This window comes from Rhodococcus qingshengii JCM 15477 (genome assembly GCF_023221595.1).
Lineage (GTDB): Bacteria > Actinomycetota > Actinomycetes > Mycobacteriales > Mycobacteriaceae > Rhodococcus_F > Rhodococcus_F qingshengii.
Genome location: NZ_CP096563.1, coordinates 3,425,172 through 3,540,514, shown reverse-complemented (window position 1 = coordinate 3,540,514; position 115,343 = coordinate 3,425,172). Strand labels below are relative to the sequence as shown.

Sequence of the window (115,343 nt, the reverse complement as noted above, 5' to 3'; positions counted from 1 at the left end):
GGTTTCGGCATGCTGACGGTGGCCGGCAGTGCACTGGTGGCGGAGTTGGCGCCCAAACGAATTCTGGGCCGTGCCACCGGTGCCCAGGGAATCGCGATCGCAGCGTCACAAATGGCGGGGCTTCCGCTGGGGCTTGCAATCATGGAACGGTGGTCGGCGACACCGGTGTTCGTCCTCGGTGCGCTGATCCCGGCGCTCGCGCTGGTGGCCATTGCCGGGTTGCCGAAGATCTTCGCCCAGCCGACCGGGGAATCCGTTCGACTGAGTGTGTTCGCCGTCTTGGTTCCGGTGCTCGCTCTGGCGTGTGTGTCCGCCTCGTTCGGCGGATTGTCGTCTCTACTGCCGATCGCAATCTCGGAGCGTGCGGCCGTTGCTGGAGTGGTGTTGGCGACCGCCAGTGGGTCGATGTTGGTCGGCCGGTACTCGGCGGGACTGATCGCCGATCGTCTCGGCAGTGGTCGGACACTCGCGCCGGCGTTGGCGTCGTCGACCATCGGCTTGGTGCTGTTCGCGATCAACGTCGACGGCGGGTCGACGCCGGTCTTGTTCTGCGCGGCGGTCCTTTTCGGGCTGGGGTTCGGGGCGGTGCAGAACGAATCCTTGGTCATGGCGTTTCAGGCTGCCGGCCCGAGGCAACTCGGATCCGCCAGCGCGATCTGGAACATCGGCTACGACGCCGGCACCGGAATCGGTGCACTGGCGTTGGGATTCGTGGCCACGACTGCCGGCTACGCATGGGTGTTCGCGGTCTCCGCGGTAGTTGTCGCGCTCCTCCCGGCACTGGCCGCGGGCGGCAAAGTGATCGGCAGCAGGGTTGCCCGATAGAGTTGGGGCATGAGCGCTTCCACGATTGCTGTACTCGATTACGGCTCCGGCAACCTGCATTCGGCCACTCGCGCACTGGCGCGCACCGGGGCGCAGGTGGAGGTGACCAACGACATGAAGGTTGCACTGGCGGCCGACGGTCTCGTGGTGCCCGGCGTCGGCGCGTTCGCGGCCTGCATGGAAGGTCTGCGTGCAGTGCAGGGTGACCGAATCATCGGCAGACGCCTGGCTGGTGGCCGACCGGTGCTGGGCATCTGCGTCGGTATGCAGATTCTGTTCGACCGGGGAGTAGAATTCGGTGTCGAGGCGGAGGGCTGTGGCGAATGGCCCGGCACCGTCGAGAGGCTGCAAGCAGAGGTTTTGCCGCACATGGGCTGGAACACCGTGGAGGCGCCGGAGTCCAGCACCCTGTTCAAGGGCATAGACGCCGATACCCGCTTCTACTTCGTCCACTCCTACGGTGTGCAGAGTTGGGAGCTCGCGCCGTCCGAGCACATTGCACCCCCGAAGCTGACATGGGCCGATCACGGCGGAAAGTTCCTCGCTGCCGTCGAGAACGGTGCGTTGTCGGCAACGCAGTTCCACCCCGAGAAATCCGGTGACGCAGGCGCCGAGTTGCTGAGCAACTGGGTGCAGAGTTTGTGACCGGGGGATCCGGACCGAACGGCGGTGACGATTTCTCCCTCGCCCGTCTGGCGTTGTTCTCGCTCGGCGCCGCTGTGGTTGCGCTGGCGGTCGCAACTGTCGTCATCGTTGTTCTCAAACCATCGCCGGGCGTCGGCCTCGTGATCGGTCTCGTGGGGGTCGCCGCTGCGATTGTGGCAATGGGCGTCGTATCCAAGCGGATGACCCGAAAAGCGTTCGGTGACCCGGAAGACGGTTCGAGGTCCTGACCTACTAGGGTTACCGCACGTGAGCCTGGTCCTTTTGCCTGCTGTAGATGTCGTCAACGGTGAAGCTGTTCGCCTCGTGCAAGGAGAGGCGGGAAGTGAGACCGGTTACGGGTCGCCCCGCGACGCTGCTCTTGCGTGGCAGAACGACGGTGCCGAATGGGTGCATCTTGTCGACCTCGACGCTGCTTTCGGGCGTGGGTCCAACAGTGAACTGTTGGCCGGCGTCATCGGCGACCTGACGGTCAAGGTGGAACTGTCCGGTGGAATCCGCGACGACGCTTCCCTGGAAGCCGCACTGGCCACCGGCTGTGCTCGCGTGAATCTCGGTACTGCCGCTATCGAGGATCCCGAGTGGTGTGCGCGTGCATTGGCCAAGTACGGCGACAAGATCGCTGTCGGCCTCGATGTTCGTCTCGTCGACGGTCAGTACCGCACACGTGGTCGCGGCTGGGTCACCGACGGCGGCGATCTGTGGGAGACCCTCGCGCGTCTGGACCGTGACGGCTGCACTCGTTACGTCGTCACCGACGTCTCCAAGGACGGCACACTCACCGGTCCCAATCTCGAACTTCTCAGCCAGGTGTGCGCGGTCACCGACGCGCACGTCGTCGCCTCCGGTGGTGTGTCGACCATCGAGGATCTACTCGCCATTTCCAGCCTGGTTGATCAGGGTGTCGAGGGCGCGATCGTGGGCAAGGCATTGTATGCCGGTCGCTTCACTCTCCCCGAAGCACTGGCAGCAGTTTCCGGATAGATTTTCCAGATGACTCCGACGCGTGACCTCGACGAACTTCTCGCGATTGCGGGTCGGCTTCTCGACGGCGTCCACGATCAGTTCGTCTCCGGTGTCGGCGCCCCGAGTGCGGTCCGCAAGGGCTGGGGTGATTTTGCCACCGAGGTCGATCTTGCGCTCGAGAAGCGGTTGACCGCGGAGTTGTTCGAGCAGACCGGCATCGAGGTGCACGGCGAGGAATTCGGCGGTCCCGACGTCGGTTCCGGGCTCGTCTGGGTTCTCGACCCCGTTGACGGTACTTTCAACTACTCGGCCGGATTGCCCACTGCCGGAACGTTGTTGGCGCTTCTCGACGACGGTGTTCCGGTGCTCGGATTGACCTGGCTTCCATTGATCGGTCACACGTACGCGACTCGCGCCGGCGGTCCGTTGTTGGTCAATGGAATCGCCGTACCGCCGCTGGAGCCAACCGATCTGGCGTCGTCGATCGTCGGCTTGGGTGCGCTCAACGTCAACAGTCGAGGGCGGATCCCCGGCAGTTTCCGTCTCGACCTCCTCGCCGAGATCAGCAAGGTGTCCTCGCGGATCCGGATACACGGTTCCACCGGAGTCGATCTGGCCTTCACCGCGGCCGGCATCCTGGGCGGCGCGATCGTCTACGGCCGCAACGCGTGGGACAACGCGGCCGGGGTCGCGCTCGTTCGCGGTGCGGGCGGGGTGGTCACCGACCTGGCCGGCCGCCCGTGGACCGTAGAATCGGAGTCGGTGCTCGCCGCCGCTCCGGGCATCCACGGTGAGATTCTCGATATCCTCAACGCGCTCGGTGATCCGCGCGCTTCGTCCTCAGGAGGACCACAGTCATGACCCTCGCAGTTCGTGTGATTCCGTGCCTCGACGTCGACGCCGGGCGAGTGGTCAAGGGTGTCAATTTCGAGAATCTTCGCGACGCCGGAGATCCGGTGGAACTCGCGGCAGCGTACGACGCTCAGGGCGCCGACGAACTGACCTTCCTGGATGTGACCGCCTCCACGTCGGATCGCGGCACGATGCTCGACGTCGTAAGTCGCACTGCCGAGCAGGTTTTCATTCCTCTGACCGTCGGCGGTGGAGTGCGCACGGTCGCGGATGTCGATCGTCTGCTGCGTGCCGGTGCCGACAAGGTCAGCGTCAACACCGCGGCGATTGCGCGCCCGGAACTGCTGAAGGAACTGAGTGAGCGTTTCGGCTCGCAGTGCATCGTCCTCTCGGTCGATGCCCGCACCGTTCCCCAGGGGCAGCCGGACACACCGTCGGGGTGGGAGGTCACGACGCACGGGGGCAAGCGCGGCACCGGGATCGACGCTGTCGAGTGGGCCGAGCGTGGTGCAGAGTTGGGAGTGGGGGAGATCCTGCTCAACTCGATGGATGCCGACGGCACCAAAGCGGGCTTCGACCTTCTGATGATCCGCGCTGTCCGGGCGGCAGTCCACGTACCGGTGATCGCCAGTGGCGGTGCCGGCCTGGTCGAGCACTTTGCCCCTGCAGTCGAAGCGGGCGCAGACGCAGTTCTCGCAGCAAGTGTCTTCCACTTCGGCGATCTGAGCATCCCGGAGGTCAAGGATGCGATGCGTGCCGAGGGAATCGTCGTTCGCTAGGCGTTCTCGGCGCGGATTCCGTCGAACATGAGGCGGCTGATGGCTTGGTTCAACGCCGTGCAGTCGACGGACGAACCGGCTCGCAATCCTTGAATCGCACTTGCCAGCATCATGCCGTTGACGGCCTGCGCAGTGTTGTCGACGTCGAGGTCGGCGCGTAGATAGCCGCATTCGACTCCGTGATGCAGGTACGCCGCGGTCAAGGATGCCGACTGGTCGAGTAGATCGAGCATCCGGCCAGTGAGATCGGCGTCGACGCCTGTCGTCTCGAACAGCAGAACCCGCGGGATGCGGGGGTCGTCGAAGAAGATGCGGGGGAGCGCCTCGGCGATCCGTCCCACTTGGGCGCGGTACTCGTCCAGTGTGCTGGCGGCGTCGGGAGCATTCTCGGTGGCCAGTGCGCTGATGATCTTTGCGACGAGGTCGTCGATGACGTGATCGATGATGTCGCGCTTGTTCTCGAAGTACCGGTAGAAGGTCCCGTGGCCGATTCCGAGAGTTGTTGCGATGTCGGCAATTCCGGTTGCGTGATAGCCGCGCTGGGCGAAGCACTCGAATGATGCGTCGATGATCTCGCGGCGCAATTCCGCCTTTTTTCGTTCCGCTCTGGTCATGGCCTTCGTCACATCAGGAATGATACCGTTCTCAATAACGGAATGACGTGTCAGTTTCTGATGTGCAGTTTTTCTGATGTGCAGTTCACGAGAGGGATTCTCCGATGGCAGTGCAGTACGACGCAGTAGTAGTGGGGGCGGGCTTCGGCGGAATGGGTGCGGCCATTCAACTCAAGCGGCTTGGCCTGAACAACCTGGCGATCCTCGAGCGCGAGGACGATCTGGGTGGAACCTGGCACGTCAACCGCTATCCCGGTCTGGCTGTCGACATCGCGTCGGTCACCTACTCGTATTCGTTCGAGCCCAATCCGAACTGGTCCAGGCTCTTCGCGCCGGGCGCGGAACTGAAGAAGTACGCCGATCACGTCGCGGACAAGTACGATCTGCGGAAGCACATGACGTTCGGTGCCGTGGTCAATGGAGCCCGCTGGGACGAGGATTCCTCGCACTGGGTCGTATCCGTCGAAGGCGCGCCGGACATCACTGCCAAGTACCTCCTGACTGCGACGGGTTTCCTCTCGCAACCGCATCGGCCCGACATCTCCGGTATCGGCGACTTCGCCGGCAAGATCATCCACACCACGGCCTGGGACGATTCCTACGATCTGTCCGGCACCAAGACCGCAATCATCGGAACCGGCGCCACCGCTGTGCAGTTGATCCCCGAGGTGGCGCGTCAGGCCGCAGAGTTGACCGTCTACCAACGCACCCCGATCTGGGTGGTTCCCAAGATCGACGTCCCCATTCCGAATGCAGTGCAGAAGCTGTTCTCGCGTATTCCGCTCACCCAGCGAATCGCGCGCGCTGTCAGTTCGTCGATCCTAGAAATGATCATGGTCAGCGCGGTCCTGCACTACAAGCAGGTCAAACTGTTGAACAAGGGTGCGGCGGCCGCATCACGTGCGTTTCTGCGGTCCCAGGTCAGCGACGCCAGCCTTCGCAAACAACTCACACCGGACTACGACTTCGGGTGCAAGCGTCCCACATTTTCCAACAGCTACTTCCGTACGTTCACCAAGGACAACGTGCATCTCGAAACGACGCCGATCGACCACATCGCTGCCGACGGAATCGTCACCGCCGACGGTCGCAAGACCGAGATCGACACCTTGGTGCTGGCAACGGGATTCAACCTCTGGGATGTGAATTTTCCAGCCATCGAGGTTATCGGCCGCGAGGGACGAAACCTCGGTAAGTGGTGGCGCGACAACCGTTTCCAGGCCTACGAAGGGGTCGCGGTTCCGTATTTCCCCAATTTCCTCACGCTCGCCAGTCCGTACTCGTACAGCGGGTTGTCCTACTTCACGACGATCGAATCCCAGATGCAGCACATGGATCGACTGTTCGGCGAGGTGAAACGGCGCGGCGCGGAAACATTCGAGGTCACCGAAACTGCCAACGCCGAGTTTCTCGACCGGATGACCGAGAACCTGGCGGACTCCGTCTTCTACGGCGGTAGTTGCCAGACTGCACGAAGCTATTACTTCAATCAGCACGGCGAGGCTGCGATTCTGCGGCCCACGTCTACACGGAATGCGTTCGTCGAAGCGAAACGCTTTCCGCTCGAGGACTATTCGATCATCTAGGCGGGCTTGTCCCGCGTTCGGCTATCTTGCCGAGCTGACTCCGGTCGGAACCGATATCACGGGATAACGGTTCTGCCGGTTCAGTCGGGAAGTGACCGAGATGTGCATCAGTCGGCTCACCGCGGAGGCAGCGCCTTTTCGCGGAGATCCGATCACGATGGTAAATGCGTCGTATTTGTCCGCGGTTGCGAGAATGACACCGGCCGGGTCTCCATAGGTGCAGTCGTACGTCCAGGTGTCGGCGTGCGAGGCAAGTGCCGAGGTTGTCTGCTCGCGTTGCGACACCATCTCGTCGTGCAGACGCGTTTCGAATTCTGGTGAGTCGGTTTCGACAGGTAGGTCCTCGGACGTGATGCAGTGAACGACGTGGAGGGCTGAATCCTCCTTGGCGGCAAGCGTCAGTGCGTAGCTGAGTAAATTCTTGCTGGTAGCACCTGGGCCGATGCCGAGAACGACGTGGCGGGTTCGGACGCGATCGGTACTCGGGTTCGCGAGATGGCAGGTGTACTCCGGGTGCGGACCGTCATGATGCTGATGGTTCATGTCGGATCTTCTTCCACGGTGACAGCGAAGGAACTTCCATTCTAGGGCGGCCGTGCAGGGGAATTCCACGGAAGTCACAGGTGGAAGGTATAAACGTCATATGAGCCTTGATCCCGCAATCGCGGCGAAGCTGAAGCGAAACGACGCCGGACTGTTCAGCGCGGTTGCGCAGGAGAAGTCGACCGGTGATGTGCTGATGGTCGCTTGGATGGACGACGAAGCGCTCGCGCGAACACTGGAAACCCGTAAGGGGACGTACTATTCGCGCTCGCGGCAGCAGTACTGGGTCAAGGGAGAGACCTCCGGGCACACCCAGTACGTGCACGAGGTGCGCCTCGACTGTGACGGCGATTCCGTCTTGCTGATCGTCGATCAGGAGGGCGCCGCGTGCCACACCGGCACTCACACGTGTTTCGACACCGACGTCCTGCTCGCTGCTGAGCAGTGACGCGAGATGGCCACTGACAAGACTCCACAACCGCTCGATTACTCGTTCACCGCTCCCATCGAGAAAGACGGTGCGTTCGCAACGTTCTTGACCGTGCCCGGCTCGGCGGAACTTCTGGGAACCAGACGCGCTGTGAAGGTGCTCGGAACCCTCGATGGTGAGCATCCCTTCGAGGCGACGCTGATGCCCTCCGGCGACGGACCTCACTGGCTTCCGCTGCGCGTGGCGCTGTGCAAGGCGATCGGCAAGAGCGCCGCTGGAGAAGAGGTAGCGGTACATCTACAGCAGCGCCTGCGCTGAAGTTTTCCCGAACCAAGGAGCGCCGTCGTGCAATTCTGTTCGACTTCGCACACGCCGCGGACGTGGAGCCGGATCGGTGGGCCGAGTACGGTCCAGGTGCCGTCGGCGTCGGGTGGGACATGGGACTGCTCGGGCTGGCTCGACACGTGGAACTGGGGATCGCGACGCCACTCGAGACACCCGAGTGGTCGGCGAGCGACGAGGCCAAGGCATTCATCGCGGGAAGCAGTGAACTGTGGGCCGAAGCTGCGATCGCATCGGGCGACGACCCGGATGCGGCTGCAGCCGCCGCTGCTCGCACGACCGCTGCATACACCGGGTAGATCACCTCTACGAGGACTAACATCGGATTAGTCTGGTTGTTGCGGGACTTCCGCGCCACGAGCGGAGACGACGATGGTGTATCGGCTCATCGAAGTAGTAACGGTGTTCGTTCACTTCGGGTTTGTTCTCTATGTGGTGCTGGGTGGATTCGTGGCGTGGAAGTGGCGTCGTACCATCGGTTTCCACCTACTTGCAGTCGTCTGGGGAGCCGGTTCGATAGCGGTCGGATATGACTGCCCGCTGACCAATCTCGAGAACTGGGCCCGCCGGATGGCCGGGATCGCGGAGTTGCCGTCCACCGGATTCATCTCGCACTACATCACCGGCGTGTTCTATCCGGCGAGTATCGAAGGCCTTGTACAGGCGCTCGCGGCGACAGTGGTTGTCGGATCCTGGGTAGGATACGTGCTGCTCGGACGGCATGCGAAGGGTGAGGTCAAAGCCCCTTCAGCGACCTGATTCCGTACAAACGATCCCAGCCGTTTCCGAATGGAAACGACTGGGAGGTGCTACCAGGATTTACGCGCGAGTCAGGGCTACCACCGGGATTGTGCGGATCCCAGCTGTCTTCTCCGCGTATTCGGCAAATCCCGGGTATCGACTGGCCTGCTCGTCGTAGATGCGGTCACGCTTCTCGCCGGTTACTTCGCTGACGGAGACCGGGTATGTTTCGGTGCCGATCTCGACCTCTGCCTGGTCGGTGGCAACGAGGTTGTAGTACCAGTCGGGATTGGTCGGGGCACCGGCCTTGGATGCAAAAACGTAGATGGTCTTCGGATCCTGCTCGTCTGCCAGATACATCATGGGACTCACGAAATCGCGTCCGGATTTGCGTCCTGTGTGGTGGACCAACACCATGGGCGCACCTTCGAAGGGGCCACCTACCTTGCCCTCGTTCTCCCGAAATTCCGCAATGATTCCTGCGTTCCAATCGTCGGTACTCATCGTTGTCTCCCGGTCTGCGAGTGGCGAAGGGCTCTGCCGCCAAGCTTTGCACAACTGGTGAATCGACGAGAGGTCATCTTCGGCGTCCAGCATGATCTACTATCTACGTATGAACGCAGATAGTGGTGTTTGTCGCCGTAAGCTTCCCGATGATCAGGTCGACCTCGTCGTCGAGGTGTTCCGCATGCTGGCCGACGCAACCCGTGTGCAGGTTTTGTGGGCATTGGTAGACCGCGAGTGCTCGGTGAACGAACTGGCGGAACGCGTCGGCAAGCCGGCGCCCTCGGTGTCGCAGCACCTGGCGAAATTGCGCATGGCAAGGTTGGTACGAACGCGCCGCGATGGTACGACGGTGTTCTATCGCCTGGAGAACGACCATGTGCGCCAACTGGTTACGGATGCGGTCTTCAATGCGGAGCATGCCGGACCCGGATTGCCGGGGCATCACCGTAGTGAAGGTGAGCTTCGGGAGATACACCCGGAGCGCTCGGCGAACGTCGATCGGACCGATCAAGAAGAAGGTGCGTCATGACGCACGAACCCAAGACGTCCCACGGCCACGGCCACCGCCATGTCCACGGGCCGAAGGGATTTCGATCGGCAGTCCGCGAAGTGTTCTCGCCGCACAGTCACGACGCTGCCGACAGTGTCGACGACGCATTGGAATCGAGCGCAATCGGCATCCGGGCGGTCAAGATCAGTCTTGTCGCGCTCGGAGTCACCGCAGTTGCTCAGGTCGCGATCGTGGCGATCTCGGGTTCGGTGGCGCTGCTGGCGGACACCATTCACAACTTCTCCGACGCGCTCACGGCAGTCCCACTCTGGATTGCCTTCGCGCTCGGTCGGCGCGCTGCGACCAGGCGCTATACCTATGGTTTCGGGCGTGCGGAGGATTTGGCCGGACTGTTCGTGCTCGCCATGATCGCACTGTCGGCAGTGATCGCCGGTGTCGAGGCGGTGAGGCGATTGATCAACCCGGTCGAGATCGAGCACCTCGGTTGGGTAGCGGCGGCAGGTTTGATCGGTTTCATCGGAAACGAATTGGTGGCGTTGTATCGGATCAGGGTCGGCAGGCAAATCGGTTCAGCGGCCCTGGTGGCCGATGGATTGCATGCTCGGACCGACGGATTCACTTCGCTCGCAGTCCTTCTGGGGGCGGGGGGAGTTGCGCTGGGTTTCCCGTTGGCAGATCCGATCATCGGCCTTGTCATCACCGTTGCCATCGTGGCGGTGCTCAGGACTGCAGCGCGAGACGTCTTCCGGAGGTTGATGGACGGCGTCGAACCTGAGTTGGTGGACGACGCAGAGCATGCATTGATGCACGAACCTGGAGTCCTCGGTGTTCGTGATCTGAAGATGCGGTGGATCGGACACCGACTGCATGCCGATGCAGAACTCGACATCGATCCCCGGGCAACACTTGCCGAAGCTCATGCGATTGCACACAGCGCCGAGCATTCGCTCACTCACGCGGTGCCCAAACTCGCTACTGCCTTGGTGCATGCGTACCCGGCGCATGACGCGGCCAACTCCGAAGTCTGATACCGGCCGCCTTCCCGGTGATCTGTGCTTGATGTCAAGCGCAGGCGGCTTCCCAGGCGAAACCGTCTGGGTCTGTGAAGGTTCCAGACGCGCCGGCAACGGTCAGACGGTGTGATCCGGTGCCTTCCGGAGCAACCCCGGCATCCTTTGCCAAAGCGCGGCGACCATACAGTGCGAGTGTCACATTGTTTGCTGCACTGGTGAATTCGACGTACTTGCGACCGAAGCTCTTGGACACCTCGAGTCCGCGGTCGAGGTAGAACTGCTTGCTGGCCTTGACGTCTTCGGCGCCGAGCAGCAGCACGAGGCTGTCGATCGTGCGGGTGGCCGGCCCGTCGTTCTTCTTCGACGACGTGGCGATCTTCCAGATCGAACCGTCTGGAGCCTGGACGACTCCGCCGTATCCCCAGAGGGATTTCTTCACCGGCTTCAAGACGGCGGCACCGGCTGCGAGTGCGGCGCCGACGAAGGCGTCGACGATGTTCGGTTGGGAGACGACGAGCGAAATGGTGTACCCACGAAACCCGGTTGTCGGTTCGTTCGATTCGCGTAGCTGGATTCGATCTCCGACGCCGAGAGCGTTGTAGAAGGCTTCGGCTGCGACGAGGTCGGGTACGTCGAGGATCACGGATTGCGCGGTGGTCATCTGGGCGCTCCCTGCTGATGCGTGGATTGACGACGTGTGGTCGGAAGTGGACTTCTGTGGTGTGTTCATGTGTTTCAACGTAATTGCGGGTCCCGTGGCTGTGCTTCTCGATTTCTGATCGGTTTGCTGAGACTGCTTGCAAGGTGAAGCGCTCGAGCGGGCACTAGGTGGGCAATTTGTCGTGAATGTACTGTTCAGCCGATGTTTTCTCGATAGGCTGATGAGCGCTGATCGGACGTATCTCACGCCACCATGGAACGGGGAAACCAGTGATCGCACTGCGAGGAAAGTCGTTAGCCGCAGCAGTAGTGGTGTCCATGACGATGGCGTTGGCCGCGTGTACGTCCGCTGAATCGGCGCCCGAGGTGGGCGCGAACTACGGCTCGGACGGAACCGCCGTCGACTACCGGGAGCCGGTGAAACTGAGTAGCCGAGATGGTGTTCTCGAGGTGCGCTTGTCCGCTCATCAGGGAGTGATTCCGCTCGATACCGCTTCGGCGCCCGTGTCGAATTTTCTGCTCTTCGGGTACGAGGTCATCCGCGGTACGGCGTCGGACGGATCGACCTCGGCGAGTGACGTCTATCCGGCGCCGACTCTCCGCGTCAATCCCGGAGAGCGATTGATCATTCATTACGACAACGATTTGCAGGATCTCACGATCCAGGACTTCTACGATCCGGCATTCACACCGGCGGGCGGGGACGTGCCGATCTATCCGCCGGCGCTGACGTCGGCTCCGCTGAATCTGCACACGCACGGAGTGCACGTGAGTCCGGACGGCAATGCGGACAACGTGTTGCTCAACATTCCCGCCGGCCAGGGAAACGTGTACGACTACGCGATTCCGGGGACGATGCCGAACGGTCTGTACTGGTATCACAGTCACCGGCACACCCTCACCGCCCAGCAGACGTACATGGGCCTGGCCGGGCTACTGGAAATCGGCCGGCCGGACGGCAATCTGCCTGTCGTGACGGCAAACGACGTTCCGATTCGCGATATGGCACTGCAGTACAACTTCGTATTCGACCGCAAAGGAAAGGGCCGACAGCTCAACGACGCGAACTGGCCCCAATTCGTCAGTACGTTGACGCCACCCGCCGGTACGGAACTAGCCGACGGGACGTACCGTCCGAGCCTTGCTCCGGTGAATTTCTCGGACACCACCGAGGGCGCGCAGTATTTCACCAACTGGTACACCGGCCCGTTGTCCCCGGCCAATCATCGTGGACAGAATCAATTCGTTCCAGGCAATCTGCAGAGCTTCGTGGGTGAATCGACGACTGTACCGGCCGATCCCTCACTGCCGGACAACCAACGCGATGTGCAGTACACCGTGAACGGTCAGTTCCAGCCGTCGCTGAAACTGAAGCCGGGGCAGACCGAGATCTGGGTGCTTGCCAACATCAGCGACTTTGCCTACATGCCGGTCACGTTGACGGAAACCGCAACCGGCGCCCATCCGAAGTTCGCCATCGTAGGGCAGGACGGAAACCCGTTCGACGAGGTCAGGCCACCCGTGGACGGGGACGGAACCAGGCTGGTGATTCCGCCGGCCTCGCGATACGCAATCGCAGTGACGATGCCGGAGTCCGGCGATCTGGTGCTGGAGATGCCACCGCTCGAAGGTGCAAAGCCGGTGAGCAATCCAGGCATTCTCTACACCAACAACGGTACCGACAATCCGCCCGCCGAACTCGGAACCGTCACCGTCGACCCGTCGGTGATCAGTTACGCGGACGGATTCTTCACGTTCCCGACTCAGCAGTTGATCCGTGCGACGCCAGACGAGGGTGAAGGAAAGACGACCCCCTTCGAGTTCGGACAGAAGCTCGATACCTACACCTCGTTCGTGGATACCGCAGCGATGACGCCCGACGTGACCCGCAACCTCACAGTGTCCGGTGGGTTCGGAAACGAGAAGGCCAGCAACAGTGATCCGAAGGCCTTCACCTACGAATTCGCCGACAACACGTTCCCCAACATTCCGCTGATTCAACCGCGACTGAATTCCGTTGAGGAATGGAAGATCACGAACCTCAACAACGACGAACACCCGATGCATATTCACGTCAACGACTTCCAGGTAACGGAAGTTGTGGATCCCGTCGCAGGTACCACGACGGGCGTTCAGCCCTGGGGAATCGACAACGTGAACGTGCCCGCGCCGGTGACTGACGAGAATGAGAATGCTCTCGAGCCTGCGTCAGTGACGTTGCGAACGAAGTTCACCGAGTACACCGGAACCTTTGTGATTCACTGCCACCGACTCAATCACGAGGACAACGGTTTGATGGCGACTGTCAACGTGATTCCCGAGGTATCGACATATGCCGTCGCGATACCTGGTTCGGCCGGCGTGCCCGCCAAGGTGCAGATATTCGATGCCAACGGCGACAAACTGATCACTGCTGTGACGCCCTTCCCGTCGTTCGAAGGCACCCCGAGTGTTGCGATGGCGGACGTGAACGGAGACATGGTGCTTGATCTGGTCGCTGGAACAGGTGCAGGCTCGGCTCCGGAAGTGGTGGCGTACAACGCAGTCGGCGGCGTGCCGTTCACCGACGAGTTGGCAAGATTTGCCCCCTTCGATGTGGGTTTTCGTGGCGGAGTGAACATCGGCGGAGTCGATATCGACGGAAACGCACTGGCGGACAACATCATCGTTGCCTCGGGCCCAGGGATGGAGTCGCAGGTCAAGATTTACTCCACCGACCTTCCGGCGGACAAGAGGTCCGCACCCGCAGAATTCGGTTCGTTCTCGCCGTACCCGGGATCGAGTAGCGGAGTCACGTTCGCAACCGGAATGGTTGACAGTCACTCCGGTCGAGCGAGCATCGTGACCGCACCGGGTGCGGGCGAGGAGCCGTTGATCAAGACGTTCCGCTACGACCTGTACGAACCGACGGCGGCTGCGCAGGGCGGCTCCGATGAACACGCAGGTCATACGGCTGGTCCTGTAATGACGTCGCAGTTCTTGGCATTCGATCAGGGCTACCGCGACGGGGTGTCTCTGTCGACGGGTTGGGTGGCCGGCGCCGAGGGCGGCGCAAAGTCGATAGTGGCAGGCATGCTCGGAGGAGAAGGATCAATCCGCGTCTTCTCGAGTGGATCCAGGCTCGACGGTGCACCCGAGATGTACCTCGAGAGTCCAGATCACCATTCGACGGACGTGGCATTTCGGGAGGTTGCAGCTTTCGACCCGTTCACCGCTCCAGAGTCGGGTGTGGGAGTGGCCACGACGAGCACGACTACCGGCGCGGATCTCCTCGTCAGCGGCAGCAACGGAGCGGGTGCCGAAGTTCGGAAATTCACTCTCGGTCGTGCCGATCCGTCTGCGACCACATTGACACCGACGCTTGTGGGAACGCTGCCGCCCTATCCCGTCGGCGGGGGAGTTCTGCCGCTCGGCGGCCGATGATCCGGTTTTGAGAGTTGCTGAAAGTAGTTTCATATCAACGTGTCTCGAGCCTTCCTGTTCTCGAAGTTGTCCGTTTTGTCTCTGGTTATCGAAAGTGTGTTCGATTAAACTTTCGGTATGGACAGTCGGGGAGCGTGGCAGCTGGATGGTGAGGGCCTCAAGGGTGAGGTTCTGGATCTGGTGCGTGTCCGGCACGAGTTGCAGTCGCGGATGGTGTTGTTGATCGTGGAGATGTTTTCCCGGGAGGTTCTCGGCGGGAGGGGTTTTCGGGCGATCGCGCTGTGGTTGCATGGTTCGACGAATTTGGAGATCGGTGAGTGCAGCCTGTTGGTCAGTCTGGCGCGGTTGTTGATGCTCGAACCTGTTGTGGCGGATGCGTTTCATCGTGGTGACGTGGATGCGTTGAAAGCCCGTCAGGTGGCGTCGTTTTGTCAGCATCCGCCGAAGAACATGACGCCGGCGGATGTGGACAAGGCTCGCGGGATTCTGTTGGGGTTGGCGTCGAAGAACATCGCGGATTGTGATGCGGTGCGGGCGGCGATTAGGCGGATCGAGAAGCAGTACGGCAAGCGTGAGGACGGCGTTCCGGTGGGTGAGGATTCGGAGCGTAACGAGTTCTACGCGTCGAAAGGTTTGTACGGGCGGGTCACTGTGAAGGGCGATCTGGATGCTGTGAACGGGGCGCGTCCGATCACGTTGTTGTCGAGTCTGTCTGCGCCGATACCGGAGAAGGACGGCGTGAAGGACACGCGTACGCCGGCATTACGACGGGCGGACGGGTTCTGCGAACTACTGCGGCGGTACGAGCGAGCGGGGTTGGGTCCGATCGAGGGCGGGGTGAAACCGCACATCACCGTTACCGCGTCCGCGAAAGACATGACGGATCTGCAGGCTTTGAAAGACCTCCTGCCGTCGACGGAGGAACTCGGGTTTGCGTGGGCGGATTGGGTGGGCCCGATCAGTATCGACACTGCGCGGATGTTGGCGTGCGACTGCACCGTGACGCGGATCTTGTTGGACGAGAATGGTGTTCCGCTCGACTGCGGTAAGGAAGCAAGGACCGCGACGGTACCCCAGAGGCGGGCGTTGGCGGTTCGTGATGGTGGGTGTGCGTTTCCGGGGTGCGGAACGCCGTCGGGGTGGTGCGATGCCCATCATATTGTTCACTGGAACGATGGTGGCCCAACGGATCTCGACAATCTGATCTTGTTGTGCGGCCATCATCACCGGACACTGCTCCACACGGAGTGGCGGGTGGAGATCGGCCCGGATCGGAGGACGGTGTTCTATCCGCCGATGTCGATCGATCTGTATCAACAGCCGATCGGCGGGAACAGCCCACCAACGGCCGCGTGAACGGACATAACTGAAAATGCCAGCGTATGCACCGGGGAAGAATCATGCCCCGTTACATGCGCTGGCATTTCGTATTCCGGAGAGTTCAGGGCAGCGACCAGAACTGAGTAGTCACGAGGTAGAAGACGACAACCCAGAACAACGTCACAGCGGCGACGATTGCCACCCCTTGTGCGTTGGTTTTTGCGACAGGAATCCCCGGAGGTGGACGCAGCCAACGGTGCAGGAGCCGATTCACGTAGTACGGCATCGTGAAGAAACTCATGATGAAGCTCGACAACAGGTTGCCGATCAACAATCCGAGCCAGAGTGGCAGCTTCAGCGGTGACAGCGCCAAAGTAAGCAAGACGACAGTCGGGTAGAGACCGACCCAGACCGCGATCGAGGTTTTTGTCTCCGAAGGTGGAGGGGCCTCGTTTCCGTTCTCGTCGAAGGCAAACCAACTGCCGAACGAATTGTCGACGGTTCGCAGTTCGAAGTCGTGGAACTTGCGACCCTCGGCGAGAAGTTGTTGTCGCTCAGGGGAAGTCAGCCACGTGTCGAGATGGGCAGCATTGTCGAAGCGATACAGCAGGGTCCACTCATCCTGCACACCGTCGACGGGGCGAAACAGTTCGGTGCCGCGGAATCCGTCGAAAGCACTCTCCACCTCCCGAAGGCGATCCTGCCAGGCAAGGAACTCGTCGATGCTGTCGTCACCGACTCGGTGCGTCACTACGACAGTCAGCAGTGGGTCCGGAGGCCTGATCCCGCCGCTCACTACCTGCTGCGTGGCCGGGCCGTCGAAGAACTGACGACCGCTGTCGAGGTAGTCCTGCCTCGTCGCGCTGTTGATCCACGCCTGAACATGAGCGATGGAGTCGAATCGATACACGATCACCCAATCAGGTTGGGTGGGCGTCGGAGCAGCGATTTCTGCCCCGAGGAAGCCTGCATAATCTGCGGCGGCTCGGTTGAGATCTTTCTGCCAGACCTCGAATTCTTTCTCCAGTCCGGCACGCACTCGCTGGCCGATGATGACCGTCGCGGCGCTGTCCGCCGACGTGTTCGCGGTCATCGGTTCAGGCCTGAGTAGATGCGTTCCGGGGTGAGCGGTAGTGACCGGAATCGTGACCCGGTTGCATCCTGCAGTGCGTTCGCCAATGCAGGGGCAACCGGATTGATGCAGCACTCCGCCATGCCCTTGGAGCGGAGTGGGCCGACGGAGTCTGATGACTCGACGAGGATCACCTCCGTGCGTGGGATATCTGCATATGTCGGGATCCGGTAGTTACGTAGATTCGGGTTCATCATCGCGCCGTTTGCGTCTACGTGGAAGTTCTCGGTGAGTGCGAAGCCGACGCCCTGGGCGACGCCACCTTCGATCTGTCCCCGCACCTGCGCCGGATTGATGATCACCCCAGCGTCGGTGGCTTGGACGCTGTAGAGAATGCGGATCTCGCCGGTGATGCGATGGACGGCAATCCGGAAGCCATGAGTGTTGGACACCACGCTGCGCGGAGATCCGTATGCCTTCCGCGCCTCGGTGAATCGGATCCCGCGCGGGCGTGCGGCCTCGAGTATCTCTTGCAGTGTTAATCGAGTACTACCGCAGACGATCTTGTCGTCGTCCATCGAGCACTGGTCAATCGACACGCCGGTGTGGTGCGCGGCGAAGGCAAGTAGGCGATCGCGGAGCGCATTCGACGCGCGAAGTACCGCGTTCCCAGCGACAAACAGGCCGGCGCTGGCGAAAGCGCCTGTGTCGAAACCGGTTCGGTCGGTGTCCGACTGAATGATTCGTACACGTGACGGTGTTGTGCCCAGCTGATTCGCGGCGATCTGCACGTGGGCGGTAGAAGTTCCCTCACCGAATTCGACTGTGCCGATGGCAAGTTCGTATACACAGTCTTCGCCGAGGGTGAGCCAAACCTCGGAAATGTGCTCGGTGGGTGGCGCGGTCTCGTGTAGTGAACTGGCAGTGCCGGTGCCGATCAGCCAATCCGCTCCGAGCGAGGGAACCGGTTGGCGCTTCAACGCGGCGTCGATCAGATCTATGCATTGCCCCAGTCCGTCTTCGGTGAAGATCACATCGTCTGGGCCGTCTTCGAGTGCGATCAGCGAATCGCCCGGTCGGACGATATTGCGTCGACGCAGTTCGAGCGGATCCATGTCCAGCGCGATGGCCAATTCGGTCATGGCCGATTCCACGGCAAAGGCCGGTTGCGTCATCCCGTACCCACGTAGAGCGCCGCTCGGAACATTGTTGGTGTACACGGAATACGCATCGAACTTCTTGTTGGCGCAGCGGTAGAGCGAGACCGCCGCGCCGCCGGCAAAGAGTGTCTCTCCACCGTGGTTTCCGTACGCACCGGTGTTCGAGATGTTTCGGTACTGAAATGCCGTGAGGGTTCCGTCAGACTTGGCACCGAGCTTGATCGTGAGCTTCATCGGATGACGCGGCGAGGCGGTGGTGAACTCTTCTTCTCGGGTGAACTCGAGGCAGACGGGACGACCGGTGTCGAGGGTGGCGAGCGCCACCAGATCCTCGCTGATCACTTCCTGTTTTCCTCCGAACCCGCCGCCCACGCGTTTGCAGAACACGCGTAGCTGATCCGGGCGGAGGTCGAAGAGATGGGCGAGTTTGACCTTGGCGATGGAGGGGGACTGCGAACTTGTGCGAACGTGAAGGCGTCCGTCTTCCATCCAGGAGATCGAACCGTGCGTCTCGAGGTGCGCGTGCTGAACCCGCGGCGAGAAGTAGGTGCCTTCGTGGATGACGTCGGCCTCGGCGAACCCGGCCTCGACGTCGCCCACGTGACCGTGAAGTTCGAGCAGGATGTTGTGCTCGGGATCTCGAACAAAGGGATCGTCGGATCCGTGCAGGGCTGGAGCGCCGTCGGCCATGGCCTCTTCCGGATCGAACACGGAAGGCAGGATCTCGTAATCGACCTTCACCTTCCGACGGCCTTCTTCCGCAGCGACGACGGAGTCGGCGAGGACGGCCACTACACGCTGACCCACGAACCGCACGACGTTGTCGAGAATGTAGGTGTCGTCCGGATCGACAAGGTGGTCGGTATGTATTGCCGTGGTGAAGAGCTTGCGCGGCACGTCTTTCCAGGTGTAGACGCGATGGACACCGGGGACGGCGAGCGCCTCGGTGGTGTCGATGGAGGTGATGCGTGCATGTGCGTGAGGCGAGTGCAGCACTTTCAGGTGCAGCATGCCGTCGATGGCGGTGTCCATAGTGTATTCGGCTCGGCCGGTCACCACGTCGGTGGCCGCCGGCGCCCCGACGCTGGTTCCGACGGCCTGTCCCGGGAGGGCAACTTCGATAGCACCGACACCGTTGACCGCGTCTTCGATGGATCGGTAACCGGTGCAGCGGCACAGGTTTCCCTTGAGCGCTCGCGGCAAGTCTTCTTTCTGCGCGTCGGTGAGCGCCGCCGAGGTCATGATCATCCCGGCGGTGCAGAACCCACACTGAAAGCCGGGTGCATCCCGGAACTGCTGCTGAATCGGATGGAGATCTTCGGGCGTGCCGAGTCCCTCGATCGTGGTTACCGCGCGACCGTCGGCGCGAAAGGCGGGCGTGATGCAGCTGTGTATCGGTGTTCCGTCGAGCCACACTGTGCACGCCCCGCAGTCCCCGCCGTCGCACCCCTTCTTCACCCCGTGGTGTCCGAGGTGCCGAAGAAACGTCCGGAGACACTGTCCCGGGAACGGCTCCTCGTGGAACTGCCGGTCGTTCACCGTGTAGCTCATGACTGGCTCCCCGTGAGTTCGTTTCGGAGCTCGTCGGCGTAGTGGCGGGCGAGGTGGAGGCGGTGGTCTGGGGTTCCGTTGGGATCGTCGAACCAAATGTCGGCCGAAATGGAGTCGACGGCTCGTCGCAGAGAGTGCTCGTCCGGCATGGTGTCGAACGTCAGCCGGATCGGATGGGTGGTGCCGGCGGTGATGGTGAGGTGAAAGTCGTCGGCGCCAGGAGTCTGCGTCGCGATCATGAAGATCGTCGAACGGCCGAGGTGCGTGAGACTGAAGCGGCGGTGGGCGTGCCGTTTGGTGAGTGCGTGCACCGGGAACTCGATGCTCCGAAGGACTTCGCCCGGCTCCAGGACATTCTGGTGGTCACCGGTCACGAAGTCGCACGCGTCGACGGTCCTCACTTTTCCGTCGGTGGCCCATAGTGTGAACGAAGCCTCGAGTGCAACTGCCAGGGTGATCATCGGTCCGGCCGGAAGCGACATGCAGATGTTGCCGCCTACGGTGGCCGAATTCCACACCTTGAAAGACGAGAGGAAGTACTCGCAGCTGACGCGAATAAGTGGACTCGCACGCCAATTGTCCGGCGGGACAAACGCATACAGTTCGGCAACGGTGCACGTAGCTCCGACACCGAAATGAGTCGGGCCGACCTCCAGTGGTGTCCAACCGAGCGCGGTGAGGTCGACCAGTCGACGCGTGTCGGGTTGTTCTGCTGAGAACAGCCACGTTCCTCCCGCGAGCCAGGCGTCGCCGGGACGCCACACGTCCCCTGGGCGATCCGGTGGTCGGCGTATCACGTCGGTAATGGTGGTGATGTCCATGCGCCTGCTCCCCTCGGGGGATGTGTCTTCTCGGAGTGGGACATTACCGAGGTGACGAGACGCATTCACACTTTTAGTACATATCGGGCACGCGAAACATGAGCGATACGTACGTGACATCGACTGGTGGGGCGGTGCATGCGCTTGCCGATTCTGGGTACGACTGCTTGAGAGGCGCGATCAGCCTCTTGCTTTCGCGCTGTTGATTCGGACGCGGCTACGCACTCGGCGGCCGCGGAGATCATGCGGGGCGGGGCGCTGTGAAACCCTTCGAGGTAAGTCGGACCGACCCTTCTGATGAGACGCTCTTTCCGCTCTCGGCCGCCCAACGGGCAACCTGGTTCGCTCAGCAATTCGATCCCGAAGTCCCGATTCTGATAGCGCACTACGTGGAGCTGCGCGGCGAACTCGACGTCGAACTGCTGGATCGCGAAACGCGAGCGGTGGCATACGAGTTTCAATCTCCTTTGCTCAAAGTGATCGAGATCGACGGTCAACCGATGCAGTACGTGGACGAGACATCTGAGATCACCGTCCGTCTTGTCGACCTCCGTGGGTTCCCCGATCCGATCGAGGATGCCCTCGGGTGGATGCGCCGAGATTGCCGGACGCAGCTCGACCTGGCAGTCGACGGAATCGTCGCGACCGCTGTGCTGCGCGTCGGGGACGCGCACTATCTGTGGTACAGCCGCATCCATCATGTTGCGCTCGACGGTTTCGGTGCCATGACCATGATGAACCGCATTGCGCATCGGTACTCGGCCTCGGCGGCGAGAAAGGACTCGCAGCCGAGTCGTGCGGCGACACTCCGGACGCTGTACGACATCGACGAGCGGTACAGAATGTCGGATCGATTCGCCGCCGACCGGGAGTACTGGGCTGAGCGCAATACCACCCTCGCCGGATCCAGCCTGGCGGAGGCTTCTGGGCCCGCGCAAACCGAGAGCCGACTCGAAAGCACACTGATCTCGGACCGAAGTTGTGCCCTTCTCTACGAATCCGAGAACCACGCTGCCCCGGTCATCGCTGCGCTCGCGTTGTACCTCGCGCGGATGACGGCGAAAGAGACTGTCCAGATTCATGTTCCGATGTCCGGACGGACTACGGCGGTGCTGCGGGACTCGGGCGGCATGATGGTGAACGTCACACCACTGCTCATCCGTGTCGCAGCGGTCGACACCGTCGGTGAACTCTTCGCCCAGGTCCAGCATGAGCTCATGGGTGCATTGCGACACCAGCGCTGCAGCCTCGACGACATCCGTCGGGACGCAGGCGTGACGAGCGGTCTGGAAGGCGAAGACTCATATGCCGGGCCCATGGTCAACGTCATGCTGTTTCGCCAGGAGGTGCAGTTGGGCGAGGTGGTTGGGGAGTATCACATCGTCACCTCCGGGCCGGTGGACGACCTTCTGGTCAACGTGTATCCGAGCGGCGACAGGCTGCGTGTCGACTTCCGGGCAAACCCGATCCGATACGAGGAGGCGGGTTTACGCGAGCACCACCGGAACTTTGTCGGCTTGCTGGAAGAGTTGATCGCGTCTGATTCCGGTGCCGAACTCGCAGACATTCACGGCCCGACGGCCCGAGAGGGCGAGCGACGACAACGCGAAGTCCGGCACCTCGAGTATTGGAGACATGAGCTCGCCGGGGCGCCCGAACTTTTGCAACTTCCCTTCGATCGACCCAGGCCTGCAACGCAATCGCTGGACAGTGCACAGGTTGAGGTCCTGATCGCCGCCGACACCCACGCGCGGATCACGGCGATGGCGAGTGATCTCGGGACGGACACTCGTGCGGTCTTACATGCGAGCTTTGCTCTCCTGGTGAGCCGGTTGTCCGGTGCTTCGGATGTTGTGATCGGTACGCCCGCGGGATCCGACGCGAACATCGTCGCCATCCGGAGTCGCGTCGATCTGGAGACGCCGTTCACGGCACTCTTGGGCAGTGCCGTCGAGGTCCGAAGTAATGCGCTGCCGCACAGTGGGATACGGCTCGGGCAGGTGGCGGAATCGCTCGAGGTGGAGGATGTACCTGCGTATGCGCCGGTGATACAGGTGACGTTCGAGTCCGTCGCCAGCGCTGACGAGCACCTTCCCGACCTCAGCCGCTTCGATCTCGGAGTGTCTGCAGTCGAGACTTTCGACGAGGTGGGTACGCCGTCCGGAATCTCGGTGAGGCTCGCGTTTGCCACCGACCTGTTCGACGCCGAGACGGTACGCGGCCTCGGTTTGCGGTTCGCGTGCGTCCTGGAATCCGTCACAGCGGATCCGGCAATCATGGTCGGCGACATCGATATCTTGTCCGACGACGAGCGATCCGCGATACGGCCTGTCCGCGGTGAACCGCGCGCTTCGCATCGCACCCTGGCCGATTTGTTCGACGGTGCGGCGCGCACACACCCCGACGGCGTGGCCCTCTCGTATCTCGATGACGAGTTGACGTATCGAGAACTCGACGAGCGTTCCTCGAAGTTGGCCCGAGAATTGATCGACCGCGGCATCGGTCCGGAAAAGGTTGTGGCGCTGGGTATGACGCGTTCGGTCGAATCGGTTGTCGCGATGTTGGCCGTGAGCAAAGCCGGCGCGGCATTCGTGCCGGTGGATCCAACCTATCCGAATGAACGTGTTCGCTTCATGCTGACCGATTCCGGCGCCGTACTGGGACTCACGGTCGTCGCGGAACTTCATCGCTTGCCGGATTCGGTTCCCTGGTCAGCGATCGACGACGCCGAGTTCCGTGGCCGACTTGCACGGTTGTCCGTGCGTTCCATCTCCGATGTCGATCGGGTGCACCCGATCCGGCCCGACAATCCCGCATACGTGATCTACACGTCCGGGTCCACCGGACTCCCCAAGGGGGTGACGGTCTCGCATCGTGGACTGGAAGCGCTTGCTGCCGAACAGCGTTCGCGGTTCGGTGCGACCCAGGATGCGCGAACGTTGCACTTCTCGACCCCGAGTTTCGACGCCTCGATTTTCGAGTACCTGCTGGCTTTCGGTGCCGGAGCGACCATGGTGATTGCGCCGAGCACGATCTACGGCGGTGACGAGTTGTCTCACTTCCTCGAATCCCAGCGTGTCACGCATGGTTTTGTCACTACTGCGGCGCTCGGAACAGTTTCGCCCGAGGGCCTTTCGGGCTTCGGCGACGTGGTGGTCGGTGGTGAGGCCTGCCCGCCGGATCTTGTGCAGCGGTGGGCTCCTGGTCGCCGGCTGTGCAATGCGTACGGGCCGACCGAGACCACCGTCATGTCGAACATCGGCGAGCCGATGGTGTCGTCGGAGAACATCACAGTGGGCGGTCCGCTCCGCGGCTTCGAGGAGATCGTGCTCGATCAGCGATTGCACCCCGTCCCCGACGGTGTTGTGGGCGAGCTGTACATCTCGGGAGACGCGCTCGCACGTGGATATCACCGGAAGTATGCGTTGACCGCAGGACGATTCGTGGCCGACCCGTTCGGTCTCCCGGGCCGGCGGATGTATCGAACGGGGGACTTGGTGCGGCGGCGCCGTGGCCGTGGACTCGAGTACGTCGGTCGTAGTGACTTCCAGGTGAAAGTTCGCGGATTTCGTATCGAACTCGGGGAAATCGACAGCGTCGTGCGGTCGTGTCCGCAGGTCGAGAATGCAGTCACCGTGGCGCGGGCGGCTCCCTCCGGGACAGCGATGATCACCACGTACGTCGTGCCTGCCGGCGGAAGTGCGCTCTCGACGGCCGAGCTGACGCGGTACGTCGCGAGCCGTGTTCCGTCGTACATGGTTCCTGCGGCATTTGTTCTACTCGACGAGTTGCCGGTAACTCCGGCGGGAAAGGTCGATCGCGCTGCCTTACCTTCACCTCGGTTCGATGCTCGGTCGGACAACTTTCGACCGCCCGAGGGCGCTGAGGAACTAGTGCTCGCCGAGATTTTTGCCGATGTTCTAGGCGTCGAGACGGTGGGTGCGGGTGACGACTTCTTCGAGCTGGGCGGGAACTCACTGATTGCCACGAAGCTGATCGCTCGAGTAAATGCCGCTGAAGAAATCGATTTCGGGGTGCGGACTTTGTTCGAAGCACCGACTATCGAATCATTGGCCCGTCACGTGCGGGATGCGAAGTCATCCCGCGTTGATCGCACGCGTTCGAAGCGTCCAATCCTGCAGGCACATTCGTACAGGGACAAGATTCCGGTGTCTGTGGCACAACGACGCCTGTGGTTCGTCAATCAGTTCGACACGTCGTCCCCGGCCTACAACATTCCGATGGTGGTCCGACTGTCAGGTGCCTTGGATGTCGCTGCAATGCAGCGCGCGGTAGGAGATGTTGTCGATCGGCATGAATCGCTCCGTACCGTCTACCCGGCGTCGGTCGACGGCCCCCATCAGGTAGTAGTGCCTTCGGAACGCGTGACGTCGAAGATCGCGTGGGAAGTATCCGTGGACGAGGAAGCCTTGGACAGGCGCATCGCCGATCTCGCTCGCGAGGGGTTCGACGTGAGCGCGAACGTGCCCCTGCGCGGCTCCCTTTTTCGGGTCACGCCGGACGATCATGTCCTTGCGCTGGTGGTTCACCATATTTCGGCGGACGGAGCATCCCTCGAGCCGCTGGCCCGCGACCTGACCCGCGCCTACGCGGCGCGGGCTGCGAAACGGGCACCGGACTGGTCGCCTTTGCCTGTGCAGTACGCCGACTACAGCCAATGGCAGATCGAACTGCTCGGCAGTGACGACGATCCGGACACGCTCGAGGCGAAGCAGTTGGACTACTGGACGTCCACCCTGGCCGGTCTACCTGACGTGATCGACCTTCCGCTGGATCGACCGAGACCGGCGGAACGATCCATGCGCGGTGAATCGGTCCGATTCTCGGTGCCCGCAGACGTGCACAGTGAACTCCTCGAACTCGCTCGGAATCACAACGCGACACCGTTCATGGTGATGCACGCAGTGCTGGCGGTTCTGTTGGCACGGCTGAGCGCCTCGCCGGACATAGCGATCGGGACTCCGGTAGGAGGGCGCGCCGAGCAAGTCCTCGACGATCTGGTCGGGATGTTCGTCAACACGGTCGTCCTGCGAATCACCGTTGACACCGCCGCGACTTTCGAGGAGATCCTTTCACGAACTCGCGAAGTCGATCTGGCAGCGTTCGGACAAGCCGAGGTGCCGTTCGAGCGAGTCGTCGATGCAGTTGCGCCGGAGCGTTCGTCATCTCGCTCACCGCTCTTCCAGGTTCTGTTGGAATTCCAGAACACCGCAGATCCCCACCTCGAACTACCCGGACTGGATGTCGATGTTGTTCCAGTCGACGTCGGTGTCGCCAAATTCGACTTGCAACTGTCGCTCTCCGAGCAGCGTGGCAAAGACGGCGTCCCCATGGGTTTCGATGCCGCCTTCACCTATGCCTCCGATATCTTCGAGCGCACCACAGTCGCCGAGTTCGGCGAGCGTTTCGTCCGCCTCCTCCGGTCGGTCGTGTCGGATCCAACAGTGCCAGTGGGGGATACGGAAATTTTGGGCGCGCCCGAGCGTGGGTTGGTGGTGGGTGGTTGGGATGGTGTGGGGGTTGTGGTGGGGGGTTTGACGTTGGTGGATGTGTTGGATGGGCGGTTTGCTGGTGTGGGTGGTGGGGGGTTGGTGTGTGGTGGGGTGGTGTTGTCGTGGGGTGAGTTCGATGTTCGGGTGAATCGTTTTGCGCGGTTGTTGATTTCGTTGGGGGTGGGTCCGGAGTCGCGGGTGTGTGTGGCGTTGTCGCGGTCGGTGGAGTTGTTGGTGGCGGTGTTTGCGGTGGTGCGGGCTGGTGGGGTGTTCGTTCCGGTGGATGTGGGTGCGCCGGTGGAGCGGGTGGGGTTTGTGGTGGGTGTGGTGGATCCGGTGGTGGTGTTGTCGCGGGTTGGTGATGGTGGGTGTTTGCCGGTGGGGGTGGGGTTTGTTGATGTGGGTTGTGTTGATGTTTCGGGGTTTTCGGGTGGTCCGGTGGGGGTGGGGGATCGGTTGGGGGTGTTGTTGCCTGAGCATGCGGTGTATGTGATGTTCACGTCGGGGTCGACGGGTCGTCCGAAGGGGGTGGTGGTGTCGCATGCGGGGGTGGTGAATCGGTTGTTGTGGATGCAGGGGGAGTTTCCGTTGGGTGTGGGGGATGTGGTGTTGCAGAAGACGCCGGTGTCGTTCGATGTGTCGGTGTGGGAGTTGTTTTGGCCGTTGATGGTGGGTGCGGGGTTGGTGGTGGCGGATCCGGGTGGGCATCGTGATCCGGTGTATTTGGTGGGTGTGATCGAGCGGTGGGGGGTGTCGGTGGTGCACTTTGTGCCGTCGATGTTGGAGGTGTTCGTGGGGGAGTTGAGCGTGGGGGAGTTGGGGGTGGGGTGTTCGGGTTTGCGTCGGGTGTTTGTGTCGGGTGAGGGGTTGTCGTCGGTGTTGGCGGGGCGGTTTGCGGGGGTGTGTGGTGCGGAGTTGGTGAATTTGTACGGGCCGACGGAGGCGTCGGTGGATGTGACGTTTCATGTGGTGGAGGGTGTTGTGGGGGTGGGTGTTCCGATTGGTCGGCCGGTGTGGAATACGCGGGTGTTGGTGTTGGATTCGCGGTTGCGGCCGGTTCCGGTGGGTGTGGTGGGGGAGTTGTATGTGGGTGGGGTGCAGGTGGCTCGGGGGTATGAGGGTCGTGTGGATTTGACGGTGGGTCGGTTTGTGGCGGATCCGGTGTCGGGGGTGGTGGGTGCTCGGGTGTATCGGACGGGTGATGTGGTGCGGTGGGGGTGTGGTGGGGTGTTGGAGTTTGTGGGGCGCACGGATTTTCAGGTGAAGGTGCGGGGGCAGCGGGTGGAGTTGGGTGAGGTGGAGGCGGTGTTGGCTGCTCAGGTGGGGGTGGCTGGTGCGGTGGTGGTGTTGCGGTCGGGTGTGGGTGGGGATTTTTTGGTGGGGTTTGTGGTGGGTGAGGTGGGGGTGGTGGTCGATGAGGTGGTGGTGTTGGAGGGGGTGCGGAGGTCTCTTCCGGGGTTCATGGTGCCGTCGGTGGTGGTGGTGTTGGGGGAGTTTCCGGTGACGGTGCATGGGAAGTTGGACCGTAAAGCCCTCCCGGACGTCAACTTCGAACCTCAACCGCTGCAGTATGTTGCGCCACGAACGCCGGTCGAGGAGACGGTTGCCGCAATCTTCGATGATCTGCTGGGAACGTCGACGGTGGGCGTGAACGACGACTTTTTTGCCCTGGGTGGGAACTCTCTCAGTGCGGCCAGGCTGGTTGCGCGAGTGAATTCTGTTCTCGGCGAACGGATCAACATTCGCGACGTCTTCGATGCTTCTACCGTTGCAGCGCTGGCCGAGTTGGCGCAGTGTCGCGGAGGAGAGGGGGCCAAGCCGGCGTTGAGGCCGCGGGGTACGACGACGGATATCCCACTTTCGCCGGCGCAGGAGCGAATGTGGTTTGCGAATCAGTTCGACCCCGAGTCCGCCGCCTACAACGTCGCGTGCGCGTTGAGGCTCGACGGCACAGTGAATCTGAGTGCACTTCACGCGGCATTTGTCGACGTCGTCGAGCGGCACGAGTCCTTGCGCACTGTTTTTCCTCTCACTGACGACGGCCCGCGTCAAGTGATCATGTCTACCTCACAGGTGGTATCGGATCTTGCACCGATACTTGTGCAGGGAGAGGAAGAGCTGCGCGAGCGTTGCCGGCAGATCGTTTCGGATGGTTTCGACGTCATGCAGCAGGTCCCGATGCGCGCCACCTTGTTGCGGCGAGACGACCAGGTCCACTCGCATGTCCTGGTGATCGTGATTCACCACATCGCCGCCGACGGATTCTCCACGGTACCGCTGGCCCGAGATCTCATGAGCGCATACACCTCCCGTGTGAACGGTGAGGCACCGCAGTGGGCGCCGCTCGGGATCCAGTATGCCGACTACGCGTTGTGGCAACGTGGTTGGTTGGGCTCGGAATCGGACTCTCGGTCTCTGATCTCGAAACAGCTCGGCTATTGGGCCGAGAATCTTGCGGGCGCACCGGAGGTTCTCGACATTCCGACCGATCGACCGCGTGTTGATGTGCGTTCGCTTCGACGCGGACGGATCAGGTTCGTGTTCGGTCCGAAGGTGCATGCCGGTGTGGTTGCCCTGTCGCGCAAACACAACGCCACGGTCTTCATGGTTGTGCACGCAGCCTTGGCGGTGCTGCTGGCGAGGCTCAGTGATGAGGACGACGTAGCCGTCGGAACTCCCATCGCCGGGCGTGGGGAGCGCGAACTCGACGACCTGGTGGGCATGTTCGTCAACACGTTGGTGTTGCGCACTGCAGTGGACCGCGGCGCAACTTTCGGAGACTTCCTCGACCAGGTCCGAAACGTAGATCTGAGCGCCTTCATTCACGCGGACGTGCCGTTCGAAAGAGTCGTCGAGATCGTGAATCCTTCACGTTCGACGGCGTACTCGCCCCTGTTTCAAGTCATGTTGGAGTTCCAAGACATCGAACGGCCTGCACTCGAACTCCCCGACCTGCAGGTGACCGACGTGGGCGTCGAGATCGACACCATCAACTTCGATCTTCAGTTGACGGTGACGCAGAACGCCGGCGCAGCCGGCGAATCGGACGGTCTTCGCGCCGAATTCGGATATGCCACAGATTTTTTCGACGAGGAAACGGTAGCGGGCTTCGCCGACCGCCTGCAACGGATTCTCGAGCGCGTTATCACGGATCCGCAATCACGGATCGGAGATATCGAGATCCTCGACGCCTATGAGTCAGCCGAACTGGTACCCGTGCGAGGTGAGATTTCCGCCGCTGTTCAGACCCTTCCGGATTTGCTGACTGCAGCAACAGATATGGCGACTGCCCAGGATCCCGGCGCCGTTGCGCTGGTGTTCGAGGAACGTGAAGTGACCTATCTCGAACTCGACGCGCAGTCGAACCGATTGGCCCGCATGCTGATCGAATCCGGAGTGGGTCCCGAATCGGTGGTGGCGTTGTGTCTCCCACGCTCCATCGAGTCCGTTCTGGCGGTGTGGTCCATTGCCAAGACAGGTGCGGCATTCCTTCCCGTGGACCCGGGACATCCTGCTGCTCGTATCGAGCACATGCTGGGCGACTCCGGTGCAGGGTGGGGGATAACGTCTCGAGCTCACAACGCGGCATTGTCCGGCCTCGTGCCGTGGCTGGTCCTCGACGATGCCGGTTTCGAGGAACGGCTGCGGGCGTACTCGCCATCGAAAGTCACCGACGCGGATCGGAAGGCACCGATTCGCATCGACAATCCGGTCTATCTGATCTACACGTCGGGGTCGACAGGAACACCCAAGGGCGTGACGGTCACACATCGCGGGTTGAGCGACTTCGCGCTCCAGGAGCGTGAGACCTTCGCCGCCACGACCCGATCCAGAACTCTGCACTTCGCTTCGCCGAGTTTCGACGCGTCGGTTCTCGAGCTCGTGATGGCCGTTGGTGCTGGAGCCACGATGGTGATCGTGCCACCGACCGTCTACGGCGGGTCGGAACTGGCGGCGTTACTGGAGCGCGAGCGCGTCACCCATTGTTTTGTGACTCCGGCGGCCTTAACGTCCGTCGACCCAGACGGTCTCACCACTGTCGGTTGTGTCGTGACAGGTGGGGAAGCGTGTCCGCCGGAATTGGTGGCCCGCTGGGCTCCGGGCAGAAAGATGTTCAACGCCTACGGTCCTACCGAGGCAACTGTCGTGTCGAGCATCAGTGCGGCACTGGCTCCGAACGACCCGGTCACTATCGGCACACCTACTCGCGGATTCAGCGAGGTAGTGCTGGACTCGCGTCTGCGAGCGGTACCGGTAGGTGTCGCGGGGGAGTTGTATCTTGCCGGGCCGGCTCTCGCTCGCGGCTATCACCGGCGATACCCGTTGACCGCCACGCAGTTTGTCGCAGATCCCTTCGGTGCGCCGGGAACGCGGATCTATCGCACGGGCGATCGCGTGCGGTGGACGCCCGACCGACGGCTGGAGTATCTCGGGCGCACCGATGCCCAAGTCAAAGTCCGTGGGTTCCGCATCGAACTCGGGGAAGTCGAGGTGGCACTGCAGACGCACCCGCGCGTGGCCCAGGCGGTGACGGCCGTCTGGAACGGCGACGGCAGGGATCGGTTGATCGGCTACGTGGTTCCCGATCGCGGAGCGAGTGTCGATCCGCGAGACGTCCTCGCCCATGCAGGCAAGCGCCTGCCGTCGTACATGGTGCCGGCGGCGGTGGTGGTGCTCGACGCACTTCCGCTGACGGTTCACGGAAAACTGGACCGCGCAGCGCTTCCCGCACCCGATTTCTCGTCCACGGCCACACCCGACCGGACACCGCGAACGGAAACCGAGAATCTTCTTGCCGCTCTGTTCGCGCAGGTTCTCGGTCTCGACGCGGTAGGAGTGCACGATTCCTTCTTCGAGCTCGGCGGAGACAGCATCATGTCCATCCAATTGGTGGCCCGCGCTCGCGATGCGGGTGTGATCGTCTCACCCCGAGATGTTTTCGACCACAAATCCGTCGCCGCGCTTGCCGAGTCGGCGCACCTTGAGCAGGACAGGCCTGATGTACTCGCGGAGCTACCGGGATCCGCTGTCGGAACTGTTCCACTGAGCCCGGTGGCGCAGTGGATGCTCGACCGCAGCAGTGGCGGGCTGCGTGGCGGCGGAGTGAAACGGTTCTCCCAGGCGCTCTTGCTGACAGCTCCCAATGATCTCACCCAGGACCTCCTTGTCCGTGGTCTCCAGGTGTTGCTGGACCGCCACGGAATGCTTCGAGCTCGCTTGGTTGAGAGTGACCGGGTCATGGAAGTCTTACCACCCGGCTCGATCTCGGCCGAAGGACTGATCCACCGCGTAGCTGTCGATTCGGTGGACGACGAAGGTTTCAGGGCCTTGGCGTCGGGAGAACTCGAGGCCGCGGCCGACAGCTTGGATCCCGCCGCGGCTGACATGGTGCGCGTGATCTGGTTCGACCTGGCCGACAAACCTGACGTGTCGACCGGGCGGGGCCGACTACTTGTGGTGATTCATCACCTGGTTGTCGACGGCGTCTCGTGGCGCATTCTGGTCACCGACCTGGCGTCCGTGACAGCACAACTCCAGGCCGGTGTCACGCCCGAACTGCCACAGATCGGAACGTCGTTCCGGCGATGGGCGCATGGGCTTGTCGAGCACGTGGGCGACCGGAGCGTCGAACGGGACATGTGGATAACGATCCTGGACGGCGATGACCCGTTGATCGGTTCGCGCCCACTCGATCCCACGATCGACGTCGACGACACGGTCGACACCGTTACAGTGGACATCTCGCCTTCGGTGACCAGGAACCTTCTCACCACGGTTCCTGCGGCATTCCACGCCGGCGTGAACGACGGACTCGTCACCGCTGTTGCGTTGGCCTCGATCGGGTGGCGACGACGCCGCGGTTCGGACACCGCTGCCGCCCTGATCACTCTCGAAGGACACGGCCGCGAGGAAGGGGTGGTTCCTGGCGCAGACCTCGGTCGCACCGTTGGTTGGTTCACCACGCTCTACCCGGTGCGCGTGGACCTCGGCGCAATCGACGTCGACGACGCACTGGCAGGTGGCGCCGACGCCGGGCGGGCTCTCAAAGCTGTCAAAGAGTACGTGCGTGCGATCCCCGATCATGGAATCGGATTCGGGATGTTGCGGTACCTGTCGGGCGAGAGCGACCCACTCGGCCGATTCCGTTCTCCTCAGATCAGTTTCAACTATTTGGGCCGGATCAGCTCCTCTGACGGAACACAGGACTGGCTGCCGGTGGAGGGCAATCGAAGGCTCGGCGGAACCCAGAACCCGTCCATGCCTGTGGCGTCCGTGATCGACATCAACGCCGCGGTTGAGGACCACGTCGACGGGCCGTGCCTGACAGCATCTTTCACCTTTCCCCGCGGAGTGCTCGACAGGTCTGACATCGCGGAGTTCGCGGAACTGTGGCGTCGTGCGCTCGACGGACTCAGCGCGCACGCGTCGCGACCTGATGCGGGCGGTCTGACGCCGTCGGACATTCCCCTCGTCTCGGTCGACCAACAACAGATCGAACGCTGGGAGAACGACTTCCCCGGATTGCACGATGTCTGGTCGGTGTCGCCCCTTCAGGCCGGGCTGATGTTCCATGCCTCACTGGCGGTCACGTCGACGGACGTCTACACAGCGCAGTTGTTCGTCGAGCTCGAAGGAGCGGTTGATTCCGAGCGTTTGCGCGGCGCTGCTGCCGGACTATTGGCAAACCACCCGAATCTGTGTGCAGCGTTCGTCTACGACGTACACGGCCTACCGGTGCAGTTGATTGTCGACGATGCCGTGATTCCCTGGACCGAGGTCGACCTGAGTGATCGCGGATCGGTAACCGACGCAGATCTGGAGCGCCGCCTCGCCGAGGATCGCAGTGCACCCTTCGACCTCGCTTCGCCGCCACTGCTTCGGCTGACGTTGCTGCGAATCTCGCCGACGAGGTGTGTGTTGGTGGTGACGAACCATCACATCGTTCTCGACGGTTGGTCGATGCCGTTGCTGGTTCGCGAACTGTTGATGCGATACGCGGACGACAGTCTCTCGGTCGAGAGGGCCCCGGCCGATCTTCCCGAGACTCCGTCGTACCGCACCTATCTGGAATGGTTGATGCACCGCGATATGGAGACCTCGCTCGCGGCGTGGGAGGACGCCTTGGAAGGCGTCGACGAGCCGACGTTGTTGGCGCCTTCGACGCCGATCGCGGAGCAGCTGGTGCCCGAAGAGGTTGCCGTCGATCTACCCGATTCGGTGCGCGACGGACTCGGTGCGCTGGTCCAACGGAGCGGGATCACGATGAACACGGTGATCCAAGCGGCGTGGGGTGTCCTACTGTCTCGGATGCTTTCCCGTGACGACGTAGTCTTCGGCGTCACGGTTTCGGGCCGCTCACCCGAGTTGCCTGGTGTGGAAAACATGATGGGGCTGCTGATCAACACGTTGCCTGTCCGAGTGCGACTGGATCCGGACGAGACGTGTACGCAGCTGCTCGCTCGACTGCAAAGCGAGCAGACAGCTCTGCTCGATCATCACTATGTCGGACTCGGCGCGATTCAATCTGTCGTAGGGACAGGCAATTTGTTCGACACACTGTCGGTCTTCGAGTCGTATCCGATCGATACCTCGGGGATGGGCGGGAACACCGACATTGCCGGTATGCGCGTCACCGCTGTGAATGCCCGCGACGCCACGCATTACCCGCTCACCGTGCTGTCGGTCGCGGAACCGACGCTGCAGGTCAGCCTGCGGTACCAGCCGGCGGCATTCGACCGCGCCGCGGTCGACACCATTGCACAGCGAATGTCGCGGATTCTTGCCGCCTTTGCAGCGAACGCGGATACACCGGTCGGTGAGGTCGACGTGTTTGTCGCCGGTGAGCGTGGGTTGGTGGTGGGTGGTTGGGATGGTGTGGGGGTTGTGGTGGGGGGTTTGACGTTGGTGGATGTGTTGGATGGGCGGTTTGCTGGTGTGGGTGGTGGGGGGTTGGTGTGTGGTGGGGTGGTGTTGTCGTGGGGTGAGTTCGATGTTCGGGTGAATCGTTTTGCGCGGTTGTTGATTTCGTTGGGGGTGGGTCCGGAGTCGCGGGTGTGTGTGGCGTTGTCGCGGTCGGTGGAGTTGTTGGTGGCGGTGTTTGCGGTGGTGCGGGCTGGTGGGGTGTTCGTTCCGGTGGATGTGGGTGCGCCGGTGGAGCGGGTGGGGTTTGTGGTGGGTGTGGTGGATCCGGTGGTGGTGTTGTCGCGGGTTGGTGATGGTGGGTGTTTGCCGGTGGGGGTGGGGTTTGTTGATGTGGGTTGTGTTGATGTTTCGGGGTTTTCGGGTGGTCCGGTGGGGGTGGGGGATCGGTTGGGGGTGTTGTTGCCTGAGCATGCGGTGTATGTGATGTTCACGTCGGGGTCGACGGGTCGTCCGAAGGGGGTGGTGGTGTCGCATGCGGGGGTGGTGAATCGGTTGTTGTGGATGCAGGGGGAGTTTCCGTTGGGTGTGGGGGATGTGGTGTTGCAGAAGACGCCGGTGTCGTTCGATGTGTCGGTGTGGGAGTTGTTTTGGCCGTTGATGGTGGGTGCGGGGTTGGTGGTGGCGGATCCGGGTGGGCATCGTGATCCGGTGTATTTGGTGGGTGTGATCGAGCGGTGGGGGGTGTCGGTGGTGCACTTTGTGCCGTCGATGTTGGAGGTGTTCGTGGGGGAGTTGAGCGTGGGGGAGTTGGGGGTGGGGTGTTCGGGTTTGCGTCGGGTGTTTGTGTCGGGTGAGGGGTTGTCGTCGGTGTTGGCGGGGCGGTTTGCGGGGGTGTGTGGTGCGGAGTTGGTGAATTTGTACGGGCCGACGGAGGCGTCGGTGGATGTGACGTTTCATGTGGTGGAGGGTGTTGTGGGGGTGGGTGTTCCGATTGGTCGGCCGGTGTGGAATACGCGGGTGTTGGTGTTGGATTCGCGGTTGCGGCCGGTTCCGGTGGGTGTGGTGGGGGAGTTGTATGTGGGTGGGGTGCAGGTGGCTCGGGGGTATGAGGGTCGTGTGGATTTGACGGTGGGTCGGTTTGTGGCGGATCCGGTGTCGGGGGTGGTGGGTGCTCGGGTGTATCGGACGGGTGATGTGGTGCGGTGGGGGTGTGGTGGGGTGTTGGAGTTTGTGGGGCGCACGGATTTTCAGGTGAAGGTGCGGGGGCAGCGGGTGGAGTTGGGTGAGGTGGAGGCGGTGTTGGCTGCTCAGGTGGGGGTGGCTGGTGCGGTGGTGGTGTTGCGGTCGGGTGTGGGTGGGGATTTTTTGGTGGGGTTTGTGGTGGGTGAGGTGGGGGTGGTGGTCGATGAGGTGGTGGTGTTGGAGGGGGTGCGGAGGTCTCTTCCGGGGTTCATGGTGCCGTCGGTGGTGGTGGTGTTGGGGGAGTTTCCGGTGACGGTGCATGGGAAGTTGGACCGTAAAGCCCTCCCGGACACTGATTTTGCGAGCGCTGCGTTTCGGACTCCCGCCACTCCTGCCGAAATCGGAATCGCCCGTGCTGTTGCCGACGTTCTCGGTCTCGACCAGGTGGGTGCCGACGACAGTTTCTTCGAACTCGGCGGGGATTCCCTCAGCGCCACTCGAGTCATCGCCCGCATCAACGCCGCATTGCACACCAATATGGGGGTCAATGCACTGTTCGACGCCCCCGTGGTCGCGGACCTGGCGGCCTCGATAGATCCAATCGACTCCGCGCCGGGCGAGCCTGGACCCGAGGAAGCTACTCGTGTGCCCATCACGAGTAGGGCACGGCCAGAACGTATTCCGCTGTCGTTCGCGCAATCGCGGATGTGGTTCGTCAACCAGTTCGACACGTCGTCTCCGCTCTACAACATCCCCGTCGCACTACAACTGGACGGGTTCCTGGATTCGGGTGCGCTCCAAGCCGCGCTGGGTGATGTGGTGGAACGGCACGAATCCCTTCGAACGATCTTTCCTGCGTCCGCAGACGGGCCCTACCAGGTGATCGCCGAACCCGCGGTCGCTGCTCCTCGAATCCACCCCGTGCCGATTCCCGGCGAGGGGCTTTTCACGGACTTGCACGCGTTCTTCGACATCGGATTCGATGTGTCCGAAGAGTTCCCGCTGCACGTGAGGTTACTCCGAACCGGACCGGAGCAGCATGTACTCGCGATCGTTGTTCACCACATCGCCGCAGACGGCTTCTCGATGGCACCACTGGCACGCGACCTGATGAGTGCATATACCGCGCGCACGCAAGGTCGGAGCCCGGACTGGGTGCCGCTGCCGATTCAGTACGCCGACTACACCCTCTGGCAGCGTGAGATCGTCGACGCAGACGTTGGTCCGGAAACTTCGCCCTCGGCCGAATTCGATTATTGGACAGCGAAGCTGTCGGGTATTCCGGACGTCTTGCCGCTCCCTCTCGATAGACCACGAACCTCGAAACGGTCTGCCGAGGGCGCGGTGGTTTCGATGGACTTCTCGCCCGAGATCCATCGAGCTTTGAACGAACTCGCACACCAGAACGGTTCGTCTCTGTTCATGGTGATGCATGCGGCTCTGGCGGTATTGCTGGCACGGCTCACTACAGCGGACGACGTAGTGATCGGGACTCCGGTCGCAGGTCGCGGTGCATCGGTGTTCGACGATGTGGTCGGGATGTTCGTCAACACGCTCGTCCTTCGCACACCTGTCTCATCCGGAGCAACCTTTGCCGAGGTGTTGGCCGCGGTGCGGTCAACGGATCTCGGTGCTCTGGACCATGCAGACATCCCCTTCGAGAGGTTGGTGGATTACCTCTCGCCCGACCGTTCCACCGAGCATTCACCTCTGTTTCAGGTACTCCTCGAATTCCAGACCGATACGGGACTGCGCTTCGACTTGCCGGAACTGACGGTTCGCTCGCTCGACGTCGATCTCGCGGTTGCGAAATTCGATCTGCAACTGAGTGTGATGGAGCACGTCGACGAGCACGGTGAGCCCGCTGGTATCAGCGCCGGTTTCCGTTATGCAACAGATATTTTCGATCGAATGTCGGTGGCGCGCATCGCGGCGCGCTTCGAAAGAGTGATCGGCGCCGTGACCGAGAACCAGTCGGTGGTCGTCGGTGATATCGACATGATTCTGGCCGGCGAACTCAGCGGGTTGCTGGTTGCGCCCACGCCCTCTGGCGCCGGAACAGACGAGGATTCGTTGTCGGATCTCTTCGATCGCACGGCGCTGACGTCCGGTGATGCCGTGGCGGTGCGCTGCGGCGGATTGTCGGTTACCTACCGCGAACTCGACGAGCGAGCAAACCGCCTCGCTAGACTGTTGGTGGCGCAGGGGGTGGGGCCGGAAACCTTGGTGGCAGTCGCGATGGCCCGCTCGATCGACCTGATGGTGGCATTGCTGGCGGTGGTGAAGGCGGGTGGCGGATACGTACCGGTGGACTCGACTTCTCCGGTAAACCGGGTGGACTTCGTGCTGCGTGACGCCCGGCCGAAGTGTGTGTTGACCACCCGGGCCGACGGCGACTACATACGAGACAGTGACGAAATCGCAGACAGCGAGATTCCAGTGATTGCGGTAGACGACCCGGTGATTCTCGATGCGCTGCACAGGTTTTCTCCGCTTGCGGTGACCGACCGAGATCGGCTGCTACCGCTCCGGCCCGAATCGGTGGCCTACGTGATCTACACCTCGGGGTCCACCGGGCGCCCGAAGGGGGTGCAGGTTTCTCACCGCAGCGTAGTGACGTTGCTGGCAAACACCAGAGCGCTCTTCGGCTTCGACAGCGGCGATGTGTGGACGATGTTCCATTCGGAGGCATTCGACTTCTCGGTCTGGGAAATGTGGGGCGCACTCGCACACGGTGGCCGACTGGTACTGGTCGACTACTTCACGGCCCGTTCACCAGAGGCATTCCTCGAATTGCTACGGCACGAACGTGTCACGGTGCTCAATCAAACTCCCACCGCCTTCTATCAATTGGCGGAAGCCGACCGGCTTACCGGGGGTGCGGCCCTGTCATTGCGCTACGTGATCTTCGGCGGAGAAGCGCTCGACTTCGGACAGTTGACGCGCTGGTACGCCCGTCGCGGGACTTCGTCACCAGATCTGGTCAACATGTACGGCATCACGGAGACCACTGTGCACGTCAGCCATTTACCGCTCGATCGTGTGCTGGTGCGTCAACGATCGGCCTCGGTGATTGGTCGGGCGTTACCCGGATTGCGTGTGTATGTGTTGGATCAGCGGTTGCACCCGGTGCCGCCCGGTGTGGTGGGTGAACTGTATGTCTCCGGTGATCAGGTTTCACGCGGATACCTCGGCCGGTTCGGTCTGACGTCCGCGCGGTTCATTCCCGACCTCGCGGTCAGTGGTGCGCGTATGTATCGATCCGGTGACCTGGGGCGCTGGAACGACAGCGGGCAGCTGGAGTACCTCGGACGAAACGATCTGCAGGTGCAGGTGAAGGGGTACCGAATCGAACTCGGCGAGGTGGAGGCTGCACTGCTCTCCGGAGTGGGCGTGTCTCAGTCGGCGGTGGTAGCCCGCAGAGACCGGTTGGTGGGCTACGTGGTGCCGGAGTCCGGTGCCACTATCTCTCCGGCGGCGTTGCTCGAGTATGTCTCACAGAGGTTGGCGCCCCACATGGTCCCCGCTGTCGTGACGGTTCTCGAGGGTTTGCCGCTGACGGTGAACGGAAAGCTCGACCGGAATGCATTGCCTGAACCTGACTTCGGGCGACAGGCAACCGTAAGTCGTGGCCCCGCGTCCGCGACGGAAAACATCCTTGCGAGTCTGTTCGCCGAAGTTCTGGGACTCGAAGAGGTGGGGGTCGACGATTCGTTCTTCACTCTAGGCGGTGACTCGATCATGTCCATCCAGTTGGTGACGCGCGCCAAGTCTGCCGGAGTTCTGATCACACCGCGCGAGGTGTTCGAACGCAAAACTGTTGCGGCGCTGTCCGAGACGGCCGGAACGGCTGGCAACCGGGTCGTCGTCGACGAATTACCTGGCGGCGGCGTCGGTGAGATCGAATTGACGCCGATCGTCGAATGGATGCTTGACCGTGGTGGAGATTTTCGCCGGTACTCCCAATCTGTTCTGCTCGCGGTTCCTGCCACGCTCGACGAGGTCACGCTGACACTGGCCATGCAGGCTGTGCTGGACCACCACGACATCCTCCGCGCGGGCATCCGGGCGACGCATCATCCTGAATCCGCTCGGCGGATGGACGTTGCGCCTGTAGGTACGGTGCGGGCGGAGACCGTCGTACGCCACGTGAGCCTCGGGGGTTCTGCCGCGGAGACGGTCTCGACAGAACTCGACGCAGCTCTGGGGCGGCTCGACCCGGAGGCAGGTGTGATGGTGCAGGCAGTCCTGCTCGACACCGACGGGCAGATTCAAAAGGACCGGCAGAGCCGGAAACGGTTGCTACTGGTAGCGCACCATCTGGTGACGGACGGTGTTTCCTGGCGAATCCTGATCCCCGATCTTGCACTTGCCTGTGCGCAGGTGCAGTCAGGCGTCGACCCGTCACTTGCTCCGGTCGGAACCTCGATGCGTCGATGGGCACATGGCCTCGTCGACGCCGCGCGCGAGCCGGATCGGGTCGCTGAAATCGACTATTGGCGAGAGGTGCTCGAGGGCCCGGATCCGACTCTGGGTGTGCGCGCCCTGACGAAGAGGGACACCGCCTCGGCCACCATTGACATCGAAGTACGAGTTCCCACGGGATTGACCGAGGCCGTGTCGACGACAGTTCCGCAGGCGATTCACGGGAGCGTCGAGGACGGATTGTTGACGGCTTTGGCACTTGCGATGGTCCGCTGGCGCATGGACCGCGGCATCGACAATCCGGAGACATCGATCAGTCTCGAGGGGCACGGACGCGAGGAACAGGTGGTTCCCGGGGCAGATCTTGCTCGCACGGTGGGATGGTTCACGACGATCTTCCCGGTGCGGATCGATCTGAGCGGAGTGGATCCGGGTGACGCCTTCGCCGGCGGCCCGGCTGCCGGCGTCGCTGCCAAGACTGTCAAGGAACAACTCCGGGCGGTGCCGGACCGCGGCATCGGCTTCGGGTTGCTGCGCTATCTGAACCGCGAAACGGCACACACTCTTTCGCAACTTCCGGTGCCTCAGATCAGCTTCAACTACCTCGGACGCGTCGGTGGATCCGACGCCGACGCTTCAGCGGGATGGGTACCGATCCGTGACGAGGACCTGCGGACGGTTGCGGCCGTCGATCTTCCACTCGCCAGCGTCCTCGAGGTCAACGTGATGACGGTCGACAGCGATACCGAGGACGGTCCGCAGCTCGTTGCCGGCTGGACGTTCCCACCGGACATTCTGGGTGCGGACGACGTTCGGCAACTGGGGCAGTGGTGGCTCGACGCACTGGCCGGGCTCGGAGAGTTCGCGGCGGGCGGCGGCGGATTCACACCCTCGGACTTCGATCTGGTCGATCTTCGACAGGAGGCGATCGACGACCTCGAAAGTCGGTGTCCCGACCTGAGCGATGTCTGGCCACTCTCTCCACTGCAAGCGGGGTTGTTGTTCCACGCCGAATTGGCCGAACGATCGGTCGACGCATACCTCGTACAAGTGGCTCTCGATCTAGCCGGCGCAGTCGATTCGGAGCGCCTGCGCCGCGCCGCCGACGCGCTGCTCGGCCGGTATGAGAACCTGCGTACCGCCTTCCTTCACAGCGCCGACGGCCGTGCCGTCCAGGTGGTCCGAAGCAACGTGGCAGCGCCGTGGCAGGAAATCGACCTCACTGGTGCACCAGATCAGGAAATTGATCGAGCGCTGGCCGAGGACCGAGCGCGCCCGTTCGACATGGCACGGGCGCCGTTGATCCGATTCACCCTGATCGCTCTCGCCCCCGAAAAGTTCACGCTCGTGCTCACCAATCATCACATCCTTCTGGACGGCTGGTCCATGCCCCTGCTGATCCGGGAATTGGCGACGCTCTATGCCGCCGACGGTCAAGTGGCGGCCTTGCCTCACGCGCGCGCGTATCGCGACTATCTGACCTGGATGAGCCGCCGCGATCAGCAAGCTTCCCGAGCAGTCTGGGCGAGGACGCTGAGCGGAGTCGAAGGACCGACGCTGTTGGCTCCAGCGGTTCGATCGCGTCGACTCTCGACCATGGCGGCCGAGTGGGTGTTCGATCTGGACGAGGAATTCACAACCTCACTTCGCGGAATGGCGCGTGAACTCGGGCTGACGATCAACACGATTGTTCAGGCATCGTGGGGGATCGTCCTTGCTGCACTGACCGGGAGAGACGATGTGGTGTTCGGAGCGACGGTGTCGGGTCGACCTCCCGAGCTGACCGGGATCGAAACCATGGTCGGGCTGTTCATCAACACAATTCCGGTCCGAATCACGCTGCGCCCGAGTGAAAGTATCGGCACACTCCTCGCGCGGATCCAGGCCGAGCAAGCAGAGCTGTCGGATCACCACTGTCTCGGGCTTTCCGAGATCCACGTAGGCGCGGGGCCGGAGATCGGATTCGACACGTTGACTGTCTTCGAATCGTATCCCGTTGACCGTCAGGGGCTTTCGTCCGATACCGATATTGCGGGGGTCCGGATCACCGATGTCGAAGCCAAGGACGCTGCCCACTACCCGCTTAGCCTCGTAGCATCGGTCGACACCAGGCTCCGCCTGAAATTCGAGTACATACCCGAGGTTTTCGGTGCCGCCGACATCGAAGAGATCGCCGGACGACTGCGGCGCGTACTCGAAGCGTGTACCCAGCCGGATCGTCCCTTGGCTGTGGTGTCGGTACTCGCAGCCTCCGAACATGCTGAATTGGTGCCAGTCCGTGGCACGGCTGGCGGGTCGTCGCGCGTCTTCCCGGAGATCTTCGACGAGGCAGCCCAGCGTGATCCGAACGCACCGGCCGTGGAATCGGCGGACGGCAGCATGACCTACGGCGAGCTGGACATCCTTTCCAATCGCATTGCTCGCATGCTCGTCTCGCACGGCCTGGGAACCGAGGACTATGTAGCGGTCGGTGTCCCACGTTCTCTCGCGTCCGTGGTGTCGATACTTGCCGTCGCCAAGACAGGCGCTGCGTTCGTGCCGATCGATCCCGACTATCCGGACGAGCGGATCAATCACATGCTGATCGATTCGAAGGTCAGCTTCGGATTGACCACCACCGCGGGCCGAGATCGATTGCCCGATATCGCGGAGTGGCTGATTATCGACGATCCGCATTTCACGAAGAAGTGCGAGGGATTCTCGGGGAGCCCGTTGACCGACAACGACCGACTCCGTCCGATCGGGTTGGATTCAGCTGCCTACGTGGTCTACACCTCGGGGTCGACCGGCGTGCCCAAGGGCGTGGTGGTCACGCAGCGAGGGCTCGACAACTTCGCCCGAGACCAGCTCGAACGCTACGGCGCAACTCCACAATCACGCACGCTGCACTTCTCCACTCCGAGTTTCGACGGGTCGCTCTTCGAATATCTGCAGGCTTTCGGAGCCGGGGCGACGATGGTTATCGCTCCACCAGGGATCTACGGGGGCGAGGACCTGGCGCAACTTCTGGCAGAACACGCCGTCACGCACGCGTTCGTCACCACGGCGGCATTGGCATCGGTGGACCCGGCTGGGCTGGAACAACTTTCGGAAGTCGTATTCGGGGGCGAGGCGTGCCCGCCCGACCTCGTCGCTCGCTGGGCACCTGGCCGCCGCCTGTACAACGCGTACGGACCGACCGAAGCAACGATCATGTCCAACGTCAGCCCGCCGATGACCGCCGGAGAACCAATCACCATCGGTGGACCCATCAGGGGCGTCAGCGAACTGGTGCTCGACACTCGACTTCAAGCGGTTCCCGTCGGGGTCCCCGGCGAGCTGTACCTGGCCGGACCAGGCGTGGCACGGGGATGTCACCGAAGGGCGGGGTTGACGGCAGAACGCTTTGTTGCCAACCCGGCTGACCCAGGAACGCGGATGTACCGCACCGGCGACATCGTGCGATGGACGGCGGACATGTGTGTCGAGTACGTCGGGCGAAGCGACTTCCAGGTCAAGGTTCGAGGCTTCCGTGTCGAACTCGGTGAGATCGACAGTGTGCTCATGTCGGAGCCCAACGTCGGTTTTGCCGTTACGGTTGCCGATTCCGCCCCCACCGGAGACACCCGACTCGTGTCGTACGTCGTGCCCACGGCGGGTCGACTGGACACCAGGATCCTGAGTCGCGCCGTGGCCCGGCGCTTGCCTTCGCACATGGTGCCTGCCGTTCTCACGGTGCTGGAGAACATTCCGTTGACCGCTGTCGGAAAAGTCGACCGTTCGGCGTTGCCAAGACCCGAAATCGAGACGACCACAGGGGATTTCCGTCCCCCGGTCGGCCCGGTCGAACAGGCAGTGTCGGACGTGTTCGGCGAGGTGCTCGGCCTCGAACGAGTCGGTACCGACATCAGTTTCTTCGAGCTCGGTGGAAATTCTCTGAGCGCCACTTCGGTCGCGGCGAGGCTACGGGCGGTGCTCGGAGCTACCGTAGGCGTGCGGGATCTGTTCGAGACGCCGACGGTGGCCGAGTTGGCTACGGTGATCGGCCAGTCGGTTGCCGAAGGGTCGGAGCGACTGGGACCGCGCCCCCGACCCGACAACATCCCCTTGTCGTTTGCTCAGCAGCGGATGTGGTTCGTCAATCAACTCGACACCAGTTCTCCTGCATACAACATTCCGCTCGTGGTGCGGTTGAGCGGTGAACTCGACAAACCGGCCTTGAGATCAGCGATGTCCGATGTCATCGCCCGCCACGAATCGCTGCGAACGATGTTCCCGGTCCACGGTGACGGACCGGTCCAGCACATCCTGCCCACCGAGAGCGCCGAGCTGCCGCAACTGACCGAGACATCGGTGACCGACGAACATCATCTCCGTGACGAGCTTGCCCGGATGGTCTCGGCCGGTTTCGACGTCGCCGCACGAATTCCCCTGCGGGCAGCGTTGTTCACCATCGATGAGCGCGAACACGTGCTTGCCGTAGTGGTGCACCACATCTCGGCTGACGGCTTCTCGATGTCTCCGTTGACCCGAGACGTGATGATTGCATACGAGGCCCACGCGTACGGCGGGGATCCCCAGTGGACGCCGCTTCCAGTCCAGTACGCCGACTTTGCGCTCTGGCAACGGGAGATTCTGGGCTCAGTCGACGACCCCGGGTCGGTGATCAGTGAGCAGTTGGCTTACTGGCGACGTGCACTGTCAGGTGCTCCCGACCTCTTGGAACTTCCGCTCGATCGAGACCGGCCGACGCAACAGAGTTTTCACGGCTCGCGGATTCACTTCTCGATCAGCAATGATCTTCACCGCCGTATTCTGAACGTGTCGCGGCAGCACGAGTCCACTGCATTCATGACTGTGCATGCAGCGCTCGCGCTCTTGCTGGCACGTTTGGGCAGCACCGACGACATCGTGATCGGCACGCCGATCGCCGGCCGGGGAGATCGTGCCCTCGATGATCTGGTCGGCATGTTCGTCGGCACGCTCGCACTGCGCACACAGGTGGATCCGGCTCGATCGTTCCGCGAGTTGGTTGAGCATTGCCGCGAAGTCGACCTCGCCGCGTTCGCTCATTCCGACGTGCCCTTCGAGCGGGTAGTGGATGCGGTCGGGCCGAAACGGTCGAGCGCCTATGCACCGATTTCCTCGGTGTCGCTGGAATTCCAGAACAACAAACGACCGATTCTGAAGCTACCGGGACTGGAAGTCCGCGGAATCGACCCTGAACTCGAGGTAGTGAAGGTAGACCTGGAATTCCTTCTGGCCGAGGAGTACGACGATCGCGGTGAACCGGGAGGGATGAGCGGAGCCGTCGACTTTGCCACTGATCTCTTCGACCCCGGTACGGTCGGCGGTTTTGCCGACATGTTCGTTCGTGTGCTCGAGGCCGTGACCCGGAATCCGCAGGTACCGATCGGTGACATCGACCTACTCGGCGATCCCGAACGTCGCGAGTTGACGCCGGCGCATGGGCTCCCCGAAGTACCTCCGAAATTGTGGCCTGAGTTGTTGGCGGACGCCGTGGCGATCGATCCTGACTCGGTGGCCCTGTCGCTCGAGAACCGGCAGCTCAGTTATCGCGACCTGGACGAGTGGTCGAATCGTGTTGCCCGGGAGTTGTGCGGTCGCGGTGTGGGCCCGGAGTCCTTCGTGGCACTGGGAATGCCTCGCTCGATCGAATCGGTGGTGGCGATCTGGTCGGTGACCAAAGCCGGAGCGGCTTTTGTGCCTGTCGATCCGGCCTATCCGCGCGAGCGCGTCGAATACATGCTCGCCGATTGCCGAGCCTCGCTCGGTTTGACTGTTCAGACCAGCCGAACTCACCTACCCGACGTTGTTCCCTGGCTGGAACTCGACGACCCACACTTCGCCCGGCGGGTAGCCGCGCTGTCGCCGGAACCGATCACCGATGACGATCGAACCGGTGAACTGAACCTCGATCATCCGGCCTACCTGATCTACACCTCGGGATCTACCGGGAAACCCAAGGGAGTGAACATTACTCATCGAGGTTTGGCGAGCTTCACGGCCGAAACTCGTGAGAGGTTCGAGGTCACTCACGACTCTCATGTCTCACAGTTGGCATCGCCGAGTTTCGACGCTTCCATCTTCGAGTTGACGATGGCATTCAGCGCCTCGGCGCAAGTCGTGATCGTTCCGCCTGCTGTGTACGGTGGCGCCGAATTGGCCGATGTTTTCCGGCGCGAGCAGGTCACTCATGCCACCATTACACCGACCGCGCTGGCGGCGTTGGGTGACAACGGTTTCGAGGCGCTCCGTGTTCTCGATCTGGTGGGCGAGGCCTGCCCGCCGGAGATCGTCGCGCAATGGGCGCCGGGTCGGAGGCTGCACAACGGCTACGGCCCGACTGAAACCACCGTGCAGGCGAGCGTCAGCGATTCGATGAAACCCGGTGCGGGAGTGAACATCGGCTCGCCGGCAGTGGGCTTCGGCTTCCTGGTGCTGGACGAGCGTTTGCAGCCCGTCCCGGTGGGCGTGCCGGGGGAGTTGTACATCATCGGTCCAGGTATGGCACGTGGGTACCATAATCGGGCGTCGCTCACGTCGGAACGATTTGTCGCGTGCTCGTACGGGTCGCCGGGGCGCCGGATGTACCGCACCGGAGATGTCGTGCGTTGGCGTGAATCCGGCGGTGACAGTGCCAAAATCGTTGGCTCCGGCGATGGAGTGCATCACACGCTCGAATACATCGGGCGCAGCGACTTCCAGGTCAAGGTCCGTGGTTTTCGGATCGAACTCGGGGAAATCGATGCAGTTCTCTCACGCCATCCGTCGGTGGACTTCGCCGCGACTGTCGGCCATACGGGACCGTCGGGTGAAACGGTCCTGGTGTCGTACGTGCGTGCGTCAGCTGCTGACGCCACCGGCACCGACGAGATACGGGCGTACGCAGCCGACCGACTACCCTCGCACATGGTTCCGTCGGCAGTGGTGCTTCTCGAGCGGATTCCGATGACGCCGGTGGGCAAGCTCGACCGAAAGGCCTTACCGGAACCCGAATTCGGTTCGGCTGCAGCCGAGTTCCGCGAGCCGGTCACCGACACCGAGCGCGCCGTGGTCGACTCGTTCGTCGAGGTTCTGGGTGTCGACCGGGTGAGCACTACCGACAGCTTCTTCGACCTGGGCGGGTCCTCCCTGGTGGCCACCCGAATCGTCAGCGCACTGCACTCTCGTTTCCGACGGAGAATCCCGCTTCAGTGGATGTTCCTCGACCCGACACCCGCTGGAATCGCTCGACGCCTCGACATGCCGACAGCCGACGCCGGTATGGAAGAGCTTCTCGCCGTGGTTGTTCCACTGCGGACGAAAGGGACTGGGCGACCGCTGTTCTGTGTGCACCCCGGTATCGGCCTGTCCTGGGGGTATGCCGGCTTGGTGCGGTATCTGCCCGAGGACAGACCCGTGTACGGACTTCAGCTCCCCGCTCTCAGCGACGACGGTGACTATCAGTCGATCGAACAGTTAGCCCATCGCTACGTCGAAGAGGTGGAGGCCGTTTCGCCGGACGGGCCGTACGACTTACTCGGGTGGTCCCTTGGCGGAGTCATCGCGCACGCCATGGCCGTCGAACTGCAATCGTCCGGCCGCGACGTCGCCACACTGGCGATGATGGACAGCTACCCCGACAACGGCGATGCCCCTGCGTCAGCCGAACTCGACGTCCGAGACATACTGCGAGGACTCGGCCTCGAGATCGAGACCGACCGAGATCTGACCTTCGACGAGGCGGCGGCCGTGTTGGCCCGGAGGCTCGGGCCCGAGACGGGAGTCGACGGTCGGGACCTCGAACGGATTGCCCGAGGGTACGAGACTTCGCAGAGAATCACGCACCAGTTCGTTCCCCAGGTCTACGAAGGAGATCTGCTGATCTTCCTGGCATCCGGAGAAGACGACACGATTCCGCGCGACAGGTCGCCGCAGGAATGGAGCCCACTCGTGACGGGCCGGATCGTGGAGGTGCCCGTGCGCTGCGAACACAACGAGATGATCGAACCTCCGGCCATGGCGGTCATCGGACCGGAGCTCGCCCGGGTGCTCTCGATGTTTTCCGGATACCCCGAACGGGCATGACAACTTCAAGCCACCAAGCCGCACGCCCGCGAAGCGAGCGCCACCGAGCTGTTGCCGGGCACCGCAATCGAGCACGAGGAGCGGCAATGAGAAGAATCGGACGTACTCGGGCAATGCTTGTCGTCGCCCTCGTCGCGTGGACGGGACTGTTCGGCGAAGCAGCGTTGGCCTCGGCTGACCCGGCCCCGACATCCCCTTCAGGCGGTTCAGCTCTCGATCACGTCGAGGAGATCAACGCCCGTCAGCTGACTATGTACGTCTACTCGGCGGCGATGGACAAGGTGATTCCGCTCGAGGTGATTCGGCCGGCAGACACAAGTGCGCCCCGGCCGACCCTCTATCTACTCAATGGCGCCGGCGGAGGCGAGGACACGGCGACGTGGCAGACACGGACAGACGTCGTCGACTTCTTCGGCGACAAGAACGTCAACGTCGTCAACCCGATCGGCGGTGCCTACAGCTACTACACCGACTGGGAGAAGCCCGATCCTGTTCTCGGACTGAACAAGTGGACCACATTTCTCACCCAGGAGTTGCCACCGATCGTCGATGCCACGCTCGGGACTACGGGTACGAATGCCGTTGCCGGATTGTCGATGGCAGGTACCTCGGTTCTGAGCCTGGCCGAGGCGGCGCCATCGGTTTACCGTGCCGTCGGTGCTTTCAGCGGGTGTGCCGAGACGAGTACTCAACCCGGTCAGGACTACGTGAGATTCGTGGTCGGATTCCGCGGCGGCAACGTGGACAACATGTGGGGTCCTCCCGGCGGTCCGGGCTGGGTAGCCAACGATCCTGTGGTCAACGCCGAGAGATTGCGGGGGGTCGACCTCTACATCAGCAATGGATCGGGCCTGCCCGGCCCACACGAGAATCTGGGCGGACCGATGGTCAACGGCGACCTCGGCGTTCTGGCGAACCAGGTGATCGTGGGTGGAGTCATCGAGGCTGGGACGAACCAGTGCACCCAGCGTTTGGCCGAGCGGCTCGACTCCTTGGGCATCCCGGCCACCTATGATTTCCGGGCAACTGGCACTCACTCTTGGGGTTACTGGCAGGACGATCTTCACAACTCGTGGTCGATGATTGCCGCGTCGATCGGTGCGCGTTAGCCGGCGAACCCTGGGGTCGGTGGCTGAGTTGTTTCTCACTCCGGGACACTCTTGCCGAACCTAGCCGACCAAACTGCAGGTCAGCGGCGTTATAGTCGCCTCATGAGTTCAGAAACACTCGCTCCCCTCGACACCGACGTACTTGCGCGCAGGTTTGCGTGCCTGGGTGATCCGACGCGGCTGCGAGTGCTCCGACTTGCTGCCGGCGGTCCGATCGACGTCGACACGATTGCACACGCCGCATCACTCGAGCCGTCGGCGTTGAGTGCCCACCTCGAGGCCTTGATCGAGGTCGGTTTTGTCGAGGCTTCGGTGCGTGAAGGCACTTCGGTTGTCAGTGTTGCCGGAACGGCATACTCCGATCTGATGGCAGCAGCCGCCGTCGTGGCTGCTCGCGGTCCGGTCGAAGACACACTGGGAGTTCTTCCCGATGACGTGGTGGTGCGCCGCATGGAATCCGGCGACTGGGATGCCGTCCGCTCGATCTACCGCGAAGGAATCGACACCGGAACCGCGACGTTCACCACCTCGGTGCCATCCGCCGAGAAGCTCGACGCGCAATGGTTACCCGATCATCGATGGGTGGCCGAGATCGACGGCCGCGTCGAAGGCTGGGCGAGCCTCAGCCCGGTGTCCTCGCGAGACTGCTACCGCGGGGTCGCCGAGAACTCCATCTACATCGGTAGCGGCGCTCGCGGGCGCGGCGTGGGCAAGCTGCTGCTTCGCCGACAGGTGCAAGCCGCCGACGCCAGTGAGATCTGGACAGTGCAGTCGTCGATTTTCCCGGAGAACCGGGCAAGCGTCGCCTTGCACCAGGCCGTCGGATTCCGAGTCGTCGGCACTCGCTCGCGTATCGCTCAACTTGGTGGGCGGTGGCGTGACACGTTGTTCCTCGAACGTCGCAGCGAGGACGCTGACATCTGAGAAGAGACGCTCAGCCCTTGGCAGCGCTGACTCCGGCGCGTCGCCCGTAGAAACTGCCGTCTCCGAGGGACGTTCCGGAGGCATACCCGCCAGCGCAGACACCGGCGGTGCATCGTCCAGCGGCAAACAGACCCGGGATCGGTTCGCCGGAGACGTGCATGACCTCCGAGTTGATCGACGTGCGCAGACCGCCGAGCGTGAATCCGGCGGTGAAATTGCGAAGATCGAGCGCAGCGACGGGTGAGCCGATCGGCTTGACCCACTCCTTCTTCTTTCCCAATACCGGGTCCTCACCACGGGCGGCGTGGCGGTTGTAGACCTCGACGGTCGACTGGAGGGTGCCTTCCGGCAGACCCATGTCGGATTCGAGTTCCTCGACGGTCTCGGCCACCCACTTGGGCTGGAATCTGAAGAACGGTGTGGAACTGTCGGCGGCGCAGCCCTCTTCGTAGGAAGCTTCGTCGATGATCAGGTAGGCCTGATTCTCGTTGCGCAGCAGCGTCTCCTGGCCGATTCTTCCCGGGTACGTGTCCTCGTTGACGTAGCGCTGGCCGCGTCCGTTGACGAGAATGCCGCGGATCATCAACTGGGGGTCGCCGAAGAATGCGACCTCGGTGGCGTCCATGTGCGCGAGGTCGGCCCCGAGAGCCTGCGCCATCTGGATGGACTTTCCGTCGTGCTCTTCGATAGCCGCACCGGGGCGCCCGATCAGCCGTGGGGCGTACGACTGGATCATCGCTTCGTTGTAGGCGAAGCTTCCCGTCGCCAGAACGACACCCGTGCGTGCTCGAACTGCCACTTCCTTGCCGTACTGCTTGGCGATGATGCCGACCACTCGATCTCCGTCGACGACCAGGCGCTGGACTCGCATGTCGTATTCTGCTCGTACGCCGAGGCTTTCGGCCGTCTCGATCAGTGGCTTCATCAACATGAAACCACCGCCCTTCTCCCCGGTGCGCTTGCCGCTCATCTGTGGAACGTGCCCGCGAGGGGCCGGTGTCGCGATCGTGTTGAACGGTGCCGAGTTCTCGCCGCCGGAATACATGAGTCCGTCGTCGAAGGGTGTTTCCCAGCCGGGTTGGCCGTAGAAACTCTCCTTGAACGGCACACCGTTGTCGACGAGCCAGTTGTAGTGCTCGACGCTGCCTTCGCAGTAGTCGGTGATCTTCTCCTCGTCGGCGCCGGGACCGAGTGCGGCCATCATGAACGATTTCATGTTGGCGGGGGAGTCCTCGAACCCGAGTGCCTGCTGCAACGGGGTCCCGCCGCCCAGATAGATGAATCCGCCTGCCAGCGCCGCAGCGCCGCCCCAGCCGCTCGTGCGCTCGAGCACCAACACGTCGGCGCCCGCTCGCGCGGCCTCGATCGAAGCACTCACTCCGGCAATGCCGTAGCCGGCGACGACGACGTCAGCCTCGAAGTGCCACTGCTCGATGTTTGCGGAGGACTGCGGACGGATTGAGCTGGCCTCGGCCATGGATTCGGATCCTTCGTTCTTCTGGTTGGTTGGTGGGGGAATCGGTGGGTGTGATCGATGCCCTGATGGCAGTATCTCGACCGAAAGTCAGTCGGTGTCCGTTTTCGCGGAATCGGCCGCGGCCTTCTCCTTGGCGCGCGCGGCTTTACGTCTGTCGGCCTTCACGGCGATCAGCGCATTGTTGAGCCCGGTGGCCAGCGGCCAGCCGACGTAGTGGCACAGGAAGATTGCGGCCTCTTCGAACTGCTGCTCGGTCAACTCCTCGTTGTGGAGAGCAGCGTTGATCTGGATCTTCGCCACATCGTTCTGCCCCTGGGCGGTGATGGCACCGATCAGGAGTAGTCGTCGATCACGTACCGACAGTCCCGGTCGCGTCCAGATGTCGGCAAAGAGGTGGTCGGCGGTGACCGCGAAGAAGTCGCCGGGAACGTCGGCGGGAAGCTCCCAGCCGTACACCTCGTTCATCTTCGCGACGCCACGAGCACGGGCCTCGGAGATGCGGCTTTCGTCGGTTCCACCGGCATCGGTCATGTGAGTGGTGTCGGTCATGCGTGCTCCCGAGTAGTAGATGCCGTTGAAGGTTCGGCCGGCCTGTCTTCGCTGTCATTCCCGACTCCCAGACCGGCACCGAGTCCGGCGAGCGCAAGGTGCGCGAGCGGCAGGTCGAGATTCAGCCGATCACCGAGGTTGATGGCCAAGGCCAAGTCCTTCTCCCCGAGATTGCGAACATGCCGCAGTATCGAGAACCACGGGTCGTCCTCCGAGACCGGTGCGGTGGTGTCGCGGAGCATGATCGCGCCCGCGCCACCGGTGATCGCATCGGTGTGCCTGACGACCTTTCCGAGCGTGCGGAGATCGAGTCCTGCTGCTTCGGCGAGTCGCGCGGCCTCGGTCGTGGCGGTGAACGAGACGAAGTGAAGAAGGTTGCGTGCGAGCTTCATTCGCGTTCCCGCGCCGACGTCACCGGCGTGAACCACCAGCTCGGCCCAGGATCCGAAGGGCTCGCGGACGGCTCCGAACGCCTCGTCGGAGCCGCCGATCATCACTGCCAGCCTGCCCTGCGCTGCGCCGCCGGCACCGCCACTGATCGGCGCGTCGACCAGCAGAACACCACGCTGTTGACAGATGTCAGCGAGTTCCACCGCCGTGGTGTCCGAGATAGTGGAGTGAATCGCGACGACAGTGCCCGGCTGTGCGGTCGACAGAATCCCGTGCAGCCCGCACACAACCTCGCGTACCTGCGCGTCGTCGAGCACCGTGACGGAGATGATGCTCGCCTGCGCTGCAACGTCGGCGGGCGTCGATGCTGCGCTCGCGCCCGCAGCGGTGAACGGTTCGAGCGCTTCTGTGCGGGCATCACACACCACCAGTCCGCCCGGCCAGTCCAGGAGGCGCTGCGCCATCGGCGCGCCCATGTTGCCTAGGCCGATGTATCCCAGTCTGGTTTTCGAAGCGCTGGCTTTCGGCGCCGATTGCGTCATGACCGGTACACCTGGCCTCCGTCGACGTTGAAGATCTGCCCGGTCACCCAGCCTGCGTCGTCGGAGAGAAGGAACAGGCACATGCCGACGAGATCCTCCGGCGTTCCCATGCGCTGCAACGGGATTCGCTTCACCATGTCCTTGACGATGTTGCCGGGGGTGACGGTTCGAGTCGCCTCCGTGTCGATGGGACCGGGAGCGATGGCGTTGATCCGGATGTTCGACCAGCCGAGTTCGGTCGCGAGTTGTTGTGTCAGGCTGTTGACACCGGCTTTCGCGAGTCCGTAGTAGTTCGAGTACAGCCAGGCTGCTGTGGAGGACTGGTTGACGATTGAACCGCCCTTCGCTCGCATATGAGGTACGACCGCCCGGCACACGTGCAGTGCGCCGTCCATGTTGACGCTCATGAACTTTCGGTAGTAGTCCCAGTCCACCGTCAACAGGGAATCGATCTTCATTCCGCCGTAGATGGCAGCGTTGTTCACCAGATGCTCGATGCTGCCGAACTGCTCGATCGTGAAGTCGGCAAGTGCCGCAGTCGACTCCCCGTCGGCGACGTCGACGTCCTTGAACACGGCACTTCCACCGTCTGCCGTGATCTGCTTGGCGACAGCTTCACCGAGTTCGCGATTGAGGTCCGCCACGACCACGTTGGCCCCCTCCGCGGCCAGAGCGCGGGCATACGCCTCTCCGATACCCTGCGCTGCTCCGGTGACTATCGCGGTGCGACCGTCGAAACGTCCCATGTCGACCTACTTTCGTGGTGATCATTCTGTGGTGAGGGTGTGGGGTGAGGGTGTGGAATGTCAGGAAGGTGAAGCGACGAGCTTGGTTTCGAGGTATTCCTCGAAACCCGCGAGGCCCATTTCGCGGCCGATCCCGGATTGTTTGTAGCCGCCGAACGGTGCGTCGGCCGAATACCAGACGCCGCCGTTGACGCTCAGCGTTCCGGTTCTGACACCGGCAACGACGTGCGCGACGCGATCGGGATCGGTGCCCCACACCGACCCGGACAGGCCGTAGGGGGAATCGTTGGCAATCCGGATAGCGTCGTCGTCGTTGTCGTACGGAAGGATCACGAGGACGGGCCCGAAAATCTCCTCCTGCGCTACGCGAGACGAGTTGTCCAGCCCGGCAATGAGAGTGGGTTCGACGAAGAAACCCCTCTCGCGATCGTCGGGACGGCCCCCACCCGTCACGATCGTGCCGCCCTCTTCGACCGCGAGGGTGAGGTAGCTCTCCACCCTGGCGCGCTGGCGCGCCGAGATGACCGGGCCACACACCGTTCCGCGCGCGCTGGGGTCGCCGGCTCGGATACCCGCCATCGCGGCAGATGCCGCGGCCAGAGCATCGTCGTACCGAGCGCGCGGCACCAGAAGTCTGGTACTGAGCGCGCATCCCTGACCGGCATGAACGCAGACGGAGAACGCGGCAACCGAGCATGCACCTTTGATGTCCGCATCGTCGAGGACGATGAATGCGGACTTACCCCCGAGTTCGAGGAAGACCTTCTTGAGAGTTTGCGCGGCCGTGGCCATCACTGTGCGTCCGGTGGCGGTGGAACCGGTGAAGGACACGAGATCGACGCGCGGATCGCTGCACAGCTGCGCGCCTAGGGAGTGATCCGTCGACGTCACGACGTTGACTACGCCGGCCGGGATCTCGGTCTCTTCTGCAATCACCTTGGCGACCAGCGCGGCGCACCAGGGCGTGTCCGGCGCGGGTTTGAGAACGATGGTGTTGCCGGCTGCGAGGGCGGGACCGAGCTTGGTGAAATTGATCTGGTGCGGAAAGTTCCACGGTGTGATTGCGCCGACGACGCCGACGGCTTCCTTGAGAAGTCGGCGATGGGTCGGAATCCCCATGGGAGACGCGTGCCCGAGATCTTGTTCCCACGAATAGGTTTCGATCAGATCGGCCCAGTAGCGAAGATCTTCGATCGGGCCTTCGAGTTGCGGACCGCTCGTCAGCATGACCGGTGCGCCGACCTCGGCGACGGTGATCTCACGCAACTCCTCGATGTGGGACTGGAGTGCATCGCACAGTTGGCGCAGGCAGCGAGCGCGAAACCCGTGATCGCGTGCCCATTCGGTGTCGTCGAACGCACGGCGCGCAGCGGCGATGGCCGCGTCCATGTCCGCGGCGGTGCCTTCGGCCGCACGGCCGATCAGTTCCTCGGTCGCCGGGTTGAAAACTTCGAAGGTCCCGCCGGATCCGGGAACCAGTTTTCCGTCGACGAGAAGTGCAGAACTGTCTGCGGGTCGAAGCGTCATAGCGCAAACCCTCTCTTTCTGGACATGTGTCTGGACTCTAGTTCACACTTGTGGTTGAGGCAATGGTTTTTGGGGCATAAGAGATTTCGAGAGCCCAGCGGTCTCGAGAGGGTCTCGGATCTGCTTCGACGAAAACCGCCTCGTGTCCGGTGCGGCGCCGCTACGGTTCACCGCACATTCACAACCACGTCTTCACATCCACAGGAGAGAGGTCGAAATGAACAGAGTTGACGGAAAAGTGGTGTTGGTGACCGGCGCTGCTCGAGGTCAGGGGCGCAGTCACGCCGTCCGTCTCGCGCAGGAGGGCGCGCACATCATCGCCTTCGATCTGTGCGCAGACATCGCCAGCAACGAATACCCGCTCGCCAGTCCAGCCGATCTGGAGGAAACCGCTCGCCTGGTAAAGGAGGCCGGGCAGCAGGTGGTGACGGCGCGTGTCGACGTCCGTGATCGCGCCGGACTCGAAACAGCACTTGCCGAGGCGGTAGGGCAGTTGGGCGGATTGCATGTCGTCGTGGCGAACGCCGGTATCTGTCCGCTGGGCAAACACGTGTCGACCGCCGGTTTCGTCGACGCCTTCGATGTGAACTTTCTCGGTGTCGTCAATACAGTGCACGCGTCGATGGAATACCTCGGCGAAGGGGGTTCGATCATCGCGATCGGCTCTGTTGCCGGTCTGGTGCCGCAGACCGGATTCAACGGGCAACAGGCGCTCCAGGGTCCGGGTGGCGACGGATACGGCCTGGCCAAGAAGCTGATTCAGGCCTATACCAGTTCGTTGGCGCTGACCCTCGGGCCGAGTTCCATTCGCGTCAACGCGATTCATCCGACCAATGTGAACACCGACATGTTGCAGAGCATGCCGATGTACCGGACGTTCCGTCCCGACCTCGAGAATCCGACCGCCGAGGATGCGGCTGTGACGTTCCCGTTCATGCAGGCGATGCCGATCCCGTGGGTCGAACCCGCGGACATCTCGCATGCAGTCGTGTACCTGTCCTCGGACGAGTCGCGATTCGTCACCGGCCAGCAACTGCGCGTGGACGCTGGTGCCGGGATGAAGATCGGTCTGTAGTAGAACTTTTCGCGTCGCTGCTGCCTGTTCGTGGTGAATTTTCTGAGTTTCCCCATTTCGTTGCCCTGGACAGGACGCTGTAGTAACGTCCAGACACGTGTCCAGCAAACGGGGCGATTCAAGTGGCGGGGGATCGATTGTCTACGAATCCACTCGCAGGCGCCTCACGGGCAAACAGGCGGAAACTGTGGCCAGGCTTGCCGAAGCAACAGTGAAAGTTCTACGCAAACAAGAGTTTTCCGGGCTGACTGTCCGTTCGGTTGCGGCCGAAGCGGGTGTAGGAACTGCGACCGCCTACACGTATTTCGCGTCCAAGGAGCATCTCGTCGCAGAGGTTTTCTGGCGAAGACTTCAGAACTCGTCGGCGCCTGATGGCTCAGGGTTGGATCGCACCGCGCACGTGCTGTCTGTACTTCGAAATATCGCGCTGCTTCTCGCGGACGAACCGGAGGTATCGGCCGCCGTGACCAATGCACTGCTCGGATCCGACCCTGAAGTGGAACATCTTCGCGGCCGGATCGGGCTCGAGATCCATCAACGACTCGCCTCGGCGTTGGATCCGAATGGCGAACCCGAAGTGTTGGAAGCGCTCGAAATGCTTTATGCCGGGGCGCTTCTGCGGGCAGGGATCGGCTACGGAACCTACGCGCAAATCGCTGGACGCCTCGAGGCCTCAGCTCTACTGATCCTGGAGAAATCATGACAGAAGCTTTGATCGATCCGGTGGTCTTCAATCCGTACGACTACCACTTTCACGACGATCCGTATCCGACGTACAAGCGTCTGCGCGAAGAATCACCCCTGTATCACAATCCGGACGTGGGCTTTTGGGCATTGTCGCGATATGCGGACGTGGTCGACGGATTCAAGGACAACAAGCGTCTGTCGAGCGCAAACGGAGTATCACTCGACCCCGCTGCATACGGTCCACACGCGCATTATGTGATGTCGTTTCTCGCTATGGATGATCCCCGCCATATGCGGTTGCGCCAGTTGGTTTCTCGCGGATTCACACCGCGGCGTGTTGCGGAGCTCGACGGCCGGATACTCGAACTGACGAAGCAACATCTGATACCCGCGCTGGGCGCGGGGGAGTTCGACTGGATTACGGAGGTGGCGGGAAAGCTGCCGATGGACGTCATCTCCGAACTCATGGGTGTCCCCGAACCCGACCGAGCCGAACTGCGGCGCAAGGCGGATCTGGTGGTGCATCGAGAGGCGGGTGTTCTCGACGTGCCGCAACCTGCGGTGGAGGCTTCGATCAGTTTGATGGGCTACTACAAGGAGATGATCGCGCAGCGTCGCCGATCGCGGACGGACGATCTGACCTCGGCCTTGCTCGACGCCGAGATCGACGGAGACAAGCTTTCGGACCAGGAGATCCTCGGATTCATGTTTCTGATGGTCGTGGCCGGAAACGAGACCACGACCAAGCTTCTCGGAAACGCTCTGTACTGGGGTTCGCACCACCGGGAGCAGATCGCACCGGTCCTCGACGATCCCGAACGAGCCTCGGAATGGGTGGAAGAGACTCTTCGCTACGACACGTCGAGTCAGATCGTGGCTCGGACTTCGGTTGTCGACCTCGAATACCACGGACGCACCATTCCGGCGGGGGAGAAGGTCCTGCTCCTGATCGGATCGGCCAACCGAGACGCCGACGTCTTCGACGATGCCGACAGCTTCCAGATCGGCCGGAGTTCGTCGGGCAAACTCGCGAGTTTCGGTGGTGGCGTGCACTTCTGTCTCGGTGCCCACCTTGCCAAGCTCGAAGCCAAGATCGCCCTGGCGGAGTTCGGGCGGCGGGTCAGCGACTACGAAGTCGTCGAGTCCGGAATCGAGCGTGTTCATTCGACAAATGTCCGGGGCTTTGCGGCCCTGCCGGTGAAAGTGCAGGTGCGCTGATGCCTCGTTTCGAACCCAATCCTGTTCGCCGGCCGGCACTGATCAGTGGTGCGTCGTCGGGAATCGGCACAGCCACCGCGTATGCCCTGGTCGAACTCGGGCATCCGGTTGCACTCGGTGCGCGTCGAGTCGCCGAATGCGAAGCCATCGCCGAGAAGATCCGCAGCAACGGTGGTGAAGCGTTCGCCCACTTCCTCGACGTCACGGACGGTGATTCGGTCGACGGGTTCGTCTCGGCCGCAGAGGCAGTCCACGGCCCCGCGGAAATCGTCGTCTCCGGTGCCGGAGACCTCGAATTCGGGGCTGCGGACGAGATGAATCCTGAGGCGTTTCTACGGCAGATCCAAGTTCACCTCGTCGGTGCGCAGCGATTGGCGCATCGTGTTCTCCCCGGTATGAGGCAACGACAGCGCGGTGACTTCGTACTGATCGGCTCGGATTGTGCCGAGCGCCAGCGTCCACTCATGGGTGCGTACGACGCAGCGAAGGCCGGGCTCGAGGCAATGGGGCGTCAGATGCGAATGGAGCTCGAGGGAACAGGCATTCGCGCGTCGATCGTGCGACCCGGGCCGACACTGACCGGCATGGGGATGGACACGACGCCGGAGATCATCGGACCGGTCGGGGAATCGTGGAGCAAGTGGGGGTTCGCCCGCCATGGTTACTTTCTGCGCGCCTCGGACATCGCCAATGCCATCGTCGCCGTTGTGTCGGCGCCGCGAGGAGCACACATCGTGCTCGTCGAAGTTCAGCCCGAGGCGCCACTGGACAAACTTCCCACTGCGAACTCACAGGAGACGACATGACGCACGGAGTGCAAGAGACGTCGCGAACACTGCCAGAGCCGCCGCGGGTGTCCGGCGGGGATCTCCCGCACGGGCATCTCGAGGAACTGCGAACCGACCCGATAGCGCTCATGCGCCGGGTGCGTGAGGAATGTGGTGACGTCGGCGCCTTTCAACTTGCCGACCGCACAGTGATCTTGCTGTCCGGAGCCGAGGCAAACGAGTTCTTCTTCCGCTCCACCGACGAGGATCTCGACCAACAAGCGGCTTACCCCTTCATGAAGCCGATATTCGGTGAAGGCGTCGTCTTCGACGCCAGCCCGGAGCGGCGTAAAGAGATGCTGCACAACTCGGCTCTGCGCGGCGAACACATGCGCGGGCACGCCGCCACGATCGGCCGCGAAGTCGAGGCGATGGTCGCGCAGTGGGGAGACGAAGGCGAGATCGATCTGCTCGACTTCTTCGCCGAGCTGACCATCTATACCTCGTCGGCGTGCCTGATCGGCAAGAAGTTCCGCGACGAACTGGATGATAGCTTCGCCAAGCTGTATCACGAGCTCGAACAGGGAACGGATGCATTGGCTTTCGTGGATCCGTACGCGCCGATCGAGAGTTTCCGCCGCCGCGACGAGGCCCGGTTGGCGTTGGTCGCTCTGGTACAGGACATCATGAACGGGCGCATCGCGAATCCTCCGCAGGGCAAGGATGACCGCGACATGTTGGACGTGTTGGTCTCGGTCAAGGACGAGAACGGCGACCTCCGGTTCAGTGCCGACGAGATCACCGGAATCTTCATCTCGATGATGTTCGCCGGCCACCATACGACTTCCGGCACGGCAGCGTGGTCGCTGATCGAGATGTTGCGGCATCCCGACACCATGACGGACGTCGTCGACGAACTCGACAATCTGTACTCCGACGGCGCCGACATCAGTTTTCATGCCCTGCGCCAGATTCCGGTTCTCGAGGCTGTGGTCAAGGAAACCCTTCGACTGCATCCGCCGTTGATCATCCTGTTGCGGGTGGCACGTGGAGATTTCGAAGTGGGCGGCTTCGAGATCCGAGAGGGCCATCTTGTCGCCGCGACACCCGCGATCTCCAATCGAATCGCCGAGGACTTTCCCCGGCCGGACACCTTCGATCCCGGGAGGTACATCGACCCGAATCAAGAGGACATCGTCAACCGCTGGACGTGGATTCCGTTCGGAGCCGGCCGGCATCGCTGCGTCGGCGCTGCGTTCGCCCAGATGCAGCTCAAAGCGATCTTCTCGATCCTGCTGCGGGACTTCGAGTTCGAGATGGCGCAGCCGTCGGAATCCTACCGAAACGACCACAGCAAGATGGTCGTCCAGTTGCAGCAGCCGTGCGCGGTGAGGTACCGGCGCCGAACACGTCCCGGGCGTGAGGGGTGATCATGCACGTCGAAGTCGACCTCGACCTGTGCCAAGGCCATGCGGCGTGTGAGCTGGAGGCACCGGAGATCTTTGTCGTCCCGAAGCGGGGGAAGGTCAGTCTTCTGGACTCGGACCCACCCGAGTCGCTCCGCGGTGAAGCCGAGATGGCGGTCAGGTACTGCCCGACCGGCGCCCTGAGAATTGTCGATTGATTGCAGCGAATTCATGTGCTCGAGGGAGGAAGTTCAGATGACGGGTTTCGACCGCGCAGAGCTCGACGAGATGGTCCAACGCTGGATCGAGGCGAACAAAAAGGCCGAAGCCGCCGGCGATTGGAAACCGTTGGCGGACATGTATACCGAGGACGCCACGTACGGGTGGAACTACGGCCCCAAGCAGGATTTCATGGCGGTGGGGCGCGAGGAGATTCGCGAAGTCGCGCTCGGTCTCGAGATGAAGGGCCTCGAAGGCTGGGAGTATCCGTATCAAGACTTTGTGATCGACGACCGTAGCGGAAACGTGATCGGCTTGTGGAAGCAGATTTCCGATGCCAAGCGTGAGGACGGTAGCAACTACTCCGTCTACGGTATCGGTGGTAGTTGGTTCCGCTACGGCGGGGATTTCCAATGGTCGTGGCAGCGTGACTTCTTCGACTTCGGGAACGTGTCGGCACTGTTCATGGAGATGATCGGCAACAACGCTCTCTCGAAGGGGATGCAGGGCCGGATCCAGCGATCGATCTCGGGCGACCCGCTACCGGGCTGGTATCCGGTGGGCACCGCGCCGGTTTCGCTGTGGTGAGTCCGATGTCGGTGCGCGATTCCTTCAAGGCACTCTCGCAGCGCGACCTTGCCGTGCTGGTGCCCGAGTTGCTCCTGTGCGGGCAGCTGATCGATCGCTCGGGCATGGCGCATCTGATCGTCGAATTCGGACGCGAGGGTATGGCACAGGTGGCCGTCGAGGAGTGGGAGTCGGCCAGCCCCTGGTACACCCGCCGCATGCAGAAGGCTCTCGGATACGAGGGCGACGACGTCGTGACGATCTTCAAAGGATTACAACTCGACATCGGCGCTCCTCCACAGTTCATGGACTTCCGATACCGGGTCGACGATCCGCTGCACGGTGAATTCTGGCTCGACCATTGCGGAGCACTCATGGACGTCGAGCCGTTGGGCGATGAGTTCGTGACCTCGATGTGTCACGACATCGAGGATCCGACTTTCGATGCAACGGCCATCGCGACCAACCCGCGCGCCCAGATCCGGCCGATTCACCGACCACCGCGCAGGCCCGCCGACCGACATCCGCACTGCGCCTGGACCGTTTCCATCGACCCGTCGCACACGCCTCCCGTGATGACCGCGCACACCGAGCAGATCGGACGCACCGCCGCGGTGACGGTCGAGCTGAGCCCGATCGATCACGGTGGGGACGGTAGGGCGGACTACTCGGGTCCGTTGTTGTCCGACCTGAGGTTTTCCGACTTCTCGCGATCAGCCTTGGTTCGTATCGCAGAGGAGATCTGCGTGCAGCATCATCTGTTGGCGTTGGGCTTTCTGGCAGCGGTTCGCCGCCGTGCCGACGAAGACAAGGCTCGCGAGATCACGCGAAAGCAATTGACCGGAATCGCGGGAGTTGCGGCACAGCGTATTCGAGATGCGCTCGGGCTTCCTTCGACGCTGGAATCGTTGGCATTGGTCCTGTCCGTGCATCCCTTGCTGAATCCGAAGCAGTATGTGGAGAGCGAGATTCGACAGGACGGCGGTGCTCTGGAGCTGCGGATCTCGCGAGAAGCTCTTGTCGACCGCGATGGCGGTTGGCCGACCTTGCTCGGCAGCGAGCACCTTGATCCTCTCCAAGCTTTGGTCCGCGGCGTGAATCCGCACTTCACCGTGAGAGTGGTGGCCGAAGATGCCGCGGGGCTTCTTCTGGCCGTCGACATCACCGAGGCTCCCGCTCCGGAATGCGTCGAAGTCGCCATCACGAAGGTCAGTACCGGCGCGGCATTCGTATTCGAAGATCGCGGAATCCCCTTGCCTCTCTTCGTCGTCTGACCGGCCGAACCCGAAGGACTCAACCTATGGCGTACACGTTTGCAGACCTGTTCGAGCATTCCGTCGATGCGATGCCCGATCGCCTCGCGCTGATCGTTTCCGGCGACGAGGTGACATACCGTGAGCTCGACGAGCGGGCCAACCGATTGGCGCATTACTTCCAGTCCGTCGGGTTAGGTGTCGGTTCGCACATCGGTATTCAACTGCACAACTCGATCGAGGCGATGGTTGCTGTCCTCGCGGCCTTCAAGATCCGCGGCGTTCCCATCACGGTGAACTACCGCTACACGAGCGACGAATTGGTTTACCTGTACGAGAACGCGGATCTCACGGCGTTGGTTTTCCATCGTGGTTTCGCTGAGCGGGTTGCCGAGGCGTTGGTGTCCGCGCCGCGGGTCAAGTACGTGATCGAGGTGGCGGACGAACTCGCTCTCGGGAACGAACCGTCGATTCCGGGGGCAGTGGCGTACGAGGATGCGCTCGGCAACCAATCCCCGCTGCGCGTAGGTGAACATGCTTTTCCCGAGCGTTCCGGCGACGACGTCTACGTTCTCTACACCGGCGGAACAACCGGACGACCGAAAGGCGTCGTCTGGCGGCAGGAAGACATCTGGCGCGTGTTGGCCGGCGGTTACGACTTCTATTCGGGTGAGCCGATCGCCGACGAGTACCAGCAGTCGCGCGGTGGCGCCGCGGCAGCCGAACCGATGCGGTGGTGCATGCTTCCACCGCTGATCCACACCTCGGCACTGATGCCGACGTTCAACGCTCTGTTCTCCGGAAACACCGTCATCTTCGAACCGAAGTTCGATGCGGCGCAGGTCTGGAAAGTCGTCGCCGAATATCGCCCGCAGGTCATGGTCATCACCGGCGACGCCATGGGCCGTCCACTGGTCGAAGCCCATCACGAATTGCAACCGGATGCGTCGAGCCTGGCCGTGCTCGCCTCCGGCGCTGCGCTCTTCTCCGGATCGGTCAAAGATGCGTTCTTCGACGTCTTTCCGAATCTGATGATCTCCGATTCGGTTGGATCGTCCGAAACAGGCTTCGGCGGAATCGGATTCGCAACCAAAGGGCTCGAGCAGCGTGGCGGACCCAAAGTGGGCGCCAACAGATTCACGGTCGTCGTCGACGACGACAACCGAGTGTTGGAGCCGGGCTCGGGCGCCGAAGGATGGCTGGCGAAACTCGGAAACGTTCCACTCGGCTACTACAACGATCCGGTGAAGTCGGCCGAGATATTCCGCGAGGTGAACGGCGCGCGGGCAGTGGTGACCGGAGACCGGGCGCGGATCGAGGACGACGGCTCGGTCACCCTCCTCGGACGGGGAAACATGGTGGTCAACACCGGCGGCGAGAAGGTCTTCGTGGAAGAAGTCGAAGCCGTGGTGAAGGCCCATCCCGACATCTACGACGCGACAGTGATCGGTGTTCCGGACGAGCGGTGGGGCAATCGGGTGGCGGCGGTGCTTCGCATCCGCGACGGTGTGGAACCGGATTTCGAATCCATCGAGAAGCACGCCCGCAGTCACCTCGCCGGCTACAAGATTCCGCGTTCCTTCTGGATCGCCGACGAGGTCGTTCGAGCGCCGAGCGGCAAGCCGGACTACCGCTGGGCCAAGGAGTTCTCACAGAACAGCGACCCGGTCCACCGGATCGACTAGCGCTCACACGCAACACCCGGCACCCGGCACCCATCCGTAAAGGAGCATCTGCAATGCCTGAGATCGACCTTCCCGACGGGTTCGACGTGACCGACCCGCATCTGTACGGCGAGCGCGTCCCGCTTGCCGAGTTCGCCGAACTACGACGATGCGCTCCGGTCTGGTGGAACGCCCAGGAACCGGGTACCGGCGGATTTCACGACGGTGGTTGTTGGGTTGTCTCCCGCCACGCAGACGTCCGCGACGTCTCGTTGCGCAGCGAGGAGTTCTCGAGCAACGTCAACGGCTGCATTCCGCGGCATGAAGACAACATCTCGGCGGAGGAGTTGGAGGCGACGAAACACGTCCTCATCAACAAGGACGCCCCTGAGCACACACAGCTGCGCAAGTTGGTGGCACGCTTGTTCACTCCGCGGTCGGTGGAAGCGATGCGGGCCGGGTTGGAAGCGCGGGCAGAAGACATAGCGTCGGCTGCCGTGGCGGAAGGTAGCGGTGATTTTGTCAGCCAGGTCGCCAGCGAGTTACCCATGCAGGCGATCTCGGAGCTGATCGGTGTACCGCAGGACGGGCGCCGTCAGCTGTACGAATGGTCGAATCAGATGACGGGATACGACGACGAGTCACTCGCCGGCGAGTCTCGGATGGCGTCGGCGCAGATATTGGGCTACGCCTATCAACTGGCTGAGGCGAGACGGGAGGAACCGCTCGACGACATCATCTCGCGCTTGGTGCATGCCGACATCGACGGGCAGAAACTCACCCCGGAACAGTTCGGTTTCTTCGTCATCATGTTGGCTGTCGCGGGCAACGAAACGACGCGAAACGCAACGACACTCGGCATGATGGCATTTCTCGAGCATCCGGATCAGTGGGAACTGTACAAGCGCGAGCGTCCGCGCACCGCCGCGGACGAGATCATCCGCTGGGCTTCGCCACTGACGTCGATGCAACGAACAGCAGTGGTGGACACACAGATTGCCGGCACTGCGATTGCGAAGGGGCAGCGCGTCGTACTGCTCTACGGCTCGGCGAACTTCGACGAAACCGTCTTCGGGAACCCCGACGTCTTCGACATCACCCGAGACCCGAACCCGCACCTCGCGTTCGGAGGAACCGGGCCGCACTACTGCGTCGGCGCCAACCTGGCCAGAATGGAGGTCGATCTGATCTTCGGCAAGATCGCCGATCACATGCCCGACATCAGCAAGCTCGGCGATCCGAGCAGGCTCTCGTCCGGTTGGCTCAACGGGATCAAGGAATTCAAGGTCGACTACGGCAACTCCACGTCATGTCCTTCGGGGCATTGACGTGTACAGCGGAAGAGTTGCACTTGCGGGCCCGATGCGCGAACTCGGCCAGTTCTACCGGATGGGCGCCGATGTCGCAGTGGGCTTGTTCCGCAACCGCTTTCAGGTGCAAGAGTTTCTCGAGCAGAGTTGGATGATCGCCCGGGTGTCGATCGTGCCGACCGTATTGGTGGCCGTGCCGTTCACGGTCCTGGTGAGTTTCACGCTCAACATCCTGCTCCGTGAGATCGGTGCCGCCGACCTCAGCGGCGCCGGGGCCGCGCTCGGCGCCGTGACTCAGGTCGGTCCGGTGGTGACGGTGCTGATCGTGGCAGGTGCGGGCGCGACTGCCATCGCCGCCGATCTGGGATCGAGAACGATTCGTGAAGAGATCGACGCCATGGAGGTGCTCGGGATCGATCCGATCACTCGGCTGGTGATTCCTCGGGTGGTCGCGTCGACCGTGGTGGCTTTGCTGCTCAACGGACTCGTCTGCGTCATCGGCATCGCCGGCGGTTACGCCTTCTCGGTGTTTCTCCAGGGCGTGAACCCTGGCGCCTTCGTCGAGGGAATCACGTTGCTGACCGGCCTCCCCGAGGTGGCGTTGTCGATGGTCAAAGCTGCGCTGTTCGGGATGCTGGCGGGATTGGTGGCCTGCTATCGCGGACTGTCGGTACGGGGTGGGCCGAAAGGCGTGGGGGAGGCCGTCAACGAAACGGTGGTGTACGCATTCATGGCGTTGTTCGTCGTCAACACCATCGTCACCGCGGTCGGCATCCGATTGACGGCGGGGTGATCGAGGTGACGCTGTCGGATTCGCTGGCACAAATCGGCAAGTTCGGACGCACGCGGGCGCGGGTGGCTCGAACGTCACGCTCGATCGACGACGTCGGGCGACAAGCTGTCTTCTTCGCGCGCGCCATCGCTCACATCCCGTGGGCAATTCGCAAACACCCGAAAGAAGTGTTGAGGCTGGTAGCCGAGATCAGCATGGGCACCGGAGCTTTGGCAGTGATCGGCGGCACGGTTGCGGTCGTAGGATTTTTGACTCTCGCCTCGGGCGGCACCATTGCGATCCAAGGTTTCAGCTCACTGGGAAATATCGGAGTCGAAGCGCTCACCGGATTCTTCTCCGCCTTCATCAATGTTCGTATCGCTGCGCCGGTCATCGCGGGAATCGGCCTGTCGGCCACGATCGGCGCAGGTTCGACCGCGCAGATCGGTGCCATGCGCATCAGTGAGGAAATCGACGCCCTCGAATCGATGGCGATCAGTTCGGTCCCGTACGTCGTCAGCACCCGCGTCACCGCAGGGATGATCGCGATCTTGCCGCTGTACTCATTGGCGCTCGTAGGATCTTTTCTGGCCGGACGATTCACCACGGTCGTGCTGTTCGGTCAGTCCTCCGGTCTTTACGACCACTACTTCACGACGTTCCTCGATCCGGTCGACGTCGCATGGTCCTTCGTTCAAGTGCTCGTGATGGCACTACTGGTGATGCTGATCCACACGTACTACGGATACAACGCGTCCAGGGGACCGTCGGGCGTGGGAACTGCAGTGGGCCGCGGGGTTCGGCTCTCGCTGATCTGCGTCGTGGCGGTGACCCTGCTCGTCTCACTCGCGCTCTACGGCGGTTCCGGCAACTTCAATCTGTCCGGTTAGGGGGACTGCGTGCACAGATACGGCTACAAGTTGGCTGCTCTGGGCTTGGCTGCGGCGATCGTCGGGGTCATCGCTTTGTCGGTCGCGTCTTTCAACCAGGTGTTTGTCGCTCGCGTCCCGATCACGGTGATCGCGGAGCGCGTGGGGCTCGTGATGGATCCGGGCGCGCGGGTGAAGATGGCCGGGGTGACCGTGGGCTCGGTGGAGTCCATCACGCCGACTGACGACGCCACCGCACAACTGTCGTTGTCGATCGATCCCGAAGCGCTCGAATCGATTCCGTCAAACGTGGATGTGGCGATCACGTCGAACACGGCCTTCGGCGCGAAGTTCGTCAGCCTGTCCTCGCCGGAGCAGCCGAGCAGCGCGCGACTTGCCGCCGGGGCGACGATCGACGCATCCCGGGTTACTGTCGAGCTGAACACGGTGTTCGAGAAACTCACCGCCGTGCTCCGGACGGTGGACCCGGGCAAACTCGATTCGACATTGGGTGCCCTCTCGACTGCTCTGCAAGGACGCGGCGAACGGCTCGGGGTCGCACTCGAACAAGCAGATTCCTCCTTGCTCGAATTCAACACTGCACGTGAGGCTCTCGATCACGTGTTGACTGACCTGCCAGCCGTCACGCAGACCTACCGCGACGCTGTTCTCGACTTGATGGACACCCTCGACTCGCTCACGACTACGGGAACCACTGTTCTCGACGAGCAGCAGAATCTTGATCTCCTCTTGCTCAACGTGATCGGGGTCGCCCGCACCGGAGAAGACGTACTGGGAGAAAACGCCGACGGTATCGACACCGTTCTGTCGTTACTGCGGCCGACCACCGCACTGCTCGAGGAATACTCCCCGGTGATTCCCTGCATGTTCCACGGACTTCAGGAGAGCAAGAAGATCGGCGACGGCGCCTACAACGGACAACCAGGAATCAAGATGTCGATCGGTCTGATCGCCGGAACCGAACCGTACCGATATCCCGACGACCTCCCGAAGGTCGCGGCAACCGGTGGCCCGCAGTGTATGGGCCTTCCACTGCGCGACCCGAACATCAATGCGCCGTACCTGGTGACCGATACCGGGGTGAATCCGTTTGCGCCCGAGCGTCAGCCGAATGGTGGGCAACCGATGAACACGGTTCCGGATCTGATGAGCTACCTGTTCGGGACGGAGATCCGATGAAAGTTCGTGGGTACACCGTCAAGTTCGGAATTTTTGTTCTGGTGATGATCCTCGTCAACGCCGGGCTGATCCTCGTGTTCGGCCAGATGCGAGGTGGCGAGGCGAGGTCGTACTCGGCGGAGTTCGTCAACGCCTCCGGGCTCAGAGCCGGCGACAAGGTGCGCATCGCCGGTGTGCCGGTCGGTTCTGTCGGCTCCGTCGAATTCGGTGGGAATCACCGTGCCCACGTGAGTTTCAGTGTGGATACGGGTGACACCGTGACCGTATCGACCAGAGCCGCTGTTCGATATCAGGATCTGGTGGGTAATCGATACCTCGAATTGCTCGACGATCCGGGGATCGCGGAACCGCAACCGGAGGGCGAGAGCATCCCTGTCGATCGCACCGCACCGGCACTCGACCTCGATGCGCTACTCGGTGGTTTCAAGCCGCTGTTTCAAGCCCTGGACCCGGAGCAGGTCAACGCGTTGTCGATGTCCTTGCTCGAGGTGTTTCAAGGCCAGTCCGGAACTGTGGCATCGGTGCTGGCGCACACCGGATCGATTACGAACACTCTCGCAGACCGCGACCAACTGATCGGTCGAGTGATCGGCAACCTCGACGGTGTGCTCAGCGAATTGCGCAGCCGCGGTGGTCAGTTCAGTGACACTCTCGATCACCTACAACAGCTGGTCAGCGGGCTCGCGGCGGACCGGGAGATGATCGGGACTGCCGTCGAGAGTGTGAACGCCGCATCAGGCACCTTCGCCGATCTCCTCGCCGGAGTTCGCCCGGACATCGCGGGAAACCTGTCGAAGCTGGACGCAAGCCTGAATCCGCTGATCGAGCAACAAAGTGAGCTCGATCGGATTCTCGCGTCCATGCCCTCGAACTACAAGCAGCTGATCCGAGTCGGCTCGTACGGGTCGTTCTTCAACTTCTATCTGTGCGGAATCGCACTGAAGGTCGACGGTGCCGACGGTACGCCGCTCACTGTCGACCTGGTGGATCAGACGACCGGAAGGTGCGCACCACGATGAGAGAGATGGCACAGAGCCAGGCCGTACGCGTGGGGGTCGTGGGATTGGTCGTCACGGCCGCCGTCGTATTGGCATCGCTCCAGTATCAGAATCTGCAGTTCCTGAAATCGGGTGTCGGGTACAGCGCGGTGTTCGCCGACGCCAGCGGTCTCGCGCCGGGAGACGAAGTCAACGCCGCCGGAGTGAAGATCGGAACGGTGGATCGGATCGAGGTCGAGCACGGACTCGCGCGCGTGGATTTCACACTGGAAGGCTCGATCGGTTTGGGAGAAAGCACATCGGCGGCCGTCACCACGATGTCGTTGCTCGGCAAGCGAGCGGTATCGCTCGATCTGGACGGTCCGGGAAGGATCGCGGTCGGCGGCGAGATCCCGGTCGAGCGAACAAGATCGGCGTACTCGCTGCCCGACGTGCTCGGTGACCTCACCACGACGGTCGAGGACATCGATCTCGACCAACTCTCCGAATCGCTCGACGCAGTGGGGCAGGTGATGTCCGACAGTGCGCCGAACCTGAGGCCGGCGCTGGACGGTGTCGCACGGATCTCCGACAGCGTCAATAGACGCGACGACATGTTGCGCACCTTGCTGTCCGATGCAAACGACGTCGCCGGGACGCTGGCCGAGCGTGGACCACAGGTCAACGCGCTACTCGTCGACGGCAACGCCTTGTTGGGAGAACTGGATCGGCGACAGGCGGCGCTGGGGGAAGTGATCACGAACATCTCGGCGTTGTCGACCCAGCTGAGCGGACTCGTCCACGACAACGAGGCGCAATTGCAGCCGGTCCTCGGCAAACTCGACACGGTTGTCGGAATTCTGCAGAACAACAAGGACAACCTTTCTCAGGGAATCGACGGTCTCGGTACGTACGTGGGCACGCTCGGTGACACCGTGGCCAGCGGCCCCTTCTACTACGCCTACGTCCAGAACCTGGTGCCGGCGCAATACACCCAACCGTTGATCAACGCGATGTTCGGGCTACCACCTGCGCCGCTACCGATTCCGGAGGTTCGATGATGGGTGCCTTACGAGTTCGCAAACCGGTGAACTGGCGCCGAATCGCCGTCGTTGGTGGAAGCGTCATCGGTGCGGCGATCGTCGTCGTGTCGGGATACCTTGCGGTGCAACATCTGCGCTACTACAACGTGACGGCCTACTTCACCTCGACGACCGGTCTGTATGTCGGTGACGACGTTCGTGTCGTGGGAGTCGACGTCGGCCGCGTCACCGCGATCGCCCCACAGGGAGATCGAATGCGCGTCGAACTGAAATTGGCGCGCGAGGTTCCCGTCGCCGAGGACGCGAAAGCGGTGATCGTTGCCCAGTCGCTGGTCTCGGCCCGCTTCGTGCAGTTGACGCCGGCGGTGACGGACGGCGCCGACGCACTGAATGACGGTGCGGAGATCCCACTCGACAGAACGGCCGTCCCGGTCGAGTGGGACCAGATCAAGGAACAGCTGGGCCGGGCTGCCGACGCTTTGGGCCCCGTCGGGGACGATCGCGGTCCCGCCGCCAACTTCCTCGACGGTGCCGGATCCGCACTGGCTGGCAACGGGGAAGCGCTGGGGCGCTCGGTGACCGAACTCTCGGAGGCTATGAGCACACTCGACGAAGGCGGAGCCGATCTGTTCGGCACCATCCGCGGCCTGCAGACCTTCACGACCGCACTCGCCGCAAGCGACGAACAGATCGTTCAGTTCCAAGGACGACTGGCAAACGTCTCGAGTGTGCTCGCCGAGAGCCGGACGCAATTGGCTCCGGCTCTCGCCGATCTGGACGCCGCCGTCGTCGACGTACAGCGGTTCGTCGAACAGAACCGAACCGGCTTGACGGAGCAGATCGCGAAGTTGGCCGACGTGTCCCAGGTATTGGTCGACAAGCGCGCAGGTCTCGAGAAGGTACTGCATCTGGCTCCGACAGCGTTGTCGAACTACTACAACGTCTACCGGCCGGCCCAAGGAGCGATGGTGGGTGTGCCCGCATTCCAGAACGTCGGCAACCCGATCGACTTGATCTGCGGCGGAATCGCCGGCCTGGCCAACGACACCTCGAAGAAGGGCGCGGATTTGTGCATCGAATACCTCGGCCCGTTGCTCAACACGATCAAGGCGAACTACCCGGACCTGAGCATCAATCCGACCCGGGCGCTCGGGGCTCTTCCGGACCAACTGGTGTACAGCGAGCCTGATCTGGAACCGACTGGCGCCTTGAGCTTTCCGATCATGCCCCCGGCGCCTGACCTGGCCGGACTGCTCATGCCGTCGACGGAACCCCGATGACTACCCGGAGGTGGGTGACAGTCTGTGTGGGGGCGAGCACCGTGCTGGTTCTGGCGGGTTGCCAATGGAGCGGGCTGAATTCGGTTTCGCTGCCAGGCGCGGCTGGGCGCGGTGAGGGGAGTTTCGCAGTCGTGATCGAGATGCCGGACGTCACGTCGATAAGTCCCAACTCTCCGGTCATGGTCAACGACGTGACGGTCGGAAGTATCAGTGCGATCGAGACCGACAACTGGCACGCACGGGTGACGGTTGCACTCGACGGTTCGGTGTCCCTGCCCGCCAATGCGACTGCCACGATCGGCCAAACCAGCCTGCTCGGGTCCAAACACGTCGCGCTTGCGCCGCCTACCGATGTTGCGCCGGAAGGGCGGTTGTCGGAGGGATCGGTGATCCCCCTCGCGTCGGCCGGCGTCTATCCCACCACCGAGGAAGCGTTGACGGCACTGTCATTGGTCCTCAACGGCGGCGGGCTCGCTCAGATTCACAGCATCACCACGGAGCTGAACACGGCGCTCGGCGGACGGACGGATGCGGCGCGCGACCTGCTGAGTCAGATGGATACCGTGACCGAAACACTCGACCGCCAACGTGATGCGATGGTCACGACCATGGAGAATCTCGACGTCTTCGCCGGCGAGATCACGGCTCAGCGAGACGTTCTCGGTGAGGCGTTGGAGACCCTTGATCCGGCCTTGGCGGAACTCAGCGCCCAACGCGTCGACCTGACCACCGCCCTCGATGCGGTCGGCAGGTTCGGGGACGTCGGGACCGATCTGGTCGACCGGACCCGCGACGATTTGAAAGCCAATTTGAGCGCCTTGGAATTGACGCTGCAGAAGGTGGTCGAAACAGGACCGGACCTGATCAACAATTTGGGCAACCTGAGTACCTTCCCCTTCCCCCAGACGACCATCGACGACGGAATGCGCGGCGATTACACCAATTTGTGGGCGCTGATCGACCTCACGAGTAATCGCCTCCAGTCGGGTCTCGGCTTCGGTACGCCGTTCGGGGCGCCGCAAACTCCGGTGGAGAACGGAGTACTGGTCGATCCTTTGACCGCCCCACTCGGCACAGGGCAGCCCGGCCCACTTGGCACAGCGCAGCCCGCCCAGGGAGGTGGACGATGATTCTCACGAAGTTGGTGCGAAGGCAATTGACGATCTTCGCGATCCTGGCGGTGATAGGCATGAGCGCAGCGGCTATCTCGTACCTGAGAGTTCCGACCATGCTCGGAATCGGGCGCTATTCGGTGACAGTCGAACTGCCGGACGCCGGTGGCCTGTATCGGAACGCGAACGTGACCTATCGCGGCGACACCATCGGTCAGGTCAGGTCGGTGCGTCTGTCTCCGGGAGTGGTACGCGCCGAATTATCTTTGGAGAGTGCGGTTCCCGTTCCCTCCAGCGGGCTCGCAGTAGCGGTGCGAAGTGTGTCGGCCATCGGCGAGCAATACGTCGACATGCAACCGAGCACCGCGGACGGACCCTTTCTGACCGACGGAGACGTGATCGGCCCCGACGCTGTCACGATCCCGACCGAGATCGGACCGGTCCTCGATCAGGCGCAGGCGATGCTCGCATCCGTACCGCAGGACAAGTTGCGATCGGTGATCGACGAGTCCGCGGCAGCTTTCGGAGGCAGGGGAGAGGATCTGGCTCGTCTGCTGGATTCGACCACTTCGTTCGTCGATCAGATGTCCGCTGCCACAACGCCGGCTACGACGCTCGTACAGCAGTTGGATCCGCTCCTGCAGACACAGGTGGTGACGGGCGATCAGATTCGCCAGTGGGCGTCCAGTGTCGCTCAACTCAGTGGACAGTTGGAGGTCGCCGACGGGTCCGTGCGCAATATCCTCGAGACCGGACCGGGCTTCGCGACTGAAGCCGACCTGCTGTTTCAAGGCCTCAAACCCACTTTGCCTGTGCTGCTTGCCAATTTCACCAGCACCGCTCAGGTGGCTTTGACGTACAACGCCGGTTTGGAGCAGGTGCTCGTCATCTTGCCGCCACTGGTCGCGGCACAGGAAACCGTCGTACAACGCGGGCAGGTGGACGGCGCCGCGAACGTCAACTTCCATCTCCAAGCGCAGGACCCTGCGGCGTGCTCGACCGGTTACCTTCCGGCCGATCAGCGACGGGACCCGACCCAGACGAGTGTGCCGGACACCCCGGCTGATCTGTACTGCAAAGTGCCACAGAACTCGGTCTTCGCCGTTCGTGGATCTCGGAACATTCCCTGCATGGAGGTACCGGGCAAACGAGCACCGAGCCCGGAGATCTGCCGGAGCCCCGAAGCGTACGTGCCGTCGGGGACCAATGCACCCGGCGAGTTGTACACCGGGCCTGACGGAGTCGACTATCAACACACGGAGTTGGCTCCGGCTGACTCCGGCCCGGGGGAGGGTGAGCCGTGGCAACAGTTGCTGACGCCGACGAATCGCTGAGAGGTGAGGTGCTGGATCCGGTCGGAGGGAAGCGCGGTGTACTCACTGCCCTGGTCTGGATTGCACTCGCGGCTCTGAGCGTCGTTGTCGTCTTCGGTGCTCTGGCAGTTCGATCGGACCGCGCGCGAGAGTCCCAGCGTCAAGAGTACGTCGACGGTGCGGTCGCAGGAGCCCTCGCTCTGATCGACGTTCACTCCGCCACAGTCGACGAGGACCTCGAGACACTGCAGTCGCTGAGTACGGGAACCTTTGCCGACGAACTGAAGTCCGGCGAATCTGCGTTCGTCGCGTCCATCCGTGATTTTGCCGTCGATTCCGACGGGCGTGTCGACACCGCAGCCTTGGCATCGGAATCCGGTAACTCGGGGGTGGTGCTGATCGCGGCATCTGCTCAGGTCGGCAATTCAGCGGGAGAGTCTTCGGCGCGCACCTACCGTCTGCGCGTCGGTGTCGAGGACGTCGACGGGCGGGTACTGATGTCGAGTGTGGAGTTCGTGCCGTGAAGCGCATGGTCATAGCGCTTGCAGCGTTGGTCTTGATGGGAGTCGGCGGCACTGCGATCTGGAGTCACCACCGTTCGGGGGACGCTGAAACCGCACGTGCCGAGGTGATCGGTGTGGCGCCCACGCTCGTCGAGAAGCTCCTGAGCTACAACAGCGATACCGTCGACGACGATCTCGCACGAGCGGCCGAAGGCGCCGGCGGATCGTTTCAGGACAGTTTCACCGAATTCGGATCGAAAACAGTTGCCCCACAGTCGAAGGAGCAGGGAATCAGCACGAAAGCCCGAGTCGTCGATGTCGGTGTGCTCTCCGTTGCCGCGGACCGCGCGGAAGTGCTCGTGTTCGTCGATCAGATCACGACGAGTACCGCGCGGCCGGCACCAGCGTCGACGTCGAGCCGAGTCGAGGTGACACTCGATCGAGTCGACGGCACATGGCTGGTGAGTGCCATGACCCCCATCTAGTGAAGGTTGTCGCGGCCCGCCATGATCAGCCTGGCAGTGACTTCGAGCCGGTCTGCGATCTGCGAATAGGACTCGTAACCCATGCCGGCTCGAACAAGCGCTCCGGACCAGGAGATTTCGAGTGCTTCGAGTACGTCGGGATCGTATGACGGCCCCAGCGCCTCGATGAGCCGCTCGCGGATGTTCTTGCCGATACGTCCCCGAAGGTGTTCGACGTCGGGATCATTGCCCATCATCGCAGTGGTCACGGCCGCGGCCAGCTCCGGTTCGTCGGAAACGAGGAGTGCGACGCTTCGAAGGACCGAGCAGACCTGCGCTTCTCGTTCCGCCTCGGGGGAGGGCTCGTGCGGTACCGCGTCGAGTCGGCGCCAGAACAGTTCTGCCACAAGGTGACTCTTGGACGAAAAATAGGTGTATGCCGTGGCTGCGGCGACACCGGCTTCCGCTGCCACCATTCGTACAGTCAGATCGGCAAACCCTTTGTCGCGCAGGACCGTGATCGCTGCCGCGGTCAATCGATCGACGGTTTCGGCTTGCTGCTGTGTGAGCCGTCGACGAGTGGACTCGAACTTGGTCTTACCAGACATGTGTCCAGACACTACGGGATCAGACCGGTGCGAGCAAAGTGTGCGCTATCGCTGCTCGTTCTCGCTCCCGCTCGGTGTCATGTCTCGCTCCCCCTCGGCGTCATGTCTCGCTCCCGCTCGGTGGGACAGAATTTCGAACCCCCGCGATCGCTAAGTCCACGTGTTAGAACGATTTCTAGAACATGTTCGGAAACTGTGCCCAGAATCAGAGAGGCTGACGATGACGAAGTGGGACGAGACGTGCGACGTACTCGCTGTGGGATCAGGCGGCGGACTCACCGGCGCGTACACGGCAGCCCGCGAAGGCCTCGACGTCATTGCGATCGAAGCAACCGACAAGTACGGCGGAACAACGGCGTACTCGGGCGGCGGCGGAATGTGGTTCCCGTGCAACGCCGTTCTTCGTCGGGGCGGGGACGACGACACCATCGAGGATGCGCTGGAGTACTACCGATCAGTGGTGGGTGATCGTACGCCCGCCGACGTTCAGGAAGCCTACGTTCGAGGTGGCGCCGGGTTGATCGACTACCTCGAAGAGGACTCGAACTTCGAGTTTCAGATACTGCCGTGGCCCGACTACTTCGGTGAAGAGCCCAAGGCTCGAGCGAGTGGACGGCACATTGTTCCCAAGCCGATGAACGCGAACAAGATGGGTGCCCTTCGTGATTCGCTTCGTCCGCCGCTGGCGACGGAACGGCTGGGGGAGAAGTTGCCGAAGTACCTCGTCGGCGGCCAGTCGTTGATCGGTCGATTCCTGTTGGCTCTTGCGGAACTCCCGAACGCCACCATGCACCTGAAGACCACTCTCGAAGAATTGGTCGTCGAGGACGGATCGGTCGTCGGCGCGGTCGTCGACCGAGATGGTCGGCGTCGAACCATTCAGGCACGCAGAGGAGTGATCCTCGCCGCCGGTGGATTCGAGCAGAACGAGACCTTGCGGGCCGAATTCGGTGTCCCCGGATCCGCTCTCGACACGATGGGCTGCCCCGGCAACCTCGGGAAGGCACACCAGGCGGCGGTCGCCGCGGGCGCCGACACCGACCTCATGGGAGAGGCCTGGTGGTCGCCGGGACTGACCCATCCGGATGGCCGCTCCGCGTTTGCGCTGTGGTTCACCGGCGGAATCTTCGTGGACGACGACGGTCGCCGATTCGTCAACGAATCAGCGCCGTACGACCGCTTGGGCCGCGCCGTCATCGAACACATGCGGGCAGGGAAAGTAACCACGCCGTACTGGATGATCTACGACAACAGCGAAGGCGCAGTGCCGCCGGTGAAGGCGCCCAACGTACCCATGGCACAGACGGAGCAGTATGTGGATGCGGGGTTGTGGAAGAGTGCACGGACACTCGAAGACCTCGCTGCCCAGATCGATGTTCCCGCAGCGGAACTGGTGGAGACCGTGAAGCGATTCAACGCGTTTGCGGCGACGGGCGTCGACACGGACTTCGGTCGAGGAGACGCTGCGTACGACCGCGCCTTCTCCGAAGGGGCTTCGCCGCTCGTACCGATCGACCAAGGGCCGTTTCACGCTGCCGCTTTCGGCATCTCCGACCTCGGGACCAAAGGTGGTCTACGCACCGACGCGACCGGGAGGGTGCTCAAAGCCGACGGTACGGCGATTGCCGGGTTGTACGCGGCGGGGAACACGATGGCAGCGGCCAGCGGGACTACGTACCCCGGCGGTGGAAACCCGATCGGAGCGAGCATGCTGTTCAGTCACTTGGCTGCACTCGACCTCGCGAAGCTGCCGTCTTGATCATCAGTCGCTCGTCTCGGGGATGTGGTCAGGCCTTGCCGAGTCCGGCGGCGATTCCCTTGTCCAGTTGGGTGAGCATTGCTGTACCCAACGACGAAAGCTGGGCGACCTGGCGATCGTCGAGGCCCTCGAAGAGGAGACCTTGAACTGAGGCGACGTGCGGCGGTGCGGCCGCGACCACCTTTGCCATTCCCTCGTCGGTGAGCACTGCGTTGGAGCCGCGGCTGCCACGAATGACTTCCCGTTTCACCCAGCCGGCCTTCTCCATCTTCGTGATCACGTGCGAGAGGCGGGACAGGGACGCGTTCGCGCGCTGGGCCAGTACCGACAACTGGAGCTTGTGCTCGGGGGCGTCCGAGAGTGCCGCGAGTACGAAGTATTCGAAGTGTGTGAGTGCCGAATCGCGTTGTAGTTGAGTGTCGAGTGCGGCAGGCAACCGTGTCACGAGAGCGATCAGTGTCAGCCATGCTTCTTGCTGCTCGGCTGTGAGCCACTTCGTCTGAGACTGCGCGTCGGGCTGCGCGGTCGGTTCACTCATCGGTGACTTCTCCTTCGGGTCGAGCATTCTTCGTGCACGGAGCGTGCTTGTGTACAGCGTCTCAGACGCATGTCCAGAAGAATCCTGCGGGGAATAGTTGCGGGACGCAAGTGTTGAGTTCTATATTAAGTTGAACCTTCAACTTACGACGAATGTCTATCCCGAGGAGTCCGTATGTCCACCACAACCATGCCTGCGCTGTATCTCAGCCACGGTGCTCCGCCGCTGGTGGACAGCGCGTTGTGGGTCGACCAGTTGGGGGCGTGGGCCGGCGATCTTCCGCGGCCGACGGCAATCCTCGTCGTATCGGCGCACTGGGAATCAGCACCGCTGACGATCGGATCGACGACCACGGGCACCCCGCTCATCTACGACTTCGGTGGTTTTCCCGAGAGGTTCTACCGCGCGAAGTACAACTCTCCCGGCGCTCCGGAACTCGCCGCCCAGGTTGCCGCGTTGATGCCGGACAACGAACGCGTGGTTCAGCAGCCGAATCGAGGCCTGGATCACGGTGCCTACGTGCCGCTCACGGTGATGTACCCGGACGCAGACATCCCGGTACTGCAAATTTCGCTGCCCACCCTCGATCCCGAGCGTTTGCTCCATCTCGGACAGCGCCTACGGCCACTCCGTGAGCAAGGTGTACTGATCGTGGGATCCGGATTCACCACGCACGGGCTACCGTTCCTGCGCGATCCGTCACCGGAGGCGCAGGCCCCGGGATGGTCGGCGGAATTCGACGCGTGGGCAGGGGAGAGGTTCGCTGCCGGTGACGTCGATTCCTTGATCGACTTCCGCGCTCAAGCTCCCGGGATGCCGTACGCGCATCCGACCATCGAGCACTTCGCCCCGTTGTTCGTCACGCTCGGTGCGTCATCCGATCCGGAACAGGTGCCCACCCAGGTGATCGACGGATTCTGGATGGGGCTTGCGAAGCGCTCGATTCAGGTCGCCTAGAGATCTCAAATCGCGCAGAGAATCAGGTCGCCCAGGTGAGTCAGCTTCGATTGCGAAGGAACTCGAGCGCCTGGTCGCCGTGGGTGTTGGCGCGTAGTTCACTCGAGATGACTTTGAGGACGGTGCGGTCGGTGTCGATCACGAAGGTCGAGCGTTTGACCGGAGCCAACTTGCCCAGGAGTCCGCGCTTGACGCCGAACTGTTCGGCTACCTTGCCGTCGGTGTCGGCGAGTAGGGGGTAGTCGAAGGATTGTGCGGTGGCAAAGGTGGACTGAGCTTCGACCGTATCGGTGCTGATGCCCGCTCGCGAAGCGCCCACCGCGGCGAATTCGCTGCCGAGGTCACGGAAGTGGCACGCCTCGGCGGTGCACACCGGTGTCGAGGCTGCCGGGTAGAAGAAGAGGACCAAGGGTCCGTTCTCGAGCAGGCTCGTCAGCGAGTGCGGAGTCCCGTCCTGGTCGGGCAGTGAGAAATCGGGAGCGAGTTGGCCTGGTTTCATTCGGCCGAGGTTACCCGCGCACGACGGCCACACGGGGGAGCCTGGGATGATGGAGCCATGCACGGCGAGCCCACCTCCATGTCCGCACGGTCGTCCGACACCGCGATCGTCGGTGACGCGTCCGATTCCACCACCACCCGGAAGCAGTTCCGAGCTCTCGCAGCTGAGCACCGGGTCGTTCCGGTCACTCGGAAAGTGTTGGCGGACTCCGAAACTCCGCTCTCGGCGTACGAGAAGCTGGCCGGCAATCGTCCCGGCACCTTCTTGCTCGAGTCGGCCGAGAACGGTCGTTCGTGGTCGCGGTGGTCGTTCATCGGCGTCGGAAGTCCTGCTGCACTGACCGTCGTGGACGGAGAGGCGGCCTGGTACGGCAACGTTCCGGCCGGCGCTCCGGCCGGCGGCGACCCGATCGACGCGCTCGGTGCCACCCTCGAGCTGCTTCGTTCGGAGCGGCTGCCCGACCTGCCCCCGCTGACCGGCGGAATGGTCGGATTCCTCGGCTACGACGCGGTGCGGCGCCTCGAGAGATTGGGTGACTCCGCGGTCGACGACCTGCAGATCCCCGAGATGGTCATGCTGCTTGCCGCCGACATCGCCGCAGTCGATCACCACGAAGGGGCGATCACCCTCATCGCCAATGCCGTCAACTGGGACGGCACGGACGAGCGCGTCGACACGGCGTACGACGACGCAGTCGCAAGGTTGGACGCGATGACTCGTGCTCTCGCGGCGCCGGCGAAATCGACGGTGTCGACATTTTCGAAAGCGACTCCGAACTACCGTCGTCAGCGCACCACCGAGAGCTTCGGTGTCGATGTCGAAAAGTTGATCGGCGACATCGAAGCGGGCGAGGCATTCCAGGTAGTTCTCTCGCAGCGATTCGAGATCGATTGCACTGCAGCGCCGATCGACGTGTACCGGATGCTGCGCGCGTCGAACCCCAGCCCGTACATGTATCTGCTCAACGTGCCGAACGGTGATGGAGAGACTGCGTTTTCGATCGTCGGTTCGAGCCCGGAAGCACTGGTCACGGTTGCTGAGGGCGTCGCGACAACACACCCGATCGCTGGAACCAGATGGCGCGGTGCCACAGAGGAGGACGACATCCTGCTCGAGAAGGACCTCCTCGCCGACGAGAAGGAAAACTCCGAGCACCTCATGCTCGTCGATCTGGGGCGAAACGATCTGGGTCGTGTCTGTCGCCCGGGCACGGTGAAGGTGCACGACTACCGGCACATCGAGCGGTACAGCCACGTGATGCATCTCGTATCGACCGTCACCGGTCATCTGGCCGAGGGAAAGCACGCTCTCGACGCCGTCACCGCATGCTTCCCCGCTGGAACCCTCTCGGGGGCACCCAAGGTCCGAGCGATGCAGCTGATCGAAGAACTGGAACCGACCAGGCGCGGTATCTACGGCGGCATCGTCGGCTACCTCGACTTCGCCGGCGACGCCGACACCGCGATCGCGATCCGAACGGCATTGATCAAGGACGGGATCGGATACGTCCAGGCGGGCGCCGGCGTCGTCGCCGACTCGGATCCGGTCTACGAGGACACCGAGGCCCGCAACAAGGCGATGGCAGTGCTGAGCGCGATTGCGTCGGCGCACACCCTGCGCACCATCGGAGGTGACGATCAGTGAGTGAGAACGAGTCGAGTGCAGCGGAGCCTACAAGCGTTTCTCGTGGCACCGCCGTGCCGAGAACGCTTCTGCTGGCGTTGTCGGCAGCAGCTCTGTGGGGCAGCTCACGAATGACGTGGGTTCATCTGACCTCGAGCGACGGCAAGACGCTGGAGAGGACGACGGATCTCGACGGCAGCACCTGGGCGGCGGCGATGACTCCGCTCGCGCTCGCGCTTCTGGCGGCGATCGCGGCGTCGTTTGCGGTGCGAGGTTGGGCACTTCGGGTAGTCGGACTGTTGGTTGCCCTCGTCGCCGTCGCGGTAGCGGTTCCGGCAGTGCAGTTGTTGGTGTCCGGAGCCTCTGCGGACCGAGCGGTGGACTTGGCCGAGTTGTCCGGTCACCCGGAAGATCTCTCGACGACTGTTTCGGTACTGCCTGCCTTGCTTGCGTTGCTCGGAGCGGTGGCGGCGCTCGGCGCGGCAGTGCTTCTGATGCGCAAACCTCCAGTGCGAGGCGGGTTGTCGTCGAAATACGACAACCCTGCCGCGCGCCGCGAGGCCGCGGCCAAGCTCGGTCAGGGAGACAAACCCGCATCGGACGAGCCTGTGACACAACGGATGTTGTGGGATGCGCTCGACGCCGGAGAGGACCCGACAGCGACTGACGGGGACGACGGAGTTGGGGGAGACAACGGCGCGAAACCGGGGTCGTCCCACTGAGTAAGACTGAACCCTCACCTGCGTGGGTACCCCGACGGAGTAGCAAAATTTCGTCCCACTAGGCTGAGACCACCCTGATGACGTATCTCACATCGGGCTCTTGCCCAGAAAGGATTCGGGCCACGATGACCGTACTCGACTCGATTCTCGACGGGGTGCGCGCTGACGTCGCCGCCCGCGAAGCCGTACTCGACTTCGCTGCAGTCAAGGCTGCTGCGGCCGCTGCACCGCCTGCACTCGATGCTGCAGCAGCACTTCTGGAATCGAGCATCGGCGTCATCGCCGAGGTCAAGCGAGCGAGCCCGTCAAAGGGTGCGTTGGCCGACATTGCCGATCCCGCTGAGCTTGCCGCGGCGTACCAAGCCGGTGGCGCACGCATCATCAGTGTTCTCACCGAAGAGCGCCGTTTTCACGGCTCGTTGGCCGACCTGGACGCAGTCCGTAAAGCGGTCACCATTCCGGTGCTCCGCAAGGATTTCATCGTGGGGCCGTACCAGATTCACGAGGCTCGCGCTCACGGCGCCGACGTCATCTTGCTGATCGTCGCGGCACTCGAGCAGCAGGCGCTCGCCTCGTTGATCGATCGCACCGAATCTCTGGGAATGACTGCCCTCGTCGAGGTGCACACGGAGGAAGAAGCCAACCGCGCGCTCGAAGCCGGCGCCAAGGTGATCGGTGTGAACGCCCGCAATCTCAAGACTCTCGAGGTGGACAAGAACACCTTCGGTCGCATCGCTCCCGGTCTTCCGACCGAGACGATCAAGATTGCCGAGTCCGGTGTTCGCGGAACTGCCGATCTGTTGGCGTACGCCGGGGCGGGCGCCGACGCAGTGCTCGTCGGTGAAGGCCTCGTGACCAGCGGCGACCCTCGCAAGGCCGTCGCCGATCTGGTCAACGCCGGCGCACACCCGTCCTGCCCGAAACCGTCTCGATAAAGCGCATCACCGGCCCGGCGTGCTTTGACGCACCCGGGCGGTGACCAGCGGCACCCTTGGGGCAGACTGGTGGGGTGACTTCACGTACTCAGGAACCAGGCTCCGGTGCAGTATCAGGTGCAGCATTCAAGGGCGGCAATCTGCCGCCCGCCAGCGCGGGACTCACCGAGCGCTCCCATGATCCCGATGCCGGCGGCCATTTCGGCGTCTACGGCGGCCGGCATGTGCCGGAAGCTCTCATGGCGGTCATCGAAGAGGTCACCGCGGAGTACGAAAAGGCTCGCGCGGACGACACGTTCTTGAACGAACTCGATCGCCTGCAGCGCGATTACACGGGACGCCCGTCGCCGATTTTCGAGGCAACGCGAATGAGCGAGTTCGCCGGTGGTGCGCGCATCATTCTCAAGCGTGAAGATCTGAACCACACCGGTTCTCACAAGATCAACAACGTTCTCGGTCAGGTTCTGCTGGCAAAGCGTATGGGCAAGACCCGCATCATCGCCGAGACCGGAGCAGGCCAGCACGGTGTGGCATCGGCCACCGCCTGTGCACTGCTCGGTCTCGAGTGCGTCATCTACATGGGTGCTGTCGACACCGAACGTCAAGCACTGAACGTCGCACGCATGCGCCTGCTCGGCGCGGAGGTCGTTTCGGTCGAGACCGGTTCGCGCACGCTCAAGGACGCGATCAACGAAGCCTTGCGCGACTGGGTTTCCCACGCGGACAACACCTATTACTGCTTCGGTACCGCGGCAGGCCCGCACCCGTTCCCCACCATCGTTCGGGACTTCCAGCGAGTGGTCGGCCTCGAAACACGCGTCCAGGTTCAGGCACTGACCGGCCGCCTGCCCGATGCAGTCACAGCCTGCGTCGGAGGCGGCTCCAACGCAATCGGAATCTTCCACCCGTTCATCGACGATCTGTCGGTACGGCTGGTTGGCTACGAAGCAGCCGGCGACGGTGTCGAAACTGGAAGGCATGCAGCAACGTTCGCCGGCGGTACCCCTGGCGCATTCCAGGGTGCCTACTCCTACCTCCTCCAGGACGAAGACGGTCAGACCATCGAATCGCACTCGATCTCTGCTGGTCTGGACTACCCGGGCGTCGGACCCGAGCACGCTTACCTGAGCGATATCGGGCGCGCGACCTACGAACCCGTCACCGACAGTGAAGCCATGGATGCGCTGCTGCTGCTCTCACGCCGCGAGGGCATCATTCCGGCCATCGAATCGGCCCACGCCGTCGCCGGCGCACTCCGACTGGGCAAAGAACTCGGTGAGGGCGCGATCATCGTCGTCAATCTCTCCGGTCGCGGTGACAAGGACATGGACACCGCCGCAAGCTGGTTCGGTCTTTTCGACGGCGCCTCAGGTCAGGCAGCCGCTCCGGATGATGCAGCAGACGAGAACGACAACACGGAAGGCTCGGACAAGTGAGCGAACGACCATCACGCCTCGCACCCACCTTTGCCGCGTGCAAGGCTGATAAGCGTGCCGCCCTCGTCGGTTACCTGCCTGCCGGTTATCCGACCGTTCCCGAATCGATCGACGTGTTCAAGGCGATGGTCGACGGCGGCTGCGACATCATCGAAGTCGGTGTCGCGTATTCCGATCCGGTCATGGACGGTCCGACCATCCAGCGTGCAGCCGAAACCGCACTCACCAACGGCGTTCGCCTTCGCGACATCTTCACCGTGATCGAGCAGATCAGTTCGGTCGGCGGCAAGGCCGTCGTGATGACCTACTGGAACCCGGTACTGCAGTACGGCGTCGACAAGTTCGCACGAGACCTCGCTTCCGCCGGCGGGCTCGGACTGATCACCCCCAACCTCATTCCGGAAGAAGCCGGCGCCTGGATGGAAGCATCCGAGGAGCACCACCTCGACCGGATCTTCCTTGTCGCTCCGTCCTCGACGGAAGAACGACTCGCGATGACACTCGATGCGAGTAGTGGATTCATCTACGCGGCCTCGACGATGGGTGTCACCGGCGCTCGCGACGCCGTGTCTTCGATGGCTCCGGAACTGACCGCACGAATCCGCGCGCATTCCGACATTCCCGTCGGCGTCGGATTGGGAGTTCGCTCCGGCGCACAGGCTGCCGAAATCGCGGCATACGCCGATGCCGTCATCGTCGGCTCGGCTCTGGTCTCCGCGGTCGAGAACGGCCTGGGAGCGGTTCGCTCGCTCACCGAAGAACTCGCCGAGGGCGTCCGCTCGGCTACCGTGGCGTCGTGACCTCAACTGTGGACCTGCTGGCCTATATCCCCAGCCCGCCCCAAGGCGTCTGGTACGTCGGACCGGTGGCGCTTCGCGCCTACGCGCTCTTCATCATCCTCGGCATCATCGTCGCGATCGTGTGGGGAGATCGTCGTTGGGTCGCCCGCGGCGGCGAGAAGGGGACCGTTCTCGACATCGCGATCTGGGCCGTTCCCTTCGGTCTGATCGGTGGCAGGCTCTACCACGTTTTGACCGACTGGCCCGCCTATTTCGGCGAGAACGGTCAGCCACTCGACGCACTCAAGGTGTGGCAGGGAGGCCTCGGAATCTGGGGAGCAGTGTTCCTCGGCGGCATCGGTGCGTGGATCGGCTGCCGTCGACGCGGCATTCCGGTGTCCGCGCTCGGTGATGCGATTGCGCCCGGAATCTTGCTCGCGCAGGCCATCGGTCGTATCGGCAACTACTTCAACCAGGAGTTGTACGGTCGCGAGACCACCGTCCCATGGGGCCTCGAGATCTTCGAGCGTGTGAACTCTTCCGGCCAGCTCGATCAACTGGCAGGTGTCTCCAACGGAGAAGTCATTCGGGTCGTTCACCCGACGTTCCTCTACGAAGCTGTGTGGAACGTCCTGATCGTGATCCTGCTGGTCCTCGTCGACCGCCGATTCAAGATCGGCCACGGACGCCTGTTTGCTCTGTACGTCGCGGGCTATTGCCTGGGCCGGTTCGTCGTCGAACTGATGCGCGACGATTTCGCCTACGAGATCGCCGGCATTCGCGTCAACACATTCACTTCGGGGATCGTGTTCTTCGCCGCACTGGCCTACTTCTTCCTGGCGAAGAAGGGTCGTGAGGATCCGGCTGATTTGAAGTCGAAGGACTACGTCGCTGCGGTAGCTGCCGGCGAAGCAGGAGTCGCGGCGCCAGTTACCGAAACTGATTCGGCGAAGGCCGACGCGAAAGTCGCCGACGCTGAAGATTCTGAATCCGATGCTGCTGAATCCGCTTCCAGTGAGGCAAGCGCCTCCACGGCAGCGTCGGATGAGTCGTCGGACGCGGTGAAGCTGTCGAAGAAAGACAAGCCGTGACAGGTCCCTATTCGCAGGGGGGATTCCCCGAGGATCAGGGACCGGTCTACGGCGCGCCCAATCCGTACGGATATCAGCAGCCATTGCCGCCTCCATCGATGTACGGGTTCGGAGATCCCTACGCCCCGTACGGTCGGCACCCGGTAACCGGGGAACCGTATTCCGACAAGTCGAAGGCCACCGCTGGACTGTTGCAGATCTTGCTGGGCTTCTTCGGAATCTGTGGAGTCGGGCGCCTCTATATCGGAAGTGTCGGCATCGGATTGTGCCAACTGCTCGGCATGTTCTTCGCGCTGTTCATGTCGGCGTTCCTCATCGGAATTCCATTTGCGATCGGAATCTGGATCTGGGCGTTCGTCGACGGCAACGTGATACTTTCGGGCAATGCGCGGGACGGTGCTCGCCGGCCATTGCGAGGATGAGTCGCGAGCGCGAACCGAGGAAACATGTGTGGGGGACTGGCCTCGAGAAGGTCGAACCTTCTCGAAGTCCGATAACAAAAGCTATTACGTACCGTCGTCGAATCGAAGGAAAGTACGTTGCCTAACTTGAACAAGAATCCGGAACCTTCCGAGTCGGGGGACTCGTCTGGATCACAGCCGCCGGTTCCACCGCAGTTCGGGTCGCCGTTCGACTACGACGCGACGGCGGATGCGTCGTTGACGGAAACCTCGGCACCCACCGAAAAGACGCCGTCGACGGAGACCACCGGCACCGGTCCAGGCTGGGACACGTATTCGGGAGTCGGAAACGGTCCGGGGTGGGGAAACCACCCCATCTACCCGCCGCCGACCGGAACCGAATCGACCACAGCGTTTCCCGCTGCCGATTCTGATTCCACCCCGAATCAGCCGACAGCGCCGTACACGTCGCAGGAAAGTTACGCCGCCCAGAACTATCCGGCGCCGGACTACTCGAGGCCGACCCAAACCCCGACGGACGGTCCCGTCTACGGTGCACCGGCAGATCAGACTCCGAATCCCTACGCGGCTCCGCCGCAGGGCTACCCCCAGCCGGGATACTCACAGCCGGGTTACGGTCAGCCTCAGGGGTACCCACAAGCTCAGGGTTATCCTCAGCCTGGCTACGGCCTGGTCGACCCGTCCGCACCATACGGACGTGACCCGATGACCGGTGAACCGTACTCGGACAAGTCGAAGACGACTGCCGGATTGCTGGGCATTCTGCTCGGCGGATTCGGTGCAGGACGTTTTTATCTCAACCAGCCCGGCATGGCTGTCGCACAGATCGCGGTCACTTGGTTGACGTGTGGAATCGGTGGCATCTGGCCGCTCATCGACGGAATCATGATGTTGACCGGCAGTGTGCGCGATCAGTACAACCGCCCTTTGCGTAGCTGATCGAAACGACCCTCGGCAAGTGTGACCCCCTGATGCCTCGGTATCAGGGGGTCACCGTTTTGCTCTCGCGACCTGCGGTTATGGGCTGATAAACTAGCGCACGTCGGCTGCATGTCCGCGTGGAGGTCGCCGAGTGCTGTTTTCTCGAATACCTGAACCTCGGGGCCTGTACGACCCCGATCAGGAAACCGATTCGTGTGGTGTAGCCGTGGTAGCAGACACCTCTGGACGCCACCTGCATTCCGTTGTCGACGATGCGCTCGCGGTCCTGGGCAATCTCTCCCATCGCGGCGCAGTTGGGCGCGAATCCAACAGCGGAGACGGCGCGGGCATTCTGATTCAGCTGCCGACGGAGTTCTTCGACGCGGTGACCGAGTTCGAGCTTCCACCACCCAACGCGATGGGTGAGAACACCTACGCGGCCGGAAACTGCTTTCTCCCGGTGGATCAGGAAGCACGTTGGCGCGCGGTAGTTCGGATACACCGGTACGCAGCGGCAGAAGGACTGCAGATTATCGGGTGGCGAGAGGTGCCGGTCGACCGAGACTGCGTCGGAACCGTTGCCGCGCAGTGCGCTCCGTACATCAGTCAGTGTTTTGTGACGTGCGCCGAGTCGCGAGATCGTAGTGTGGGCGGAATTGCCTTGGACAGACGAGTGTTTGCGCTCAGGAGACAAGTCGAGCGAATTCATTCGGCCGATGATGCGGTGTATTTCCCCTCGTTGTCCGCCCGAACCATCGTGTACAAGGGCATGCTGACGCCGACGCAGTTATCCGGTTACTTCACCGACCTACGCGACGACCGAATGCGAACTGCGTTGGCAGTTGTGCACAGTCGATACTCCACGAACACATTTCCGTCGTGGCCACTCGCTCAGCCGTATCGCTGCATCGCCCACAACGGCGAGATCAATACGATTGTGGGAAACAGGAATTGGATGCGCGCTCGCGAGCCGATGCTGCGGAGCACACTTTTAGGTGGGGACATCGATCGCCTGTTTCCGATCTGCACCCCGGGAGGATCCGACTCTTCGTCGTTCGACGAAGTACTGGAGTTTTTGACGCTCGGGGGCCGCAGTGTGCAACACGCCATCGCGATGATGATTCCCGGAGCCTGGGAGAACGATTCTTCGATGCCCGACGAGATAAAGGCCTTGTACCAATTTCACGGTTGTCTGATGGAACCGTGGGACGGTCCGGCGTCCGTGACGTTCAGCGACGGCATTGTTGTCGGGGCCGTGTTGGATCGCAACGGTCTTCGCCCAGGGCGATGGTGGCGGATGAAGAACGACCGTATCGTGTTGGCCAGTGAGAGCGGTGTGTTCGACGCTCCCACGTCCGAGGTGTTGGAGAAGGGGCGCCTCGAACCGGGACGCATGTTTCTCGTGGACACCGCTCGCCATCGGATCGTTTCCGATGCGGAGATCAAGTCCGAACTCGCGAGCACAGCCCCCTACCGGGACTGGGTCGACGGGGGATTGGTAGACCTCGAGGACATCCCCGAGACTGCGCCTGCCCGAGGCGATCCGCCTCCGCTGTTGCAACGGCAGTTGCTCTTCGGATACCACGCCGAGGACCTGCGGGACATTCTTGTCCCGATGGCAAGCTCAGGATCGGAGCCGTTGGGATCGATGGGTGTCGACACGCCTCTCGCCGTTCTTTCGGATCGGCCGAAGCTGTTGTACGACTACTTTATTCAGCTCTTTGCTCAGGTGACCAACCCGCCTTTGGACGCGATTCGCGAGGAAGTCGTCACTACGCTTGGTGTCACCCTCGGCGCTGAGCAGAACTTGTTCGAAGCGTCGGCGCTGTCGTGCCGAAGGATTGTTCTCGACAAACCGGTGATCGGACCGGGGAAGATGGCGAAGGTTGCCGAACTATACGGCGCAAGAACTCCGAGAAGCGCTGTCCTTCGCGCAAGTTTCGATCCGAGGGGCAGTCTCACCGAAGGCGTCGAGAGGCTTCGTGAGTCCGCCCGAACAGCCGCCGCAGCCGGAATCGAGATTCTGGTGATCTCCGACCGTGGATCAGGCCCTGAGCAGGCTCCCATTCCGTCATTGCTCGCAGTATCAGCCGTGCACCACGATCTGGTTCGTCATGGCCTGCGGACCAAGGTTTCCCTCGTCGTCGACTCGGGTGACGCGCGCGAAGTTCATCACATCGCGCTGCTGATCGGCTACGGTGCGGCGGCTGTCCACCCGTATCTTGCTCTCGAATCTGTCCAAGCCCTCAGCGAGCAGGACGAACTTCCCGGGATAGATCCGAAGACTGCGTCGGACAACTACCTGAGAGCAACAAATTTCGGCGTGCTCAAAGTGATGTCGAAGATGGGAATCGCTACGGTTCACTCCTACACGGGCGCACAGGTATTCGAGGCCGTGGGCTTGGGTCGAGAGTTGGTCGACGAATACTTCTGCAACACACGGAGCCGGATCGGCGGGATCGGTATCACCGAAGTCGCGCGCGAAGTTCTGATGCGCCACACGGCTGCGTTCTCGTCGTCCGCAGTGCAGCATCGTCAGTTCGACAATCGTCAGTTGACCGACAGTGGACAGTACCGGTATCGCCGCGATGGTGAATTGCATGTGTTCACACCCGAATCCGTGTTCTTCCTTCAGCATGCGACCCGGACCGGGCGAAGTGAGATGTTTCGTCGCTACAGCGATGAAGTCGATCGACTGAGCGCGCAGGGCGGAACACCGCGGGGATTGTTTCGATTTCGGTGTGAGGTTCGTCCGCCGATTCCGCTCGATCAGGTCGAACCCGTCGAGTTGATTCTCGCTCGATTCAACACCGGTGCGATGAGCTACGGTTCCCTCTCTGCGGAGGCGCACGAGACGATGGCGGTTGCGATGAATGCTCTCGGCGGGCGTTCCAACACCGGTGAGGGCGGAGAGTCGCCGGAGCGGTTGCGTGACGACAAGCGTCGAAGCGCTGTCAAGCAGGTCGCGAGTGGTCGCTTCGGGGTGACCAGCGATTACCTGGTCAATGCCACCGACATTCAGATCAAGATGGCCCAAGGTGCCAAGCCGGGTGAAGGAGGGCAGCTTCCGGGGTCCAAGGTGTACCCGTGGATCGCGGAAACCCGGTACTCGACGCCTGGGGTCGGGCTCATTTCTCCGCCCCCGCACCACGACATCTATTCGATCGAGGATCTCGCCCAATTGATCTACGACCTCAGATGCGCGAACAATCGCGCGCGGATACACGTGAAGTTGGTCAGCGCAGCCGGAGTCGGGACTGTTGCGGCAGGTGTGGCCAAAGCGCACGCCGACGTGGTGCTGATCTCCGGTCACGACGGCGGGACGGGTGCTGCGGCACTCTCGTCCATCCACCACGCGGGTACGCCGTGGGAGATCGGGCTGGCCGAAACTCAGCAGACCCTGGTGCTCAACGGGTTACGCGATCGGATCGTCGTCCAGTGTGACGGGGGTGTGCGCACGGCGCGGGACGTCGTCGTCGCCGCGTTGCTGGGGGCGCAGGAGTACGGGTTTTCCACGGCGCCACTCATCGCGGCCGGGTGCGTCATGATGCGGGTATGTCACCTCGACACCTGCCCCGTCGGAGTAGCGACGCAGAATCCCGAACTGCGCGAGCGATTCACCGGCCGGCCCGAGTACGTCGAGAACTTCTTTCGCTTCATCGCCGCCGACGTACGACGGTTGTTGGCAGAACTGGGGTTTCGAAGTATCGACGATGCGCTGGGGCACGCAGACGTATTGGAAATGTCTCCGGCGGTGGCGCATTGGAAGAGCCGCACGTTGGACCTCTCACCACTCTTCGACGTTCCGGCCGCGCCGACCGGCGCGGCCTACCCGCCGTGTGTACCTGTTTCGAGCGAACTCGAACGCACCCTGATCGAGTGCGCCGCGAACTCACTCGAGGACGCTCGACCCGTGCATATCGAACTGCCAGTACACAATACGGATCGGGCGGTGGGGACGAGGCTGGGCGCAGAGGTGACCAGACGCTACGGCGCCGTCGGGCTACCTCAAGGCACCATCGACGTCGTGCTCCGTGGAACGGCAGGCCAGTCACTCGGTGCGTTCCTGCCGCCCGGCATCTCGCTGGTCGTCGTCGGCGATGCAAACGATTACGTGGGGAAGGGGCTCTCCGGTGGACGAATTGTGCTTCGGCCGAGTGAGGACGCGCCCTTCGTGGCGGAGGATCAGGTGATTGCCGGCAATACGCTGCTGTACGGCGCTACGAGCGGTGCGCTCTATGCCAGGGGGCGTGTCGGGGAACGATTCGCGGTGCGCAACTCGGGCGCGGTCGCTGTGGTGGAAGGCGTCGGCGACCATGCGTGCGAGTACATGACCGGGGGTCGCGTCGTCATCATCGGCCCAACTGGTAGGAACCTTGCTGCGGGAATGTCGGGCGGAATTGCCTTCGTACTCGACGTGAAGGCAGAGAAGGTCAACGGCGACATGGTCGTTCTGGAGCGGCCTTCGGCGGAAGACTGCAGTCAGCTGGTCGAAATTCTCGGCGAGCATTTGGCTGCGACCGGCTCGCCGGTGGCGGCAAAACTTCTCGACGACTGGGTTGGCCAGAGTCCGAGATTCACCAAAGTTTTGCCTGTCGACTACCGGAAGGTCGTGGAAGAGAACGAACTGGTGGAGCCGGCTCATGCCTGACGCACGCGGGTTCCTCAACGTGAAACGATCCGGCTCACCGACCAGATCGACCGATGTGCGTGTCGGCGACTGGGCGTCGGTATACGAGTCGCTGGATCCCGTCGTGCGAAATCGAGACGTATCTGCACAGGCCTCGCGTTGCATGGACTGCGCTGTGCCGTACTGCCATTCGGCCGACGTGGGGTGTCCGCTCGGCAATCTCATTCCGGAATGGAACGACCTGGTTCGGCGTGGACGGTGGTCCGAAGCCTCGGAGAATTTGCATTCCACCAACAATTTCCCCGAGTTCACCGGACATCTGTGCCCCGCACCGTGCGAAACGGCCTGCGTTCTCGCACTCGACGACGAGCACACGTCGGGGGGTGTCACCATCAAGCGCATCGAACAGGCGATCGTCGACAACGCCTGGGAATCGGGTTGGTTGGGGCCGCAGGCACCGGTAGTTCACAGCGGAAACCGTGTTGCGGTTGTCGGTTCGGGACCGGCGGGGCTGGCCGCGGCTCAACAACTGACACGAGCCGGACACAGTGTCACGGTGTTCGAGCGGAGCGATCGGATCGGGGGACTGCTTCGCTACGGAATTCCGGAATTCAAGTTGCCCAAGGCCCTCATCAACCGGCGGCTGGACCAACTGACCGCCGAGGGGACCAGATTCGTCACTGACTGCGCCGTCGGAGTGAACGTGAGCGCGCACGACCTCTCGACGGATTTCGAGGCGGTAGTCCTGGCGGTCGGGGCTGATCGTGCCAGAGACACCGACGTACCGGGTCGTAGTCTTCGCGGAATCCATCGTGCGATGACGTACCTGCGTGCGGCCAACCACGAATGCGAGGGTGATGGTGCGTCGAGCATCTCGGCGCGAGGTAAGAACGTCGTGATCATCGGTGGCGGCGACACGGCCGCCGACTGCCTCGGCACGGTGCATCGCCAAGGCGCCCTCTCGGTGACGGAATTGGACTACCACGTCCCACCTCCGGCACGCCGCGATCGAGATCGCGACCCATGGCCGTTGTGGCCGCGGGTCCTGCGCACCTCGCCGGCGGATGAGGAGGGCAGTGACAAACGATTCCGATGGGCGGCGCAGGAATTTCTCGACGACGGTGGGGGTGCGGTCCGCGCAATCCGGATGGTTCCGGTTGCCGTGTCACGAGCGAAGGACGGACAACGGACCCTGGTGGAGACCGGCGACACGACGGATCTGGTGTGCGAGATGGTCCTACTCGCTCTGGGTTTCGACGGCGTCGAAACCGCCCCGCTGCTCACCGACCTTGATGTCGGCACCGATCCACTCGGCAGAATCGAGTGTGATGTCGGGTGGCAGACCCGGACACCCGGCGTATTCGTCTGCGGCGACGCGCATCGCGGGGCGTCGCTGGTCGTGTGGGCGATTGCCGAGGGACGGTCGGCCGCACGTGCCGTCGACGTGTTTCTCACAGGCGAGTCGGCGCTTCCGGCTCCGGTTCATCCAAAGGCATTTCCGCTGTTCGTGAGCTGAACAACTGAATCGAGTAAGTACAGAAAGTGCAGGTCGCAAATGCCGGATAGAAGTGCGGTGGGGTAGCGACTAGGCTCGAGCCGTGAACCGACGGACAAAAATTGTATGCACACTTGGACCTGCGACAGCTTCTGGCGACCGCATCCGTGAGCTCGTGGAGAGCGGCATGGACGTGGCGCGCCTCAACTTCAGCCACGGCGAGCATGCCGATCACGAAGAAAACTACATTCGCGTCCGCGCCGCGTCGGACGCCACCGGAAAGGCCGTCGGTGTTCTCGCCGACCTTCAGGGGCCCAAGATTCGCCTCGGCCGATTCAAGGACGAGCGGACCACCTGGGCCAACGGTGAAGAGGTTCGTATCACCGTCGACGACGTCGAGGGAACGCACGATCGCGTCGGGACCACGTACAAGGAATTGGCGCGCGACGCCAAGGCCGGCGATCGACTGCTGGTCGACGACGGAAAGGTCGGCCTGGTCGTCACGTCCATCGACGGCAACGACGTCGTCTGTCGGGTCACCGAAGGCGGTCCGGTCAGCAACAACAAGGGCCTCTCACTGCCCGGTATGAACGTCTCCGTTCCAGCCCTGTCGGGCAAGGACATCGCCGACCTCGAGTTCGCTCTCAAGCTGGGTGTCGACTTCATTGCACTCTCCTTCGTTCGCTCACCGGCGGACGTCGAATTGGTTCACGCCATCATGGATCGAGTCGGGCGCCGCGTTCCCGTCATCGCGAAGCTCGAGAAGCCCGAGGCCATCGACAATCTCGAAGCCATCGTGCTCGCGTTCGACGCCGTCATGGTCGCCCGCGGTGACCTCGGTGTCGAGTTGCCGCTCGAGCAGGTCCCGCTCGTTCAGAAGCGCGCAATCCAGATTGCTCGTGAGAACGCGAAGCCGGTCATCGTCGCGACGCAGATGCTCGAGTCGATGATCGAGAACTCACGTCCCACTCGCGCAGAGGCATCCGATGTCGCCAACGCCGTTCTCGACGGCGCCGACGCAGTCATGCTCTCGGGCGAGACTTCGGTGGGCAAGTACGTCATGGAAACCGTTCGCACCATGGCTCGCATCGTCGAGGCCGTCGAGAACGAATCGACCCGTGTCCCACCGTTGACCCACGTCCCGCGCACCAAGCGCGGTGTCATCTCGTACGCAGCACGCGACATCGGCGAACGTCTCGACGCCAAGGCTTTGGTTGCGTTCACTCAGTCCGGTGACACGGTGCGTCGACTGGCTCGTCTGCACACGCCGCTGCCGTTGCTCGCCTTCACACCGCTGCCCGCGGTGCGCAGTCAGCTGACGCTGACGTGGGGAACCGAGACGTTCCTGGTCGATGCGGTGGCCACCACCGACGAGATGGTGCGTCAGGTGGACAGTGCGTTGCTCTCCCTCGGGCGGTACGTCAAGGGCGACCTCGTGGTCATCGTTGCCGGATCCCCTCCGGGAACTGTCGGTTCCACCAACCTCATTCACGTCCACCGTATCGGCGAAGAGGACCACTGAGTGACCCACGCGAACGCGTCCACCGACCTCGGTACTCTCCTCGGTCTGTTGGATCTGGAGCAGATCGGTGAAGACGCGTTCCGTGGATACCACCCGAAACAGGTAGGTTCGCGGACGTTCGGCGGTCAGTTGGTGTCTCAGGCACTGATGGCCGCCGGGCGGACCGTCGACGGTGATCGCCCCATCCATGCGGTGAATGCCCATTTCATTCGCGGCGGAGATGTCAAGGCGCCCATTGAGTATCGGGTGGATCGTCATCGCGACGGGCGGGCGTTCGCCAACCGTCAGGTGACTGCCTATCAGGGTGAGAACGAATTGTTCGTGATGCTCGCGGCGTTCCAGGACTCCGGCAAGGGGCTCGACCATGCTGTCGAGATCCCGGATGTTCCACTTCCGGAGTCGTTGCCTCCCATCGGCGATCATCTGGTGGGGTACGAGGAAAAACTGCCGCATTTCAGTGCGGCGCTCAAGCCGATCGACATGCGGTACGCCAACGATCCGGCGTGGATCCTCAAGGGCACCGGCGAGAAACTCAACCACAATCGGGTGTGGATGCGCCCCGACGGTGATCTGCCGGACGATTCGCTCATTCACGCTGCGACGCTGGCATATTCGTCCGACACCACCGTGCTCGATTCGATTCTGACCACTCATGGTTTGTCCTGGGGTCATGATCGTATCGTCGCGGCGACGGTCAATCATTCGATCTGGTTCCATCGCCCGTTCCGGTTCACCGACTGGGTTCTGTACGCCACCGAATCGCCGGTCGCCGCAGGTTCGCGCGGTCTGGCAACGGGACGGTACTTCTCGGTGGAAGGTCTGTTGTTGGCGACGGTGGTCCAAGAAGGAATGATCAGGCATTTCCCGCGTAAAGGGGAATGAGATGCGGGCCCGAGACTGAACTCGGGCCCAGAATCAAGCAGACTTGCGATATTGCGGTGAGAGTTCGTCGGCGCGGTCCCACGGAGACCAGTCGACTTCGCGTCCATCGAGTTGGGCCGCAACAACTTCCAAGCCCGCGTGCCAGCCGGCGGCGTGCGCGTACGCGGATTCCTCGTCCTCCATCGTGTGGGTGAGAGTCAGCCAACAGCCGCCGGTGCCGTCCGGTGCCAGTTCCCAATGAAGAGTGTCTGCGTCCCAGAGGAATTCGAGAATTCGGTGTGGGTGGACGCTGATGACCGTCCCGCGCGTCACGTGATCTGCGGGCAGTCCGAAACGCTCGACTTGTTCCGGTGTCACCTTGAACAGTAGATCCGCGCCGGGAGTGAGATCGAAATCGACGTCCGCCGGAAACCAGGCGTCGAGGTACTCGCGTTCCGTTATCACTTTCCAGACCTTGTCCGGTGCGTGCGGAATCGCCAGTTGGAAGCTCAGTGACACCCGACCGTCATAGGTCAGGTTTATCTTGCCGTTGTCCATCGGTGCCTCCAATGCTTGGTGCCCGTGCGGTTGCCCCCATCGTGCCATCTAAACGCTTAGGATGGAATAACTGCAGGTCAGATCGTTACCTATTGATAGGTTATGTCGATTTGTCTCGTTTTGAGAGCGGCGTTCCGGATGCGTTTCGTGGCAGTGAGACAAACGCGCGGTACGCTGACCACGCACGACTGGCGCGGGTGGGAATTACCACCGGGGAGTGCACATCGCGAGGCATCGACCGCCTGGGTGCTTCACACATCTTGTGTGAAGGGGATCCATGTCTATCGAGAATCGGCCCACCGAAAATCTGTCTACCGAAAATCTGCCCAGCCAGAATGTGGCCGCTCGAATAATCGACGGACGCGCAATTGCGGATGCTGCGCTAGCGGACCTGTCAGTGCGCACCAGGCAGTTTCGTGATGAGGCGGGGCACGTTCCTTGCCTGGCCGCCGTCATCGTGGGAGCGGACCCGGCCTCGAAGGCGTATGTACAGATGAAGGCCAAACGATCTGTCGCCGTCGGAATGACGTCGCGGACGGTCGAACTCCCGGTGAGTACAACCACCGAAGAACTGGTCGACGTGCTGAGAGCGTTGTCGGCGGACCCTTCGATCGACGGCATACTGCTGCAACACCCGGTGCCAGACCACATCGACGAACGGGCCGCGTTCGATGCCATCTCGGCCGACAAAGACGTTGACGGCGTCACTTCGGCATCTTTTGCGGCAATGGCGTTGACCGGTGGGGGATTCGAATCGTGTACGCCGAGTGGCATCCTGCGCCTGCTCGACGCCACAGGCGTCGAACTCTCCGGAAAGCATGCTGTCGTGGTCGGCCGAAGCCCGATACTCGGATTGCCGATGGGAATGCTCCTCCTGCGTCGAGGCGCAACGGTGACATACTGCCATTCGCGCACCGTCGACCTGGCCGCCCACGTCGCCTCGGCAGACGTCGTCATCGCGGCCGTCGGTGTTCCGGAACTGATCAAAGGGGCGTGGATCAAGCCTGGGGCAGTGGTGATCGATGCGGGGTACAACGAGGGCAACGTCGGAGATGTGGAGTACGCCGCTGCGCTCCCACATGCCGGTGCGATCACACCAGTGCCGGGTGGCGTCGGCCCCATGACGGTGGCAGTCCTGCTGGAACAAACACTGGCAGCAGCAGTTCGAGCAGCGGACGTTCGGGCATGCAGTGAGAATCATGACAGTCGTGTTGAACCGGACCCCGCAATCGCCTCGGATCGATTGTGAGACCTCGGTTTCGAGACGGAGTATTCATCCGCCCCGCGATAACCGAATTACCGCGTCGAGCACCGCTGCGCTGGAATGGCTGAGCTGAGCGCGCAATTGGGTATTCGACAGTCAGCTGTCTGCCTTGGGGATGTCGATCGTCAACTGGGACGGTGAATCGGATGTCGATACGGTGTATGCCGGACGGATGTCGACCGTGCCGACAAACGACTGCAGGATCGCACTGTTCCTGGCTGCACTGTCTATGCGCGTGATGTTTTCGCCCTCGTGAGATACGGAGTTGAGCGACGAATCCGATTGGACTCCCATCAGGTCGACTTGAAGTATCGATCGACTTCCGACGTCCACGACTGTGCTGTCACCCGCTCGGATTGCTTCACTGACGTATTCGGTTTTCCAGAACACAGATCCGCTTCCGTCGAAGCGATAGGTGATGCGGGTGAAACCATCGTGATCGATCACGTCGATCTCGGTCACATCGACGCGCGGAGTCGGTGAAGGGACCTCCGTGTCGTTCGGGAACGGGGGAGGCATGGAGATCTCGGTGGATGGGGCATCGACAGGGGGAGAGCCGACCTGAAGGGTGCCGGTCTGTGTTGCAGCATCGAGCGCGGCCTGGGTGGAAGATTCGCCGGCAGTGCTGGATTCGCCGGCAGTATTGGATTGGCCGTCTGTTTGACACCCGGTGAGCAGCGCGAGAATCGATATGGCTCCGAGCAGAGCAATCAGCCGGTGACCGTTCATGGATCGAATCTAACGGCGGTCGATCTGGGGTACAGCCGAATGCCGAAACCTTGCGGTGCGGCCAGCTGCGGCAGGTGGTGCCCTCGGTGAGACTCGAAATAAAAATCGGCCACCGAGGGTCCAGCGGCGATGAAGCCGTACCGGCTGCCGCCTGCAAATTTACCAATTATCTAGTGACACGACTTGATGCTCACTGAGGGCGGAATGTGTCCAAACCGTGTCCATGGAATGCCCCCTGATCGGTGCTGGGCAGGGGGCGTCTATTCCTTAGCTCAGATCAGTGTGCAGGAGCGGCGGGGAGTGAGTCGATCCAGGCTGGGCGGAGTTGCCCCCCGGTTTGAGTGATCGAGGACTAGGGGGATGAACGCCGGAAAGCTGGGCTATGTAGGCTGGAACGATGTATCACCGGTGGACGTCCACCCACGTTTTCGCATGGACGCCGATCCTTACCTACACACGGCGTCACCTGTCGCTTCTTGAGTGGTTCGAACAGAACCTCGACCCAGTAGCGTTCACTGAGAAGCGCGACATGGTCGGGATTGCGCTGTTGTCTGAAGACTTGCGGATTACCGTGACGAGATCGGGTATGAGACTTGAGTCCGGGCTAGCGGGGGCAGCGATTTCACACCTCCTACCGGCCGTGTCTGGTGTCTTCGAAGTGCTTGAACCGAAGGACGTCGTCCTCTCGCGATCGTTCTCGATGGGGACCGTTGACCTCTGTGATGTCGACTACCACGAGGCGTGCGCGCGGTTTGGAGTCAAGATGGGTACCCGTCGTCCAGTAGGTGGGGTGTTCCGTGCGACTGATGGATCTGCGCTCCTCGACCTGGATGCTGAAGAGGTAAAAGCTCAGGTAGAGTGGGGAATAGTTGAAGCTGACGAGCTGTTATTTCGCTTGCGACACCCGCGAATCGGCCGCATAGAGAAGCCTCAAGGCGGTCTGGACAACCACGCGGGTGTTGCGAACCTCGTCCACGACGATGTTCCAGGAGTTAGCATCCTGAGTGACGTAGTAATAAGCCGAAAATTCGGTGGCGACGTGGTCGACGCGGAGTCGGTCGCAGAAGTGATGGGTTTCACTGATGACCTGGCGCGGGACGTGTCAGAATCGCTTGCCGGGGAGTTTGTGAAGGAAATGGGAGTAGACCAGTGAGTTCCGTCAAAGTACATGAGGGCACGAAGTCGGAAGCAACCGATTCCGACGACTCAAGCTGGGTTGCTGTGCGTTCCCCACGGACGAATTCGCGCGGAGTGAGCGCGAGTGGCGTCGTCTCAGCCATCGCGGGTGCTCGGCTCGGTTACATGCGCGGTGCTCGACGGAGTGAAACGTACTCCGTGATGCCGGAGTACGGCAGTGGCGATGCTGCGCTTTCGGATGGTATTGATCGCGACATGGCCAACCGTTGGGACGATTGAGGTAACAGAACCCCGCGATAGGTAGACGGTGATAGTTCAGCGCGGCCAGATTTGGCTTGCGCGGGTGCCCTACAACGATGATCCGGACGAATCGAAGTTGAGACCTGTCCTAGTGATTGGGTTCTCTGCTCACACTTCTCGTGACGACGCCGTTGTGCTGGTTGCGCCAATCACATCGTTTGGAGATGGTGGGCAAGCCAAATTTGGTGATGTCGCACTACTGAACTGGCGCAAATTCGGGTTATCTCATGGGAGTTACGTTCGTGCACGCAGAATATGGGGTGCCAGCCCGGCAGCGTTCGACCAGGCGAAGGGTTCTCTCGGCGAAGTAAACGAGTCTGTGATGGCTCAAGTCTTGACTGAAGTATCGGCGCTTTTCTCCTGACAGACTTGGTGAAGAGTTCCTGGATAGCAGAGAACCCCCACCCACTCGGCTCTTAGCCAGCGGGTAGGGGTTCTCTGGTCGCGGCGGGTTGCTGCACGCGAAGCGATGGACGCAGGCCGGATCAGTGGGGGAGAATGGCTTGCCCTAACCTGCCTTCGATTCCGGTTCCTGATGCGAATTGGAGTATCAGGCCGGTGACGTTGACGCCCGCTGTGGAATTGGTTCCGACAGGCTCGTTCTGGGGTCTCGCTTGGCCTCGGAGCGATTCCGAGTCCGTGGGGGCCTCGGAATACCCCCGCGAGTAGGTCGAGAACCCCCACGACCGGGGACGAGAGCCCTGCAGAATGTCGGAGGGAGAAACAGCCAATTGACCTCGGAGGAGTTGGCCCCCAGGTACTTCGACATTTGTGACGGGGTATATCGGACCGGGCCCCCTCGGACCGTCTAGCGGTGCGGCAAACTATCGAGCTCTCGCTCGGTGGGTTTGCGGGCAGGTTCCAACGGTCCGGACTCTGCATCCGCCATGATCGCTCGCGCTTCGGTGACCGTGTTGAGCACTCGCAACGGCACCTTGGCCCACACTCCACCCCGTAGGCCGTGGTGTGTACCCCCGAATGCGTGCCCCGCCTGAATCAACTGAGCAGACGAGGCCGAGAAGAACGCGGCCTGCGCGTGGTCCTCGGTGTACTCGGTAGTCCTCACAACCCCGAAGTGCACAACCATCAAGCGCACTAGACCACGAATCGAATCGGCCTTTGCCTGCGCCTGTGGCAGGGCGCGCCACGCCTCGATCTGCTCGGGTTCGCCGCTGGCGAGGATGGACTCGGCCGATGCCCCGCCATCCAGCCGCCGGCCCGCCTCGGCGAAGGCGCCGGCTGCTTCCTCGAATTTGGGTCGAAGGGTGTCCATCAGGGCGTCGCCCCCGGCTCCGCGCAGGTCTGCGGTGAATTGCTGGATGAGGGTATGGACGGCGATTTCCCGTGGGCGCGACGAGTGGTACTCGCGGGCGCTGGCCATGCCCACGTCCGAAATGAAACCTTCGATTTCAGCGGCCGTCAGATCAGGATCGCTCAGAAGCCCTTCGAGATTCGGTGCGCTTGAAACCTCCGATCTACTGGCGATAGCCGATGCAAGCTCGGCGGTCTTGGATAGCGACTGGGGCAGTTCGGCCCCGAGTGCCTGAACGGTGTCGCGGAGGCGTTGGACGTCATTGATGTTTGCAACCATGTTCTAGCTCCTCAGGAGAACCAGCCGTCGTCGTCAGACGAGGCGGTGTTGTTGGTGGTTGGGGTTTCGGCCGGTGCCGATGCGGCGATGTCGGCTTCGAGGTCGGCGGCGTCGAACCATCCGAGGTCGTCGGCGCTGGCGGCGCTGGCGAGGTGGGTGGTGTTGCTGGTGCCCGTGGTGAGAGGTGCGGCCGAGGCGGTGAGGTCTGCCGTGTCGAACCATCCGAGGTCGGCTTCGGGTTGTTTCCCGCCTGCGGCGAGGTGGCGCTCGTGCCACACGCGGTCCTCAGTGGAGGTCGGGTTGTTCGAGGCCAGCAGCACGGGCTGCAACGCCCGCAGTCGTTCGGTGGTCTCTACTGGGTTGAGGTCGTATTGGTCGTTCCAGTAACCGACTCGAGCTGCGAGGATTCGGCCTGTGGCTACGGCCGCTTTCACAGTCGCGTCTCGCGTGGCGTAGAAGCCCGGATACTGCCGCTTCAATGCGCGTTTTTCGGCGGCAGCGGCGAGGACTCGTGTCCGCTCCTTCGATGTCATTGGGGGTTTCTTCTTGGTCGTCATGAGTTGCCTTGTCGTTGGTGTCGTTTGCGGGCCTCGATCTGCCAGGGGTCGAAGGTCCAGTTCTGGCCGATCTTGTGGCCGTCGAGGCGACCTCGGCGTGCCAAGTCCCGCACGGCGTTTGGAGTGACCCCGAGAAGGTTTGCGGCCTGCTCGGTTGTCAGCCGCTCGGCGTCCTGGACCAGTCCATCATTGGGTGTTGTTGCGGCACTGGTGTTTATGGCGTTCGCACCTGCTCGGCTGGCTTTCTCGAGTGCTACGCCTGCGGCTAGTACGTCGCGGGTGAACCCTGGTGCGCCGTGGGCGCGGAGCTGCTCGTTTCCGGTTCGGATGGCCTTCGCGACGAGGGCGGCAGCTCTGGGGTCGAGCGCGACCACGCCTGTGATGAATGCGGCCGGGGTCATCGCTTGGCGGCGATTTCTTCGCGGAGTGCTCGCACTTCCTGAGTGAGTCCGAGTAGCGCCTGCGCGACTGCCATTCGGGACGCCACCTGCGCTTGCGGTCCGATGCCTGCGCAACGGGTTTCGTCGATCAGGTCGAGAACGTCGTCGTCAGAGAGGGCGGTGTCGATATTTACGTTGATCTTCACGGGTTTTCCGTTCGGTCGTTGGTTGTTGGCCGAACCGCTCTCGGGGTGGTGTTCTGGTGTCTCGCGTCTACCGGGAGACGTTCGCGGGGGTTGGTGGGCATTCCGACCCCCACGAGGGTTCAGACGGCGAAAGAAGCCGCTTCGGATTCGATTTCCGTGTGGGTCGGTGGGAACATGTCGCGGCGTTGGCGAGCCTGAACGCGACGGTTCAACTCGCGTTGCGATTCTCGGAGTTCGACTTTCGCCCAATGCGCGGTTACCTCGCGATCCCGCACGTCAGCCGACAGGACGAGGTCGAGATTCTTGTTGATGAGCTCGGCCGCCAACAGAAGGTCTGCGGCGCTGGCGTTCGTCAGCGCGAGGAGTTGGCGGGTCGGACGGATCTCCGAACAGGGGATGAACCCGAGGCGACCTTGGAGCCATAGGCGGCGAACTCGGACCGCCAACCCGAGTACCCCTCGTGGGCGTTTCGGCACTTCTTCAGTCGGGACTGCGGCCCACGCTGCTTTCCAGTTGGTGTCCTCCAGGTTCGGGATCGAGAACCCGCGCCAACCCCGCTGCGTGCGGGAGCGCAGGTCAGTGGTTTTCCCGGCGTGGTTCTGCGAGATGATCTGTTTCGAATGAAGCTCGAGCGGTGTCTCGTACCCGAGGTTGTTGCACCATTGGGCGAGGTCGCCGAGGGCCTCGGCAGTCGAGAGCGAACCTTGGGTGTCTTGGACTACTCGGGAGTCCCACCAGGCGCTGACAACTTCGATCAGTTCGTTGTACTGCAGGTTCCGCGTCATTTGAGATCTCCTTGGGTTCGAGGGCGGCGGGGTTGGACGCCTCCGCTTGGGTGCTGTGTGCGAGGCCAGAAGGTCAGAAGGCCAGGGGGCGTTCCCCGCGAAACGGCCAGGTCGGAACGTCCCCCAGGCGAGCCAAAAGCGGAGGCGCTCCCCCCGAAGGGGGCGTCGGTGGGTCTCGTTTGGCTTCCCTTGGCCTCGCGGGCGTTCCGAGGGTTTCGGTGCCCGTGCGGCGTGGGAACGCCTCCGCTTTGGCTTTCGAGAGTTCGTCGTAAGTACGCGGTCAGTGGGAATTCCCCCAATGACGACAGGTCCTCCGACCGGGGGTGTGCCGGGGTGTGCCGTAGTTCTCAGCCGGTTTTTCATGAGACGGATTCCAGAGAACGACCCGAGAACCCCGTCACACCCCGTCACGCTCGACGTTCTATCGCCCCATGCTGGCGTACCAGCACTCCAGTTCCATAGTCCCAGAACGCATTTACCGGGATAGCGCGCCGCGTCATTGGAACCGAACCCCGACAGTCAGGCGTTGTGGACCTTTCGGATCGGCCGCGTTGCGTGCGATGTGGGGTCGGGACAGCTGAGACTGCCCGAGTCTCTTTCGTTCTCGTCGTATGGCGTGTTTCTCGGCCAGGTCGTGGTCCAGGAGCTTCTCCGTGAACGTCTGGTCTGACCAACTGGTGTGGCCTCCAGCGGAAAGCCATCGGGTGAACTCGTCGTAGAGTTCCCGCGACAGGACACACGCGTTCGGGTCGAATTCGAGGTGCTCTTCCGCGAACAGCGCCAGTAGATCGACTTGCCCTCGCCACGCCTTCGTGTCAGCTACGACCCTCGGCGAGGGCGCGGGGATTCGCTGATGGTCACCGCCCGCATAGCACCGCATCGCCCCTTCTACGAGCCAGGAGAGGCACGCTTCCCGCTGTTCCTTCCCGTCCTCGATGCTGCGGCGCAGACCGTCCACGCCTACACGGTCGGTCTCGCGCTCGAGAGCATCGTGGGTTGCGCGGTAGCGCCAGGGGAACACCACGAGGGCGAGTCGTCGCCAGGTGCCGTGGTCGGTCTCGTAGATCCTCGGTTTGTGGTTCGTAGAGATTACTAGGGTGTGGGTCGCGTCCCAGGTGACGTTGTCCCGTCCGATCCCGCGTGCGGTGATCTGCGAGGTGCCGAGGATGGCCTTAAGTCGCCGGACGGAGAACGTACCCTCCGGGAGTTCCTCCAAGATTGCGAAGCGCAACCCGCGCAGGGTCATTAGCTCCGTCGGGTGATCAGACGGCCGCGAGATCAGGAGCTTGTCCGGGACGATCTGCGCGTACGAGCCGAGGGCGTAGCGGCATCCGAGGATGGTCGATTTTCCGTTCTGTCCACCACCCTGCAGGAGCGGCATCACGTCGTCCGAGGGTGCCTCGCCGGTGATGGCCTGCCCTAGCTTTGCTTGCACCCAGTCCGCAGTCTCGGCGTCGGGCAAAGCATGCAGTGCGGAGTCCCAATCCTTGTGGCGCTTCCCTGGGACGTAGTCGCACGCGGTGATCTTGGTGAACAATAGGTTCGGGTCGTGGGGGAGTAGCTCGCCCGTGCGCAGATCTACCACCCCGTTCTTGCAGTTGAGCAGGTGGGCGTGTTCCCGCGAGTCGAAGTGCTCGGCGTCTTCCTTGACCAATCCACGCAACAGGCTTTTGACCGCTCGAATCTTGTGGGCCGCAAGCAGTGTCGCGAGGCGTTTCCTCCGGTCGCCGTCGGCCGTTGGCGCTTCCTCCGCGAACATGTCCGTGAAGTGCCGCTGAACCTCCTTCGTCACCCGGTCGTCGTGTACTGGTTTCCAGACCTTCCCGGAGTACCGCATCCATCCGATACCGGGAGCGTGCCGGAATTGGTCACGCATCCGGCCAGCGAGGTAAGCAGAGAGCGGTGAGTCGTCCAGCAGCAGCCGCCCGTTTGAGTCCGCGAGGGACTGGGGGAATTCGCCGTTGACGAGTTCTAGAAGCGTGTCGGACAGTTTCACGAGGTTTCCTGTTCTTCGATGTACTGGCGAGCCGCGTCAACCTCCGTGGGAGACAACCCAATTGATATTGCTGTGTTACATAGGCGTTCGATCAGTTCCGCAGAGCCGCCATAGACGCGGTACGCCTCGCCGATGGCGTACATCAGGAACCCCCTTCGTTCGCCCTCGGCTTTGACGCCGAGCAGTCGGACGAGTCGGAGCCCAGGTGTTCCCACGGGAGCTCCTCCTGATCTCGTGACCACGGGAGGGCGCGGCTTCGGCTCCGGGCGCTGAATGTGCTCGAGCCACTCGGCCGGAAGTTCGGTAATGGGGAGGTCTCGCCACACGCGGTAGATGCGGCCGGATTTGTGGACGGACCCTGGAGCCAAGACGAACCCCTTCGAGGTCTTGAGGTCTACGCCCGGAATCGTGGCCAGTAGAGGACGCTCCGAGGAGAACGTGTAGTAGTAATGGCTTCCGCGATTGGTGCGGACCACACGGGTCGGAGGCAACGAGAGGCCGTGCTCGTTCATCCAGGGCGCGAGGAGAGCAGCGGAGTCGATATCTACGACGAGCATTCCCACGGCCGGACGAATACCGATGTTCCCGTTCGCGTGAATGCGGGTCCACCGCTCGATCTGCACCTGGTCGGTAGTCGCGTCGAGGTGTCCGTGCGACCCTGCATAGGGGGTCTTATCTCGGGGAACGAGCGGGAAGACTGCCCAGCCGTCAGCGGCGAGCGCGGGCGCATGCTGGGCGAACGGGCCAGCAGGGGGCGCTGTGGAGCCGGGTGTTGATTTGGATTGTCGTGCTGCGGATTTCACTATTACTCCTCATTTGTTCTGAGGAGCGCGTGTTACGCTTGGGTGTCGTGTTCAGCGTGTGCGTACGCGCTCCGTTCGCCCCGGTTGCCTGCCAGCAATTGGGGCGGACTGCTGTTCGGGGTCACTGCTCTTTCGGGACGCGTTGGCCGATTGGTAGGGGCAAGATTCCGGCAGTTCTGCGATGGCGAGCCTCCATGGCGCGGAGCCGACGGCGTTCGCGTTCGACGGCCGCAGTTGCAGGGTCGGACATGAGCCGTTGTGATCGCTTCTTTGCCCTCTCGCGAGCCTTGGCGCGGACCCATTCCTGATGCTCGGGAGTTCCGGGTTTCGGTCGCTGTACCGGGGCCTCTGCGGCCTCGTCGTGTCTAGGTTCTTGGTTGCTCATAGGAAACGAAATCATGTGATGTCCCTGCCGGAGAAGTATTATTATTTTGGTCGAGGCCAGTCGGAATCGAGGGAGGTCAAGAGGGAGAAAAACCCTCGGCGACAACAGATTCCGGAGACGGATTCTCGTGGCCGCTCGTTGGTCTTCCGGGCGAACGAACGCGCCCAGCGGGTACCCGAATGGAGGCGGGGTCCGCTGGGCGCGTCGGGGATTATTCGTGTCAGGGGTCACGCGATCAGAAGACGAGCGCGCCCCAGAGCAGCAGGTAGACGAGAAACGCCCACCCGGTCGCCTTCAGCTCGAATCGCTCCTGGGCCGTCATTCGGTGGCCTCCGTAGTGGTCGGCCGATTCCACACTGAGGCGTTGGCGCTCTGCCGCGTCTGTTCAGCGTCTACGAGCTGCTTGGTGAGCAGTTGTACCTTGGCTTGCTGCACTGCAGGAACAACCCTGCGCACCTCGCGGTCGAGCCAGTCGCGTGCCTGGTCGATGGTGTCTTGGACGCTTTGGCTGTCCAAGGTTTCCGCGTCGAACTGCTGGGACACTGCCGGGACCAGTTCGAGAACTTCGGCACCGTAGGTCGAGGTGATACGGAGCAGTATTCCGTTGGGCGACTGGCTGTTTCGTACGTGGAGCGATACTCGAACACCTTTGAAATAGACCAACTCGGAAGCGGTTCCGGAGGAGTAACGTTCGTCGATGAGTCGCAGCAGCGCGCCGAGGGCTTCCATCTGCTTAGCGGTGACGCTCGTCTGGTGGCCTCCACTGCTCGGTGTCGTACCGTCTCCCGAACGACGATGCTCGCCGACCGGCCGGGTCGTGTCCCGGCGTTCGTTCCTCTGGCTGGTCGGAATTTTCATGCCGTGGCCTCGGCTTCCTGGTGGCGAGCCATCTCGCGGACAGCGGACTGCAGGTCATCGATCAGGCAATGGGCGTCGCCCACGTCACGGACGACAACACTCGGGCCAGATTGACGGCCGATCGAGACTGACCCATGTCGCGGCGTGAACTTGGCGCGAACGGGGGCGTCGGGGCCTGGTTGCGCGTTCTCGGGGGTGCTTGATTGAATAAGCATGCGTTGATTTCCCTTTCGGTCCGAGCTGCGCGCTCGGGTTGGTGGTTGGATTCGCCCCCGGTGTTGGCGCACTGGGGGCGTTTTCGTATTCAGGCCGTCGCGTCGGCGGCCGTTCCCGTACGAATGTCGGAGTCGATGTAGTCCCGCAGGTCTTGGACCGCATACGCGACTCGATGGCCTAGCTTTCTGAACTTCGGACCTGCGCCTCGATACCGCAGTGCGGCCAGCGCCCCTTCGCTTGTGAGCAGTACGTCGGCCGCCTCCTTCGCTGACAACAATCGTGGAATCTCGGTGGGGCTCACGCTCGTCTCCTATCTCGTGTCGATGAACTTCACTTATTGAGAAGTAACACGAGAATATAGAAGCATCTCGTGCCACCGCGTGTCAAGCGGCGCGACTTCGTATACGGTGAGCGAATGACGACAGACTTAGCCAACGTGATCGGTGTTAACGCAAGAAGGTTGCGCCTGGAAGCAGGGGCGACAATGGAGCAGCTCGCGCGAGCCGTACGTGCGCGCGGAATGCCTTGGAGCACAGGACGTGTCGGAGACATGGAGGGCGGACGCATCAACCCAACGATGCCTACGGTTCTTGGCTTGGCAGACGCTCTAGGGGAGGTGACAGGGGGCGCTGTGCGACTGGCGGACCTGGTCGCTACTGACGACTTCGTAGAGCTGACGGGCGGCCTCGCGGTCTCGTCGGCAGCGCTCGCACGAGCTCTGGAAGGAGCGCCCGTGCGGTTTGAGGGCGACGACCGCGCACCCTGGGCAGGCGTCGAGACCGCGCAGCAACACCAGGTGCACGAGACGTTGACGGACCGGGCTCGGGCGAATGGCTGGCCAGGGGTTGCCGAAGCGAAGGCGGACCTGCGGATTACTACGGATGCCGAACTGAACGCGGTCTTCGACGCAACGGACGGCGCGGCCTTGGCGGACAAGCGCGCAGCTCGGGCGTTCAAGATCGAGATTGCGGAGCTGATGGCAACAGCACTGCGGCTGTGGGGTCGTTCCCTCGCCGAGGAGCGAGACCGGTTGGCGGCACTCGAGCCTGACGCGAACAACCAGCGGCGAGGCCAGATTTCACGCGAACTCCGCGCTCAGCTCGCGGCCGCGCTGGAGTCCAAGTAATGGCGACTGTCTCGGAGTACGAGACGAAGGCCGGAACCCGGTACGAGGTCCGCTACCGAACACCGGACCATCAGACGACCCGCAAGCGCGGCTTCAAGACGAAGCGGGACGCGAACGCCTACGCGGCGCGAGTCGAGGTGGACAAGCAGACTGGCGCATTCGTTCACCAGAGCGCAGGGCGAGCGACTATCGGAGAGTTGGGCGTCGAGTGGCTCGGGCGGCAAGCGCACCTGAAACCCTCGTCGGCTCGTGTCGTGAAATCGGCGTGGGACAACCACGTCAAACCGAAGTGGGGTCAAACCCCCGTCGGGCGCATCAAACGAACCCACGTCCAGCAATGGGTGGCCGATATGTCGGTCGGTAGCGGCCCGGTGACCATCACGCGCTGCTTCGGTGTCCTTGCGTCGATCTTGGATGACGCGGTCGCGGACCGACTGCTCGTGGTGAACCCCGCTCGAGGGGTCAAACTGCCGCGACGGAAACGAGGGGAGCAGACCTACCTGACGATGGCGCAACTGCAAGCGTTGGCCGAGCAGGCGGGGGAGCGTCGAGGGCTCGTGTTGCTCCTTGGCTTCGGCGGACTGCGGTTCGGTGAAGCGGCAGGGTTGAGGGTTCGACACCTGGACCTGTTGCGGCGACGTGTCCGCGTTGTCGAGAACGCTGTGACGGTGGCTGGACGAGTCGAGTTGGGCTCGCCCAAGTCTCACGCCCAACGCACCATTGCGGTACCTCGTTTGGTCGCGGAGGCACTCGCGAGGCAGTGCGAGGGTAAGGGGAGGGATGACATCGTCTTCCCGAACGTGCGGGGCGGTCACATGACATTGCCCTCGGCGAAGTCGTGGTGGTCCGGTGCGGTGGAACGGTGCCAGGCGCACGACCCGAGTTTCCCGAAAGTTGGTGTGCACGCACTGCGCCACACTGCGGCCTCGTTGATGATTGCGGCGGGAGCCAATCCGAAGGCCATCCAAGCTCAGCTCGGTCACGCATCGGCCACGTTGACGATGGACCGATATGGGCACCTGTTCGCCGACCAACTGGGCGACCTCGCGGACGCATTGGACGCTGCGGCTGCGGAGTCTGTGTCCAAAGCGTGTCCAGAAGATTCCCTGGAAGCCGCTCTAGGATGACCAAAACCCCCTGTCGCCAGGGGGTTTTGATGTTTATCTCGTTGTGCCCTCGGTGAGACTCGAACTCACACTGGACGGGTTTTGAATCCGTTTCCTCTGCCAATTGGGATACGAGGGCTTGTTGCGATGACTACATTAGAAGATGCGATTTCAATGTCAAACACCGGTACCCTCTAATCGTTCGCGTCTCGTGTCGGGGCGGTTCGATGGAGGAGGATGGTGGCCATGAATTCGCCGCAGCCGCAAGGCAATCAGCTCGCACCCCGTCGTGTTGTCGTCGCTGAAGACGAGGCGTTGATCCGCATGGATCTGGTCGAGATGCTCCGCGAAGAGGGCTACGACGTCGTCGGTGAGGCCGGTGACGGGCAGGTCGCGGTGGAGTTGGCCGAGTCGCTCAAGCCTGATCTGGTCATCATGGACGTGAAAATGCCCAGGAGAGACGGCATCGACGCCGCTTCGGAGATTGCCGCCAAACGCATCGCTCCTGTTGTCATTCTCACAGCGTTCAGTCAGCGCGAGTTGGTCGAGCGCGCACGCGATGCCGGCGCCATGGCTTACTTGGTCAAGCCGTTCTCGATCAGTGACCTCGTTCCCGCTGTCGAATTGGCGGTCAGTCGTTTCCGCGAGGTGACGGCGCTCGAGCGTGAGGTCGCTGATCTTTCGGACCGGCTCGAAGCACGCAAGCTGATCGAGCGAGCCAAGAGTGTTCTGATGGTTCGCCAAGCGCTCACCGAACCTGAGGCGTTCAAGTGGATTCAGCGCGCCGCGATGGATCGGCGCTCCACGATGAAGGCGGTCGCACAGGTCGTACTGGAAACTCTGGGCGGTGAACCGGACGCTTGAGCAAAGTGTCCGGGTTACCCGGTTGCTGCGTCGACCGTCGAAACGTCGCGCAGCGCTACAGCCGTGTAAACTCTGTGCACCTTCAGATAACAGTCAGGTCACAGGGCTTTCTTGAAGGATCGCGAAACGGTTCCAAGGTCTAGCGTCTGATCCCACAGCGAGCGCCAGTTCGGGTGGCGCGAGCACCGGCTGATCTTAGGAGCGTGGGATGGCTAGACGAACACTTGTGCGTACTGCTGCAGTTCTCGGCGCGGCATCACTGGCACTTGCAGGCTGTAGCTCGGACAAGTCGGATGACTCGTCTTCGAGTGGCTCTACGTCCGGCGCTTCTGCCGCGACGACATCCGTCACGACTGATTGCACCCCGGAGCAGGCCAAGGCCGGCGCCACCCCGTCCACGGAAGCGCTGCGCATCGGCACGCTTCTTCCCGATACAGGCAGCTTGTCGTTCCTCGGGCCGCCGATGGTCGCGGGCACCCAGCTGGGAGTCAACGACGTCAATGCAGCCGGAGGCGTTCTCGGCCAACCGGTCCAGCTGATTCCCGGCGATTCGGGTGACACCACAACGGACACCGCCAATACCACCGTCGACCGCGAATTGGCTGCAGGCACTCAGGTCATCGTCGGCGCCGCGTCGTCTTCGGTCTCGCTCAAGGTGATCGACAAGATCGCCAGCGCAGGCGTCGTGATGTTCTCGCCTGCCAACACCTCGGACCAATTCGTCTGCTACCCAGACAAGGGCATGTACTTCCGCACCGCTCCGACGGACGTACTGCAGGCTCAGGCCGTCGCACAGCTCATTTCGGACGACGGTGGTCAGCGCGTAGCGATCATGGCCCTCAACGACCCGTACGGGACGGGTCTGGCGGACAACATCGAAAAGAATCTGATCGATTCGGGTGTCCCCTCCGATCAGATCGAGAAGATCATCTACGACCCGAACGCGCAGTCGTTCAACTCCGAAGTCGATCAAGTCAAGAACTTCAATCCGGATGCAGTGGCACTGGTGGGCTTCGAAGAGTCGGCGAAGATCATCACGCGCATGCACGAAGTGGGCATCGGCCCGTCGGACGGAATGGCGATGTACGGCGTCGACGGCAACATGGGTAACGCTCTCGGCGAATCCGTGGCGAAGCCGTTGCTCGACACCATGCAGGGAACGACGCCCCTGACGGACGTCGGAGCTGCCTTCCAGGATCGTCTGAAGGCTGTGAACCCCTCTCTGATCGACTTCAACTACGCCGGAGAGTCATACGACGCGGTGGTGATCTCAGCGCTCGCTGCCGAGCAGGCGAAGTCGACGGCCGGTACCGACATCGCGGCCAACATCAACAGCGTCACCGAAGGCGGCACCAAGTGCACGTCCTACGTCGAGTGCCTGCCGTTGGTGAAGGCGGGAACCGACATCGACTACGACGGCATCACCGGTGAGTTGGACTTCAACGATTCGGGGGAGCCGTCCATCGGTTCGTACGGAAAGCTCAAGTTCGGCCCTGAGAACACCCTGACCACAGAAGGATTCGTGGTGGTGGGCAAGTAAGTCGTGGGCAGGTAAGCAGCCAACGAGAATGGGCCAGGGTCTCGCGACCCTGGCCCATTCTCGTGTCTGTCCTACTTCTCTTTGCTTCCAGCGAGCGTTCCCAAGTACAACTCGATCACCTTGGGGTCGTTCATCAGATTGGCGCCGGTGTCGGTGTACGCGTTCTTACCCTGATCGAGTACGTAACCGCGGTCGCAGATCTGAAGGCAGCGGCGCGCGTTCTGCTCGACCATGATGACCGAGACACCGGCAGCATTGATCTTCTTGCAGCGGATGAACACCTCGTCCTGGAACATGGGGGACAGGCCCGCGGACGGTTCGTCGAGCAGCAGCACCGACGGATCCATCATCAGGGCCCGGCCCATCGCGACCATCTGGCGTTCGCCGCCGGAGAGTGCGCCGGCCTTCACCTTTCGTCGTTCACTCAGAAGAGGGAACAGTTCACTCACGAAGGCGAATCGTTCCGCGAATGCCTTGGGCCGCAGATAAATGCCCATTTCGAGGTTTTCTTCGATGGTCAGAGTCTGAAAGACGTTCTGTGTCTGAGGGACGTACCCGACTCCCTTCTGAACGAGGACGTGAGCGGGCGCAGACGTGATGTTGTCCTCGCGTAGGGTGACCGACCCTTCGCGTACCGGTATCAGTCCGAACAGTGATTTCAGGAGTGTCGATTTGCCTGCGCCGTTCGGTCCGATGATCCCGACGATTTCCCCTTCCTTCAGGAAGAAGTTGCATTCACGCAGGATGTTGACGCCGGGAATGTAGCCCGCGACGAGGCTGTCGGCGCGGAGCAGGGCACCTGCCGACAGTCGCTGATGCTCCTCGGCCGTCGCGGCGAACTCTGCAGGCGTGAGTGAACGTGCGTGGTTCTCGCTCATGGCTTCTCGTGCCTTCCGCGCGGTTCCTCGGGACTCGATTCCAGCGTCGCGGCGAGATCGGCCGGAAGGTTGTCGATGTCGGGTTCCGACAGGTCCCCGCCCGTCTCGAGGGTTTCGACCTCGGCTTCAGCCAGGGCGGCGGCCAGAACGGCCGTCTCGCCCACCGGATTTCCGTTGTCGTCGAACTCGAGGGCCTGGTCATGGTGGCTGCCCAGATATGCGTCGACGACGGCTGTGTTGGACGAGAGTTCGTCCGGGGTGGATTCGGCGATGACGCTGCCCTGCGCCATGACCACCACCCAATCGCTGATGTCTCGGATCACGTCCATGTCGTGCTCGACGAACACGACGGTCATTCCGTCGTCGCGCAATGACTTGATGTGTCCGAGCAGGCTTTGCGTCAGAGCAGGATTGACCCCCGCCATCGGTTCGTCCAGCATCACCACCGAGGGCGAGGTCATGAGTGCGCGAGCCATTTCGAGCAGTTTGCGCTGCCCACCGGAGAGTGAACCGGCGAGGTCGTCGGCCTTGGTGTCGAGTTTGAATCGTGCGAGGAGTTCGTTGGCGCGTTCGGTGATCTCGCGTTCCTGGCCTTTCCAGATCCACGGGACGAGAGATGCAAAAATGCGTTCACCACGTTGGCCGGTGGCACCGAGACGTACGTTGTCCAGCACGGTGAGTTTGGAGAGCGCCTTGGTCAACTGGAACGTCCGTACCACTCCTTTCCTGGCTACCTGGTGGGGATACATGCGGCCCAGCGATTGACCGTCCATCGACCACGTACCGGTGTCCGGCCGGTCGAATCCGGTAAGGAGGTTGAAGAGCGTCGTTTTTCCGGCACCGTTTGGACCGATCAGACCCGTGATGCACCCTCGTTGAATCTCGAGGTGATCGACGTCGACGGCCTTGAGACCGCCGAACGTCCGCGAGACGTTGTCAGCGACCAACACCGGGTCGGGTTTCGCCGATCCGGGAAGGTGAGGAACGTCGGCAAAGATCTGTGCTCTGGTATCGGCGTCAAGCATTGAGTTGCACCTCCCGCTTGTTACCCAGTATTCCCTGCGGTCTGAAGACCATCAGGAGAGCAATCATCAATCCGAGCAGGACGTACCTGGTGGCCCCGACCTGTTGTTCGGTCAGCGAGAGCAGCGGATTCTCGCCGGAGATCGCCTGACGCAGCAAGGCATCAGGGATGGCGAGGAGGAACCAGAACAACATTGCGCCGACCACCGGGCCGAATACCGTTGCCGCCCCGCCCAGAATCAGTGCGCCGAACGCGAAGAACGTCTGCGCGGTCGAGTAGAAGTCCGGGTTGATGGACTTGGTCTGCAAAGCGTTGAACACCCCGGCCAGACCACCGATCACGCCGCCGAGAACCAGCGCCTGCATCTTGTACACGAACACGTTCTTGCCCAACGATCGCGCTGCGTCCTCGTCTTCGCGAACCGCCTTGAGGACGCGCCCCCACGGACTATGCGTCAACAGGTAGACAAATCCGCACAAGATCAAGACCAGCGTCCACCCCACGACCATCGACCAGAGGTCGTCTCCGTAGAACTTCACGCCGAGAAATGAGTACTGCTTGGCCGAGTCGAAGGGGCTCAGTGCGGTGAACGGGTCTGCGAAACCGAACAGGCCATTAGTGGAACCGGTCACCGAATCCGACGCGGTCGAGCGGAAGATCAGACGCAAGATCTCCGAAGCGGCGATGGTCACGATGGCGAGATAGTCGGCGCGCAGACGCAGCGTCGGGATACCGAGCACGAGCGCGAGGAGCCCGGCTGCGGTGAGTCCGACGAGGATGCCGAGCCAGAGCGGCTGGTCGTAGGTCACGGTCATGATGCCGACGCCGTAGCCGCCGAGAAGGGCAAAACCGATCTGACCGAAATTGAGCAGTCCGGCGTAGCCGAAGTGCAGGTTCAACCCGATTGCCAACAGTGCGTAGAAGATTGCCGACGGCCCGATCAGCTGGGCGAAGGAAACCTGGAAAGCTCCCATGATGTCCATGTTCGTCACCCGATCCTTTGTCTGGATCCGAGGATGCCCTGGGGGCGAACCACGAGGATCACGATCAAGACGAGAAGTCCGCCGATGTATTTGAGGTCTGGGTTGATGATGAGCGTCGAGAGTTGGACCAGAAGTCCCACGATGACGCAGCCGAGTAGCGCCCCGTACGCGGTTCCCAGACCACCGAGGGTGATTCCGGCGAACATGAGCAGCAACAGTTTGAAGCCCATTTCCCACTGGACGCGTCCGCCGAGCTCGGAGATACCGAACAGCACACCGCCGAGGGCGGCCAATCCGCCGCCGAGACCCCAGACGAACATGATCACCCGCTCGACGTTGATACCGGACGAAGCGGCGAGGTCACGATTGTCGGAGACGGCACGCATGGCCTTTCCGATGCGAGTCTTCTGCAGAAGCAGTGCGACGCCGACCAGGACGACCAGACTGACGATCATGACTATCGCGTTGGCGTCGGTCAGTGCGATCGGGCCCCAGTTCTTCTCGACCTGGCCCTGGTAGTCGTCGAACGGTTCGGCGCGGTCGGAGAAGAAGATCAGGATCAAGTAGCGCAATGAAATCGCGAGACCGATCGAGACCACCAATTGCGCGATCAACCCGGTCTTGCGCTTACGCAGTGGTTTCCAGACGATTCCGTTGGTCAGCAGGCCGATGCCGATGCCGACGAAGATCGCGAGGATCGTGGCGGGAATCAGCGGAACGCCGAAGGACGTGTTGATCACCCAGGCAGCAACGGCTCCCAACGTCACCATCTCGCCGTGAGCGAAGTTGGTCAGGCCGGTGGTGCCGTAGATCAGGCTCAAACCCACACCGGCGATCGCGATCACGAGGCCGAACCGCAGACCG

Annotated in this window: 91 protein-coding genes, 1 tRNA gene and 1 riboswitch (2 of these 93 cut by a window edge); of the genes, 59 read left to right on the top strand and 33 right to left on the bottom strand. The window is 62.4% G+C overall.

Annotated elements, in window-relative coordinates:
- The 6 genes in view from M0639_RS16105 to hisF are tightly spaced (at most 19 nt apart) and all read left to right on the top strand, a layout consistent with a single transcriptional unit that may run on beyond the window.
- Positions 1 to 825, top strand: the 3' portion of a protein-coding gene (locus tag M0639_RS16105) for an MFS transporter (protein WP_042923080.1). Its footprint begins 297 nt before the window's first position; 825 of the gene's 1,122 nt are visible here — the last part of the coding sequence; its start codon lies beyond the left edge, outside the window; the stop codon is at positions 823 to 825.
- A gap of 9 nt (positions 826 to 834) precedes the next feature.
- The gene (gene hisH, locus M0639_RS16100; RefSeq protein WP_003942389.1) at positions 835 to 1,470 is read left to right on the top strand and encodes an imidazole glycerol phosphate synthase subunit HisH; all 636 of its coding nucleotides are present in this window, start codon (positions 835 to 837) and stop codon (positions 1,468 to 1,470) included.
- The gene (locus tag M0639_RS16095; RefSeq protein ID WP_064075681.1) at positions 1,467 to 1,718 is read left to right on the top strand and encodes a hypothetical protein; all 252 of its coding nucleotides are present in this window, start codon (positions 1,467 to 1,469) and stop codon (positions 1,716 to 1,718) included. Before hisH ends, M0639_RS16095 begins: the two co-directional genes overlap by 4 nt.
- 19 nt (positions 1,719 to 1,737) lie before the next feature.
- The gene (priA, locus tag M0639_RS16090) at positions 1,738 to 2,472 is read left to right on the top strand and encodes a bifunctional 1-(5-phosphoribosyl)-5-((5-phosphoribosylamino)methylideneamino)imidazole-4-carboxamide isomerase/phosphoribosylanthranilate isomerase PriA (RefSeq protein WP_003942371.1); all 735 of its coding nucleotides are present in this window, start codon (positions 1,738 to 1,740) and stop codon (positions 2,470 to 2,472) included.
- Positions 2,473 to 2,481: 9 nt separating this feature from the next.
- The gene (locus tag M0639_RS16085; protein ID WP_003942414.1) at positions 2,482 to 3,315 is read left to right on the top strand and encodes an inositol monophosphatase family protein; all 834 of its coding nucleotides are present in this window, start codon (positions 2,482 to 2,484) and stop codon (positions 3,313 to 3,315) included.
- Positions 3,312 to 4,085, top strand: a complete 774-nt coding sequence (gene hisF / locus M0639_RS16080) for an imidazole glycerol phosphate synthase subunit HisF (RefSeq protein WP_003942380.1) — start codon at positions 3,312 to 3,314, stop codon at positions 4,083 to 4,085. The genes M0639_RS16085 and hisF overlap by 4 nt, the downstream gene beginning before the upstream one ends.
- Here the strand turns inward: hisF and M0639_RS16075 are convergent.
- Positions 4,082 to 4,699, bottom strand: coding sequence for a TetR/AcrR family transcriptional regulator (locus M0639_RS16075; protein WP_007732244.1), 618 nt, complete (start codon positions 4,697 to 4,699; stop codon positions 4,082 to 4,084). The genes hisF and M0639_RS16075 overlap by 4 nt on opposite strands.
- Positions 4,700 to 4,803: 104 nt before the next feature.
- Between M0639_RS16075 and M0639_RS16070 the strand changes: the two genes are divergently transcribed.
- Entirely contained in the window at positions 4,804 to 6,285 is a 1,482-nt protein-coding gene (locus tag M0639_RS16070) for a flavin-containing monooxygenase (protein WP_047272210.1), read from the top strand.
- Positions 6,286 to 6,306: 21 nt separating this feature from the next.
- Here M0639_RS16070 and M0639_RS16065 read toward each other — a convergent pair whose 3' ends face one another.
- Positions 6,307 to 6,828 (bottom strand): universal stress protein, encoded by a 522-nt coding sequence (locus M0639_RS16065; protein ID WP_054802236.1) that lies wholly within the window; start codon positions 6,826 to 6,828, stop codon positions 6,307 to 6,309.
- 100 nt (positions 6,829 to 6,928) lie between these two features.
- On the opposite strand from M0639_RS16065, the gene hisI reads away from it, so the two are divergent.
- The 4 genes from hisI to M0639_RS16045 all read left to right on the top strand — a co-directional run bounded on the left by hisI (position 6,929) and on the right by M0639_RS16045 (position 8,359).
- Positions 6,929 to 7,276 carry a phosphoribosyl-AMP cyclohydrolase gene (hisI, locus tag M0639_RS16060; protein WP_003942390.1) on the top strand — a complete coding sequence of 116 codons (348 nt, stop codon included), beginning with the start codon at positions 6,929 to 6,931 and terminating at the stop codon, positions 7,274 to 7,276.
- Positions 7,277 to 7,282: 6 nt separating this feature from the next.
- Positions 7,283 to 7,576 carry a DUF1905 domain-containing protein gene (locus M0639_RS16055; RefSeq protein WP_064075682.1) on the top strand — a complete coding sequence of 98 codons (294 nt, stop codon included), beginning with the start codon at positions 7,283 to 7,285 and terminating at the stop codon, positions 7,574 to 7,576.
- 62 nt (positions 7,577 to 7,638) lie between these two features.
- The gene (locus tag M0639_RS16050; protein WP_223304508.1) at positions 7,639 to 7,899 is read left to right on the top strand and encodes an SRPBCC family protein; all 261 of its coding nucleotides are present in this window, start codon (positions 7,639 to 7,641) and stop codon (positions 7,897 to 7,899) included.
- A gap of 73 nt (positions 7,900 to 7,972) precedes the next feature.
- Positions 7,973 to 8,359: a DUF2784 domain-containing protein gene (locus M0639_RS16045; protein ID WP_042449546.1), complete on the top strand. Its 387-nt coding sequence runs from the start codon at positions 7,973 to 7,975 to the stop codon at positions 8,357 to 8,359.
- Between the two features lie 60 nt (positions 8,360 to 8,419).
- Here M0639_RS16045 and M0639_RS16040 read toward each other — a convergent pair whose 3' ends face one another.
- Positions 8,420 to 8,845, bottom strand: a complete 426-nt coding sequence (locus M0639_RS16040; RefSeq protein ID WP_029255500.1) for a nitroreductase/quinone reductase family protein — start codon at positions 8,843 to 8,845, stop codon at positions 8,420 to 8,422.
- 109 nt (positions 8,846 to 8,954) lie between these two features.
- Between M0639_RS16040 and M0639_RS16035 the strand changes: the two genes are divergently transcribed.
- Both M0639_RS16035 and M0639_RS16030 read left to right on the top strand, forming a co-directional pair.
- On the top strand, positions 8,955 to 9,377 hold the full coding sequence (locus tag M0639_RS16035; protein WP_003942406.1) for an ArsR/SmtB family transcription factor: 423 nt from the start codon (positions 8,955 to 8,957) through the stop codon (positions 9,375 to 9,377).
- Positions 9,374 to 10,387 (top strand): cation diffusion facilitator family transporter, encoded by a 1,014-nt coding sequence (locus M0639_RS16030; RefSeq protein WP_042449543.1) that lies wholly within the window; start codon positions 9,374 to 9,376, stop codon positions 10,385 to 10,387. The genes M0639_RS16035 and M0639_RS16030 overlap by 4 nt, the downstream gene beginning before the upstream one ends.
- 34 nt (positions 10,388 to 10,421) lie before the next feature.
- On the opposite strand, the gene M0639_RS16025 is transcribed toward M0639_RS16030, so the two are convergent.
- Entirely contained in the window at positions 10,422 to 11,033 is a 612-nt protein-coding gene (locus tag M0639_RS16025; RefSeq protein WP_064075683.1) for a VOC family protein, read from the bottom strand.
- A gap of 317 nt (positions 11,034 to 11,350) precedes the next feature.
- Between M0639_RS16025 and M0639_RS16020 the strand changes: the two genes are divergently transcribed.
- Positions 11,351 to 14,455: a multicopper oxidase family protein gene (locus M0639_RS16020; RefSeq protein ID WP_231915221.1), complete on the top strand. Its 3,105-nt coding sequence runs from the start codon at positions 11,351 to 11,353 to the stop codon at positions 14,453 to 14,455.
- A gap of 117 nt (positions 14,456 to 14,572) precedes the next feature.
- Entirely contained in the window at positions 14,573 to 15,811 is a 1,239-nt protein-coding gene (locus tag M0639_RS16015) for an HNH endonuclease signature motif containing protein (RefSeq protein WP_064075685.1), read from the top strand.
- 85 nt (positions 15,812 to 15,896) lie between these two features.
- Here M0639_RS16015 and M0639_RS16010 read toward each other — a convergent pair whose 3' ends face one another.
- The 3 genes from M0639_RS16010 to M0639_RS16000 are packed head-to-tail and all read right to left on the bottom strand — an operon-like array spanning position 15,897 to position 20,379.
- Entirely contained in the window at positions 15,897 to 16,868 is a 972-nt protein-coding gene (locus M0639_RS16010; protein ID WP_029255495.1) for an antibiotic biosynthesis monooxygenase, read from the bottom strand.
- On the bottom strand, positions 16,865 to 19,558 hold the full coding sequence (locus M0639_RS16005; RefSeq protein WP_064075686.1) for a molybdopterin-dependent oxidoreductase: 2,694 nt from the start codon (positions 19,556 to 19,558) through the stop codon (positions 16,865 to 16,867). The genes M0639_RS16010 and M0639_RS16005 overlap by 4 nt, the downstream gene beginning before the upstream one ends.
- On the bottom strand, positions 19,555 to 20,379 hold the full coding sequence (locus tag M0639_RS16000) for an FAD binding domain-containing protein (RefSeq protein ID WP_050655355.1): 825 nt from the start codon (positions 20,377 to 20,379) through the stop codon (positions 19,555 to 19,557). Before M0639_RS16000 ends, M0639_RS16005 begins: the two co-directional genes overlap by 4 nt.
- A 260-nt stretch (positions 20,380 to 20,639) precedes the next feature.
- Between M0639_RS16000 and M0639_RS15995 the strand changes: the two genes are divergently transcribed.
- The 3 genes from M0639_RS15995 to M0639_RS15985 all read left to right on the top strand — a co-directional run bounded on the left by M0639_RS15995 (position 20,640) and on the right by M0639_RS15985 (position 49,465).
- Positions 20,640 to 47,432 (top strand): non-ribosomal peptide synthase/polyketide synthase, encoded by a 26,793-nt coding sequence (locus M0639_RS15995; protein ID WP_248671202.1) that lies wholly within the window; start codon positions 20,640 to 20,642, stop codon positions 47,430 to 47,432.
- An 86-nt stretch (positions 47,433 to 47,518) separates the two neighbouring features.
- Positions 47,519 to 48,541, top strand: coding sequence for an alpha/beta hydrolase (locus M0639_RS15990; protein ID WP_003944025.1), 1,023 nt, complete (start codon positions 47,519 to 47,521; stop codon positions 48,539 to 48,541).
- A 102-nt stretch (positions 48,542 to 48,643) separates the two neighbouring features.
- Positions 48,644 to 49,465, top strand: a complete 822-nt coding sequence (locus tag M0639_RS15985; RefSeq protein ID WP_003944042.1) for a helix-turn-helix domain-containing GNAT family N-acetyltransferase — start codon at positions 48,644 to 48,646, stop codon at positions 49,463 to 49,465.
- A 10-nt stretch (positions 49,466 to 49,475) separates the two neighbouring features.
- Here the strand turns inward: M0639_RS15985 and M0639_RS15980 are convergent, their stop codons facing one another.
- The 5 genes from M0639_RS15980 to M0639_RS15960 all read right to left on the bottom strand — a co-directional run bounded on the left by M0639_RS15980 (position 49,476) and on the right by M0639_RS15960 (position 54,696).
- Complete coding sequence (locus M0639_RS15980; protein ID WP_047272229.1) at positions 49,476 to 50,942, bottom strand: FAD-dependent oxidoreductase; 1,467 nt, start codon at positions 50,940 to 50,942, stop codon at positions 49,476 to 49,478.
- 87 nt (positions 50,943 to 51,029) lie between these two features.
- The gene (locus tag M0639_RS15975; RefSeq protein WP_003944075.1) at positions 51,030 to 51,491 is read right to left on the bottom strand and encodes a carboxymuconolactone decarboxylase family protein; all 462 of its coding nucleotides are present in this window, start codon (positions 51,489 to 51,491) and stop codon (positions 51,030 to 51,032) included.
- Positions 51,488 to 52,423, bottom strand: coding sequence for an NAD(P)-dependent oxidoreductase (locus tag M0639_RS15970; RefSeq protein WP_064074441.1), 936 nt, complete (start codon positions 52,421 to 52,423; stop codon positions 51,488 to 51,490). Before M0639_RS15970 ends, M0639_RS15975 begins: the two co-directional genes overlap by 4 nt.
- Positions 52,420 to 53,169 carry an SDR family oxidoreductase gene (locus tag M0639_RS15965; RefSeq protein WP_007728639.1) on the bottom strand — a complete coding sequence of 250 codons (750 nt, stop codon included), beginning with the start codon at positions 53,167 to 53,169 and terminating at the stop codon, positions 52,420 to 52,422. The genes M0639_RS15970 and M0639_RS15965 overlap by 4 nt, the downstream gene beginning before the upstream one ends.
- Positions 53,170 to 53,229: 60 nt before the next feature.
- Positions 53,230 to 54,696: an aldehyde dehydrogenase gene (locus tag M0639_RS15960; protein ID WP_064074442.1), complete on the bottom strand. Its 1,467-nt coding sequence runs from the start codon at positions 54,694 to 54,696 to the stop codon at positions 53,230 to 53,232.
- A gap of 217 nt (positions 54,697 to 54,913) precedes the next feature.
- Here M0639_RS15960 and M0639_RS15955 point away from each other — a divergent pair, with 217 nt between their 5' ends.
- The 20 genes from M0639_RS15955 (at position 54,914) to M0639_RS15860 (ending at position 74,416) form a co-directional block, all read left to right on the top strand.
- Positions 54,914 to 55,771, top strand: a complete 858-nt coding sequence (locus tag M0639_RS15955; RefSeq protein ID WP_047272231.1) for a mycofactocin-coupled SDR family oxidoreductase — start codon at positions 54,914 to 54,916, stop codon at positions 55,769 to 55,771.
- Between the two features lie 136 nt (positions 55,772 to 55,907).
- Positions 55,908 to 56,474, top strand: coding sequence for a TetR/AcrR family transcriptional regulator (locus M0639_RS15950; RefSeq protein ID WP_024487471.1), 567 nt, complete (start codon positions 55,908 to 55,910; stop codon positions 56,472 to 56,474).
- Positions 56,471 to 57,676 (top strand): cytochrome P450, encoded by a 1,206-nt coding sequence (locus tag M0639_RS15945; RefSeq protein WP_003944019.1) that lies wholly within the window; start codon positions 56,471 to 56,473, stop codon positions 57,674 to 57,676. The genes M0639_RS15950 and M0639_RS15945 overlap by 4 nt, the downstream gene beginning before the upstream one ends.
- On the top strand, positions 57,676 to 58,482 hold the full coding sequence (locus M0639_RS15940) for an SDR family oxidoreductase (protein WP_064074443.1): 807 nt from the start codon (positions 57,676 to 57,678) through the stop codon (positions 58,480 to 58,482). The genes M0639_RS15945 and M0639_RS15940 overlap by 1 nt, the downstream gene beginning before the upstream one ends.
- Positions 58,479 to 59,873, top strand: coding sequence for a cytochrome P450 (locus M0639_RS15935; RefSeq protein WP_064074444.1), 1,395 nt, complete (start codon positions 58,479 to 58,481; stop codon positions 59,871 to 59,873). The genes M0639_RS15940 and M0639_RS15935 overlap by 4 nt, the downstream gene beginning before the upstream one ends.
- A 2-nt stretch (positions 59,874 to 59,875) precedes the next feature.
- Positions 59,876 to 60,067, top strand: coding sequence for a ferredoxin (locus tag M0639_RS15930; protein ID WP_020907945.1), 192 nt, complete (start codon positions 59,876 to 59,878; stop codon positions 60,065 to 60,067).
- 37 nt (positions 60,068 to 60,104) lie between these two features.
- Entirely contained in the window at positions 60,105 to 60,656 is a 552-nt protein-coding gene (locus M0639_RS15925) for a Cif family virulence factor (protein WP_007728648.1), read from the top strand.
- A gap of 5 nt (positions 60,657 to 60,661) precedes the next feature.
- The gene (locus M0639_RS15920; protein WP_156525032.1) at positions 60,662 to 61,909 is read left to right on the top strand and encodes a hypothetical protein; all 1,248 of its coding nucleotides are present in this window, start codon (positions 60,662 to 60,664) and stop codon (positions 61,907 to 61,909) included.
- A gap of 26 nt (positions 61,910 to 61,935) precedes the next feature.
- Positions 61,936 to 63,573 (top strand): acyl-CoA synthetase, encoded by a 1,638-nt coding sequence (locus M0639_RS15915; protein WP_007728656.1) that lies wholly within the window; start codon positions 61,936 to 61,938, stop codon positions 63,571 to 63,573.
- Between the two features lie 53 nt (positions 63,574 to 63,626).
- Complete coding sequence (locus M0639_RS15910; protein ID WP_030536770.1) at positions 63,627 to 64,880, top strand: cytochrome P450; 1,254 nt, start codon at positions 63,627 to 63,629, stop codon at positions 64,878 to 64,880.
- A 34-nt stretch (positions 64,881 to 64,914) separates the two neighbouring features.
- Entirely contained in the window at positions 64,915 to 65,655 is a 741-nt protein-coding gene (locus M0639_RS15905; RefSeq protein WP_042923097.1) for an MlaE family ABC transporter permease, read from the top strand.
- Positions 65,652 to 66,524, top strand: coding sequence for an MlaE family ABC transporter permease (locus M0639_RS15900; RefSeq protein ID WP_082893183.1), 873 nt, complete (start codon positions 65,652 to 65,654; stop codon positions 66,522 to 66,524). Before M0639_RS15905 ends, M0639_RS15900 begins: the two co-directional genes overlap by 4 nt.
- A 9-nt stretch (positions 66,525 to 66,533) precedes the next feature.
- Positions 66,534 to 67,703, top strand: a complete 1,170-nt coding sequence (locus M0639_RS15895; RefSeq protein WP_054782099.1) for an MCE family protein — start codon at positions 66,534 to 66,536, stop codon at positions 67,701 to 67,703.
- Positions 67,700 to 68,722 (top strand): MCE family protein, encoded by a 1,023-nt coding sequence (locus M0639_RS15890; protein WP_058037530.1) that lies wholly within the window; start codon positions 67,700 to 67,702, stop codon positions 68,720 to 68,722. Before M0639_RS15895 ends, M0639_RS15890 begins: the two co-directional genes overlap by 4 nt.
- Positions 68,719 to 69,741, top strand: coding sequence for an MCE family protein (locus M0639_RS15885; protein WP_030536766.1), 1,023 nt, complete (start codon positions 68,719 to 68,721; stop codon positions 69,739 to 69,741). Before M0639_RS15890 ends, M0639_RS15885 begins: the two co-directional genes overlap by 4 nt.
- Positions 69,741 to 71,003: an MCE family protein gene (locus tag M0639_RS15880; RefSeq protein ID WP_030536765.1), complete on the top strand. Its 1,263-nt coding sequence runs from the start codon at positions 69,741 to 69,743 to the stop codon at positions 71,001 to 71,003. The genes M0639_RS15885 and M0639_RS15880 overlap by 1 nt, the downstream gene beginning before the upstream one ends.
- Complete coding sequence (locus M0639_RS15875; protein ID WP_172827027.1) at positions 71,000 to 72,133, top strand: MCE family protein; 1,134 nt, start codon at positions 71,000 to 71,002, stop codon at positions 72,131 to 72,133. Before M0639_RS15880 ends, M0639_RS15875 begins: the two co-directional genes overlap by 4 nt.
- Positions 72,130 to 73,449, top strand: coding sequence for an MCE family protein (locus M0639_RS15870; protein ID WP_064074446.1), 1,320 nt, complete (start codon positions 72,130 to 72,132; stop codon positions 73,447 to 73,449). Before M0639_RS15875 ends, M0639_RS15870 begins: the two co-directional genes overlap by 4 nt.
- Positions 73,416 to 73,952: a hypothetical protein gene (locus M0639_RS15865; protein ID WP_231915200.1), complete on the top strand. Its 537-nt coding sequence runs from the start codon at positions 73,416 to 73,418 to the stop codon at positions 73,950 to 73,952. The genes M0639_RS15870 and M0639_RS15865 overlap by 34 nt, the downstream gene beginning before the upstream one ends.
- Positions 73,953 to 73,957: 5 nt before the next feature.
- Positions 73,958 to 74,416, top strand: coding sequence for a hypothetical protein (locus M0639_RS15860; protein WP_202427395.1), 459 nt, complete (start codon positions 73,958 to 73,960; stop codon positions 74,414 to 74,416).
- Here M0639_RS15860 and M0639_RS15855 read toward each other — a convergent pair.
- A complete protein-coding gene (locus M0639_RS15855) occupies positions 74,413 to 75,003 on the bottom strand; it encodes a TetR/AcrR family transcriptional regulator (RefSeq protein WP_003943994.1) in 591 nt (196 codons plus the stop codon). The genes M0639_RS15860 and M0639_RS15855 overlap by 4 nt on opposite strands.
- Before the next feature lie 220 nt (positions 75,004 to 75,223).
- Here M0639_RS15855 and M0639_RS15850 point away from each other — a divergent pair, with 220 nt between their 5' ends.
- Positions 75,224 to 76,762, top strand: coding sequence for an FAD-binding protein (locus tag M0639_RS15850; RefSeq protein WP_064074449.1), 1,539 nt, complete (start codon positions 75,224 to 75,226; stop codon positions 76,760 to 76,762).
- A 28-nt stretch (positions 76,763 to 76,790) separates the two neighbouring features.
- Here M0639_RS15850 and M0639_RS15845 read toward each other — a convergent pair whose 3' ends face one another.
- Positions 76,791 to 77,300: a MarR family winged helix-turn-helix transcriptional regulator gene (locus tag M0639_RS15845; RefSeq protein WP_039973005.1), complete on the bottom strand. Its 510-nt coding sequence runs from the start codon at positions 77,298 to 77,300 to the stop codon at positions 76,791 to 76,793.
- Between the two features lie 174 nt (positions 77,301 to 77,474).
- Here M0639_RS15845 and M0639_RS15840 point away from each other — a divergent pair, with 174 nt between their 5' ends.
- Positions 77,475 to 78,257 (top strand): dioxygenase family protein, encoded by a 783-nt coding sequence (locus M0639_RS15840; RefSeq protein WP_003944012.1) that lies wholly within the window; start codon positions 77,475 to 77,477, stop codon positions 78,255 to 78,257.
- Positions 78,258 to 78,297: 40 nt separating this feature from the next.
- Here M0639_RS15840 and M0639_RS15835 read toward each other — a convergent pair whose 3' ends face one another.
- Entirely contained in the window at positions 78,298 to 78,756 is a 459-nt protein-coding gene (locus M0639_RS15835; protein ID WP_064074450.1) for a peroxiredoxin, read from the bottom strand.
- Between the two features lie 57 nt (positions 78,757 to 78,813).
- Here M0639_RS15835 and M0639_RS15830 point away from each other — a divergent pair, with 57 nt between their 5' ends.
- From M0639_RS15830 to M0639_RS15775, 12 genes are all read left to right on the top strand, one after another.
- A complete protein-coding gene (locus tag M0639_RS15830) occupies positions 78,814 to 80,400 on the top strand; it encodes an anthranilate synthase component I (RefSeq protein ID WP_064074451.1) in 1,587 nt (528 codons plus the stop codon).
- Positions 80,397 to 81,101, top strand: coding sequence for a TIGR02234 family membrane protein (locus M0639_RS15825; RefSeq protein WP_082893184.1), 705 nt, complete (start codon positions 80,397 to 80,399; stop codon positions 81,099 to 81,101). The genes M0639_RS15830 and M0639_RS15825 overlap by 4 nt, the downstream gene beginning before the upstream one ends.
- A gap of 125 nt (positions 81,102 to 81,226) precedes the next feature.
- A complete protein-coding gene (gene trpC / locus M0639_RS15820) occupies positions 81,227 to 82,036 on the top strand; it encodes an indole-3-glycerol phosphate synthase TrpC (protein ID WP_003944016.1) in 810 nt (269 codons plus the stop codon).
- Positions 82,037 to 82,110: 74 nt separating this feature from the next.
- Complete coding sequence (gene trpB, locus M0639_RS15815) at positions 82,111 to 83,472, top strand: tryptophan synthase subunit beta (RefSeq protein ID WP_064074452.1); 1,362 nt, start codon at positions 82,111 to 82,113, stop codon at positions 83,470 to 83,472.
- Positions 83,469 to 84,272: a tryptophan synthase subunit alpha gene (trpA, locus tag M0639_RS15810; RefSeq protein WP_003944010.1), complete on the top strand. Its 804-nt coding sequence runs from the start codon at positions 83,469 to 83,471 to the stop codon at positions 84,270 to 84,272. The genes trpB and trpA overlap by 4 nt, the downstream gene beginning before the upstream one ends.
- Complete coding sequence (lgt, locus tag M0639_RS15805) at positions 84,269 to 85,342, top strand: prolipoprotein diacylglyceryl transferase (protein WP_180279703.1); 1,074 nt, start codon at positions 84,269 to 84,271, stop codon at positions 85,340 to 85,342. Before trpA ends, lgt begins: the two co-directional genes overlap by 4 nt.
- Positions 85,339 to 85,764 (top strand): TM2 domain-containing protein, encoded by a 426-nt coding sequence (locus M0639_RS15800; protein WP_064074453.1) that lies wholly within the window; start codon positions 85,339 to 85,341, stop codon positions 85,762 to 85,764. The genes lgt and M0639_RS15800 overlap by 4 nt, the downstream gene beginning before the upstream one ends.
- A 126-nt stretch (positions 85,765 to 85,890) precedes the next feature.
- Positions 85,891 to 86,703 carry a TM2 domain-containing protein gene (locus M0639_RS15795; RefSeq protein ID WP_064074454.1) on the top strand — a complete coding sequence of 271 codons (813 nt, stop codon included), beginning with the start codon at positions 85,891 to 85,893 and terminating at the stop codon, positions 86,701 to 86,703.
- 133 nt (positions 86,704 to 86,836) lie between these two features.
- Positions 86,837 to 91,336, top strand: a complete 4,500-nt coding sequence (gene gltB / locus M0639_RS15790; protein WP_064074455.1) for a glutamate synthase large subunit — start codon at positions 86,837 to 86,839, stop codon at positions 91,334 to 91,336.
- Entirely contained in the window at positions 91,329 to 92,831 is a 1,503-nt protein-coding gene (locus tag M0639_RS15785) for a glutamate synthase subunit beta (protein WP_064074456.1), read from the top strand. Before gltB ends, M0639_RS15785 begins: the two co-directional genes overlap by 8 nt.
- A gap of 82 nt (positions 92,832 to 92,913) precedes the next feature.
- Positions 92,914 to 94,332 carry a pyruvate kinase gene (pyk, locus tag M0639_RS15780; RefSeq protein WP_003944038.1) on the top strand — a complete coding sequence of 473 codons (1,419 nt, stop codon included), beginning with the start codon at positions 92,914 to 92,916 and terminating at the stop codon, positions 94,330 to 94,332.
- Positions 94,333 to 95,214: an acyl-CoA thioesterase gene (locus M0639_RS15775; RefSeq protein ID WP_003944096.1), complete on the top strand. Its 882-nt coding sequence runs from the start codon at positions 94,333 to 94,335 to the stop codon at positions 95,212 to 95,214. It begins immediately after the preceding gene.
- A gap of 33 nt (positions 95,215 to 95,247) precedes the next feature.
- Here the strand turns inward: M0639_RS15775 and M0639_RS15770 are convergent, their stop codons facing one another.
- On the bottom strand, positions 95,248 to 95,751 hold the full coding sequence (locus M0639_RS15770; protein WP_042923025.1) for an SRPBCC domain-containing protein: 504 nt from the start codon (positions 95,749 to 95,751) through the stop codon (positions 95,248 to 95,250).
- 174 nt (positions 95,752 to 95,925) lie between these two features.
- Positions 95,926 to 96,006: riboswitch (ZMP/ZTP riboswitch) on the top strand.
- A gap of 22 nt (positions 96,007 to 96,028) precedes the next feature.
- Here M0639_RS15770 and M0639_RS15765 point away from each other — a divergent pair.
- Entirely contained in the window at positions 96,029 to 97,000 is a 972-nt protein-coding gene (locus tag M0639_RS15765; protein WP_064074457.1) for a bifunctional 5,10-methylenetetrahydrofolate dehydrogenase/5,10-methenyltetrahydrofolate cyclohydrolase, read from the top strand.
- A gap of 111 nt (positions 97,001 to 97,111) precedes the next feature.
- On the opposite strand, the gene M0639_RS15760 is transcribed toward M0639_RS15765, so the two are convergent.
- On the bottom strand, positions 97,112 to 97,744 hold the full coding sequence (locus tag M0639_RS15760; protein WP_007728715.1) for an AMIN-like domain-containing (lipo)protein: 633 nt from the start codon (positions 97,742 to 97,744) through the stop codon (positions 97,112 to 97,114).
- Positions 97,745 to 98,141: 397 nt separating this feature from the next.
- Here M0639_RS15760 and M0639_RS15755 point away from each other — a divergent pair, with 397 nt between their 5' ends.
- Positions 98,142 to 98,897 (top strand): hypothetical protein, encoded by a 756-nt coding sequence (locus tag M0639_RS15755; RefSeq protein ID WP_020907919.1) that lies wholly within the window; start codon positions 98,142 to 98,144, stop codon positions 98,895 to 98,897.
- 291 nt (positions 98,898 to 99,188) lie between these two features.
- Positions 99,189 to 99,545, top strand: coding sequence for a type II toxin-antitoxin system PemK/MazF family toxin (locus M0639_RS35195; RefSeq protein WP_082893185.1), 357 nt, complete (start codon positions 99,189 to 99,191; stop codon positions 99,543 to 99,545).
- A 444-nt stretch (positions 99,546 to 99,989) separates the two neighbouring features.
- On the opposite strand, the gene M0639_RS15750 is transcribed toward M0639_RS35195, so the two are convergent.
- The 11 genes from M0639_RS15750 to M0639_RS15700 form a co-directional block, all read right to left on the bottom strand.
- Positions 99,990 to 100,772 (bottom strand): hypothetical protein, encoded by a 783-nt coding sequence (locus M0639_RS15750; RefSeq protein WP_064074458.1) that lies wholly within the window; start codon positions 100,770 to 100,772, stop codon positions 99,990 to 99,992.
- 11 nt (positions 100,773 to 100,783) lie between these two features.
- The gene (locus tag M0639_RS15745; RefSeq protein WP_156525033.1) at positions 100,784 to 101,305 is read right to left on the bottom strand and encodes a hypothetical protein; all 522 of its coding nucleotides are present in this window, start codon (positions 101,303 to 101,305) and stop codon (positions 100,784 to 100,786) included.
- A 20-nt stretch (positions 101,306 to 101,325) separates the two neighbouring features.
- Positions 101,326 to 101,730 carry a helix-turn-helix domain-containing protein gene (locus M0639_RS15740; protein ID WP_064074460.1) on the bottom strand — a complete coding sequence of 135 codons (405 nt, stop codon included), beginning with the start codon at positions 101,728 to 101,730 and terminating at the stop codon, positions 101,326 to 101,328.
- The gene (locus M0639_RS15735; protein ID WP_041815016.1) at positions 101,727 to 101,915 is read right to left on the bottom strand and encodes a hypothetical protein; all 189 of its coding nucleotides are present in this window, start codon (positions 101,913 to 101,915) and stop codon (positions 101,727 to 101,729) included. Before M0639_RS15735 ends, M0639_RS15740 begins: the two co-directional genes overlap by 4 nt.
- 119 nt (positions 101,916 to 102,034) lie before the next feature.
- Positions 102,035 to 102,700 carry a hypothetical protein gene (locus M0639_RS15730; protein ID WP_064074461.1) on the bottom strand — a complete coding sequence of 222 codons (666 nt, stop codon included), beginning with the start codon at positions 102,698 to 102,700 and terminating at the stop codon, positions 102,035 to 102,037.
- Between the two features lie 496 nt (positions 102,701 to 103,196).
- Entirely contained in the window at positions 103,197 to 104,696 is a 1,500-nt protein-coding gene (locus tag M0639_RS15725; protein WP_064074462.1) for a DNA primase family protein, read from the bottom strand.
- Complete coding sequence (locus M0639_RS15720) at positions 104,693 to 105,499, bottom strand: bifunctional DNA primase/polymerase (RefSeq protein WP_197486170.1); 807 nt, start codon at positions 105,497 to 105,499, stop codon at positions 104,693 to 104,695. The genes M0639_RS15725 and M0639_RS15720 overlap by 4 nt, the downstream gene beginning before the upstream one ends.
- 121 nt (positions 105,500 to 105,620) lie before the next feature.
- Positions 105,621 to 105,884: a hypothetical protein gene (locus tag M0639_RS15715; protein ID WP_156525034.1), complete on the bottom strand. Its 264-nt coding sequence runs from the start codon at positions 105,882 to 105,884 to the stop codon at positions 105,621 to 105,623.
- Positions 105,885 to 106,202: 318 nt separating this feature from the next.
- Positions 106,203 to 106,742 carry a hypothetical protein gene (locus M0639_RS15710; protein WP_064074464.1) on the bottom strand — a complete coding sequence of 180 codons (540 nt, stop codon included), beginning with the start codon at positions 106,740 to 106,742 and terminating at the stop codon, positions 106,203 to 106,205.
- Positions 106,739 to 106,957, bottom strand: a complete 219-nt coding sequence (locus tag M0639_RS15705; protein ID WP_156525035.1) for a hypothetical protein — start codon at positions 106,955 to 106,957, stop codon at positions 106,739 to 106,741. The genes M0639_RS15710 and M0639_RS15705 overlap by 4 nt, the downstream gene beginning before the upstream one ends.
- An 89-nt stretch (positions 106,958 to 107,046) precedes the next feature.
- Positions 107,047 to 107,259, bottom strand: coding sequence for a helix-turn-helix transcriptional regulator (locus M0639_RS15700; protein ID WP_231915199.1), 213 nt, complete (start codon positions 107,257 to 107,259; stop codon positions 107,047 to 107,049).
- Positions 107,260 to 107,373: 114 nt separating this feature from the next.
- Here M0639_RS15700 and M0639_RS15695 point away from each other — a divergent pair, with 114 nt between their 5' ends.
- Positions 107,374 to 108,084: a helix-turn-helix domain-containing protein gene (locus M0639_RS15695; protein WP_064074465.1), complete on the top strand. Its 711-nt coding sequence runs from the start codon at positions 107,374 to 107,376 to the stop codon at positions 108,082 to 108,084.
- Positions 108,084 to 109,211: a tyrosine-type recombinase/integrase gene (locus M0639_RS15690; RefSeq protein ID WP_064074466.1), complete on the top strand. Its 1,128-nt coding sequence runs from the start codon at positions 108,084 to 108,086 to the stop codon at positions 109,209 to 109,211. The genes M0639_RS15695 and M0639_RS15690 overlap by 1 nt, the downstream gene beginning before the upstream one ends.
- Positions 109,212 to 109,255: 44 nt before the next feature.
- On the opposite strand, the gene M0639_RS15685 is transcribed toward M0639_RS15690, so the two are convergent.
- Positions 109,256 to 109,329, bottom strand: a tRNA-Leu gene (locus tag M0639_RS15685).
- A 107-nt stretch (positions 109,330 to 109,436) separates the two neighbouring features.
- On the opposite strand from M0639_RS15685, the gene M0639_RS15680 reads away from it, so the two are divergent.
- Positions 109,437 to 110,054, top strand: coding sequence for an ANTAR domain-containing response regulator (locus tag M0639_RS15680; protein WP_003944029.1), 618 nt, complete (start codon positions 109,437 to 109,439; stop codon positions 110,052 to 110,054).
- Between the two features lie 208 nt (positions 110,055 to 110,262).
- Entirely contained in the window at positions 110,263 to 111,594 is a 1,332-nt protein-coding gene (locus M0639_RS15675) for an ABC transporter substrate-binding protein (RefSeq protein ID WP_003944031.1), read from the top strand.
- A 71-nt stretch (positions 111,595 to 111,665) separates the two neighbouring features.
- Here the strand turns inward: M0639_RS15675 and M0639_RS15670 are convergent, their stop codons facing one another.
- The 4 genes in view from M0639_RS15670 to M0639_RS15655 are tightly spaced (at most 5 nt apart) and all read right to left on the bottom strand, a layout consistent with a single transcriptional unit that may run on beyond the window.
- Positions 111,666 to 112,472 carry an ABC transporter ATP-binding protein gene (locus M0639_RS15670; protein ID WP_007728720.1) on the bottom strand — a complete coding sequence of 269 codons (807 nt, stop codon included), beginning with the start codon at positions 112,470 to 112,472 and terminating at the stop codon, positions 111,666 to 111,668.
- Complete coding sequence (locus M0639_RS15665) at positions 112,469 to 113,497, bottom strand: ABC transporter ATP-binding protein (RefSeq protein WP_054781295.1); 1,029 nt, start codon at positions 113,495 to 113,497, stop codon at positions 112,469 to 112,471. The genes M0639_RS15670 and M0639_RS15665 overlap by 4 nt, the downstream gene beginning before the upstream one ends.
- Complete coding sequence (locus M0639_RS15660; protein ID WP_003944088.1) at positions 113,490 to 114,479, bottom strand: branched-chain amino acid ABC transporter permease; 990 nt, start codon at positions 114,477 to 114,479, stop codon at positions 113,490 to 113,492. The genes M0639_RS15665 and M0639_RS15660 overlap by 8 nt, the downstream gene beginning before the upstream one ends.
- A 5-nt stretch (positions 114,480 to 114,484) precedes the next feature.
- On the bottom strand, positions 114,485 to 115,343 hold the 3' portion of the coding sequence (locus tag M0639_RS15655; RefSeq protein ID WP_037120375.1) for a branched-chain amino acid ABC transporter permease. It continues 452 nt past the right edge of the window; 859 of the gene's 1,311 nt are visible here — the last part of the coding sequence; the start codon falls outside the window, past its right edge — the gene reads right to left on this strand; it ends in the stop codon at positions 114,485 to 114,487.

Excerpts from the sequence above, each read along its gene's own strand:
- hisH (WP_003942389.1), top strand. The coding sequence starts at position 835 with ATGAGCGCTTCCACGATTGCTGTACTCGATTACGGCTCCGGCAACCTG.
- M0639_RS16085 (WP_003942414.1), top strand. The coding sequence starts at position 2,482 with ATGACTCCGACGCGTGACCTCGACGAACTTCTCGCGATTGCGGGTCGG.
- hisF (WP_003942380.1), top strand. The coding sequence starts at position 3,312 with ATGACCCTCGCAGTTCGTGTGATTCCGTGCCTCGACGTCGACGCCGGG.
- M0639_RS16075 (WP_007732244.1), bottom strand. The coding sequence starts at position 4,699 with ATGACCAGAGCGGAACGAAAAAAGGCGGAATTGCGCCGCGAGATCATC.
- M0639_RS16070 (WP_047272210.1), top strand. The coding sequence starts at position 4,804 with ATGGCAGTGCAGTACGACGCAGTAGTAGTGGGGGCGGGCTTCGGCGGA.
- M0639_RS16065 (WP_054802236.1), bottom strand. The coding sequence starts at position 6,828 with ATGAACCATCAGCATCATGACGGTCCGCACCCGGAGTACACCTGCCAT.
- hisI (WP_003942390.1), top strand. The coding sequence starts at position 6,929 with ATGAGCCTTGATCCCGCAATCGCGGCGAAGCTGAAGCGAAACGACGCC.
- M0639_RS16055 (WP_064075682.1), top strand. The coding sequence starts at position 7,283 with ATGGCCACTGACAAGACTCCACAACCGCTCGATTACTCGTTCACCGCT.
- M0639_RS16045 (WP_042449546.1), top strand. The coding sequence starts at position 7,973 with ATGGTGTATCGGCTCATCGAAGTAGTAACGGTGTTCGTTCACTTCGGG.
- M0639_RS16040 (WP_029255500.1), bottom strand. The coding sequence starts at position 8,845 with ATGAGTACCGACGATTGGAACGCAGGAATCATTGCGGAATTTCGGGAG.
- M0639_RS16035 (WP_003942406.1), top strand. The coding sequence starts at position 8,955 with ATGAACGCAGATAGTGGTGTTTGTCGCCGTAAGCTTCCCGATGATCAG.
- M0639_RS16030 (WP_042449543.1), top strand. The coding sequence starts at position 9,374 with ATGACGCACGAACCCAAGACGTCCCACGGCCACGGCCACCGCCATGTC.
- M0639_RS16025 (WP_064075683.1), bottom strand. The coding sequence starts at position 11,033 with ATGACCACCGCGCAATCCGTGATCCTCGACGTACCCGACCTCGTCGCA.
- M0639_RS16020 (WP_231915221.1), top strand. The coding sequence starts at position 11,351 with ATGACGATGGCGTTGGCCGCGTGTACGTCCGCTGAATCGGCGCCCGAG.
- M0639_RS16015 (WP_064075685.1), top strand. The coding sequence starts at position 14,573 with ATGGACAGTCGGGGAGCGTGGCAGCTGGATGGTGAGGGCCTCAAGGGT.
- M0639_RS16010 (WP_029255495.1), bottom strand. The coding sequence starts at position 16,868 with ATGACCGCGAACACGTCGGCGGACAGCGCCGCGACGGTCATCATCGGC.
- M0639_RS16005 (WP_064075686.1), bottom strand. The coding sequence starts at position 19,558 with ATGAGCTACACGGTGAACGACCGGCAGTTCCACGAGGAGCCGTTCCCG.
- M0639_RS16000 (WP_050655355.1), bottom strand. The coding sequence starts at position 20,379 with ATGGACATCACCACCATTACCGACGTGATACGCCGACCACCGGATCGC.
- M0639_RS15990 (WP_003944025.1), top strand. The coding sequence starts at position 47,519 with ATGAGAAGAATCGGACGTACTCGGGCAATGCTTGTCGTCGCCCTCGTC.
- M0639_RS15985 (WP_003944042.1), top strand. The coding sequence starts at position 48,644 with ATGAGTTCAGAAACACTCGCTCCCCTCGACACCGACGTACTTGCGCGC.
- M0639_RS15980 (WP_047272229.1), bottom strand. The coding sequence starts at position 50,942 with ATGGCCGAGGCCAGCTCAATCCGTCCGCAGTCCTCCGCAAACATCGAG.
- M0639_RS15975 (WP_003944075.1), bottom strand. The coding sequence starts at position 51,491 with ATGACCGACACCACTCACATGACCGATGCCGGTGGAACCGACGAAAGC.
- M0639_RS15970 (WP_064074441.1), bottom strand. The coding sequence starts at position 52,423 with ATGACGCAATCGGCGCCGAAAGCCAGCGCTTCGAAAACCAGACTGGGA.
- M0639_RS15965 (WP_007728639.1), bottom strand. The coding sequence starts at position 53,169 with ATGGGACGTTTCGACGGTCGCACCGCGATAGTCACCGGAGCAGCGCAG.
- M0639_RS15960 (WP_064074442.1), bottom strand. The coding sequence starts at position 54,696 with ATGACGCTTCGACCCGCAGACAGTTCTGCACTTCTCGTCGACGGAAAA.
- M0639_RS15955 (WP_047272231.1), top strand. The coding sequence starts at position 54,914 with ATGAACAGAGTTGACGGAAAAGTGGTGTTGGTGACCGGCGCTGCTCGA.
- M0639_RS15945 (WP_003944019.1), top strand. The coding sequence starts at position 56,471 with ATGACAGAAGCTTTGATCGATCCGGTGGTCTTCAATCCGTACGACTAC.
- M0639_RS15940 (WP_064074443.1), top strand. The coding sequence starts at position 57,676 with ATGCCTCGTTTCGAACCCAATCCTGTTCGCCGGCCGGCACTGATCAGT.
- M0639_RS15935 (WP_064074444.1), top strand. The coding sequence starts at position 58,479 with ATGACGCACGGAGTGCAAGAGACGTCGCGAACACTGCCAGAGCCGCCG.
- M0639_RS15930 (WP_020907945.1), top strand. The coding sequence starts at position 59,876 with ATGCACGTCGAAGTCGACCTCGACCTGTGCCAAGGCCATGCGGCGTGT.
- M0639_RS15925 (WP_007728648.1), top strand. The coding sequence starts at position 60,105 with ATGACGGGTTTCGACCGCGCAGAGCTCGACGAGATGGTCCAACGCTGG.
- M0639_RS15920 (WP_156525032.1), top strand. The coding sequence starts at position 60,662 with ATGTCGGTGCGCGATTCCTTCAAGGCACTCTCGCAGCGCGACCTTGCC.
- M0639_RS15915 (WP_007728656.1), top strand. The coding sequence starts at position 61,936 with ATGGCGTACACGTTTGCAGACCTGTTCGAGCATTCCGTCGATGCGATG.
- M0639_RS15910 (WP_030536770.1), top strand. The coding sequence starts at position 63,627 with ATGCCTGAGATCGACCTTCCCGACGGGTTCGACGTGACCGACCCGCAT.
- M0639_RS15905 (WP_042923097.1), top strand. The coding sequence starts at position 64,915 with ATGCGCGAACTCGGCCAGTTCTACCGGATGGGCGCCGATGTCGCAGTG.
- M0639_RS15890 (WP_058037530.1), top strand. The coding sequence starts at position 67,700 with ATGAAAGTTCGTGGGTACACCGTCAAGTTCGGAATTTTTGTTCTGGTG.
- M0639_RS15885 (WP_030536766.1), top strand. The coding sequence starts at position 68,719 with ATGAGAGAGATGGCACAGAGCCAGGCCGTACGCGTGGGGGTCGTGGGA.
- M0639_RS15880 (WP_030536765.1), top strand. The coding sequence starts at position 69,741 with ATGGGTGCCTTACGAGTTCGCAAACCGGTGAACTGGCGCCGAATCGCC.
- M0639_RS15875 (WP_172827027.1), top strand. The coding sequence starts at position 71,000 with ATGACTACCCGGAGGTGGGTGACAGTCTGTGTGGGGGCGAGCACCGTG.
- M0639_RS15870 (WP_064074446.1), top strand. The coding sequence starts at position 72,130 with ATGATTCTCACGAAGTTGGTGCGAAGGCAATTGACGATCTTCGCGATC.
- M0639_RS15860 (WP_202427395.1), top strand. The coding sequence starts at position 73,958 with ATGGTCATAGCGCTTGCAGCGTTGGTCTTGATGGGAGTCGGCGGCACT.
- M0639_RS15855 (WP_003943994.1), bottom strand. The coding sequence starts at position 75,003 with ATGTCTGGTAAGACCAAGTTCGAGTCCACTCGTCGACGGCTCACACAG.
- M0639_RS15850 (WP_064074449.1), top strand. The coding sequence starts at position 75,224 with ATGACGAAGTGGGACGAGACGTGCGACGTACTCGCTGTGGGATCAGGC.
- M0639_RS15845 (WP_039973005.1), bottom strand. The coding sequence starts at position 77,300 with ATGAGTGAACCGACCGCGCAGCCCGACGCGCAGTCTCAGACGAAGTGG.
- M0639_RS15840 (WP_003944012.1), top strand. The coding sequence starts at position 77,475 with ATGTCCACCACAACCATGCCTGCGCTGTATCTCAGCCACGGTGCTCCG.
- M0639_RS15835 (WP_064074450.1), bottom strand. The coding sequence starts at position 78,756 with ATGAAACCAGGCCAACTCGCTCCCGATTTCTCACTGCCCGACCAGGAC.
- M0639_RS15830 (WP_064074451.1), top strand. The coding sequence starts at position 78,814 with ATGCACGGCGAGCCCACCTCCATGTCCGCACGGTCGTCCGACACCGCG.
- trpC (WP_003944016.1), top strand. The coding sequence starts at position 81,227 with ATGACCGTACTCGACTCGATTCTCGACGGGGTGCGCGCTGACGTCGCC.
- M0639_RS15785 (WP_064074456.1), top strand. The coding sequence starts at position 91,329 with ATGCCTGACGCACGCGGGTTCCTCAACGTGAAACGATCCGGCTCACCG.
- M0639_RS15770 (WP_042923025.1), bottom strand. The coding sequence starts at position 95,751 with ATGGACAACGGCAAGATAAACCTGACCTATGACGGTCGGGTGTCACTG.
- M0639_RS15765 (WP_064074457.1), top strand. The coding sequence starts at position 96,029 with ATGTCTATCGAGAATCGGCCCACCGAAAATCTGTCTACCGAAAATCTG.
- M0639_RS15760 (WP_007728715.1), bottom strand. The coding sequence starts at position 97,744 with ATGAACGGTCACCGGCTGATTGCTCTGCTCGGAGCCATATCGATTCTC.
- M0639_RS15755 (WP_020907919.1), top strand. The coding sequence starts at position 98,142 with ATGTATCACCGGTGGACGTCCACCCACGTTTTCGCATGGACGCCGATC.
- M0639_RS15750 (WP_064074458.1), bottom strand. The coding sequence starts at position 100,772 with ATGGTTGCAAACATCAATGACGTCCAACGCCTCCGCGACACCGTTCAG.
- M0639_RS15745 (WP_156525033.1), bottom strand. The coding sequence starts at position 101,305 with ATGACATCGAAGGAGCGGACACGAGTCCTCGCCGCTGCCGCCGAAAAA.
- M0639_RS15740 (WP_064074460.1), bottom strand. The coding sequence starts at position 101,730 with ATGACCCCGGCCGCATTCATCACAGGCGTGGTCGCGCTCGACCCCAGA.
- M0639_RS15730 (WP_064074461.1), bottom strand. The coding sequence starts at position 102,700 with ATGACGCGGAACCTGCAGTACAACGAACTGATCGAAGTTGTCAGCGCC.
- M0639_RS15715 (WP_156525034.1), bottom strand. The coding sequence starts at position 105,884 with ATGAGCAACCAAGAACCTAGACACGACGAGGCCGCAGAGGCCCCGGTA.
- M0639_RS15710 (WP_064074464.1), bottom strand. The coding sequence starts at position 106,742 with ATGAAAATTCCGACCAGCCAGAGGAACGAACGCCGGGACACGACCCGG.
- M0639_RS15705 (WP_156525035.1), bottom strand. The coding sequence starts at position 106,957 with ATGCTTATTCAATCAAGCACCCCCGAGAACGCGCAACCAGGCCCCGAC.
- M0639_RS15695 (WP_064074465.1), top strand. The coding sequence starts at position 107,374 with ATGACGACAGACTTAGCCAACGTGATCGGTGTTAACGCAAGAAGGTTG.
- M0639_RS15690 (WP_064074466.1), top strand. The coding sequence starts at position 108,084 with ATGGCGACTGTCTCGGAGTACGAGACGAAGGCCGGAACCCGGTACGAG.
- M0639_RS15680 (WP_003944029.1), top strand. The coding sequence starts at position 109,437 with ATGAATTCGCCGCAGCCGCAAGGCAATCAGCTCGCACCCCGTCGTGTT.
- M0639_RS15675 (WP_003944031.1), top strand. The coding sequence starts at position 110,263 with ATGGCTAGACGAACACTTGTGCGTACTGCTGCAGTTCTCGGCGCGGCA.
- M0639_RS15670 (WP_007728720.1), bottom strand. The coding sequence starts at position 112,472 with ATGAGCGAGAACCACGCACGTTCACTCACGCCTGCAGAGTTCGCCGCG.
- M0639_RS15665 (WP_054781295.1), bottom strand. The coding sequence starts at position 113,497 with ATGCTTGACGCCGATACCAGAGCACAGATCTTTGCCGACGTTCCTCAC.
- M0639_RS15660 (WP_003944088.1), bottom strand. The coding sequence starts at position 114,479 with ATGGACATCATGGGAGCTTTCCAGGTTTCCTTCGCCCAGCTGATCGGG.